The organism is Nocardia callitridis (assembly GCF_039543305.1).
Classification (GTDB): domain Bacteria; phylum Actinomycetota; class Actinomycetes; order Mycobacteriales; family Mycobacteriaceae; genus Nocardia; species Nocardia callitridis.
Genome location: NZ_BAABJM010000007.1, coordinates 1 through 113910 on the forward strand (window position 1 = coordinate 1; position 113910 = coordinate 113910).

At 67.0% G+C, this 113910-nt stretch carries 104 protein-coding genes, 4 tRNA genes and 1 pseudogene; 70 read left to right on the forward strand and 39 right to left on the reverse strand.

What is annotated here, in order from left to right:
- Nucleotides 1-527: 527 nt before the first annotated feature.
- The 6 genes from ABEA50_RS26305 (at nucleotide 528) to ABEA50_RS26330 (ending at nucleotide 5387) form a co-directional block, all read left to right on the forward strand.
- The gene (locus tag ABEA50_RS26305) at nucleotides 528-1406 is read left to right on the forward strand and encodes a thioesterase family protein (protein WP_345498801.1); all 879 of its coding nucleotides are present in this window, start codon (nucleotides 528-530) and stop codon (nucleotides 1404-1406) included.
- 42 nt (nucleotides 1407-1448) lie between these two features.
- Complete coding sequence (gene proC / locus ABEA50_RS26310; protein WP_345498802.1) at nucleotides 1449-2267, forward strand: pyrroline-5-carboxylate reductase; 819 nt, start codon at nucleotides 1449-1451, stop codon at nucleotides 2265-2267.
- 163 nt (nucleotides 2268-2430) lie between these two features.
- Nucleotides 2431-2712 carry a helix-turn-helix domain-containing protein gene (locus tag ABEA50_RS26315; RefSeq protein ID WP_345499185.1) on the forward strand — a complete coding sequence of 94 codons (282 nt, stop codon included), beginning with the start codon at nucleotides 2431-2433 and terminating at the stop codon, nucleotides 2710-2712.
- A 255-nt stretch (nucleotides 2713-2967) separates the two neighbouring features.
- Entirely contained in the window at nucleotides 2968-3069 is a 102-nt protein-coding gene (locus ABEA50_RS26320) for a 30S ribosomal protein bS22 (RefSeq protein WP_003402602.1), read from the forward strand.
- 261 nt (nucleotides 3070-3330) lie between these two features.
- On the forward strand, nucleotides 3331-4365 hold the full coding sequence (locus ABEA50_RS26325; protein ID WP_345499187.1) for an NAD-dependent epimerase/dehydratase family protein: 1035 nt from the start codon (nucleotides 3331-3333) through the stop codon (nucleotides 4363-4365).
- Nucleotides 4362-5387, forward strand: coding sequence for a lysophospholipid acyltransferase family protein (locus tag ABEA50_RS26330; protein WP_345498804.1), 1026 nt, complete (start codon nucleotides 4362-4364; stop codon nucleotides 5385-5387). Before ABEA50_RS26325 ends, ABEA50_RS26330 begins: the two co-directional genes overlap by 4 nt.
- Before the next feature lie 137 nt (nucleotides 5388-5524).
- Here the strand turns inward: ABEA50_RS26330 and ABEA50_RS26335 are convergent, their stop codons facing one another.
- A complete protein-coding gene (locus tag ABEA50_RS26335; RefSeq protein ID WP_345499189.1) occupies nucleotides 5525-6478 on the reverse strand; it encodes an HAD family hydrolase in 954 nt (317 codons plus the stop codon).
- Between the two features lie 178 nt (nucleotides 6479-6656).
- Here ABEA50_RS26335 and ABEA50_RS26340 point away from each other — a divergent pair, with 178 nt between their 5' ends.
- The 5 genes from ABEA50_RS26340 (at nucleotide 6657) to ABEA50_RS26360 (ending at nucleotide 12316) form a co-directional block, all read left to right on the forward strand.
- Nucleotides 6657-6917, forward strand: a complete 261-nt coding sequence (locus ABEA50_RS26340; RefSeq protein ID WP_345498805.1) for a glutaredoxin family protein — start codon at nucleotides 6657-6659, stop codon at nucleotides 6915-6917.
- Between the two features lie 249 nt (nucleotides 6918-7166).
- Nucleotides 7167-8132, forward strand: a complete 966-nt coding sequence (locus tag ABEA50_RS26345; protein ID WP_345498807.1) for a redox-sensing transcriptional repressor Rex — start codon at nucleotides 7167-7169, stop codon at nucleotides 8130-8132.
- A complete protein-coding gene (locus ABEA50_RS26350) occupies nucleotides 8129-9562 on the forward strand; it encodes a glutamyl-tRNA reductase (protein ID WP_345498809.1) in 1434 nt (477 codons plus the stop codon). The genes ABEA50_RS26345 and ABEA50_RS26350 overlap by 4 nt, the downstream gene beginning before the upstream one ends.
- A complete protein-coding gene (hemC, locus tag ABEA50_RS26355) occupies nucleotides 9559-10680 on the forward strand; it encodes a hydroxymethylbilane synthase (RefSeq protein WP_345498810.1) in 1122 nt (373 codons plus the stop codon). The genes ABEA50_RS26350 and hemC overlap by 4 nt, the downstream gene beginning before the upstream one ends.
- A gap of 73 nt (nucleotides 10681-10753) precedes the next feature.
- Nucleotides 10754-12316, forward strand: coding sequence for a bifunctional uroporphyrinogen-III C-methyltransferase/uroporphyrinogen-III synthase (locus ABEA50_RS26360; RefSeq protein ID WP_345498811.1), 1563 nt, complete (start codon nucleotides 10754-10756; stop codon nucleotides 12314-12316).
- A gap of 327 nt (nucleotides 12317-12643) precedes the next feature.
- Here ABEA50_RS26360 and ABEA50_RS26365 read toward each other — a convergent pair whose 3' ends face one another.
- Nucleotides 12644-12916 (reverse strand): hypothetical protein, encoded by a 273-nt coding sequence (locus ABEA50_RS26365; protein ID WP_345498812.1) that lies wholly within the window; start codon nucleotides 12914-12916, stop codon nucleotides 12644-12646.
- Between the two features lie 154 nt (nucleotides 12917-13070).
- A complete protein-coding gene (locus ABEA50_RS26370; protein WP_345498813.1) occupies nucleotides 13071-13649 on the reverse strand; it encodes a GNAT family N-acetyltransferase in 579 nt (192 codons plus the stop codon).
- Between the two features lie 77 nt (nucleotides 13650-13726).
- Here ABEA50_RS26370 and ABEA50_RS26375 point away from each other — a divergent pair, with 77 nt between their 5' ends.
- Nucleotides 13727-13957, forward strand: coding sequence for a DUF2510 domain-containing protein (locus ABEA50_RS26375; RefSeq protein ID WP_345498814.1), 231 nt, complete (start codon nucleotides 13727-13729; stop codon nucleotides 13955-13957).
- A gap of 119 nt (nucleotides 13958-14076) precedes the next feature.
- Here ABEA50_RS26375 and ABEA50_RS26380 read toward each other — a convergent pair whose 3' ends face one another.
- On the reverse strand, nucleotides 14077-15009 hold the full coding sequence (locus tag ABEA50_RS26380) for a hypothetical protein (RefSeq protein WP_345498816.1): 933 nt from the start codon (nucleotides 15007-15009) through the stop codon (nucleotides 14077-14079).
- Between the two features lie 265 nt (nucleotides 15010-15274).
- Between ABEA50_RS26380 and hemB the strand changes: the two genes are divergently transcribed.
- The 6 genes from hemB to ABEA50_RS26410 all read left to right on the forward strand — a co-directional run bounded on the left by hemB (nucleotide 15275) and on the right by ABEA50_RS26410 (nucleotide 18879).
- Nucleotides 15275-16252: a porphobilinogen synthase gene (gene hemB, locus ABEA50_RS26385; protein WP_345498818.1), complete on the forward strand. Its 978-nt coding sequence runs from the start codon at nucleotides 15275-15277 to the stop codon at nucleotides 16250-16252.
- Between the two features lie 638 nt (nucleotides 16253-16890).
- Nucleotides 16891-17373, forward strand: coding sequence for a hypothetical protein (locus ABEA50_RS26390; RefSeq protein ID WP_345498819.1), 483 nt, complete (start codon nucleotides 16891-16893; stop codon nucleotides 17371-17373).
- Nucleotides 17374-17486: 113 nt separating this feature from the next.
- Nucleotides 17487-17705, forward strand: coding sequence for a hypothetical protein (locus ABEA50_RS26395; RefSeq protein WP_345498820.1), 219 nt, complete (start codon nucleotides 17487-17489; stop codon nucleotides 17703-17705).
- 46 nt (nucleotides 17706-17751) lie between these two features.
- Nucleotides 17752-18267 (forward strand): hypothetical protein, encoded by a 516-nt coding sequence (locus ABEA50_RS26400; protein WP_345498821.1) that lies wholly within the window; start codon nucleotides 17752-17754, stop codon nucleotides 18265-18267.
- Complete coding sequence (locus ABEA50_RS26405) at nucleotides 18264-18518, forward strand: hypothetical protein (protein ID WP_345498822.1); 255 nt, start codon at nucleotides 18264-18266, stop codon at nucleotides 18516-18518. The genes ABEA50_RS26400 and ABEA50_RS26405 overlap by 4 nt, the downstream gene beginning before the upstream one ends.
- 127 nt (nucleotides 18519-18645) lie before the next feature.
- The gene (locus ABEA50_RS26410; RefSeq protein ID WP_345498823.1) at nucleotides 18646-18879 is read left to right on the forward strand and encodes a hypothetical protein; all 234 of its coding nucleotides are present in this window, start codon (nucleotides 18646-18648) and stop codon (nucleotides 18877-18879) included.
- A 189-nt stretch (nucleotides 18880-19068) separates the two neighbouring features.
- Here the strand turns inward: ABEA50_RS26410 and ABEA50_RS26415 are convergent, their stop codons facing one another.
- Complete coding sequence (locus ABEA50_RS26415) at nucleotides 19069-19467, reverse strand: hypothetical protein (RefSeq protein WP_345498824.1); 399 nt, start codon at nucleotides 19465-19467, stop codon at nucleotides 19069-19071.
- 158 nt (nucleotides 19468-19625) lie between these two features.
- Between ABEA50_RS26415 and hemL the strand changes: the two genes are divergently transcribed.
- From hemL to ABEA50_RS26455, 8 genes are all read left to right on the forward strand, one after another.
- Nucleotides 19626-20963, forward strand: a complete 1338-nt coding sequence (hemL, locus tag ABEA50_RS26420) for a glutamate-1-semialdehyde 2,1-aminomutase (RefSeq protein WP_345498825.1) — start codon at nucleotides 19626-19628, stop codon at nucleotides 20961-20963.
- Between the two features lie 518 nt (nucleotides 20964-21481).
- Nucleotides 21482-22099: a histidine phosphatase family protein gene (locus tag ABEA50_RS26425; protein ID WP_345499190.1), complete on the forward strand. Its 618-nt coding sequence runs from the start codon at nucleotides 21482-21484 to the stop codon at nucleotides 22097-22099.
- Nucleotides 22096-22740, forward strand: coding sequence for a TlpA disulfide reductase family protein (locus tag ABEA50_RS26430; protein ID WP_345498826.1), 645 nt, complete (start codon nucleotides 22096-22098; stop codon nucleotides 22738-22740). The genes ABEA50_RS26425 and ABEA50_RS26430 overlap by 4 nt, the downstream gene beginning before the upstream one ends.
- A 104-nt stretch (nucleotides 22741-22844) precedes the next feature.
- On the forward strand, nucleotides 22845-22997 hold the full coding sequence (locus ABEA50_RS26435; protein ID WP_345498827.1) for a hypothetical protein: 153 nt from the start codon (nucleotides 22845-22847) through the stop codon (nucleotides 22995-22997).
- 58 nt (nucleotides 22998-23055) lie between these two features.
- On the forward strand, nucleotides 23056-23901 hold the full coding sequence (locus ABEA50_RS26440) for a cytochrome c biogenesis CcdA family protein (RefSeq protein ID WP_345498829.1): 846 nt from the start codon (nucleotides 23056-23058) through the stop codon (nucleotides 23899-23901).
- Nucleotides 23898-25559 carry a cytochrome c biogenesis protein ResB gene (gene resB, locus ABEA50_RS26445; protein ID WP_345498830.1) on the forward strand — a complete coding sequence of 554 codons (1662 nt, stop codon included), beginning with the start codon at nucleotides 23898-23900 and terminating at the stop codon, nucleotides 25557-25559. Before ABEA50_RS26440 ends, resB begins: the two co-directional genes overlap by 4 nt.
- A gap of 3 nt (nucleotides 25560-25562) precedes the next feature.
- Entirely contained in the window at nucleotides 25563-26534 is a 972-nt protein-coding gene (gene ccsB / locus ABEA50_RS26450) for a c-type cytochrome biogenesis protein CcsB (RefSeq protein ID WP_345498831.1), read from the forward strand.
- A gap of 319 nt (nucleotides 26535-26853) precedes the next feature.
- Nucleotides 26854-27246 (forward strand): sterol carrier family protein, encoded by a 393-nt coding sequence (locus tag ABEA50_RS26455; RefSeq protein ID WP_425577721.1) that lies wholly within the window; start codon nucleotides 26854-26856, stop codon nucleotides 27244-27246.
- A gap of 132 nt (nucleotides 27247-27378) precedes the next feature.
- Here ABEA50_RS26455 and ABEA50_RS26460 read toward each other — a convergent pair whose 3' ends face one another.
- A complete protein-coding gene (locus ABEA50_RS26460; RefSeq protein WP_425577726.1) occupies nucleotides 27379-28638 on the reverse strand; it encodes a YhgE/Pip domain-containing protein in 1260 nt (419 codons plus the stop codon).
- Between the two features lie 306 nt (nucleotides 28639-28944).
- Between ABEA50_RS26460 and purF the strand changes: the two genes are divergently transcribed.
- From purF to purM, 6 genes are all read left to right on the forward strand, one after another.
- Nucleotides 28945-30522 (forward strand): amidophosphoribosyltransferase, encoded by a 1578-nt coding sequence (gene purF, locus ABEA50_RS26465; RefSeq protein ID WP_345498835.1) that lies wholly within the window; start codon nucleotides 28945-28947, stop codon nucleotides 30520-30522.
- Nucleotides 30523-30947: 425 nt separating this feature from the next.
- Complete coding sequence (locus ABEA50_RS26470; RefSeq protein WP_425577727.1) at nucleotides 30948-32459, forward strand: ABC transporter substrate-binding protein; 1512 nt, start codon at nucleotides 30948-30950, stop codon at nucleotides 32457-32459.
- The gene (locus ABEA50_RS26475; protein WP_345498837.1) at nucleotides 32456-33598 is read left to right on the forward strand and encodes an ABC transporter permease; all 1143 of its coding nucleotides are present in this window, start codon (nucleotides 32456-32458) and stop codon (nucleotides 33596-33598) included. Before ABEA50_RS26470 ends, ABEA50_RS26475 begins: the two co-directional genes overlap by 4 nt.
- An 89-nt stretch (nucleotides 33599-33687) precedes the next feature.
- On the forward strand, nucleotides 33688-34659 hold the full coding sequence (locus ABEA50_RS26480; RefSeq protein WP_345499192.1) for an ABC transporter permease: 972 nt from the start codon (nucleotides 33688-33690) through the stop codon (nucleotides 34657-34659).
- The gene (locus tag ABEA50_RS26485) at nucleotides 34652-36376 is read left to right on the forward strand and encodes an ABC transporter ATP-binding protein (RefSeq protein ID WP_345498839.1); all 1725 of its coding nucleotides are present in this window, start codon (nucleotides 34652-34654) and stop codon (nucleotides 36374-36376) included. The genes ABEA50_RS26480 and ABEA50_RS26485 overlap by 8 nt, the downstream gene beginning before the upstream one ends.
- 99 nt (nucleotides 36377-36475) lie before the next feature.
- The gene (gene purM / locus ABEA50_RS26490) at nucleotides 36476-37552 is read left to right on the forward strand and encodes a phosphoribosylformylglycinamidine cyclo-ligase (RefSeq protein ID WP_345498840.1); all 1077 of its coding nucleotides are present in this window, start codon (nucleotides 36476-36478) and stop codon (nucleotides 37550-37552) included.
- Nucleotides 37553-37773: 221 nt separating this feature from the next.
- Here the strand turns inward: purM and ABEA50_RS26495 are convergent, their stop codons facing one another.
- The 4 genes from ABEA50_RS26495 to ygfZ all read right to left on the reverse strand — a co-directional run bounded on the left by ABEA50_RS26495 (nucleotide 37774) and on the right by ygfZ (nucleotide 40905).
- Nucleotides 37774-37986 carry a DUF3073 domain-containing protein gene (locus tag ABEA50_RS26495; protein ID WP_345498842.1) on the reverse strand — a complete coding sequence of 71 codons (213 nt, stop codon included), beginning with the start codon at nucleotides 37984-37986 and terminating at the stop codon, nucleotides 37774-37776.
- Between the two features lie 173 nt (nucleotides 37987-38159).
- A complete protein-coding gene (locus ABEA50_RS26500) occupies nucleotides 38160-39113 on the reverse strand; it encodes an asparaginase (protein WP_345498844.1) in 954 nt (317 codons plus the stop codon).
- Nucleotides 39110-39787: an MOSC domain-containing protein gene (locus tag ABEA50_RS26505; protein WP_345498846.1), complete on the reverse strand. Its 678-nt coding sequence runs from the start codon at nucleotides 39785-39787 to the stop codon at nucleotides 39110-39112. The genes ABEA50_RS26500 and ABEA50_RS26505 overlap by 4 nt, the downstream gene beginning before the upstream one ends.
- Before the next feature lie 5 nt (nucleotides 39788-39792).
- On the reverse strand, nucleotides 39793-40905 hold the full coding sequence (gene ygfZ, locus ABEA50_RS26510; RefSeq protein WP_345498848.1) for a CAF17-like 4Fe-4S cluster assembly/insertion protein YgfZ: 1113 nt from the start codon (nucleotides 40903-40905) through the stop codon (nucleotides 39793-39795).
- Nucleotides 40906-41400: 495 nt separating this feature from the next.
- Between ygfZ and ABEA50_RS26515 the strand changes: the two genes are divergently transcribed.
- From ABEA50_RS26515 to ABEA50_RS26535, 5 genes are all read left to right on the forward strand, one after another.
- Nucleotides 41401-42315: an aminodeoxychorismate lyase gene (locus ABEA50_RS26515; RefSeq protein WP_345498849.1), complete on the forward strand. Its 915-nt coding sequence runs from the start codon at nucleotides 41401-41403 to the stop codon at nucleotides 42313-42315.
- A gap of 183 nt (nucleotides 42316-42498) precedes the next feature.
- A complete protein-coding gene (locus ABEA50_RS26520; protein WP_345498851.1) occupies nucleotides 42499-43968 on the forward strand; it encodes a cytochrome ubiquinol oxidase subunit I in 1470 nt (489 codons plus the stop codon).
- Between the two features lie 15 nt (nucleotides 43969-43983).
- Nucleotides 43984-45015 carry a cytochrome d ubiquinol oxidase subunit II gene (cydB, locus tag ABEA50_RS26525; protein WP_345498853.1) on the forward strand — a complete coding sequence of 344 codons (1032 nt, stop codon included), beginning with the start codon at nucleotides 43984-43986 and terminating at the stop codon, nucleotides 45013-45015.
- A 2-nt stretch (nucleotides 45016-45017) separates the two neighbouring features.
- Nucleotides 45018-47054 (forward strand): ABC transporter ATP-binding protein/permease, encoded by a 2037-nt coding sequence (locus ABEA50_RS26530; protein ID WP_345498854.1) that lies wholly within the window; start codon nucleotides 45018-45020, stop codon nucleotides 47052-47054.
- Between the two features lie 604 nt (nucleotides 47055-47658).
- Nucleotides 47659-49599: an ATP-binding cassette domain-containing protein gene (locus ABEA50_RS26535; RefSeq protein ID WP_345499193.1), complete on the forward strand. Its 1941-nt coding sequence runs from the start codon at nucleotides 47659-47661 to the stop codon at nucleotides 49597-49599.
- A 405-nt stretch (nucleotides 49600-50004) separates the two neighbouring features.
- Here ABEA50_RS26535 and ABEA50_RS26540 read toward each other — a convergent pair whose 3' ends face one another.
- The 6 genes from ABEA50_RS26540 to ABEA50_RS26565 form a co-directional block, all read right to left on the reverse strand.
- Nucleotides 50005-50700, reverse strand: a complete 696-nt coding sequence (locus ABEA50_RS26540; protein ID WP_345498855.1) for a heme-binding beta-barrel domain-containing protein — start codon at nucleotides 50698-50700, stop codon at nucleotides 50005-50007.
- A gap of 201 nt (nucleotides 50701-50901) precedes the next feature.
- The gene (locus ABEA50_RS26545; RefSeq protein ID WP_345498857.1) at nucleotides 50902-51207 is read right to left on the reverse strand and encodes a DUF1416 domain-containing protein; all 306 of its coding nucleotides are present in this window, start codon (nucleotides 51205-51207) and stop codon (nucleotides 50902-50904) included.
- A gap of 5 nt (nucleotides 51208-51212) precedes the next feature.
- The gene (locus tag ABEA50_RS26550; RefSeq protein ID WP_345498858.1) at nucleotides 51213-52046 is read right to left on the reverse strand and encodes a sulfurtransferase; all 834 of its coding nucleotides are present in this window, start codon (nucleotides 52044-52046) and stop codon (nucleotides 51213-51215) included.
- 28 nt (nucleotides 52047-52074) lie between these two features.
- Nucleotides 52075-52569 (reverse strand): DUF4395 domain-containing protein, encoded by a 495-nt coding sequence (locus ABEA50_RS26555; RefSeq protein WP_345498860.1) that lies wholly within the window; start codon nucleotides 52567-52569, stop codon nucleotides 52075-52077.
- A gap of 288 nt (nucleotides 52570-52857) precedes the next feature.
- On the reverse strand, nucleotides 52858-53328 hold the full coding sequence (locus ABEA50_RS26560) for a thioredoxin family protein (RefSeq protein WP_345498862.1): 471 nt from the start codon (nucleotides 53326-53328) through the stop codon (nucleotides 52858-52860).
- Nucleotides 53325-54122, reverse strand: coding sequence for an LmeA family phospholipid-binding protein (locus tag ABEA50_RS26565; RefSeq protein ID WP_345498863.1), 798 nt, complete (start codon nucleotides 54120-54122; stop codon nucleotides 53325-53327). The genes ABEA50_RS26560 and ABEA50_RS26565 overlap by 4 nt, the downstream gene beginning before the upstream one ends.
- A gap of 329 nt (nucleotides 54123-54451) precedes the next feature.
- Between ABEA50_RS26565 and ABEA50_RS26570 the strand changes: the two genes are divergently transcribed.
- The 6 genes from ABEA50_RS26570 (at nucleotide 54452) to pstB (ending at nucleotide 60388) form a co-directional block, all read left to right on the forward strand.
- A complete protein-coding gene (locus tag ABEA50_RS26570; RefSeq protein ID WP_345498864.1) occupies nucleotides 54452-55255 on the forward strand; it encodes a winged helix-turn-helix transcriptional regulator in 804 nt (267 codons plus the stop codon).
- A 103-nt stretch (nucleotides 55256-55358) separates the two neighbouring features.
- Nucleotides 55359-56270, forward strand: coding sequence for a mycothiol synthase (gene mshD / locus ABEA50_RS26575; RefSeq protein ID WP_345498865.1), 912 nt, complete (start codon nucleotides 55359-55361; stop codon nucleotides 56268-56270).
- A 248-nt stretch (nucleotides 56271-56518) separates the two neighbouring features.
- Nucleotides 56519-57625, forward strand: coding sequence for a phosphate ABC transporter substrate-binding protein PstS (gene pstS / locus ABEA50_RS26580; protein ID WP_345498866.1), 1107 nt, complete (start codon nucleotides 56519-56521; stop codon nucleotides 57623-57625).
- A gap of 88 nt (nucleotides 57626-57713) precedes the next feature.
- A complete protein-coding gene (gene pstC / locus ABEA50_RS26585) occupies nucleotides 57714-58685 on the forward strand; it encodes a phosphate ABC transporter permease subunit PstC (RefSeq protein ID WP_345498867.1) in 972 nt (323 codons plus the stop codon).
- Nucleotides 58682-59590 (forward strand): phosphate ABC transporter permease PstA, encoded by a 909-nt coding sequence (pstA, locus tag ABEA50_RS26590; protein WP_425577722.1) that lies wholly within the window; start codon nucleotides 58682-58684, stop codon nucleotides 59588-59590. Before pstC ends, pstA begins: the two co-directional genes overlap by 4 nt.
- A 21-nt stretch (nucleotides 59591-59611) precedes the next feature.
- Entirely contained in the window at nucleotides 59612-60388 is a 777-nt protein-coding gene (pstB, locus tag ABEA50_RS26595; RefSeq protein WP_345498868.1) for a phosphate ABC transporter ATP-binding protein PstB, read from the forward strand.
- A gap of 166 nt (nucleotides 60389-60554) precedes the next feature.
- Here pstB and phoU read toward each other — a convergent pair whose 3' ends face one another.
- The 5 genes from phoU to ABEA50_RS26620 all read right to left on the reverse strand — a co-directional run bounded on the left by phoU (nucleotide 60555) and on the right by ABEA50_RS26620 (nucleotide 67350).
- Complete coding sequence (gene phoU, locus ABEA50_RS26600; protein WP_345498869.1) at nucleotides 60555-61217, reverse strand: phosphate signaling complex protein PhoU; 663 nt, start codon at nucleotides 61215-61217, stop codon at nucleotides 60555-60557.
- 254 nt (nucleotides 61218-61471) lie between these two features.
- Complete coding sequence (locus tag ABEA50_RS26605) at nucleotides 61472-63217, reverse strand: LCP family protein (protein ID WP_345498870.1); 1746 nt, start codon at nucleotides 63215-63217, stop codon at nucleotides 61472-61474.
- A gap of 879 nt (nucleotides 63218-64096) precedes the next feature.
- The gene (gene dusB / locus ABEA50_RS26610; RefSeq protein WP_345498871.1) at nucleotides 64097-65242 is read right to left on the reverse strand and encodes a tRNA dihydrouridine synthase DusB; all 1146 of its coding nucleotides are present in this window, start codon (nucleotides 65240-65242) and stop codon (nucleotides 64097-64099) included.
- Nucleotides 65243-65796: 554 nt separating this feature from the next.
- Entirely contained in the window at nucleotides 65797-66759 is a 963-nt protein-coding gene (locus ABEA50_RS26615) for an acyl-ACP desaturase (RefSeq protein WP_345498872.1), read from the reverse strand.
- A 518-nt stretch (nucleotides 66760-67277) separates the two neighbouring features.
- Nucleotides 67278-67350, reverse strand: a tRNA-Lys gene (locus ABEA50_RS26620).
- An 896-nt stretch (nucleotides 67351-68246) separates the two neighbouring features.
- On the opposite strand from ABEA50_RS26620, the gene ABEA50_RS26625 reads away from it, so the two are divergent.
- The 4 genes from ABEA50_RS26625 to ABEA50_RS26640 all read left to right on the forward strand — a co-directional run bounded on the left by ABEA50_RS26625 (nucleotide 68247) and on the right by ABEA50_RS26640 (nucleotide 69319).
- A complete protein-coding gene (locus ABEA50_RS26625) occupies nucleotides 68247-68912 on the forward strand; it encodes a TetR family transcriptional regulator (RefSeq protein ID WP_345498873.1) in 666 nt (221 codons plus the stop codon).
- A 94-nt stretch (nucleotides 68913-69006) separates the two neighbouring features.
- Nucleotides 69007-69079 (forward strand) — tRNA-Glu (locus ABEA50_RS26630).
- Between the two features lie 30 nt (nucleotides 69080-69109).
- Nucleotides 69110-69183 (forward strand) — tRNA-Asp (locus tag ABEA50_RS26635).
- A gap of 59 nt (nucleotides 69184-69242) precedes the next feature.
- A tRNA-Phe gene (locus tag ABEA50_RS26640) sits at nucleotides 69243-69319 on the forward strand.
- A 47-nt stretch (nucleotides 69320-69366) separates the two neighbouring features.
- Here the strand turns inward: ABEA50_RS26640 and ABEA50_RS26645 are convergent.
- Nucleotides 69367-69549 (reverse strand): hypothetical protein, encoded by a 183-nt coding sequence (locus ABEA50_RS26645; protein ID WP_345498874.1) that lies wholly within the window; start codon nucleotides 69547-69549, stop codon nucleotides 69367-69369.
- A 105-nt stretch (nucleotides 69550-69654) separates the two neighbouring features.
- On the opposite strand from ABEA50_RS26645, the gene ABEA50_RS26650 reads away from it, so the two are divergent.
- Complete coding sequence (locus ABEA50_RS26650) at nucleotides 69655-69837, forward strand: hypothetical protein (RefSeq protein ID WP_345498875.1); 183 nt, start codon at nucleotides 69655-69657, stop codon at nucleotides 69835-69837.
- A gap of 251 nt (nucleotides 69838-70088) precedes the next feature.
- The gene (locus ABEA50_RS26655) at nucleotides 70089-70808 is read left to right on the forward strand and encodes a polyprenol monophosphomannose synthase (protein WP_425577723.1); all 720 of its coding nucleotides are present in this window, start codon (nucleotides 70089-70091) and stop codon (nucleotides 70806-70808) included.
- 132 nt (nucleotides 70809-70940) lie between these two features.
- Here ABEA50_RS26655 and ABEA50_RS26660 read toward each other — a convergent pair whose 3' ends face one another.
- Entirely contained in the window at nucleotides 70941-72371 is a 1431-nt protein-coding gene (locus tag ABEA50_RS26660; protein ID WP_345498878.1) for an HAD-IB family hydrolase, read from the reverse strand.
- Nucleotides 72372-72521: 150 nt separating this feature from the next.
- Nucleotides 72522-75017, reverse strand: coding sequence for a glycerol-3-phosphate 1-O-acyltransferase (locus ABEA50_RS26665; protein WP_345498879.1), 2496 nt, complete (start codon nucleotides 75015-75017; stop codon nucleotides 72522-72524).
- 191 nt (nucleotides 75018-75208) lie between these two features.
- On the opposite strand from ABEA50_RS26665, the gene ABEA50_RS26670 reads away from it, so the two are divergent.
- Complete coding sequence (locus ABEA50_RS26670; RefSeq protein ID WP_345498880.1) at nucleotides 75209-76519, forward strand: salicylate synthase; 1311 nt, start codon at nucleotides 75209-75211, stop codon at nucleotides 76517-76519.
- 165 nt (nucleotides 76520-76684) lie between these two features.
- Here ABEA50_RS26670 and ABEA50_RS26675 read toward each other — a convergent pair whose 3' ends face one another.
- Complete coding sequence (locus ABEA50_RS26675; RefSeq protein ID WP_345498881.1) at nucleotides 76685-78322, reverse strand: (2,3-dihydroxybenzoyl)adenylate synthase; 1638 nt, start codon at nucleotides 78320-78322, stop codon at nucleotides 76685-76687.
- Between the two features lie 119 nt (nucleotides 78323-78441).
- Here ABEA50_RS26675 and ABEA50_RS26680 point away from each other — a divergent pair, with 119 nt between their 5' ends.
- The 3 genes from ABEA50_RS26680 to ABEA50_RS26690 all read left to right on the forward strand — a co-directional run bounded on the left by ABEA50_RS26680 (nucleotide 78442) and on the right by ABEA50_RS26690 (nucleotide 81204).
- Entirely contained in the window at nucleotides 78442-79323 is an 882-nt protein-coding gene (locus ABEA50_RS26680) for an oxidoreductase (RefSeq protein WP_345498882.1), read from the forward strand.
- An 82-nt stretch (nucleotides 79324-79405) separates the two neighbouring features.
- A complete protein-coding gene (locus tag ABEA50_RS26685) occupies nucleotides 79406-79861 on the forward strand; it encodes a carboxymuconolactone decarboxylase family protein (RefSeq protein ID WP_345498884.1) in 456 nt (151 codons plus the stop codon).
- A gap of 251 nt (nucleotides 79862-80112) precedes the next feature.
- The gene (locus tag ABEA50_RS26690) at nucleotides 80113-81204 is read left to right on the forward strand and encodes a 3-deoxy-7-phosphoheptulonate synthase (RefSeq protein ID WP_345498886.1); all 1092 of its coding nucleotides are present in this window, start codon (nucleotides 80113-80115) and stop codon (nucleotides 81202-81204) included.
- A 114-nt stretch (nucleotides 81205-81318) separates the two neighbouring features.
- Here ABEA50_RS26690 and ABEA50_RS26695 read toward each other — a convergent pair whose 3' ends face one another.
- Nucleotides 81319-81894: a GNAT family N-acetyltransferase gene (locus ABEA50_RS26695; RefSeq protein WP_345498887.1), complete on the reverse strand. Its 576-nt coding sequence runs from the start codon at nucleotides 81892-81894 to the stop codon at nucleotides 81319-81321.
- A gap of 108 nt (nucleotides 81895-82002) precedes the next feature.
- Here ABEA50_RS26695 and ABEA50_RS26700 point away from each other — a divergent pair, with 108 nt between their 5' ends.
- Entirely contained in the window at nucleotides 82003-82956 is a 954-nt protein-coding gene (locus ABEA50_RS26700; protein ID WP_345498889.1) for a sigma-70 family RNA polymerase sigma factor, read from the forward strand.
- Nucleotides 82957-83498: 542 nt separating this feature from the next.
- Entirely contained in the window at nucleotides 83499-84677 is a 1179-nt protein-coding gene (locus ABEA50_RS26705) for a pyridoxal phosphate-dependent aminotransferase (protein ID WP_345498890.1), read from the forward strand.
- A 19-nt stretch (nucleotides 84678-84696) separates the two neighbouring features.
- Here ABEA50_RS26705 and ABEA50_RS26710 read toward each other — a convergent pair whose 3' ends face one another.
- Nucleotides 84697-85341: a LysE family translocator gene (locus tag ABEA50_RS26710; RefSeq protein ID WP_345498891.1), complete on the reverse strand. Its 645-nt coding sequence runs from the start codon at nucleotides 85339-85341 to the stop codon at nucleotides 84697-84699.
- A 189-nt stretch (nucleotides 85342-85530) separates the two neighbouring features.
- Here ABEA50_RS26710 and ABEA50_RS26715 point away from each other — a divergent pair, with 189 nt between their 5' ends.
- The 4 genes from ABEA50_RS26715 (at nucleotide 85531) to ABEA50_RS26730 (ending at nucleotide 90097) form a co-directional block, all read left to right on the forward strand.
- On the forward strand, nucleotides 85531-87189 hold the full coding sequence (locus ABEA50_RS26715; RefSeq protein WP_345498893.1) for a DNA repair helicase XPB: 1659 nt from the start codon (nucleotides 85531-85533) through the stop codon (nucleotides 87187-87189).
- 56 nt (nucleotides 87190-87245) lie between these two features.
- Complete coding sequence (locus tag ABEA50_RS26720) at nucleotides 87246-87914, forward strand: DUF3239 domain-containing protein (protein ID WP_345498895.1); 669 nt, start codon at nucleotides 87246-87248, stop codon at nucleotides 87912-87914.
- A 55-nt stretch (nucleotides 87915-87969) separates the two neighbouring features.
- Nucleotides 87970-88608, forward strand: a complete 639-nt coding sequence (locus tag ABEA50_RS26725; RefSeq protein ID WP_345498896.1) for a LysE family translocator — start codon at nucleotides 87970-87972, stop codon at nucleotides 88606-88608.
- A 91-nt stretch (nucleotides 88609-88699) separates the two neighbouring features.
- Nucleotides 88700-90097 carry a M1 family metallopeptidase gene (locus ABEA50_RS26730; RefSeq protein WP_345498897.1) on the forward strand — a complete coding sequence of 466 codons (1398 nt, stop codon included), beginning with the start codon at nucleotides 88700-88702 and terminating at the stop codon, nucleotides 90095-90097.
- A gap of 22 nt (nucleotides 90098-90119) precedes the next feature.
- On the opposite strand, the gene ABEA50_RS26735 is transcribed toward ABEA50_RS26730, so the two are convergent.
- Entirely contained in the window at nucleotides 90120-90950 is an 831-nt protein-coding gene (locus ABEA50_RS26735; protein ID WP_345498898.1) for a hypothetical protein, read from the reverse strand.
- 62 nt (nucleotides 90951-91012) lie between these two features.
- Between ABEA50_RS26735 and ABEA50_RS26740 the strand changes: the two genes are divergently transcribed.
- Both ABEA50_RS26740 and ABEA50_RS26745 read left to right on the forward strand, forming a co-directional pair.
- Complete coding sequence (locus tag ABEA50_RS26740; RefSeq protein WP_345498899.1) at nucleotides 91013-91516, forward strand: LppU/SCO3897 family protein; 504 nt, start codon at nucleotides 91013-91015, stop codon at nucleotides 91514-91516.
- A 309-nt stretch (nucleotides 91517-91825) separates the two neighbouring features.
- Nucleotides 91826-92054: pseudogene (locus ABEA50_RS26745) on the forward strand (M18 family aminopeptidase); the annotation flags it as partial.
- Nucleotides 92055-92147: 93 nt separating this feature from the next.
- Here ABEA50_RS26745 and ABEA50_RS26750 read toward each other — a convergent pair.
- On the reverse strand, nucleotides 92148-94439 hold the full coding sequence (locus ABEA50_RS26750; RefSeq protein WP_345498900.1) for a helicase-associated domain-containing protein: 2292 nt from the start codon (nucleotides 94437-94439) through the stop codon (nucleotides 92148-92150).
- Between the two features lie 139 nt (nucleotides 94440-94578).
- Between ABEA50_RS26750 and ABEA50_RS26755 the strand changes: the two genes are divergently transcribed.
- Nucleotides 94579-94767, forward strand: a complete 189-nt coding sequence (locus ABEA50_RS26755) for a hypothetical protein (RefSeq protein ID WP_345498901.1) — start codon at nucleotides 94579-94581, stop codon at nucleotides 94765-94767.
- An 86-nt stretch (nucleotides 94768-94853) separates the two neighbouring features.
- Here the strand turns inward: ABEA50_RS26755 and ABEA50_RS26760 are convergent, their stop codons facing one another.
- A complete protein-coding gene (locus tag ABEA50_RS26760) occupies nucleotides 94854-95507 on the reverse strand; it encodes a resuscitation-promoting factor Rpf1 domain-containing protein (RefSeq protein ID WP_345498902.1) in 654 nt (217 codons plus the stop codon).
- Nucleotides 95508-95940: 433 nt separating this feature from the next.
- The gene (locus ABEA50_RS26765; RefSeq protein ID WP_345498903.1) at nucleotides 95941-96183 is read right to left on the reverse strand and encodes a hypothetical protein; all 243 of its coding nucleotides are present in this window, start codon (nucleotides 96181-96183) and stop codon (nucleotides 95941-95943) included.
- 213 nt (nucleotides 96184-96396) lie between these two features.
- Here ABEA50_RS26765 and ABEA50_RS26770 point away from each other — a divergent pair, with 213 nt between their 5' ends.
- Complete coding sequence (locus ABEA50_RS26770) at nucleotides 96397-96822, forward strand: cold-shock protein (protein ID WP_345499195.1); 426 nt, start codon at nucleotides 96397-96399, stop codon at nucleotides 96820-96822.
- 367 nt (nucleotides 96823-97189) lie between these two features.
- Here the strand turns inward: ABEA50_RS26770 and ABEA50_RS26775 are convergent, their stop codons facing one another.
- From ABEA50_RS26775 to ABEA50_RS26785, 3 genes are read right to left on the reverse strand one after another with little or no spacing between them, the layout of a single operon-like run.
- Nucleotides 97190-97777 carry a DUF2771 domain-containing protein gene (locus tag ABEA50_RS26775; RefSeq protein ID WP_345498904.1) on the reverse strand — a complete coding sequence of 196 codons (588 nt, stop codon included), beginning with the start codon at nucleotides 97775-97777 and terminating at the stop codon, nucleotides 97190-97192.
- Complete coding sequence (locus tag ABEA50_RS26780; RefSeq protein WP_345498905.1) at nucleotides 97774-99690, reverse strand: MFS transporter; 1917 nt, start codon at nucleotides 99688-99690, stop codon at nucleotides 97774-97776. Before ABEA50_RS26780 ends, ABEA50_RS26775 begins: the two co-directional genes overlap by 4 nt.
- Nucleotides 99691-99743: 53 nt before the next feature.
- Nucleotides 99744-100532: a glutaminyl-peptide cyclotransferase gene (locus tag ABEA50_RS26785; protein WP_345498906.1), complete on the reverse strand. Its 789-nt coding sequence runs from the start codon at nucleotides 100530-100532 to the stop codon at nucleotides 99744-99746.
- A gap of 17 nt (nucleotides 100533-100549) precedes the next feature.
- Here ABEA50_RS26785 and ABEA50_RS26790 point away from each other — a divergent pair, with 17 nt between their 5' ends.
- Both ABEA50_RS26790 and ABEA50_RS26795 read left to right on the forward strand, forming a co-directional pair.
- Nucleotides 100550-102418 carry a DUF3027 domain-containing protein gene (locus tag ABEA50_RS26790; RefSeq protein ID WP_345498907.1) on the forward strand — a complete coding sequence of 623 codons (1869 nt, stop codon included), beginning with the start codon at nucleotides 100550-100552 and terminating at the stop codon, nucleotides 102416-102418.
- 44 nt (nucleotides 102419-102462) lie between these two features.
- A complete protein-coding gene (locus tag ABEA50_RS26795; protein WP_345498909.1) occupies nucleotides 102463-105648 on the forward strand; it encodes a sacsin N-terminal ATP-binding-like domain-containing protein in 3186 nt (1061 codons plus the stop codon).
- Nucleotides 105649-105710: 62 nt separating this feature from the next.
- Here the strand turns inward: ABEA50_RS26795 and ABEA50_RS26800 are convergent, their stop codons facing one another.
- Nucleotides 105711-106382, reverse strand: coding sequence for a TetR/AcrR family transcriptional regulator (locus ABEA50_RS26800; protein ID WP_345498911.1), 672 nt, complete (start codon nucleotides 106380-106382; stop codon nucleotides 105711-105713).
- A gap of 69 nt (nucleotides 106383-106451) precedes the next feature.
- Here ABEA50_RS26800 and ABEA50_RS26805 point away from each other — a divergent pair, with 69 nt between their 5' ends.
- Complete coding sequence (locus ABEA50_RS26805) at nucleotides 106452-108506, forward strand: neutral/alkaline ceramidase (RefSeq protein ID WP_345498913.1); 2055 nt, start codon at nucleotides 106452-106454, stop codon at nucleotides 108504-108506.
- A gap of 9 nt (nucleotides 108507-108515) precedes the next feature.
- Here ABEA50_RS26805 and ABEA50_RS26810 read toward each other — a convergent pair whose 3' ends face one another.
- On the reverse strand, nucleotides 108516-108755 hold the full coding sequence (locus ABEA50_RS26810) for a DUF2530 domain-containing protein (RefSeq protein ID WP_345498915.1): 240 nt from the start codon (nucleotides 108753-108755) through the stop codon (nucleotides 108516-108518).
- A 64-nt stretch (nucleotides 108756-108819) separates the two neighbouring features.
- Between ABEA50_RS26810 and ABEA50_RS26815 the strand changes: the two genes are divergently transcribed.
- The gene (locus ABEA50_RS26815; protein ID WP_345498917.1) at nucleotides 108820-109254 is read left to right on the forward strand and encodes a MarR family winged helix-turn-helix transcriptional regulator; all 435 of its coding nucleotides are present in this window, start codon (nucleotides 108820-108822) and stop codon (nucleotides 109252-109254) included.
- 5 nt (nucleotides 109255-109259) lie between these two features.
- On the opposite strand, the gene ABEA50_RS26820 is transcribed toward ABEA50_RS26815, so the two are convergent.
- Nucleotides 109260-109661, reverse strand: a complete 402-nt coding sequence (locus ABEA50_RS26820) for a YccF domain-containing protein (protein ID WP_345498919.1) — start codon at nucleotides 109659-109661, stop codon at nucleotides 109260-109262.
- Between the two features lie 368 nt (nucleotides 109662-110029).
- Here ABEA50_RS26820 and ABEA50_RS26825 point away from each other — a divergent pair, with 368 nt between their 5' ends.
- On the forward strand, nucleotides 110030-110260 hold the full coding sequence (locus tag ABEA50_RS26825) for a hypothetical protein (RefSeq protein WP_345498921.1): 231 nt from the start codon (nucleotides 110030-110032) through the stop codon (nucleotides 110258-110260).
- A 169-nt stretch (nucleotides 110261-110429) separates the two neighbouring features.
- Here ABEA50_RS26825 and ABEA50_RS26830 read toward each other — a convergent pair whose 3' ends face one another.
- Nucleotides 110430-111635, reverse strand: a complete 1206-nt coding sequence (locus ABEA50_RS26830; RefSeq protein ID WP_345498923.1) for a GNAT family N-acetyltransferase — start codon at nucleotides 111633-111635, stop codon at nucleotides 110430-110432.
- A gap of 133 nt (nucleotides 111636-111768) precedes the next feature.
- Between ABEA50_RS26830 and ABEA50_RS26835 the strand changes: the two genes are divergently transcribed.
- Both ABEA50_RS26835 and ABEA50_RS26840 read left to right on the forward strand, forming a co-directional pair.
- The gene (locus ABEA50_RS26835) at nucleotides 111769-112572 is read left to right on the forward strand and encodes a TrmH family RNA methyltransferase (protein WP_345498925.1); all 804 of its coding nucleotides are present in this window, start codon (nucleotides 111769-111771) and stop codon (nucleotides 112570-112572) included.
- A 47-nt stretch (nucleotides 112573-112619) separates the two neighbouring features.
- Entirely contained in the window at nucleotides 112620-112895 is a 276-nt protein-coding gene (locus ABEA50_RS26840; protein WP_345499196.1) for a DUF2537 domain-containing protein, read from the forward strand.
- On the opposite strand, the gene ABEA50_RS26845 is transcribed toward ABEA50_RS26840, so the two are convergent.
- Entirely contained in the window at nucleotides 112892-113626 is a 735-nt protein-coding gene (locus ABEA50_RS26845) for a DUF6928 family protein (RefSeq protein ID WP_345498927.1), read from the reverse strand. The two genes, ABEA50_RS26840 and ABEA50_RS26845, sit on opposite strands and share 4 nt — an antisense overlap.
- Nucleotides 113627-113910: the final 284 nt, after the last annotated feature.

The window sequence follows — 113910 nt, forward strand, 5'->3', positions numbered from 1 at the left end:
CCCTGAGTCTCGCTGTTGAGTACCCGTTTCTTGCTCCTTCGTCGCCTACGAAACGGGCACTCAACAGCGAGACGGCCGCGAACTTGCCGTGCCGGTCTCGCTGCGCTCGGAACAGGTGTTTGGGCGGCTCGTTGGGTGGCTGGGTTTTGTTGGGGTGGTGGGGTTTCACCGGGGGTTTGGGGCGTGCCGTGACAAGAGGTGGGTATCGAGCTGTCGCTGCATTGTGGTGGTGCAACGGGATACCGGTCGGGGCTGGTAACGGGATACCGGTAGGGGCTGGTTGAGGGGGTCGTTGGTGTGCGGGGGTGTGCGTACGAGATCGCCGTGGTGTGGGTGTTGTGCCGGTCAGGGTGGTGCTGGTGTTCCGGTGATCTTGGGGCGGGTTGCTTGGGGGCGTGTGGGGGAGGGTGGGCGAGGGTTCTACGCTGTACGAACTGCGATGGCCGGGTGGTTGTGGGGGAGCGTGGTGGTGGGGCGTCGGGTCGGCATGGCTCGGGTCTCGAGTGTTTGCGAGGACAGGAGTGGCGATGACGAGCGAGTTGGCGGCTGCGGCGCGGGTTGACGCGCCGTTCAGTGGTGTGTGTGCGGTGACCGAACTGCCGGAGATCGAGCAGGGAGTCGGGCGCTACAGCGGCCTCATCGATCGGGTGTGGACGATCGGCAAGAAGGTGCACGGCGGGACGATGGTCGCCGCCAGTGCCGCTGCGGCCACCTCGTGGTTGCGTGCCGTCGAACCCGAATTGGGTGCGGGGATGGCACCCATTTCCACCGACGCGGATTTTCTCGGCGCGCCTAACCCCGGCGAGGTCGAATATCGGGTGCGGATCAAGAAGACGGGTCGCCAGATCTGCCTGGTCGACACCGAACTGGTCCAGGACGGGCGCACGATGGTGCGTTCGGCGGTCACTTTCGGTCAGCTGGACGACACCGAGGCGGCGTACACCCGCTCCTACGACGACATGCCGCTCGAACCACCCGCCGATGCCGCCGGCTACGAGCCGGGGTCGACGATGAGCCACATCGTGCACGTCGGCGAGGGTGCCGAGATCTTTCTCGACCGGGAGTGGGCGGTGTTTCTCGACGGCAAGCAGGGTCCGCCGCGGATGCGATTGTGGATCCGTCCGCGCGCGGGAGACGCGGCCGACCCCGAGGTGGCGGCGTACTTCGCGATGATGGCCGCCGACATCTGCCCGCCGGTCACCGCCAACCTCGGCAGCACAGGGTGGGCGCCGACCGTGCAGATGGCGACCTACCTGCGGCGCACGCCGGCACCCGGTTGGTTGCGGGTCGTCGCGACCACGCACGAGATCGGCAGCAGGATGTTCGATGAGGATCACGTCGTGCTCGACTCGACCGGCGCCGTGGTCGCGCAGAGCCGTCAGCTCGCCTTGATTCCGCGGCGCTGACCCGGCGCCGAGCCGTCGGATTGCGCGGCTAGCCTTGGCCGCATGACGAGAATTGCGGTGATCGGCGGCGGTCGAATCGGTGAGGCATTGATCGCGGGTCTGTTGGAAGCGGGTCGCCCGCAGAAGGACCTGGTCGTCGTCGAGGCCCAGTCCGAGCGAGCCGGTCAGCTCGCCGAACGCTTCGGCGTGCGGGTCACCGATTCGGTGACCGATGCCGCGATCGGGGCGGATCTGGTCGTGATCGCGGTCAAGCCCGCCGACGTCGACTCGGTGATGACGGCACTCGGCAAGGCCGAGTTGGGTGAGGACCGTGACCAGGTGCTGGTGTCGCTGGCCGCCGGCGTGCCGACGACTCGTCTGGAAGGCAAGCTGCCCGCCGGTTTCCCCGTGGTCAGGGTGATGCCGAACACTCCGATGCTGGTGGGGCAGGGCATGAGCGTGATCGCGCCCGGTCGGTACGCGCGTGCCCCGCAGTTGGAGTTGGTCACCGATCTGCTCGCCACGGTCGGCAAGGTGGTGACCGTCGCGGAATCGCAGATGGACGCGGTGACGGCGGTGTCGGGTTCGGGGCCCGCCTATTTCTTCCTGATCGTCGAGGCGATGGTGGACGCCGGTGTCGTTCTCGGCCTGTCGCGGGAGGTCGCGACCAGCCTGGTGCTGCAGACCATGATCGGCTCGGCCGCGTTGCTGGAGGGGTCCGATCAGAGCGCCGTCGAGCTGCGCGCGGCGGTCACCTCGCCGGCGGGTACGACCGCGGCGGCGGTGCGGGAGTTGGAGCGCGCGGGTGTCCGCTCGATGTTCATGGAGGCGCTGGACGCGGCGAAGCGGCGCTCGGTGGAACAGGGCGCGTCCAGTGAATGACCGGTCGGTTTCCGATCGGAAAAGCTGATTTCTCACTCCCGTCGCAATAACCCCATTGGTCCCGGTAGACTTCAAAAAGCACGTGCGTGTCTGTTCCGCTGGTGGGGAAGCCGGCGGCGCGGACGTGCCGGAGGTCAATGGTGCAATGATGTCTTCAAACAAGATGTCTGCGAGTAGCTCTGGAGGCTCGAGCGGCTCCGGCCCCACCGGTCGGACGAGTTCCAGAGCACAAAGCGGACCAGCGTCTCAAGGTCAACCGGTTCTAGGTGGCACCCAGTTCCTCACGGTCGCCGAAGTGGCGAGCTTGATGCGGGTGTCGAAAATGACCGTGTACCGGTTGGTGCACTCCGGTGAGCTACCCGCGGTGCGGGTGGGTCGGTCGTTCCGGGTGCACGCCAAGGCGGTACACGAATATTTGGAAACGTCGTATTTCGATGCTGGCTGAGGGCCGCGAGAGGCGGTTTCTTCGCTGATCGAGGGTGCCGCTAGGATGGACCCTCGGTTCGTGTTCGCCCGCCGATGGCACCGCACAGCGGGTGCCCCGTGGCAGTCGGCGGAACGGGCATCAGGGTCGTACGGCTTGCCGTGCGGTCCACGACGTTAGATGGCAGATGCGGTGGGCCGAAGCCGATTCAGGTTTCGGCCGTCGCGTACGTGAGTGGCGTGCGCGCCGAGTAGAGAGAACGCGAGGAACAACCCTATGGGTTCTGTGATCAAAAAGCGCCGCAAGCGCATGTCGAAGAAGAAGCATCGCAAGCTGCTTCGCCGCACACGCGTGCAGCGGCGCAAACTCGGCAAGTAAGCCTGCGTCGCGCGTTAGCTGTGAAGGCCCGTCACCCTTGTTGGTGGCGGGCTTTTTCCCTTCCTGTGCTCACGATCTGTGCGCTTCCTGAGAGTGTTGTTGCCGGTGACTGAAGTCATCGTTAGAACCTGGTTAATACTCTCGGCGTCGCAGAAGTGAGCGGTTAGGCTGGTGGCCGGGGAATAAATGAAATGAGGGCTGCCAAGGTGGGAAGCGGTGCCGGTGGTTTCTGAAGCGCGAGAAGGACACACCCCGAAGGTTGTGCTGGTGACCGGAGCCAGCCGGTTCTTCGGTGGTTCTGTCGTGGCGCAGCTTGCCAAGGACTCCGGTGTCGAACGCATTCTCGCGGTCGACACGATGACACCGAGCCACGACTTGCGTCGGCGCATGGGTCGCGCCGAATTCGTGCGCGCCGATATTCGAAATCCGTTGATCCGCAAGGTGATCAACGGTAATGAAGTGGACACCGTCGTGCATGCCGCGGTGCTGGCGCGCCCGCCCGCCGGCGGCGGCAGGGCGGTGATGAAGGACCTCAACGTCCTCGGCGCGATGCAGTTGTTCGCGGTCTGCCAGAAGGCGCCGTCGGTGCGCAAGGTCGTTGTGCGTTCCTCGTCGGCTGTTTACGGGGGTAGCCCCAAGGATCCGGCGAAATTCACCGAGGAAATGAGCGCGCGCACGCCGCCACGTGGCGCGCTGGCGCGCGACATGATCGAAATCGAAGGCTTCGTCAGGGGGCTGGCCAGGCGCCGTCCGGATATCGGTGCGTCGATTTTACGTTTCGCCCCGATTGTCGGTCCACGGTTGGCCAGTCGCGGCGCCGAGTATCTGCATTCACCGGTAACACCCACTGTTTTCGGCAGAAATGCCAGAATGCAGTTGATCTACGAAGACGACGCCGTGGCCGCACTCGCCCACGCGGCGACGCACCCTGGCGGTGGTACCTACAACATCGCGGGCGACGGCGCGCTGACGCTGTCGCAAGCGGTGCGCAGGACGGGCAGGATCGAACTGCCGGTCCCGTTCGCGTTGTTCCGCACGGCAGGACGCTCGTTCATGGGGCCGGTGATGCGTGAATTCACCGGGGAACAGCTCGACTATTTCCACTTCGGCTGCGGCCTCGACACCACCAGAATGCGTGCCGAACTCGGTTTCGTGCCGCGCTGGACAACGGTGCAGGCGTTCGACGACTTCATCGGGGGCGCAGCGTTGCGGCCCGTCATCGATCCCGCATGGATCGATGCCGCAGAACACAGACTGCTCGGCCTCTTGAAGGTCGGTACGGGAGCACACCAATGAACGATGTAGCGAAAGTGATCAATCTGCACGACCTGCAGGCCGAGACTCGTCAGCGACCGGTCACCCGGCGCAGGCCGGAGTTTCCGGTCGGTCAACCGTCGCCGAGTCCCGTTGCCTCGCTCACCGAGCGGTTGGCGACCCCGCAACCGTCGCACCGGTCGGTGTCGGACCTGGTGCGCGCGGGGTTGGGCAAGCAGATCAGCAAGACGGCGGAATTCGCGCGGCGCAGGGTCGCGGGCGATTACCAGGTCGATGAGTTCGGCTTCGATGAGCACCTGCTCGAGTCGGTGATCTTGCCCGCGCTGCGGCCGATGTCCGAGCTGTGGTTCCGCGTGCAGGTCAGCGGCGTGGAGAACGTACCGCGTGCGGGCGGCGCGCTGATCGTGGCCAACCACGCGGGCACCGTGCCGCTGGATGGCCTGATGCTGCAATTGGCCGTCCACGACAACCATCCAGAACAGCGCGCGCTGCGCCTGCTCGCCGCCGACCTGATCTTCGAGATGCCGGTGCTCGGGGTGTTGGCGCGCAAGGCGGGGCATACCCTGGCCTGCCCGGAGGACGCCGAACGGCTATTGCGTTCCGGCGAGCTCACCGGGGTGTTTCCCGAGGGCTTCAAGGGGGTCGGGAAGAGCTACGCCGATCGCTACAAGCTGCAACGTTTCGGCAGGGGCGGGTTCGTCGCCGCGGCCGTGCGCACCGGCGTGCCGATCATCCCGTGCTCGATCGTGGGCTCCGAGGAGATCTACCCGAAGCTAGCCGATCTGAAGCCGCTAGCCAGGCTGCTCGGTCTGCCGTATTTCCCGGTGACGCCGTTGTTCCCGCATCTCGGTCCGCTGGGCGCGGTGCCATTGCCCTCGAAGTGGCACATCGAATTCGGCGCGCCCATCGCGACGACCGCCTATGAACCGGACGCCGCGGACGATCCGATGACGATGTTCGAGGTCACCGACCAGGTGCGCGAGAACATCCAGTCGACGCTGTACCGCTTGCTCACCAAGCGGCGCAACGCTTTCACCGGCTGAGTCGGCTCGGGTCGGCTCGGGTCGGCTCGGGTCGGCTCGATCCCGTCGTCTCGGCGAGCGCCGGGCCCGTGTGGCATACCCCTCGGTCACACCGATTTCCGGCGTTCGCCCGGACGACGGGACTTCGCGATGGGTGGTCAGTGCTCGCGATGACGGGTGACCGCCGCCGCGACGGCGCCACCCGCGGCGCCGAGTGCGAGCGCCGTCGGCACCCCGATCTTGGCCGCCTTACGGCCGGTGCGGTAATCGCGAATCTCCCAGCTCCGGTTCTTCGCGACCTCACGCAGATCGGAATCCGGGTTGATCGCGACCGCGGTGCCTACCAACGAGAGCATGGGCACATCGTTGTGGCTGTCGGAGTAGGCGGTGCACCGCTTCAGGTTCAGCCCCTCACGGATGGCCAGCGTGCGCACGGCGTGCGCCTTGCCGAGCCCGTGCAGAATGTCGCCGACCAGGCGGCCGGTGAACTTGCCGTCGACGCTCTCGGCGACGGTGCCGAGCGCGCCGGTGAGCCCGAGCCGCTTGGCGATGACCTGGGCCAGTTCCACCGGGGTCGCGGTGACCAACCACACCTGTTGCCCGGCATCCAGGTGCATCTGCGCCAATGCTCTTGTGCCGGGCCAGATTTTGTCGGCGATGATCTCGTCGTAGATCTCCTCGCCGAGCTCGGCCAATTCGGCGGTGGAGCGTCCCGCGATGAAGGACAGCGCTTTTTCCTTGCCGCTGGCCATATCGCTGCTGTTTTCCTTGCCGGTGACCCGGAATTTGACCTGCTTGAACGCGACATCGACCAGGTCGGAGGTTTTGAAATACTTGCGCGCCGCCAAACCCCTGGCGAAATGCACGATCGATGCGCCCTGCACCATGGTGTTGTCGACGTCGAAGAACGCGGCGGCGGTGAGGTCGCGCGGCGGTTCTTGGCCGGTGGTATCGGGTTGCGCGGCAGCGAGTTCCGCATCATGCAAGGACAATGCCGCATCGGCGCTCGCCTCACCGGCGACATTGGCGCGCAGTTCTTCCTCGCTCGGCCCGAATGGGCTGCGCGAAATGCGAGCAAGTTGATCCTGTAACCCCTGCCCGAGCGGGCCCAGGTGCCAACGCGCCGGAAACTCGCCGAATCGTCCCGCGATGAATCCGGTTCTTGCCACCTTCGGTTGTTCCGGCACCAGTACCTCCGCCCGTCGCGCGAACCACGTCCACACTAACCGGATGCGGGGACAATGACGGCACGCAGGCGGGTGATAGCGCACCGCGGGCACAATCTTCGACATGAGCGAAACCACACCTTCGGTGATCTTGTTGACCAGATCCGGCTGCGGCATGTGCGCGACCGCGTGGGATCAGCTGCGGGTGATCTGCGCCGATTTCGGGATCGAGCCGGCGGCGGTTGATGTCGACGAGGTCGCGCCGACCAACCCCGCACTGCGCGCGGAGTACGGCGACCGGCTGCCCGTGGTGTTGCTGAATGATCGCGAGCACAGCTATTTCGACGTCGACGAGCCGAGATTGCGCGCAGACCTGAGCCGCTGATCGGCGGTGTTTCGCGGTCGGTTTTCGGCTGTATTTCCTCGCAACGCTGGTCGTAGCGGAAAATGAGGCCAATTTCACCGACTTTGTGCAGGGCTTCACAAGCGGTTACGGTGGTGACACGCGACCCGCATGCCGAGGCTGCGGATCCGCCCCTGACATCCGATCCTTCGGCCATCGCACCGGAGGCGTCCCGGAGCAGAGGTCGAACTACGAGCCGGTTCCATCGAGCCGGAACGAGGAGCCGACGACGTGACAGAGCAGCATGAGGCGCCGGGCGGCGCCTCCGGCAGGGCTCTGCAGAAGGATATCCCCCAGGCCACGGTTGCCCGTTTGGCCACCTATCTCCGGGTCCTCGCCACGCTGGGCGACGACGGTGTTGCCATCGTATCGAGTGAGGAACTGGCTGTCGCGGCGGGTGTCAATTCGGCGAAGTTGCGCAAGGATCTTTCTTTCCTCGGGCCCAACGGAGTTCGCGGTGTCGGCTACGACGTCGCGAAGTTGCGGGCGCGGATCGAGGACGTGCTCGGGTTGTCCCAGGGCCACCGCGTCGTCTTGGTCGGGGCGGGCAATCTCGGCCGCGCACTGGTCGGCTACGGCGGATTCCAGCGACGCGGCTTCTCCGTCGTCGCGATGTTCGACAACGACCCCGCCACGGTCGGGCTCTCGGTCGCCGGGTTCGAGGTACGCGACGTCGCCGACTTGTCTTCGGCGGTCTCGACTCTGGAGCCGACCATCGCCGTGATCACCGTCCCGGACGACGCGGCGCAGGATGTCTGCGACCTGTTGGTCGAGGCAGGGTTGCAGTCGATACTGAGTTTCGCGCCGTGCGAACTCGTCGCACCGACCTCGGTCGAGGTGCGCAGGGTCGATCTAGCTGTCGAGCTGCAAATGCTGTCGTTCGAGCGCGTGCGCAACGGCGAGGCCGCGCAACTGTCCGGCGTCGGTGCCATGGCGGCAGCGGCGAACGCGTCCGCCGAAGTCTCAGTGGACACCCAAGCCCACGACGCGGACACCCACGCGACGGTCGAAGAGTCGTCATCGGCGCGCCCCGAAGTTTCGCGTGCGGGGTCGGGACGAGTCGCGCGTCGAGCGTCCGCGACGCACCCCTCCGCCGCGCACCCTGCCCTCAAGCATTCGGCAACAACGCAGTCGGCAACGCATTCGGCCCCGGCACTTTCGGAGCCGAGCAGCAAGGGATCGGTGGTTTCACCATGAGCGTTCTACTGGTCGGGATTTCGCATCGCAGCGCTCCCGTCGCCGTTCTGGAGAAGGTGGCGATCACCGACACCGACCGCCCGAAGCTGATCGAAGACATGCTGACCTCCAGCCACGTGTCCGAGGCGATGATCGTCTCCACCTGCAACCGGGTCGAGATCTACGCGGTCGTCGACGCCTTCCACGGTGGGCTCGCCGAGGTCGGTGACCTGCTCACCAAGCATTCCGGGCTGCCGATGCCCGATCTGACCAAGCACGCTTATGTGCGCTACAGCGAGGCGGCGGCCGAGCACCTGTTCGCGGTCGCCAGCGGCCTTGACTCGATGGTGATCGGTGAGCAGCAGGTGCTCAGCCAGATCCGCGGTGCCTACGCCTCCGCCGACGCACAGCAGGCGGTCGGCCGGACCATGCACGAATTGGCCCAGCACGCGCTGCGCGTGGGCAAGCGGGTGCACTCGGAAACCGGGATCGACCGTGCGGGCGCCTCGGTGGTGTCGGTGGCACTGGATCGCGCCAGGCAGGTGCTCGGCCCGCTGACCGGACGCACCGCCGTCGTCGTCGGCGCCGGCGCGATGGGTGGCCTTGCGGTAGCGCACCTTTCGCGTGCGGGTGTGGAACGCATCATCGTGGTGAACCGGACCATCGAGCGGGCGCGCCGCCTCGCCGAGACGGCGCGAACCCACGGCGTCGAGGCCGAGGCGATGGATCTGTCCCAGCTCACCGAGGCCATGGCCATCGCCGACGTCGCGGTCACTTGCACCGGCGCGGTCGGCTCGGTGGTGACGTTGGCCGATACCCACCGTGCGCTCACCGAGCGTGAGCGCGGCGGGGGAGCCGAACGTCCGCTGGTGTTCTGTGACTTGGGCCTGCCGCGCGATGTCGAGCACGCGGTCGCCGGGCTCCCCGGTGTGACCGTGATCGATATCGAGACCTTGCAGCGTGACCCCGCGGCCGGTGCCGCGGCGGCGGACACCACTGCTGCCCGCGGCATCGTCGCCGAGGAATTGGCGAAATACCTTGCCGGACAGCGGATGGCGGAAGTCACGCCGACCGTTGCGGCCTTGCGACAGCGGGCAGCGGAGGTCGTCGAGGCCGAGCTGCTTCGGCTGGATTCGCGCCTGCCCAGCCTGGCCGACCCGGAACGCGACGAGGTGGGTCGCACCGTGCGCCGTGTGGTCGACAAGTTGCTGCACGCGCCGACGGTGCGGGTCAAGCAACTTGCCTCGACACCGGGCGGCGACAGCTACGCCGAGGCACTGCGTGAACTGTTCGAATTGAAACCCGGTGCGGCACAAGCGGTCGCGGCGCCGATGGAGATCAGCGCCCGACGCGAACGCGCGAGCATTCAGCTCACCGACGGCGAGATCGCGCTGGCCGACGACTTCACCCGTAGCGGCCATCGCGACGACGAGTCAGGGGAGCCGACATGACGGCCGTGCACCAGGACGGTGCGCACCACGACCAACCGCGCGATACCGACGAGCGCTCCCCGTTGCGTATCGGCACCCGCGGCAGTCTGCTGGCGCTCACCCAGGCGGGCACCGTGCGGGATGCGGTGGTCGCCGCGGGGCGCGCCGCCGAACTGGTGGTCGTCGAGACCCCCGGCGATGTGTCGGCCGAGCCCGTCATCGAGATCGGCGTCGGCGTGTTCACTTCCGCACTGCGCGAAGAACTCGCCTCCGGTGCCATCGACATCGCGGTGCACTCACACAAAGACTTACCGACCGAGCAGGATCCGCGCTTTCTCGTGGCCGCGATACCCGTACGCGCCGACCCGCGCGACGCGGTGGTCGCCCGCGACGGACTCGTGCTCGGCGAACTACCCCCCGGCTCGAAAGTCGGCACCTCGGCTCCGCGCAGAATCGCCCAGTTGCGTGCGCTCGGCCTTGGTTTGGACATCGTGGCCTTGCGCGGCAACCTGGAAACCAGGTTGCGCAAGGTCGCGGAAGGCGAGTTGGACGCGGTCGTCGTGGCGCGCGCCGGACTCGCCCGCATCGATCGGCTCGACGCGGTGACCGAATCGCTCGATCCGGTGCAGATGCTGCCCGCGCCCGCCCAGGGCGCGCTCGCGGTCGAATGCCGCGGCGACAACAGCGAACTCGTCGAGTTGCTCGCCGGGCTGGATGATCCGGCGACACACGCGTCGGTCACCGCCGAGCGGGGACTGCTCGCCGAGTTGCAAGGTGGGTGCACCGCACCGATCGGTGCGCTCGCCGAGGTGGTCGAGTCCTTGGACGACGACGGTCGGATCTTCGACGAATTGTCGTTACGCGGTTGCGCGGCGGCGATCGACGGGTCCGATGTGATCAAAGCGAGCGTGGTCGGTGCGCCCGAAGATGCGGGCGCACTCGGCCGTGCGCTCGGGCGTGAACTGCTCGAACTCGGCGCACGAGAGTTGTTGAGTGTGACCGCGACCGACACCGAGGAATCCGGAAGAGACCCCGGATCCGGCACTACCGAACCGGAAGCGACCGGTTCCCGTACACAGGCGGTGAACGCGCCCGCCGATGACTTCACCCAACCCAGCCCAATGGAGAACAGCCAATGAGCGAGCGCAGCGAGCGAGTCACACCGACCGCCCCCTCGGGCATGCCGGAGCAGAGCGCCGTCGAGGTGCAGGCATGAGCAGGGCCACCAAGAAGAATCCCGGCCGCATCCTTTTCGTCGGCTCCGGGCCAGGCGACCCCGCGTTGCTGACGGTGCGCGCCCGCGAGGTGATCGGCAGGGCGACACTGGCGTTCACCGATCCCGACGTGGACAAGGGTGTGCTCGCGCTCATCGGTGTCGCCGTCGAGCCGACCGCGGAGGGGGAGAGCGCGGTCGACGTTCGTCCGGCACTCGGCGAACCCGCCGAGGTCGCGAAGACCCTGATCGCCGAGGCACGCAACGGGCACGACGTGGTCCGTGTGGTGGCTGGTGACCCGTTGACCACCGATTCGGTGATCGCGGAGGTCAACGCGATCACGCGGTCGCACATCGTGTTCGAGGTGTTGCCCGGCCTGCCCAACGGATCGGCCGTGCCCAGCTACGCGGGTATCGCGCTCGGTTCCGGGCACACCGAGACCGACGTGCGTGGCGAGGTCGACTGGGCCGCGCTGGCCGCGGCGCCCGGCCCGCTGGTCTTGCACGCGACATCAGGGCACCTGGCCGAAACCGCGAGTGCGCTGGTCGAACACGGTTTGGCACCGCAGACTCCGGTCGCGGTCACCGTGCGCGGCACCACCAGGCAGCAGCGGACCATCGAGGCCACCTTGGCCACGTTGAACAATGCCGCCTCCGAGTTGGTCGGCCCGCTGGTGGTGACCATCGGGAAGGTGGTGTCGTCGCGGACGAAGATGTCGTGGTGGGAGTCGCGCGCGCTGTACGGCTGGACCGTGCTGGTGCCGCGCACCAAGGACCAGGCCGGTGAGATGAGCGAGCGGCTGGTGACCCACGGTGCTATCCCGATGGAGGTACCGACGATCGCGGTCGAGCCGCCGCGCAGTCCCGCCCAGATGGAGCGCGCGGTCAAGGGTTTGGTCGATGGTCGCTACCAGTGGGTGGTGTTCACCTCGACGAACGCGGTGCGCGCGGTGTGGGAGAAGTTCGCCGAGTTCGGCTTGGACGCGCGGGCCTTCTCCGGGGTAAAGATCGCCTGTGTCGGCGAGGCCACCGCGGAGCGGGTGCGTTCCTTCGGTATCAATCCCGAACTGTTGCCGAGTGGAGAACAGTCCTCCGAGGGTCTGCTCGCCGACTTCCCGCCCTACGACGATGTTTTCGACCCGGTGAACCGAGTGTTGTTGCCGCGCGCCGATATCGCCACCGAGACGCTGGCCGAGGGGCTGCGTGATCGCGGTTGGGAAATCGACGACGTCACCGCCTACCGCACGGTGCGCGCGTCGCCGCCGCCCGCGGAGACCCGCGAGATGATCAAGACCGGTGGCTTCGACGCCGTCCTGTTCACCTCGTCCTCCACCGTGCGCAACCTGGTCGGTATCGCGGGCAAGCCGCACACCCGCACCATCGTCGCGTGCATCGGCCCGAAGACCGCCGAGACCGCCATCGAATTCGGTTTGCGCGTCGACGTGCAACCCGAACTGGCACAGGTGGGTCCACTGGTGGAATCGCTTGCCGAGCATGCGGCTCGGTTGCGCGCCGAGGGGCTGTTGCCTCCGCCGCGTAAGAAGAGCCGCCGCAGTCGGTAATTCTGTCGACAAGATCACCAGGACCAGGCCGGATTCAGCCGGTGGGTCCTGGTGATCTTTGGTTTGTGTGCTTGGGCCAGTGGTTGCGGGTCCAGGGCGGTTCGCGCGCGAGTGGGTGGGCCGTGCGGTGTTTCGGTCGGACGGGGTTGATGCGCGGGGATTGGGAACCCCTCGCTGTGTTTGTTGGCGGCTGGCGCCGCGGGTTCGCGGCTCCGAGGGGTTGCACCGGGCGCTCGGGGCGTGTGCATACACAAGATCACCAGGACAAGGGTCGGTTTCAGCCGTGTGGTTGCACCGGTGGGTCCTGGTGATCTTGGGTTGTTGGGGTTAGTGGCGCTTGCGGAGCATGGTGCGGACCAGGGCGCAGGTGGCCTTGGAGGGTGGGTTCACACCGATGGCCTCCGCTGTTCGGCGGATTCGGGTGTTGGTCGCGTAGCTCGGGGCGTAGGTGCCGGAGTCGAGCAGGGCGATGGTCAGGCGCATGGCCTTGAGTTTGCGGTTGTGCAGGACGTACCAGGAGCGGGGGCGGCCCGCTGGTAGTGGGCGCTTGGCCAGCGGGGTGTAGGGGTGATCGATGAGAGTGGGCTTGGGCGTTGGCATTTCGGCGTCCCTCCCGGAGAGCTATGTCTTCCTGGAAACGTCTTCCTGGAAAACTCGGGGTCGGCAACCCCTTCGAACATACCTTCGATTGTACCCGTGGCCACCGATAGATTCCGGTGCTCGGCCGAGCTGGCACGGCGCCGGATTCGCTCGTTCACGCCTCGTTGTCTTTGACCCAGAACATGCCTCGACCGGACTCCGCGGGAGCACGGATCGCGCGTGGTTCGACACGGTCGAGTCGATACCCGAGTCGGCGGGCTATCGCCGCGCTGCGCGTGTTGGCCTCGTCGCAGTGAATCTCGACGTGGTCGATACCGGGTAGGGCCAAGGCGATTCGCGTCAACGCGGCCGCACTACGGGTGATCACTCCTCGGCCGGTGTGCGCGATATGGCACCAGTATCCGATTTCCACTGTGCGGGGAGCCACCCGGTCATGGATCCCGATCGCGCCGAGGACGGCACCTTCGACATCGAAAATGCCGTAGTTACAGCTGCCGTCCTGGCTCGGCCAACGTGCTGCCTCCGCTTCGTCGCAGGCGCGCCGCCGCTCCAGCGTCATGGGTTCGGCGAGCCAGTCCATCCACGGATGGAGGTGGTCGAACGAAGCGTTGACCGCTTCGAGCCGCGCGGCCAGATCCTCTGGCTGCCAACGACGTAGCAGCAAAGCGCCCAGATCGATTCGTGGCGGCGGCGCAACTCCAGGCGCGAGCGCGGCCGGTTGCTCGATGCTCATGCTCGGATGGTGGCAACTGATCCGTTGTGGGTCAATCGAATAACAAGCAGGGTTGCGGCCCGGTGGATACTGGTCGAATGGGAGCACTCAGCATCGGCCACACCCTTTTTCTCCTGACCCTGTTGGTACTCCTCGCGGTCGGCGTAGGAGTCGTGTTCCTCATCTCGAAGCCCCGTTCGAACCCTCGGCCGGGGTATCCACCCCCGAACGCGATGGCACCGGGTTGGTATCCCGACAACGCGAATCCCACGCTTGTTCGATGGTTCGACGGGTATCGGTGGACCGACTACACCCAACCCCGCCGATGACGCGAGTAGTGGGCCGCCGTAGCTGAGTGGTGCCGGGGTCGGGCGGGTGTTGTCGAGTAACAAGCGCTCCGGCGGAGAGACGGTTTGTCAGCCGGGGTCGGTTGGCCGTGTTCGCGGTGCTAGTCCGGATGGTGGGTGAGTTCGGGATAGTCGTAATCGAGGGCGTAGGCGACCAACTGGGCGTGGTAGCTGCTGAGGCTTTCCAGTTGCCAGGTGTGGCCGGAGTCCTTGACGACGACGATCGGGCCGCGAGCTCCGGGAGCCAGTAGAGGGCGGGCGCCCTCGCGGTACCAGGAGACGGTCGACCACGGGAACAGGTAGGCCCAGCCGATGTCGACTACGTGGTCGGGTGGGCCGAGCTGGAGGGGATCTGCGGGGGTCGTGAGGTGGGCGCTGTGGGTGGCGAGCAGGTGGCGCGCGCTGTTGCGGGCGACCCGGATATCGAGCGGGCCGCGCGTGGTGTCGGGGAAGGGGAGTGTTGCCTCGGGTCTTCGACACAATCGGCGACCGGCTTCCGCCGACAGTCGACACCGCGCGCTGTGCAGGCGTAGGAAGACCGTGCCCGTCGCGGGCGAGTAGCGCAGGTGCGCGGTGGCCTCGGCGCTGCTGCCCACCAGATGTCGGCCCCGGCTCTGCGACCATTCGCGCTCGTCGCGGCGCAGGCCGAGCCGGTCGAAGCTGGCCGCGGCGGTGGCGAAAACATCGACTGTGGCGGGTGCGCGCACCACGAATTCGACCGAGAAGATCTGCGCGGTGTCATCGAGTGCGCGCCAGGTCCGCAGAGTGGTCGGCGGTGGCGTAAGGCCGCCGGTGAGCGTCGGCCACCAATCCCCGAGTAGCACGGCCGCCCACGACTCGAAATCAGCGGCGGTGGCCAGCGCGAGATCGGTGGATCGAGGGTCGGCGGCGAAGAGTTCAGCCAAACGGCGGTCGACGGGCGAAAGGGCGGCCCCGGTGGGGCCCGGTGGAGGTGGATCGCCGGACGACGACTCGATGAAACGGTCGGCCGGGAAGGTCGCGGCCGACGGCAGGTCGGGATTCGGGTCGATCATGCTGCCCCCAGGAATTGCCCTGTTTTCGGAGTATGCGCCCGCGTGCCCTCGCTCGGGTGTGATTTGACCCACGCGGGTACCGAATTAACGGTGTGCCAAGCCCCTCGACAGCGGCCGTCGGTACGAGCGCGACGACGAGTTTTCCGACGTGCTTGACGAATTCCCAGCTCGCGCGGTCGTCGAGGCAGCGGCGGCGTCCGCGCCGCGTGTTCGGCCGTCTCGGGTGCTCGTCGGCGGGCGACCGAACCGGGCGTATGGTGCGAATATGACCGGAATGGACCGCCCGAGGCGGCTGCGCCGCACGCCCGCGCTGCGCCGACTCGTCGCTGAAACCTCCCTGGAGCCACGCCAATTGGTGCTGCCGATGTTCGTCGCCGACGGCTTGGACGAGCCCAAGGAGATCAGCTCACTGCCCGGAGTGGCGCAGCATTCGATGGACTCGCTGCGCAAGGCGGCGGTGGAAGCGGTGGCCGCCGGTGTCGGCGGCCTCATGCTGTTCGGGGTTCCCCGTCCCGAGGACAAGGACGGCATCGGCAGCCAGGCCAGCGAACTCGACGGCATCCTCAATCGTGGCTTGCGGGCGTTGTCCGAGGAGGTCGGCGATTCGACGGTGATCATGGCCGATACCTGCCTCGACGAGTTCACCGACCACGGGCACTGCGGCGTATTGAGCGCGGACGGCAGCGTCGACAACGACGCGACCCTGCACCGTTACGTCGAGATGGCGCTCGCCCAGGCCGCCTCCGGCGCTGACCTGCTCGGGACCAGCGGCATGATGGACGGTCAGGTCGGCGCGGTGCGCAGGGGGCTGGACGCGGCGGGACGCACCGACACCGGGATCCTCGCCTACACGGCGAAGTACTCTTCGGCGTTCTACGGGCCCTTCCGTGAGGCGGTCGGGTCGTCCCTGCAGGGTGATCGGCGCACGTATCAGCAGGACGCGGCCAATCGGCGCGAAGCGCTGCACGAACTGGAACTCGACCTCGCCGAGGGCGCCGACATCGTGATGGTGAAGCCAGCGATGTCGTACCTGGACATCCTGCGCGACATCGCCAACGAGTCCACGGTCCCGGTCGCCGCCTATCAGATCTCCGGCGAGTACGCGATGATCTCCGCCGCCGCCGAGCGCGGCTGGATCGATCGTCGGGGCGCCATCCTCGAGTCGCTACTCGGTATTCGCCGGGCGGGTGCGGATTTCGTACTCACCTATTGGGCGACCGAGGCTTCGCACTGGCTGTCGTGACGAATCAGCAGCCACCGGGCGATCCCGAGCAGCAGGGTCGAGCGGAACAACATAGCCAGGCACAACAGCAGGGGCAGGCGATACCGCGGGATCAGCCGGAGCGGCGAGTTCGGCCGGAGCATCAGTGGCGGGAATCGGCGCAGGCTGAGAGTGAGCAGCAAGCGCAGGAGTTGTCCGACCCGTCGGGGTTGTCAGATCAGCCGGAGCCGCAGAATCAGGCGGAGTCGCAGTGGCGGGGGGCGTCGCGTGGCTCGGATTCGTCTCGTACCGAGCACGAGCAGCCAGGGGTGGCGTCGCCGGATCAGTCGGGAACGCAGGATCAGTCGGGAACGCAGGGCCAGTCGGGAACGCAGGGCCAGTCGGGAACGCAGGGGCAGCCGGGTTCGCAGGGGCGGTCGGAGTCGTCGGGCCAGTCGGGCGTGCCGGGGCAGGCGGGGCGGTACGGGCACCCGCCGTCGTATGAGCAACCGGGTCCGTACCGTCAGGCGGGTTCGCCCGGACATACCGGCCCGCAGGGGCATCCGGGGTGGCCTGGTCCGGCGAATCCCTATGGACCGTCGGGCGCGTCTGGGCAGCCGGGGCCGCCGCACGTACCCGGTCGGCCGGGTGCTCAGCGACCGGACGACAGTCGTCCTCCGATGCCGGTCGATGTCGGCACGGCGCGCCAAGTGTGGTGGGGCGCCATCGCTTTCGGTGTGGTGCAGCTGGTCGCCTCGGTGCTCGGTGCGCTCGGGCAACGGCGCTCCTTCGCCGAGGAAGTCTTCGATCAAGCCGCCGAACGGGATCCGCAGATCACCATGGCCAGCGTCGAATTGCTGGTGTCGCTGGTGTACGTGTTCCTGGTCCTGCTCGGGCTGGTGGCCGCCGTGCTCGGCGCGGTGATCGTGCATCAGTTCGCTCGCGGCAAACTCTGGGCACGCACGGTGCTCACGGTGCTCGGCGTGTGGTTCGTCTTTTCGGGGGTGGGAGCACTGCTGGCGATCAACTCGGTGAGCGGCGCCGCGGCATTGGTGGCCGGTGGGGCTGCGATCGTGCAGGCGGTGCTCGCGTGCGGTGCGATGTATCTGTCGCACCGGCCCGAGTCGACGGCGTACTTCACACCGGGACCACGCGCCAGGTGAGGCTGTTTGCCGAGATTATGTACACGCCGAGACTTTCCTGATGTCGTCGTGGAGAAGCGTCGACGTAACGGACTCCGAGTTTGTGCAACGCCCCGGAACATGTATGGTGAGGGTTGTCACAGCAGACACGGGAACCGGCAGTTATCGGCCTGGCGTTCGCGCATATCGCGCGGGAGAACGCGGCAGACGGCTCCGGGGGATCGGAGGCAGCGATGCGAGTGGTTATTCAGCAACCGCACAGCATTCGTCGGGAATTGGCCGTATTGAGCCTGCTGATCCTGTTCGGATTGTTGACCGTGGCCGTTCTGTTGCTGCCGAGCCTGGTCGGCTGATTCCGGCCCCGCTGAGGTCGATGTCTCGCGTTCGGGCAGGCGCGAGGTGAGCGATCCGCAGCCCGAGTGCACCGCCCTGTTCGCCGAACCGGGAGGTCGTTGGCGCACGGTGGCGTACGGGCCGATCTTGTGCGGGCTCATTCTGGTCGGCGAATTGGTGGCGGGTAGTCCGCCGCATTGGTTCGCGCTCATTTTCTGCGGTGTGTTGATCGCCTGGTTCGTGGCCTTGCAGGTGGTGGCGGCGCGCAGGCACGTGAGCGTCGAGCTCACCGAGACGCACCTGCGCGAGGGCACCGAATCCTTGCCGCTGTCGTCGATCGCGGAGATCTTTCCCGCACGTGACGAGGAGGCGTGGGACGACGAGGCGTGGGAATCGGCCCGCGCGTTGGGTGAGTTGACGGGTGTTCCGCGTCGACGCACCGGCATCGGGCTGCGTTTGTCCGGTGGTGGCATGGTGCAGGCATGGGCCAAGGACCACAAGAGCTTTCGCGCGGCTCTGACGGCGGCGCTGCCGCAGCCGACGGTGGACGACCACGAGAACACGGACGGAGTGGGCCGGTGAAGCGGTGGGTGGCGGTGGTCGCCGTCGAGGTCGTCGTGGTGCTGCTCGGTGTCGGCGCGGCGGTGTGGAGTTGGCACAGGGCACTGGCCGACACGACCTTCGCCGCAGCAGGGCGGGTGCCGGAATTCGTCGCGACCCGTTATCTCGGCTCCTGGATTCTGCTCGCGGTGACCTTGGTGGTGCTCGCGGGCTTGTTCGCGATCGATGCGGTTGCTCGGGTGCTCCGCGGGGTCGGCGCGGGTACCCGTTAGTCGCGACCGGCGCGCTCGCGGCAGACGGTACGGTCGGCGCGCGAGGGAAGAGGTCGCGCGGGCGGTGAACCGTGGTGGCCGTTGCCTTTTCGAACGACAGCACAACGACCTCGAAGGATTGATATCGATGAACCGAGTCGTCATGACCGTGTGTACCGGCTTCGCGGCGGCGTCCGCGATCGCGCTGGCCGCCGCACCCGCGCTGGCCGAACCCGCGTCGACGATCGCCGAAACCGCCGCTTCTCCCGCGGCGTCGAACGCGCCCATCTTCGTGCCGCTGACCGGGTGGGACGCGGTGTACAACACGTTCATGTGCCAGCTGCAAACCATCTCGGCTGACGCACCGTGCATCTACACCTGACCGGTCCGCGTCTGACTGGTCTGTACTCGACTGGTCTGGACCGACCGACCCGCACCCGACCGACCCGCATCGGGTGATCCGCACGGGTGATTCACGTCGAGGCGATTCCCTCCGGACCCGCGTGATTCGTGCCCGTGTAACCCGCGCCGAGCGATTCGTCCCAGGCTCGCCCCGCGTCGGATTCGGCGACTAGTTCCAGTTCTGGTAAATGTCCAGCACTCGCCCATTGCGCGCGCCGGGGGCATCCAGGTAAACGGTCACCGTGCCGTCGGGGTGATCGGCGGCTTCCAGCACCACATCGCGCAGCGACGCGTGCACGCCGCCCTGCTCGTCCCGCACGATGGCAGTGTCCTCGTGCAGGCCTGCTCCGATCTTGTTGAGCGGTACGACCATGGTGACCAGTGCGGGGATCGGCCCGCTCGCGACGGAGGTGGTCTCGCCGTGATCGAGTCGGAGGCCGACGCGGCCGTGGTCGACGTCGGCGACGGGCACCGCCGCCGTGGCGGTCCCCGCGCCGAACGCGGCGGCACCGAACGCGAGGGACAGGAATGCCGTTGCTACGGCCGTGCGGAGGATGGCAGTATGCATGCCGCCAGACACTACTCATCAGCAATTATGCAGCGACCGCATTGAGGGTGAACCTGACTCGGCGTGTTGGGCGCGACAACGGGTTTGGTGTTGCGGTCTGGGTCACTCCACTACACCCTGTCGTCGACTCGATTCGACCGGACTGAGAGACTGTGCCCGTGAGTTCTTCTCCGCGCGCGAATACGGCATCGGTGCCTGTTTCGGCTCAGCTGTTCGACCGGGCAGCCTCGGTGACTCCCGGTGGCGTCAACTCACCGGTGCGTGCGTTCGCTTCGGTGGGTGGCACACCGCGATTCCTCGCCTCCGCCAAGGGATACACCCTCATCGATGTCGACGGCAACGACTACGTCGACCTGGTCTCCTCGTGGGGGCCGATGATCCTCGGGCACGCGCATCCCGAGGTGGTCGACGCGGTGCGTCGGGTCGCGCTCGACGGCCTGTCATTCGGTGCGCCGACCGAGGCCGAGGTCGCCCTCGCCGAAGCGATCGTCGAGCGGGTCGCTCCGGTCGATCAGGTGCGGTTGGTGAACTCCGGTACCGAGGCAACGATGAGCGCGGTGCGGTTGGCGCGCGGGTACACCGGCCGCGCGAAGATCATCAAGTTCGCCGGGTGCTACCACGGCCACGTCGACGCGCTGCTGGCCGACGCGGGCTCCGGCGTCGCCACTCTCGGGCTACCGACCTCGCCGGGCGTTACCGGTGCGCAGGCCGGTGACACGATTGTGCTGCCATACAACGACATCGCCGCCGTCGCCGCCGCGTTCGCCGCGTACGAGGGCGAGATCGCCGCGGTGATCACCGAGGCCGCGGTGGGCAATATGGGCGTGGTCGCTCCGCTGCCCGGGTTCAATGCCGGATTGCGCGAGCTCACCACCGAACACGGCGCGCTGCTGATCATGGACGAGGTGATGACCGGTTTCCGCGTCAGCCGCTCCGGCTGGTTCGGGCGCGAGGGTGTCGCGGGCGATCTGTACACCTTCGGCAAGGTGATGAGTGGTGGCCTCCCCGCGGCTGCCTTCGGAGGTCGCGCCGAGGTCATGGGCGCGTTGGCGCCGTTGGGTCCGGTGTACCAGGCGGGCACGTTGTCGGGTAATCCGGTAGCCACCGCGGCGGGCCTGGCCACGCTCCGTGTCGCCGACGACGCGGTGTACGCGGCGCTCGACCGTAATGCCGAGCGGCTCGGCGGTCTCTTTTCCGAGGCACTCACCGCGGCGGGGGTCGAGCATCAGGTTCAGTTCGCGGGCAATATGGTGAGCGTGTTCTTCGCCGATCGTCCCGTCACTGATTTCGCCACGGCCAAGGCCAGTCAGACCTGGCGTTATCCGGACTTCTTCCATGCCATGCTCGACGCGGGTGTGTACGGGCCGCCGAGCCCGTTCGAGGTGTGGTTCGTTTCCTCGGCGCTGGACGAGAACGCGTTCGACCGCATCGCCGCAGCCCTGCCCGCCGCCGCACAAGCGGCCGCGGCCGCCACTCCCGAAGGATCCCGCGCGTGAGCTCCGAACCCGATCAGCCCGATGCCGAGAAGCGCGACGAGCTAGCTCGATCCGCCGCGGCGGGTAAGCAGGAGCCCGCCGACGACGCGGCCGTGTCCGGTGCCGAGCAAGCCGAGGCAGCGGCCACGATCATCGACGCGGGCGATCAGTTCGCCGCGGCGGCCGATTCCACCGCCAAGCCGAAGACCGCTCGCGCGGACGACGCCGACTCGTGGACGGCGGATTCCGACCCCGACGAGTCATCGAACATCGTCGATGCCGGTGCGCAGTTCGCCGCGGCCGCCGAACGCGGTTCCAGCGCACGTGAAGACAATGCGCGGGAGAACGAGACGACCGCCACCCCCCAAGCGCGGAAGACCGCAGCGACCACGGACACCGCCGTAGCGAACACGAACAGCGCCGAGGAACCGGACTTCGCCGACTCGGCCATCGACGACACCGACGACGCGAACGCGACCGGCGGCGACACCTTCACCCGCCCCCGCGCACACGAGAGCGCTACCGCGCCGGTCGAGACGATCGTGCACGTCCTGCGCCACGGTGAGGTGCACAACCCGAACGGCATCCTCTACGGCAGGCTGCCCGGTTTCAGCCTGTCGGTGACGGGGCGCTCGCAGGCGGGTGCCGTGGCTCGGTCGTTGGCCGAGCACGATCTGGCGTTGGTGATCGCCTCGCCGCTGCTGCGCGCACAGGAGACCGCGGAGCCGATCGCGTCGAGCCACGACCTCACCGTGCGGATCGATGAGAATCTGATCGAGGCGGGCAATACCTTCGAGGGCCTGCGGGTTTCGGTCGGCGACGGCGCGCTGCGTAAGCCGAGGCACTGGTGGAAACTGCGCGATCCGTTCACTCCGTCGTGGGGTGAGCCGTATCTTCAGATCGCGCACCGAATGCTCGCCGCGGTGAACAAGGCGCGGGTGGAGGCTTCGGGTCGCGAGGCCGTTCTGGTGTCGCATCAGCTTCCGGTGTGGACATTGCGCCGGTTCCTGCAGGGGCAGCGGCTCTGGCACGATCCGCGCAATCGGCAGTGCGCGCTCGCTTCGTTGACTTCCCTTGTCTACCAAGGCGATACCTTGGTCGACATCGTCTACTCCGAGCCTGCGGGCAGTTCGGATCCCGCGGTACACGGCGCATGATTTCCACCGTCGCCACCGCCATATCGCCCCTCGCGTCACGTGCGGGGCGGGCGGTCGCGGCGTTGCTGTCGGCGCTCGCGTTGGTCGCCACACTGGCGAGTTGCTCGACCGGGGCCGACGCGGTGGCCAGCACGGGGACGTTCGAATTCGTCTCGCCGGGCGGCAAGACCGATATCTTCTACGATCCGCCGAGCGCGCGCGGCACCATCGGCGAGCTGAGCGGGCCGTCCTTGCAGCAGGACGGCAAGACCATTTCGCTCGACGATTTCCCGGATTCGGTGGTGGTGCTGAATATCTGGGGACAGTGGTGCGGACCGTGTCGCGCCGAGGCGCCGGCATTGGAGAAGGTGCACGAGGACACCGCGGACAAGGGCGTGCGGTTCCTCGGCATCAATGTGCGTGACGCGAAGAAGGACAAGGCGCTCGACTTCGTCATCGACAACAAGGTGGGCTACCCGTCGCTCTACGACCCGGCCATGCGCAGCCTGCTCGCGCTGGGCGGTAACTTCCCCACCAGCGTCATCCCCACCACCCTGATCCTGGATCGGCAGCATCGTGTCGCGGCGGTTTTTCTGCGCTCGTTGCTCGCCGAGGACCTACAGCCAACAGTCGAACGAATCGCTTCGGAGGAAAATCAGTGAACCGCGACCGCCGCACCCGCCCGCTTCGTGCCTGCCGACCCAAACAGGCCGCGCGCCGCGTGGGCGGCGCATGGGTGGTAGACGACCGATGGGCCGGAGTGTCCGTGGTACCGCGCAGTGTCGCCGGTGCCGCATTGCTCGATGTCGACTCGTTCGACCCGGTGTGGGACAACGACGGACGCGAGCGCCCGGTGCTCTCGCGTAGCGCCGAACCCGTCCGCGACGACGAGACGGCCGCCGAGGACGAATCGGTGTGAGACGTGCGTCCACACCGCTGATCGATCATGAAATCCCCTGCTGCGTAGGGGATTCGGTATGACAGTGCTCGCCGAAGTCGGTACCTCGTTTCAGCAAGCGGCGGCAACGGGACCACTGCTGCTCGGGCTCGGCGCATGCCTGCTCGCCGGACTGGTGTCGTTCGCCTCGCCGTGCGTTGTTCCCCTGGTACCCGGCTATCTGTCGTACCTGGCCGGACTGGTCGGCGCGGAAGCGCCCCCGGTGACCGTCGCCGAGGCCACCAGCTCCGCCGGGACGAAGTCGAGCGCTTCGCGTTGGGGATGGGCCTCGGGTTCGGCCCGCGCCAGGGTCGCGGGCGCCGCGGGACTCTTCGTCGCCGGATTCACCGTCGTCTTCGTGCTCGCCACCGCGACGGTCTTCGGCGTCATCCAGACTCTGAATGTGAATCGTGAACTGCTGCAACGAATCGGCGGTGTGGTCACGATCCTGATGGGCCTGGTGTTCATCGGCCTGGTGCCAGCACTCCAGCGCGACACCAGAATGCACCCGCGCAAGCTCACAAGCATTCTCGGCGCTCCGCTGCTCGGCGCGGTGTTCGCGCTCGGTTGGACACCGTGTCTCGGCCCCACACTGTCGGGCGTGATGGCGGTGTCCGCGGGCACGGAAGGGACAACGGCGGCGCGCGGTGTCGCGCTGATCGTCGCCTACTGTCTCGGGCTCGGACTGCCGTTCGTCATCCTGGCCTTCGGGTCGGCCAGTGCGTTGCGCGGTGTCGGCTGGCTGCGGCGCAATTCCAGAACCATTCAGATCATCGGGGGAATCCTGCTCGTCGCGGTCGGCGCCGCACTGGTCACCGGGATCTGGGACCAGTTCGTCGGCTGGGTGCGCGACGGTTTCGTTTCCGAGGTGACTTTGCCGATATGACCGTGACCGACCGACCCACCGCGCCCGTCGCCCGCCCGCCGAAACAGTCGCTGCCCGGCCGGATCTCGGCCTTCGTCCGCAACACCTGGCGTGGACTCACCAATATGCGTACCGCGCTGGTGCTGCTGTTCCTACTGGCCCTGGCGGCGATTCCCGGCGCGGTGCTGCCCCAGCGCAACCTCAACGAGCAGAAGGTCGACCAGTACATCGCCGATCGGCCGACACTCGGCCCGTTGATGGACAGGGCCGAACTGTTCGACGTGTTCTCCAGTTTCTGGTTCACGGCCGTCTATGTGCTGCTGTTCATCTCGCTGGTCGGCTGCATCCTGCCGCGCTGCCTCGATCATTTCCGTGCGCTGCGCACCCCGCCGGTGCGGGCACCGCGCAATTTGGCGAGGCTGCCGCATCATCACAACGAGACCGTCGAGCGCACGCCCGACGAGGTGATCGCGCACGCGCGTACGCAGCTGCGTGGGTGGCGCGCCGAGGTGCGCGAGGGCGAACGCGATGGGGAGATCACCCTCTCGGCGGAGAAGGGTTACGCCCGCGAGTTCGGCAACCTGGTATTTCACCTCGCGCTGGTAGGGCTCTTGATCGCGATCGCGGTCGGCAAGATGTTCGGCTACGAGGGTTCGGTCATCGTGATCGCCGACGACGGCCCCGGTTTCTGCACCACCTCGCCCGCGGTGTTCGACTCGTTCAAGGCGGGCAATATCAACGACGGCACCGGTATGGCGCCGATGTGTGTGCGCGTCAAGGACTTCAAGGCCGATTACCTCGAGAACGGCCAGGCCGAGATGTTCACCTCCGACATCGCCTACCAGGCGGGTGCGGACCTGCGTGACAACACCTGGCGCGACACCACGATCCAGGTCAATCACCCACTTCGAGTCTCCGGCGACCGGCTCTATCTCCAGGGCCACGGGTACGCGCCGACATTCACCGTCAAGTTCCCCAATGGCGAGACCCGCACCGAATCGGTGCAGTGGCAACCCAATGACGTGACGACGTTCCTGTCCAGCGGCGTGCTGCGCATCGACCCGCCGGGCGGGATGTACGCCACCGAAGCGGAACGGCGTAAGAACCAGATCGCGATCGAAGGCTTGTTCGCGCCGACCGCGCTCATGCACGGCACGCTGCTGAGTTCGTCGTTCCCCGCGATGAACGATCCCGCCGTCGCCGTCGACATCTATCGCGGCGATACCGGCCTGGACACCGGTAAGCCGCAGTCGTTGTTCGCGTTGGACACCGAGCAGGTGAAGCAGGGTCGACTGGCCAAGGAGGCCAGGGTGAACCTGCGGCCGAACGAGTCGACCACGCTGCCCAACGGCACCGTGGTGACCTTCGACGGTGCCCAGGAGTTCGCGAATTTGCAGGTCTCGCATGATCCCGCACAGCAGTGGGTACTGGTGAGCGCGCTGATCATGATGGCGGGCCTGCTCGGCTCGTTGGTGATCAAGCGGCGTCGAATCTGGATACGGGTCTACCCGGCCGACGACGTGGCGGGTACGTTGAGCAAACGACGCACTGTAGTAGAGCTGGGTGGGCTGGCCAGGACCGACCAGGCCGGTTGGGGCAGCGAATTCGACCGGTTACGTGAACGCCTGCTCGCGCTGCCCGACGCACTGGGCTCCGACGCGAAGAACACGAGAGAGTAGACCATGCCGATCGACGAAACCATCGCCAGGTTCAGTGATTTCGCGTTCAAGACCGGGGTCGTGGTGTACCTGCTCGCGACGTTGATGCTGATCTGGCAGTTGGCGACCACGCAGTCACGCAAGGTGATCGAACGTGAACTCGTGTCCGCCGGTGGCGATTCGGTCGCCGACCCCGCGCTGCCGGGCAAGCTGGCCGAGCTGAAGGCGAAGCCGCTGGCCGAGCGCGTCGGCAACTCGGCGTTCGCCGTCCTGGTCGTGGCGCTGGCACTGCATGTGGCCTCGATCGTGTTGCGCGGCTTCGCGACCCACCGTTTCCCGCTCGGCAACATGTACGAATTCGTCACCATGGCGACGGCGGCCGCCGTGGTGTTCGGCATGGTGTTCCTGCGTGAACAGCGCTACCGAGCGATCTGGGTGTTCCTGCTCGTCCCGATTCTCGTGCTGTTGTTCCTGGCCGGAACCGTCCTCTACGCCGACGCCGCCCCCGTGGTCCCCGCGCTCAAGTCGTACTGGCTGCCGATCCACGTGACGATCGTCAGCACCGGCAGCGGTGTCGCCCTGTTCGCGGGTGTGGCCAGTCTGCTGTTCCTGTACCGGGTACGTCAGCCCGACGGCAAGGAATCGAAGGGCGTTCTCGGCACCCTCGCCGGTCGTCTCCCCGATGCCCGCACCCTCGACCGCCTCGCCTACAAGGCCACCATCATCGCTTTCCCCCTCTTCGGCGCCGGCGTCATCCTCGGCGCGATCTGGGCCGAAGCCGCCTGGGGCCGCTTCTGGGGCTGGGATCCCAAGGAAACCTGCTCCTTCATCGCCTGGGTCCTCTACGCCGCCTACCTGCACGCCCGCGCCACCTCCGGCTGGCGCGACACCAAGGCCGCCTGGATCAATGTCGCCGCCTTCGTCGCCATGCTGTTCAACTTGTTCATCATCAACATGGTGATCAGCGGCCTGCACAGCTACGCCGGTCTGAACTAAATCGCTTCTACCTGCGTGTTCGTCTCCGACCTAGCGCAGCCGATGGCTTCGGTACGCAGGGAGTACGTGGCGAAACCGGGCCAATCTGGATCGAGCGGCCGCCCTCGGGTGCGGGTTGCCTCGTCAGCTGCGGGCTGCACGTGAGGGTACTAGCGCTGCAAACAAAAGCCCGCCGGTTTGAGGAAGCTTGCGCTCTAGCCTTGGCGGGGAATGTTGTCATCATGATAGGCCGACAGCCTGAGGTCCCCGCAAGCCTCTGACGGGCGCATAGGCCAACCAGGTAAGCATCTCGGTGCAACACTTCGGTAGCGTCTGCTCGGTGGCGCGAGGATCGGTGAGTGCCGTCGAATTGACGGCGGCGGTGGGGGCTGTGAGTGCGTGGTTGAGTGACGGGTCGGTGGGGGAGCCGGCGCGCAAGGAGATCGCCGCGGCGGTGCGGGCGACAGCTCGGACATTGGCGGCCTCGGCGCCGGGGCATTCCGTGGAGGTCCGGGTTCCCCCGTTCGTCGCGGTGCAGTGCATCGAAGGGCCGAGGCATACGCGGGGGACGCCGCCGAACGTGGTGGAGACCGACCCGAGGACCTGGCTACTGCTGGCCACCGGGCGGCTGCGGTTCGCCGACGCGTTGGCCGACGGTGCGGTGAGCGCGTCGGGTAGCCGCGCGGGCGAGGTGTCGCATTGGCTACCGATCGCGCGTTCGAACCCGCGCTGAATTCGATGACAGCGTCCGAATCAACGAGTCCGCCCTATCGACCTCGCGGTGAATCCATCGGCCGTGGAATTGCCATGGTCTTGGTTGGTTCGGCGCCGAGCTGAGCTGACGCCGAACCGATTTCCCACTGAATTACGCCTGTGCGCTGGCCGCGAGGAAGTTCTTCCTGTGCAAGCCCTTGTAGTCGTAGTACCGACTGACGACGGCGCCGAAGACCAGTCCGATCGCCAAGCCCAGCAACGCCATCCATACCCCACGGGTCAGTCCAGCGTCGCCGTTGGCGTCGAAGTACATGATGGCGCGCAAACCCATGAATACCTGATGCATCGGCTCGAATTCGGCCATCCAGCCGAAGTATCCCGGCGTCGCCTCGATCGGCACGGTGCCGCCGGACGACGGTAGTCCGAGGATGACGAACAAGATCAGGTTGGCCAGCAGGCCCGCGGTACCGATCGCCGCGAGCATCGACAGTGCGGTGACGCCGACCGCGATCATCGCGAGCGCGCTGTAGAGGAACAATGCCAGCGGATGGTCGATGGGCATGTCCAGCGCGTACCCGACAAGAAGGAATACCGCCGAGACGATATTGGCCGTCACCACCATGACGCCCCATTTGATCAGCAGGGTGTTGAATCGGGAGATCGCCGCGGTCGGATAGTGCACATACCACGGGCCGTATTCGGTAGGGATGAAACCTAATTGGGCGTCGATCATGGTGTGGATGACCATCGCGCCGACCACGCCGATGAGCAGCAGGAGCAGCGCATAGAAGAACGCGCTGAGTCCTTGGCCGGTGCCGTCGGGTAGCGGACGGTATTGCTGCACGATCACCTGCACCGGGTCCGACAGTGTCACCCTCGACGCTCCGGAGAGTTCGGGTGCGGGTGGGCCGCCCGGTGCGGGCGCGAGCTGCGCGTTCACTTGATCGGTGAGTTGCTCGCCAACCTGCCTGTTCACTTCGGTGAGTGCCTGGTCGCCGATCCGCAGCACGATCTGGGTGGCGAACGCCCCGGTGCGCGGATTGGTCTGCAACGTGATGATCGGGCGTTCGATATCGCCGGGAACCACGCTGCCCGCCCCGAGGATGCCGAGCCGCTTGCTGAAATCGCTGGGGATGATGATGGCGCCGTAGATCTTGCCGGACTGCATCTGGAGAGTGGCGTCGCTGATGCTGGTGCGGCGCAGGTCGATCTTGTCCGCTGGCACACGCGAGGCCAGTGCGTCGGAGATCTGGTTGCCGAAGTTCACCGGCTCGGCCGGATTGCCGATGGTGTCGCCGACATCCTGGTTGACCAGGGCGATCGGGAAGTCGTGCAGGTTTTTCTCCGGGTCGACGACGTAGGCGAGATACATGGTGCCCAGCAGTGCGGCCAGTGCGGTGAGTACGACCATGGGGAAGATCACCACCCGGGTGATGAGCCCTCCCGTGCTCGCGCGTGGCGCGACCTCGCGCGCCGAGCCTCGCGCAGGCCCGGTCTCCTGGTCACCGGAATCCGCCCCGGTGGGCTCGGTATTCGCGCTGTCGCTAGTCGTCACGATCGGCACGGTAACAGCTGTGCGTACCGGATTTACCGACCTTGCGTGGCAACGTCGGTCACTGTCGGATTTGCCGTCGGGGTGCCGTGGTGGTGCTCACGGTGCCGCGCGCACCCGTAGAATGAACGGTGCCCCCCAGCCCGCCCGAACAGGGAGCAAACGGTGACCAACGCCGAATTGCCGGTCGACAACATTTCCGCCGCACCCGATGAAGACGAGAACGAACCGCGTGAAGAGTGCGGTGTGTTCGGAGTCTGGGCGCCGAGCGAAGAGGTGGCCAAGCTCACCTATTACGGCTTGTACGCGCTGCAGCATCGCGGTCAGGAGGCGGCGGGGATCGCGGTTTCCGACGGGTCGCAGATCCTGGTCTTCAAGGATCTCGGCTTGGTCAGCCAGGTTTTCGATGAGCAGACCTTGGCCGCGATGCAGGGACATATCGCGATCGGACACTGTCGCTATTCCACGACCGGCGGCGTGACCTGGGAAAACGCGCAGCCGGTGTTCCGCACGACGGCCGTGGGTTCCGGTTTGGCGCTTGGCCACAATGGAAATCTTGTGAACACCGCCGATCTGGCGAGCAAAGCGCGCGATCTCGGGCAGCTCAGCTCCGGGGTGTCCCGTGACCGTCAGCAGCCGACGGCGACGACCGATTCGGACGTGATGACGGCGCTGCTGGCGCACGCCGCGACCGACTCGAGTATCGAGCAGGCGGCGATGGAACTGTTGCCGACTTTCGAGGGCGGGTTCTGCCTCACCTTCATGGACGAGCACACCCTGTATGCCGCGCGTGACCGCCACGGCGTGCGTCCGCTGTGTCTGGGCCGATTGGACCGTGGCTGGGTGGTTGCCAGCGAGACCGCGGCACTGGACATCGTGGGTGCGGCGTTCGTGCGCGAAATCGAGCCCGGCGAACTGTTGGCGATCGACGCCGACGGTGTGCGCTCGATGCGCTTCGCGAACCCGAAGCCGAAGGGCTGTGTCTTCGAGTACGTGTATCTGGCCAGACCGGACAGCGTCCTTTCCGGTCGTTCGGTGCATACCACCAGGGTGGAGATCGGACGCCGATTGGCTGACGAGCACCCGGTGGACGCGGACCTGGTGATTCCGGTGCCGGAGTCGGGGACGCCTGCCGCAGTGGGTTACGCGCAGGGTTCCGGTGTGCCGTACGGGCAGGGGTTGATGAAGAACGCCTATGTCGGTCGCACGTTCATCCAGCCGAGTCAGACCATTCGTCAGCTGGGTATTCGGTTGAAGCTCAACCCCTTACGCGAGGTCATTCACGGCAAGCGGCTGATCGTCGTCGACGACTCGATCGTGCGGGGCAATACCCAGCGCGCGTTGATCAGGATGCTGCGTGAGGCGGGGGCATTGGAGATCCATGTGCGGATCGCGTCGCCGCCGGTGCGGTGGCCGTGCTTCTACGGCATCGATTTCGCCTCGCGCGCGGAGTTGGTCGCCAACGGTGCTGGCACCGAGGGCGGCTACGACGACATGATCGAGGGTGTGCGCCGGTCGATCGGCGCGGACACGCTCGGCTACATCTCCGTGGACGGCATGATCGCCGCGACCGAGCAGCCGAGTTCGCGGTTGTGCGCGGCGTGCTTCGACGGCGTGTACCCGATTCCGCTGCCCACAGAGGCCGCGGTCGGTAAGAACCTGCTGGAGGGGATGCTCTCGGGTCGGCCGGAGTCGGTGCTGCTGGGTGAGAACGCGAATGCGAGCGCGCTGAGCAGGCCGTAAAGCGTAGGCCGTAAAGCCGAGATCTGGACAACCGAGGGCGGGTGCTTCGAGCGCCCTCCCTCGGTTCTTTTTATGGATGTCTCACTTCGTGAGATGGCGTCTCTGTGACATTTTTGATCACGTCGTCGACTCAAATTGGTCGTTTGACCGGTAAACCATCGCCCGGTGCGCTCGCGCCCCCGGCGACCTGGGGTATTCGCATCATTTTTTTCGCGGAGAATGCAACGTGCACGAAATGATTCCTCGGTACGGTCCGACGATCGGTAGTTGAAGATGGTGCGACCGCCCCTGCGATCCAGGTGGAGGGTCGCGCGGAGGAGAGTGGGAGCCAGATGGTGGGTTCGAGAACGGCGAGCGGACGAAAGCGTGCGGTAGCGGCCGCCGGGCTCGCCGCGGTGCTGGCGGCCGTATCGGCGGGATGCGGGATCGGCCGCACCGATGAAGGGGCGGGGCGCATCGGAGTTGTCGCGGGTACCACCGACCGCATCTTCTCGCTCGATCCCGCCGCCGCCTACGACAACGGTTCCCTGGTCGCCGAGACGCAGATCTATTCGTACCTGCTGAACTTCGCCCCCGGCAGTGACACCGTGGAGCCGGATGCCGCCGAGAAGTGTGAGTTCACCGCGCCCGCGGTGTACAGCTGCACCCTCAAGGCGGGCCTGACCTTCGCGAACGGGCATCCGCTCACCGCGAAGAGCGTCAAGTTCTCCATGGATCGCATGCTCGGAATCAACGACCCGAACGGTCCTGCCTCACTCTTGGCGAACCTCGACAAGACCGATGTGGTGAACGATCGGACGGTCGCCTTCACCCTGAAGGTGGCCAATGACCAAACCTTCCCGTCGCTGCTCGCGACGCAGGTGGGGCCGATCGTGGACGAGGCGGTCTTCCCGGCCGACAAGATCATGCCCGACGAGGACGTCGTGGCGGCCAAGGGGTATTCCGGGCCATACACCATCGCGAGCTACGACAAGAACAAGCTCGTCGAATACCAGGCGTTCCCGGGCTACCGGGGCATCCTTGGCACCCCGAAGACCCAGCGGGTGGCGGCGAAGTATTACGCGACCACCGACAACATGAAGCTCGACCTGCAGAACGGCGCGCTCGATGTGGGTTATCGCTCGTTCAGCCCGACCGATGTCGAGTCGCTGCGCGGCGCCAAGAACCTGACCGTGCACGAGGGTCCCGGCGGTGAACTGCGCTACATCGTGTTCAACCTGAAGACGATGCCCGGCTCGACGCCGGAGCAGAAGTTGGCGATCCGCAGGGCGGTCAGCACCGTGATCGATCGCGAAGCGTTGGCCCAGAACGTATACAAGCAAACCTATATTCCGGCGTATTCCTTTGTGCCGGAGGGCATTCCGGGGGCCACCACGCCCATTGCCGATATCTACGGCACAGCGGCCGATCCGAAGAAAGCCGCCGAGGTCCTCGCCGACGCCGGTGTGACAGGCCCGGTCGAGCTGAATCTGCAATACAACCCGGACCACTACGGCCCGAGCAGCTCCGAGGAGTACGCGGCGATCAAGGCACAACTGGAAGGTAGCGGCTTGTTCCGAGTGAACCTGCAATCCACCGAATGGGTCACCTACCAGAAGGAACGAGCGCAGGACTCCTACCCGCTCTACCAATTCGGCTGGTTTCCCGACTTCCCGGATGCCGACAACTACGTGTCGCCGTTCTTCGGGCCGAACAACTTTCTCCAATCGCACTTCGAGGACCCCGGTGTGAACGCACGATTGATCGCTGAGTCGACCCAACCCGACAAGCAGAAGAGGCTGGAGCAGATCGGCGAGCTACAAACCTTTATCGCGCAAAACTTCCTGCCCATCGTCCCGCTGCTTTCCGGCAAACAGGTCGCGGTCTCCGATGCGGATGTGCAGGGCGTCACGCTCGATTCGTCGTTCAAATTCCGCTACACCACCCTGAGCAAATGAGTTCCGCGACAACGGGGTCCGAGGGCGCCACCCCGAAACAGCTCACGGCGCCGACCCAGACCGAGAGCCCGGATCCTTCCTCGACGGGCAAGGGCGGCAAGGGAAATCGAGACTCCCGACAGTTCGCGCTACTGCGCTATCTCGGCGTGCGGATACTCCTGATCCCGGTGACCGCCTGGATCCTGTCCACCGTCGTGTTCTTCCTGATGCGTGTCGTCGGCGACCCGATCAGTGCGGCGCTCGGCGGTCGACTGACTCCGGCCGAGATCGAGGAACGCAAGGAAGCCGCCGGGCTCAACCGGCCGATCCTCAGCCAGTACTGGGACTATCTCGTCGGGCTGCTGCACGGCGATTTCGGTCGCTCGCAAGACAATCGGGAAATCAGCGAGGTGGTGATCACCTACGGTGCCGCCTCGCTCGAATTGGTGTTCTGGGCGCTGATCGTCGCGCTGGTCGTGGGTATCCCACTCGGCCGATACGCCGCGACCCACCGCGATTCGTTCGCCGATACCGGCCTGCGCCTGTTCGCGATCCTCGCCTACGCCGCGCCGGTATTCTTCGTCGGCTTGCTGCTCAAGCTGATCTTCGCGGTGCAACTGGGTTGGCTGCCGGTGGCGGGCAGGGCGAGCACGAATGTGGAAATTCAGCTACAGCACGTCTCGCCGAAGACCAACATCATGATCATCGACGCGATCCTCTACGGCGACAACGAATACATCCTCGACGTGCTCGAACACGCCATCCTCCCGGCGATCGCGCTTGGCTTGCTCACCGCGGGCATCTTCCTGCGGCTGGTGCGGATCAACCTGATCCAGACGCTGCGCAGCGACTACGTGGACGCCGCACGCGCACGCGGGTTGTCGCGCAGGGTGGTCACCGGTCGGCACGCCTTCCGCAACGCGATGATCCCGATCGTCACGGTGATGGGCATGCAGTTGGCCATGATGCTCGGCGGTTCGGTGCTCACCGAAACCACCTTCGAGTGGAAGGGGCTCGGATACCAACTCGCGACCTACCTTTCGGCCCGTGACTTCGTCGCGGTACAGGGCATCGTGGCGTTCGTGGCATTGATCGTCGCGGTGATGAGTTTTCTGGTGGATATCGTTGTGGCACTGATCGACCCGAGGGTGAGGTTCTGATGACCGCACCGGAAATACTGACCGAGCCGACGACCACACCGGTCGTCGTGCCGACGCGGAAGGGAATACCGGGCCTCCGGTTGTTCTCGATGACCGCGGGACTGCAACGCGCGACGCTGATCTTCGGCCTCACGCTGGTGGCCGTCTTCGTGCTGGTCGCGATCTTCGCACCGCTGATCGCCCCCTACGGTTTCGCGCAAACCGCCGCCGACGGCGCTGATTTCGTGCGCCAACAAGCGCCTTCGGGCCAACACTGGTTCGGCACCTCGGTGCGCGGTGAGGACGTGTTCTCCAGGGTCATCTTCGGTGCGCGCACCGCACTGTGGGTGATCGTGGTTTCGCTGGTGCTCTCCCTGATCATCGGTGTGCCACTGGGGCTGGTCTCCGGCTACCTCGGGCGCTGGGTGGACCGCGTGCTCGTGCTGTTCATGGACGCGATGTACGCGTTCCCGACGCTGCTGCTGGCGATCGTGGTGTCCATCGTGGTCGCGGGCGGTAACTCCACCAACTTCGGTGGTGTCCTGTCCGGTGCGGTGGCGATCACCGCGGTCTTCGTGCCGCAGTACTTCCGGGTGGTGCGCAACGCGACGATCGCGGTGAAGAACGAGCCGTACGTGGATGCCGCGCGGGTGACGGGCGCGTCCACCGTGCGAATCCTGTTCCGGCACATCTTCGCCAACGTCACCCAGTCGTTGCCGGTGATCGTGACGCTGAACGGGTCGGAGGCGATCCTCACCCTGGCGGGCCTCGGCTTCCTCGGTTTCGGCATCGAGCCGACGCAGGCGGCCGAATGGGGATACGACCTGAACAAGGCGCTGTCGGATGTGTCCAACGGCATCTGGTGGACCGGGGTGTTCCCCGGTGTCGCGATCGTGCTCGTCGTCCTCGGTATGACGCTGGTGGGTGAGAGCCTCAACGAGGTGTTCAATCCGATCCTGCGCACCAGGCGGTCGGTCAAGGCGCCGGCCAACAGTGCGGCGCCAGCGCCGATCGTGGGCGAGCCCGCGGCCGAAACCGAAGCCGGGACCGGCGATCTCGCGAAGGGTGAGGGCAATGGCTGAATCGACCACGGTGACCGAGCGCACCGATCCCGCGCTGTCGATCTCCGCGCTTTCGGTGACCTTCGCCACCGATGCGGGAGCCGTGCACGCGGTGAGCGACGTCTCCTACGAGGTGTTTCCCGGCGAGGTTCTCGCGATCGTCGGTGAGTCGGGGTCGGGAAAGTCGGTGAGTTCGCGCACGGCGATGGGTCTGCTCCCGGCTACGGCCAGCGTGCAGGGCACCGTCACCCTCGGCACTGAGACGATCACCACCATGTCCGACCGCCAACTCACCGCGCTGCGCGGCGGCGACGTCTCGATGGTGTTCCAGGAGCCGGGATCGGCGTTGGACCCGTTGTTCACCGTCGGATTCCAGATCGGCGAAGCGCTGCGCGCGCACAGCGGCATGAGCAAGAAGGACGCCAAGGCCAAGGCGGTGGAACTGCTGCGCACCGTCGGGCTGCCCGATCCCGAGCACCGGGTGAACTACTACCCGCATCAGCTGTCGGGTGGGCAGAAGCAGCGCGTGGTGATCGCCATCGCCATCGCCTGCGAACCCAAGGTCATCATCGCCGACGAGCCGACCACCGCACTCGATGTCACCGTGCAGGCCGAGATTCTGGAACTGCTGCGTGACCTGCGTGACCGCATCGGCAGCGCGATCGTGTTGATCACCCACAACATGGGTGTGGTCGCCGACCTGGCCGACCGCGTGGTCGTGATGCGTCGAGGTGTGGTCGTCGAGGAAGCGACGGTAGACCAACTCTTCGCGAACCCCTCGGCGGACTACACCCGTGAATTACTCGCGGCCGTACCGCATCTGGGCACCGCGAAGCGCGGACCGCGCACAGCGGCCGCGGCGGAATCGGTGGAATCGGCGGATAAGCCGAGCGCCGACAAGTCGGCGCCGGTGCTGGAGGTGACCGACCTGGTGGTCGAGTTCCCCGGCCCGTTCGGTCGTCCAGCATTTCGCGCGGTCGATACCGTCAGCCTGAGCATCGCGCCCGGCGAAACACTCGGCCTGGTCGGCGAATCAGGTTCGGGCAAGTCGACCATCGGGCGTTGCGTCGCCGCGCTGCAGCGCCCCACCTCGGGCGTGGTGAAAGTCCTCGGTCAGGACATCGCCGGGCTGTCACAACGCAAGCTGCGGCCGATCCGACGGCACTTCGGGTTCGTGTTCCAAGACCCAGCCACTTCGCTGAATCCTCGCCTGACCGTTGGCGATTGCGTCGCGGAACCCTTGCTCGTGCACAAGCGAGGCAGCGCGGCGGAGATCCGGGCCAGGGTGCGGCACATGCTCGACGACGTGCAGCTGCCGTCGGGCACCGAGCGCAGGTACCCGCACGAGCTGTCGGGCGGTCAACGTCAACGCGCCAGCTTGGCACGCGCCCTCGTGCTCGACCCCGATCTACTGGTGGCCGACGAGCCGACCAGTGCGCTCGACGTGTCGGTGCAGGCGACGGTGCTGGAACTGCTCGGGCAGCTACAGCGCGGATGCGGCTGGGCATGCCTGTTCATCACGCACGACCTCGCGGTCGTCGACCAGCTGGCCGACCGAATCATGGTGCTGCGCAATGGCGGCGTGGTCGAACAGGGCGACCGCGATCGCATCCTGCGCGACCCGAGGCAGGAATACACCCAACGCCTCGTCGCCGCGGTTCCCGTGCCCGATCCCACCGAACAGCGACGCAGAAGAGCGGCCTCGGCGTCACTGTTCAGCACCGGGGCCGCGGACTGAAGACCGGATGGTGGCCAAGACCCCTGCCGCGTCGTTATCGGGCTCCGGTAGCGTGAGCTGGCATCTATCCGCCGATTCGGTTTGGAGCTTTCCCCGACAATGAGTGAGCAGACCCCCAGTGGTGGTGCCTCGTACGCCGCGGCAGGCGTGGACATCGAGGCAGGTGACCGCGCCGTCGCGTTGTTCGGGCCATTGGCGAAGAAGGCGAGTCGACCCGAGGTCCAAGGCGGTCTCGGCGGTTTCGCCGGACTGTTCGCACTGAAATCGCACTATCGTGAGCCGCTGCTCGCCGCGTCCACCGACGGGGTCGGCACCAAGATCGCGGTGGCGCAGGCGATGGACAAGCACGACACCCTGGGCCTGGACCTGGTCGCGATGGTCGTCGACGATCTGGTGGTGTGCGGTGCCGAGCCACTGTTCCTGCAGGATTACATCGCGATCGGCAAGGTGTACCCGGAAAAGGTCGCCGAGTTGGTCTCCGGCATCGCCGAAGGCTGCTTGCAGGCCGGGTGCGCGTTGCTCGGCGGGGAGACCGCCGAGCATCCCGGCCTGATGGCACCCGAGGACTACGACCTCTCGGCGACCGGCGTCGGCGTGGTCGAGGCGGATTCCGTGCTCGGCCCCGATCGGGTGCGTCCCGGCGATGTCGTGATCGCGATGGGTTCCTCCGGTCTGCACTCCAACGGCTACAGCCTCGCGCGCAAGGTGCTGCTGGACATCGACAGGATGTCGCTGGCGGGGCACGTCGAGGAGTTCGGTCGCACGCTCGGCGAGGAACTGCTGGAGCCGACCAAGATCTACGCCAAGGACTGCCTCGCGCTGATCGCGGAGACCGATGTGCGCACCTTCTCGCATGTCACCGGCGGTGGCCTGGCCGCGAACCTCGGACGGGTGCTACCGCCCGGCCTGGTGGCCGAGCTGGATCGAGGCACGTGGAGTCCGGCTCCGGTGTTCCACATGATCGCCCAGCGCGGCAGGGTGGAACGTGCGGAGATGGAGAAGACGTTCAACATGGGCGTCGGCATGGTGGCCGTGGTCGCCCCCGAGGATGTCGATCGCGCGCTGGCGGTGCTGACTGCCCGCCACATCGCCTGCTGGACGCTCGGCAGTGTGAAGAAGGCCAAGGACGCCGACGCGCCGCGCACCGCGCTCGTCGGCGACCACCCGAGGTTCTAGAGCAAAGCAAAGCCGCCCACACCATCGGCCAGATGGTGTGGGCGGCTTGTTGTTCCAAGTCGTTCTATCGCTGCGATGGCCGAAAGCGGCCGCGAACCTGGCCGCGCGGTGCGCGGCGGTTCTCTTCGATCGCGAGCCTTTTGTCGATGCCGCCGCTAACACGTCGACAACGTATTAAGGGAGAGGTCGAACGACCTCCCCCTGCAAACGTTGAATCCGAGTCAGCGGCGCCAGTCGTCGTGATCGTCGCCGTCATCCCAGCGGGGTGGCGGCTCGTCCGCGTCGTGCTCATCGGAGAGCACCCCACCACCCAATTGGGAGTTGGGGCTGCCCGACAGCTCGCGCTGAAGGCTCGCGAAGTCAGTCGGAGCGGAGCTGTACTTCAGATCGCGTGCAACCTTGGTCTGCTTTGCCTTAGCCCGGCCACGGCCCATGGCTGACCCCCTCGCGTCACTGCGGGGCGGCCTGGGGTTTGGTGGCGGCCCCGTTCGAATTAATATCTTCCTGACAGACACTTTAGCGTGTGTCCGACAGTCCTGCCGCCAGGAGTGGGTGAAGTACCCCCGACCGAGGACTGTTTGCCCGGATATCGCCGTTTTGCCTGCGCTTACAGTACCCCCGGAATCGCACGGATCACGCCCACCCTGGCGCCGCCGCCGAGCACAGCCGGAGCGGCCAGTTCCGTGTGCTCCTCCGTCCAAGCCACCCCGAGTCGGCGCAGAACAGCCAGCGTCAAGGGCATTCGCGCGCGATCGTGGCCGTCTTCGATGCGGTAGGCGAAGGCGGAGCCATCGGGCAGGGCGCCGACGTGCACGCCGTCGGCGCCGATTTTGCAGACCAGTCCCGGCGTCGCCCGCATGGTCAGCAGATCGGTGGCATTCGTGCCCGAAATCACTCGCGGATGCGCGCGGATGGCGTCGGCGACCCTGCGTTCCGGGGTGCTCGGGTCGGCGGTCGCCATCCGCGCGAACACACGCGCGAGATTCACCAGGGACACCGGGACGATCGGCAGGCCGCAGCCGTCGATGCCGAGATCGGTTTCGGGCTCGCCGGTGAACTCGGCGACGGTGCGCGACACCGCCTGTTGCAGCGGGTGCGCCGCGTCCAGGTAGCCCTCGGTCGGCCAGCCGTTGATCGCGCAGGTCGCCAACATGGCGGCGTGCTTACCCGAGCAGTTCATGTAGATCCTGCGGGGCCCGCGCGCACCCGACATCGCCGCCGCTCGCGCGTGCTCGTCCTGCGGCAGATCCGGCGGGCATTCCAGCGACTTCTCGCCGAATCCGAAACGCTCCAACAGCCGCCGGACCAGGGCGACATGATCGGGTTCGCCGTAGTGCGAGGCGGTGGCGATCGCGAGTTCGGCGTCGTCGACGGGTTCGAAACCATGACGCAGCAGGGTGATCGCCTGCAACGGCTTGTTCGTGGAGCGCGGGAAGATCGGCAGGTGCACTTCGCCGAGGGTGAGCGTCGGCTCGCCGTCGGGGGCGAGCAGCACGACATTGCCTCGGTGCACACATTCGCGGAATCCGGACCGGACCACCTCGACCAGCTCGACACTCATGACCGCACCCGTTGTTCCGCTCGGCCCGCGTTCGCGTGTCGGCGGGTATGTCGTTGGACCTGCATCCTGATGTCCTCGGAGACCGAGGGTTCCTCCGCGAGCAAGGTCGCCAGGCGGTCGAGGTCGTCGCCGGTGAACACCTCGCGCACCGTGACACCGTGCTCGGGGGTGTACACGATCGACACCGGGTCGTCCGCGCCGATGCTGCCCTCGGTCAGCACCCGGAAATAGGCGCCGGTATCGCCGCGATGGGTGAAGCGCTTCACCCATCGCGGCTCGCCGCTCCAGTGCTGAAAGGTGGCGCACGGCACGCGCGGCGCGCTGACCTCGAGCAGGGTGTCACCGATCGCCCAGCGCGCGCCGATGACCGCGTCGCTCACCGCGAGCCCGGCGATGCGCAGGTTTTCCCCGAACCAGCCCGCGGGGAGGTCTCTGCCGAGTTCCTCGGCCCACCGCTGGGCGTCGTGCTCGGCGTAGGCGTAGACGGCCTGATTGCTGCCGCCGTGATGGGCGGTATCGCACACGTGGTCGCCGTGCAGCCCGAGGGTGCGCACGGCGACCCGGTCGGTGGCTGGACGCTTGTCGATCGCCGTGCGTCCTACGCGGCCGGGGACCACGAGTTCGTCGGCAACCATGCAGACCGCGAGAACCCGCGGTGACTCGTCGGTGCGCATCGTGCTCAGCGGCCGCGCAGCCGGTCGATCGCGAGGCGTCCCGCTTGCGGTTCGTCGTTGGCGGGTATCGAATCCGGGTCGATCGCCGCCGCGCTCGGACCCGCGACGAGTTCGGTCTCCGCGGGTACCGCGCGTTTGATCAGCGCGAGTGCGATGGGGCCGTATTCGTAGTGGTCGATGACGGTGCCGAGGCGGCCGACCGTGCGACCACCCGCGGTGACGTCGGTGCCGACCTCGGGACGTTCGTCGGCCGACCCGTCCAGGTGCAGCAGCACCAGGTGGCGCGGCGGCTTGCCGAGATTGTGTACCCGGGCCACGGTCTCCTGGCCGCGATAACACCCCTTGTCGAGGTGGACCGCGCCGCGTTCCGGCACGCCGCCGATCCAGCGCGCCTCGTGCGGGATGGTCCTGTCGTCGGTGTCGAGGCCGATCCTCGGGCGCAACGCGGCCACCCGCAGCGCCTCGAACGTCCAGCTACCCGCGGGCTCGGCGCCCGCGCCGGTGAGGCGAGTCCACCAGTCCGCCAACTGATCTCGAGGAATGACCAGGTCGAACGAATGGTCGGTGGGCCAAGGCATCCTGCGCAGGAAGCCTCCGCCGGTGAGCGCGACGGCGGCGTATACCTCGGGCAACTCGGTGACGCCGAGTGTGTCGATCAGGTCGACCACCCGGGGGCCGAGCAGGCTCAGCACGGCGTAGTCGGCCTGCTCCGGCCGCGCGTCCGCCCAGAAGACCATCTTGCGCAGGAAATCGAGCAGTGCCGGGCCGCGATCGGTTTCGGTGTCGAGCCAGACCGTCGCGTCGAGGTCGGTGAGCACGAAGTGGTTGAGCACCCGCCCGTTGAGGTCGAGGTCGAGGTCTTCGGCGGACTGCCCATCGCCGAGCTCGGCGATGTGTTGGCTGGAAATGGTGTGCAACCAGCTGAGGCGCTCGGCGCCGGTGATGCTCAGCACGAAGCGATGCGAACGATCGACTACCGCGACCCGCTGCGCTGCCGCGCGTTGTTCGCCGAACGGATCGCCGTAATGCCAGGCGACGGGTTCGTCCGGCGACCCGGTCGCCCCCGCGACCGCTCCATGGGCACTGAGGATGGGACTCGACGCAATGACCGTGGACACGGTTCCACTCTAGGCAGCTTTTCGTGTTCGCGCCGTTGCCGGGGCCGACTCGGGGGTCCTTGGCGGGGTGTCGGCGAGTCGACGCGCGGGCTATCTCGGTCTCGGCGCGACGATTCCGCCCGCGATGGTCAGCGCGAATGCCAGCCGAACGGTAGGTTTCCTTTCGAAATCGTGGGCGACGCGCGGTGCTCGCGATTGCCGAACGTTCGGCGGTGTCTCGAGAAAAGACCGGACCGTATGAAAAGTGCGCGGGGAAAGCACTGCGCGCGGAATCGACGAGGAAGCGATCCAGAAGGACGGTCGTAACGAAAGAATTGGGGGCAAACGGGGTGAATTCGGTGGAACGAGACCGTCACCTCGAGATCATAGAGAAATCCGCATGCCGGAGCGGTCGACACAGGATAGGGCGACGGGGCAGCATGAGGTGCCGAGCTTTTGTTACGAGTGCTGACTCGGTGCAAGTCGCGCCCTGTTTGCCCAGGTAGGAGTGTAAGTGTGAAGGTTCTGGTAACACTCGACGGGGCGGTCCGGGATCCGGACGAGCCGCTGTTGTTCGCCGACGACATCGGTGCGCTACGCGGCGACGGTGTTTTCGAAGGGTTGCTGATCCGTGATGGGCGCCCGACCGCGCTCGAATTTCACCTCGCGAGGCTGCGACGTTCGGCCGAAGCCCTGGATTTACCCGAGCCCGATCTCGGTCGTTGGCGGGATGCGGTCGACAAGGCGGTGGCCGAATGGGGCAGTGAGCACGAGGGCATGCTGCGTCTGGTGTTGACAAGGGGGCGTGACAGCGATTTGGCCTCCATCCCGGAGAAAGTGACCTCCGGCGATCTCGCGGCGGCCGTTCCCGTGCCGACCGCCTACGTGCTCGTCCTGCCGGTGGCCGATCGAGTGGCCAAGGCGCGCTCCGAAGGCGTTGCCGTGGTGACGCTTTCGCGCGGTATCTCGATCGATCTCGCGCAGGCGGCGCCGTGGCAGCTGCTCGGCGCCAAGACGTTGTCGTATGCCACGAACATGGCGGCACTGCGCTTCGCGGCGCGGATGGGTGCCGACGACGTGATCTTCACCAGCACCGAGAATCGGGTGTTGGAGGGGCCGCGTTCGAGCGTGGTGATCGCGCGCGACAAGCAGCTGATCACGCCGCCGTCGAAAAACGGTGTGCTGCCGGGTGTTACCCAGCGCGCGCTGTTCGCGGAGGCGAAGAAGGCGGGCTGGGAGTGCCGCTACGATCAGTTGTTCACCGCCGACCTGCTCACTTGCGACAGCATCTGGTTGCTTTCGAGCGTCACCCTGGCCGCGCGGGTGAATTCCCTCGACGGTCTGCGGATGTCGGCGCCGGACAATGCCGAGGAGATCATCGAACTGGTCGATCGCGCCATCGAACGGCCGGGTTCGGTCACCGACTGGTGAGCGAGGCGCCCCCGTGATCTGCGTCCTACTCGGCGGGACGCGGCACGGGGGCGAGCTCGGCGTTCGCCGTTGAATCGGACGCCGAAGTGCGAAAACCCGTGTGTCGTGACCTAGGACGCATTGTTCGGGGCGGTCTGCGACGTAGTATTACTACGTCATGTCGTAGATCGGCAGGAGGCCGGATTGAGTGCCCTGGACATCTCGCGATGGCAGTTCGGCATCACCACCGTCTATCACTTTCTCTTGGTGCCACTGACCATCGGACTAGCACCGCTGGTCGCCGCCATGCAGACCGCATGGGTGATCACCGGCAAGCAGCACTGGCTGCGCCTGACCAAGTTCTTCGGCAAGCTGTTCCTGATCAACTTCGCCCTCGGCGTCGCCACCGGCATCGTGCAGGAATTCCAGTTCGGCATGAACTGGAGCGAGTACTCCCGCTTCGTCGGCGACGTATTCGGCGCACCACTGGCACTGGAAGGTCTCGTCGCCTTCTTCATGGAGTCCACGTTCATCGGTCTGTGGATCTTCGGCTGGACCCGGTTACCGAAACTCGTTCACCTCGGGGCGATTTGGCTCGTCGCGATCGGAGTCAACGCCTCGGCCTACTTCATCGTCGCCGCGAACTCCTTCATGCAGCATCCCGTGGGTGCGCGCTACAACCCCGACACCGGACGCGCCGAACTCACCAGCATCGTCGAGTTGCTCACCAATAACACGGCGCTGGCGGCCTTTCCGCACGTCGTCGCCGGATCTTTTCTTACCGCAGGCACTTTCGTCGCCGGTATCGCCGGCTGGTGGATGGTGCGCAACGCGCGCGACAAGAACGAGGTCAAGCGTACCGAGGCGCGCAGGATGTGGCGGCCCGCCGCGATCGCCGGCATCTGGGTGACGCTGATAGCCATGGCCGCGCTGGTCTACACCGGCGACGTCCAGGGCAAGCTGATGTTCAAACAGCAGCCGATGAAGATGGCGTCGGCGGAATCGTTGTGCCACACCGCGACCGACCCCGACTTCTCCATTCTCACCGTCGGTACGCACAACAACTGCGACAGCGTCGCGCACGTGCTCGAGGTGCCGTTCGTGCTGCCGTGGCTGGCCGAAGGCAAATTCACCGGGGTCACCCTCGACGGCGTCACCGACCTGCAACAGGCGAACAACGAGAAGTACGGGCCCGGCGACTACCGGCCCAACCTGTTCGTCACCTACTGGTCGTTCCGCGCCATGATCGGGCTGTCGGCGGGGTCGGTGCTGATCGCGCTCGCCGGGCTGTGGGTGACCAGGCGTGGGCGAGTGCCGCACGAACGGTGGTTCTCCTGGCTGAGTCTGCTCGCCATCCCGACGCCGTTCCTCGCCAACAGCGCGGGCTGGGTGTTCACCGAAATGGGCCGCCAGCCCTGGGTTGTGGTGCCCAACCCGACGGGCGATCCCAACCTGCGGCTGATGGTGCAGGACGGCGTGTCCAACCATTCGTTCGGCGTCGTGCTCACCTCGCTGATCACCTTCACGCTGGTCTACGGGGCGCTGGCGGTGGTCTGGTTCTACCTGATGCGCCGATACGTGATCGAAGGGCCGGAGCGGGTCGACAAACCCGGCCCCGACGGCGATGGCGGGCCGAAAGACACCTCGGTCGAACAACTTTCGTTCGCCTACTAGGAAGGGCGGGAGACGATGAATTTGCCCGAGTTCTGGTTTCTGCTGATCGGCGTGCTGTTCACCGGTTACTTCGTGCTGGAGGGCTTCGACTTCGGCGTCGGCATGCTCATGCCGATTCTCGGCCGAGGCGCCGACGCGCGAAGGCGCGTGGTACTCAACACCATCGGACCGGTATGGGACGGCAACGAGGTGTGGCTGATCACCGCCGCCGGCGCCATGTTCGCCGCCTTCCCCGAGTGGTACGCCAGCATGTTCTCCGGGTTCTATCTCGGCCTGCTCGTCTTGCTCGTCGCACTGATCCTGCGCATCTGCGCGATCGAGTATCGCGGCAAGATCAACGATCCGCGCTGGCGGGCGCGCTGCGACCTCGGGATCGGAATCGGTTCCTGGATACCGGCATTCGCCTGGGGATGGGTGTTCGCCAACATGGTGCACGGCGTGCCGTTGGATGAGAACAAGCAGTTCGCCGGTACGGTCGCGGACCTGTTCGGCGGGTACGCGTTGCTCGGCGCCCTCACCACCGGGTTGTTGTTCGCGCTGCACGGTGCGGTCTTCCTGAGCTTGAAGACCGGTGGTGAGGTGCGTGCGGACGCCGTGCGCGCGGTACGGATCCTGCTGGGCCCAACGGCCGTGGTCGTGCTCGGATTCGGCCTGTGGACCCAGCTGGCATACGGCAGCGGGTGGACGTGGATCGCGCTGGCGCTCACGGCGTTCGGTCTCGCGGTCAGCGCCGCGACCGCGTTGCTGCACCGCGACGGGTTCGCGTTCACCGGCACCGCGCTCGCGGTCGCCGCGCTCAGCGCGCTGCTGTTCGGCGCGTTGTTCCCGAACGTGTTGCCCTCGACCTTCGGCGCCGCCTACGACCTCACCGTCTACAACGCGTCCTCGACCCCGTACACGCTGCGGGTGATGAGCTGGGCCGCGCTCGTCGTCACCCCCGTCGTCGTGCTCTATCAGGGTTGGACGTACTGGGTGTTCCGCAAGCGCATCAGCCTGGAACAGATTCCGCCTCCCATCGGGCTCCCGCTCGAATCGGCGAGGGACTGATCGTGGCCCGCCCACCCATCGACCCTCGGCTGTGGCGCTACGCGCGCTCGGCGCGGCGGTACCTGGTGTCGAGTGTGCTGCTCTCGCTGGTGATCACCGGGTCGATCGTGGTCACCGCGCTCGCGCTGAGCCGGGTGCTCGCCGGAGTCGTCACCGATCCCGCGCGGCGTTCGATGGGGGAGTGGCGGGCGGAACTCGTGGTGCTCGCCGTGGCGATCGTGCTGCGGGTCGCGGCGACATGGACGCAGTCGCGGCTTGCGCACCGCGCGGGTGCGGGGGTGGTGGCGGAACTGGAAACCGAGGTACTCGCGGCAGGGGCACGGCTGCCACCTCGCGAACTCGACAGTCGCCGAACCGAACTCGCGGTCATCGTCACGACCGGACTGTCCGGACTTCGCGGCTATCTGACCGGGTACTTGCCCGCCCTATTGCTCACCGCCGTGGTGCCGCCGCTCGTGCTGACGGTCATCGCGGTACACGACCCGATGTCCGGGATCATCGTCCTGATCACCCTGCCGCTCATCCCGGTCTTCATGATCCTGATCGGCCTACTCACCCAGGGTCGGGCCGCAGCGACCCTCGCCGCGTCCACGCGGCTGTCGGATCAGCTGTTGGATCTGTTCGCCGGGATGCCGACGTTGCGGGCGCTGGGGCGAGAGGGTCCCGAGCGTGGCAAAGGATCAGGCGCGGATGCCCACGCCGAAGAGACGGCTCAGGACGCGCTCGCGACCAGCGGCATGAGCAAGCGTGTTCGCGACCTGGGCGACGCGCTGCGACACCGGACCATGCGGGCACTGCGACTGGCGTTCCTGTCCTCGATGGTGCTGGAAATGCTCGCCACCCTCAGCGTCGCCTTGGTCGCCGTCTCGATCGGTCTGCGGTTGGTCTTCGGCGAGATGAGCCTCTACGCGGGCCTGGTCGCGCTCATACTCGCCCCCGAGGTCTATCTGCCACTGCGCATGGTCGGCGAACGCTTCCACGCGGCCCAGGACGGATTGGCGGCGTCGGACAAGGCTTTCGAGATTCTCGAGGCGGCGCCGCCGCGAGGTCGGGCCGATGCGTCGGTGGATGCCGATGTGCGTATGGACGAAAAGGGTTCGCTGCGCGCTGGCGGCGGTGCTGTCGCGCAACGGAACCCCACCGTCCGTGCTGGCGGCGCCAGGGGAGTGGGGAACGAAACGGCCGAGCGCAGAATCGGGCAGAGCATCGAGACCGTGTCGAACTCCGATGTGGGTCGTGGAGCGGAAACCGCATCGAAACCGGCCGGAACCCAGACGGGGCGAACAGGTATCGCTGCTGATTCGTTCGCCGCCCGCGCACCGGAGTTCGGGGTGGGGCGTCACGAACCGGATCATGAAGGGGTCCGTGTCGAACTGCGTGCGGTGTCGGTTCGTACGCGCGGGGGGATGGCGCCGCGGCGACTGTCGGCGACATTGCGACCCGGGGCGGTGACCGTGCTCAGCGGCGCCAACGGCAGCGGTAAATCCACCGCGGCGCTGGCGATCCTGGGGTTGTGTTCGCCCGAATCGGGCGCCGTGACCGTCGACGGAGTCGATGTGGGTGCCCTCGAACAACAGCGGTGGTGGGACCAGGTGGCGTGGTTGCCGCAGCGACCCGTCCTGGTGCCGGGCACGCTCGCCGAGAATCTGGCGATGCTGGGGGCGCACGAAACACGAACTTATCGCGAGCAGGTCGAAAAGTACTCGCGTGCGACGGGATTCGACACCGTACTGAACGACCTGACCGACGGGTGGAACACGCTGGTCGGCCCAGGCGGCGTCGGCTTGTCGCTCGGCCAACGCCAACGCCTCGCCCTCACCAGGGTGCTCGCCGCCGACCGCCCCGTCCTGTTGCTCGACGAACCCACCGCGCACCTGGACCCCGACAGCGAGGCCACCGTCCTCGCCGCGCTCACCGCACGCGCCGAAGCCGGCGCGACGGTCATCGTCATCGGCCACCGCCCAACGGTTCTGGCCATCGCGGATCACATTGTCGAGGTGCGCTGTTCGTCGTCGGCGCTCGAGGAGGTCGGCGGATGAGCGTCGTGTCGAAGGACGCCCCTTGGTCACGCTGGGAGTCGGCGCGCAGCGCGTTCTCGGTGGTTGGTCGCCGACCGGCTTCGCGCACGGAGCTTGCCCGCGACACCGAGTGTTTCCTGTGCGCGAGTGGCCGAGCTGACCGGACTGGTTTCAGCAGGCCAGCGTTCGGTCTTCGGCCGACGAATTATGCGCCGCCGCAGCGGTTTTCGCACGATGCGAAAGGTGAGTGGCGCGTTGCGCGGGCGGCTGCTGGTCGGGTCGGTCGGGTGTCCTTTGCGGAGGTGAGTGGAGTGCGTGAGCGGGGCGCGCGAGGGCCGGCCGCTGTCGATGGGTCTGCGGCAGATACTGACGCTGTTGCGATGGCAGGTGACGTTCTCGACTGGCTGGTCGGGTCGGTTGGGGTGGTCGCGTGTCCTTTGTGGAGTGGGGGCGTGAGTGGGGTGCGGTCGGTGGATCTGTGGCGGATGGTGGCGCCGTGGCGGATGGCGTTGGCGATTGCGGCGGCTGCTGGTCGGGTCGGTTGGGGTCGTCGGGTGCCCTTTGTGGAGGTGGGGACGTGAGCGGGGTGCGTGCGGGCAGGGTGCTGTCGAGGGATCTGCGGCGGATGTGGGGGTTGTTGGCGCTGTCGCCGTGGCGGGTGGTGCTGGCGATCGGGTGCGGGGTGGTCGCGCTCGGGAGTGGGCTCGGGTTGGCCGGGCTGGCCGCGTGGCTGATCGCCAGGGCGTGGCAGATGCCGCCGGTGCTCGACCTCAGCATCGCGGTGGTGGCCGTGCGCGCGTTGGGGATCTCGCGCGGGTTGTTCCGCTATCTCGAACGATTGGCCACCCACGATGTGGCGCTTCGAGCGATGACCACGGCGCGTACCAGCGTCTATCGGACACTGGCTCGCTCCGATGTGTGGTTGCGGCGGCCACGGCGCGTGTCCGAGGACCGGTCGACACGGCTGCGCCGTGGTGACCTGCTCGTCGGAATCAGCAGTGACATCGACGATCTCGGTGCCGTGGTAGTGCGCGTGTTCGTTCCCGTCGCGGTGGCTGCCGTGCTGTCGATCGCGGCCATCGGTGTGCTCGCGACCCTGTCCGTGCTGGCGGCGGGGATTCTGGCCGCCGCGCTCGCCGTCGCGGGGATCCTCGCACCCTGGTTGTCGGCGCGGGCGGCGCGCGACGCCGAACAAGCCGTGCGCGCCGACCGCGCGGAGTTCACCGCGCACGCGCTCACCGTGCTGGACCATGCCGCCGAACTGCGGGTGGCGGGCCGTCTCGACGAGGCATTGGCCACCGCGACGGTCTCCGCGCGCCGAGCGGTCGCCGCCGAGGACTCCGCCGCACTGCGCACCGCGCTGGCGGCAGCCGCGACGCCGCTGTCGATCGGCGCGAGCGTTCTCGGGGCCTTGCTCATCGGCATCGGTCAGTACGGCCACGACGGTGGTGCGCCCGGCGCGATGTCACCGATGGCGCTCGTGGTTCTCGTTCTGCTGCCTTTATCGGCGTTCGAGGCGGTGGGGGCACTGCCTGCGGCCGCACAGGCGCTGACGACCGCACGGGCGGCGCTGCATCGGTTGGTGCGGTTCGAGAACGGCGTCGGTACCGATGGTCGGGAACTTCACGAACCTCGCGAACTCGAAGGCTCCGGCGCGTCCGGTCAACCGGGTACCTTCTGCGGGGCAGGCGAGCGCGGTGGACTCGGTGCGAGCGACCACGCCTTCCGCGATTCGGTTGCTTCACCCGCACAGGGGCCGCACGCTCACTACGCGGAGCTCGGCGGGTGTGCTGCTTTTACCGACGAGCTGCCGGGCCCATCGGCGGTTGGCGCCACAACGGTGCCGGCCTCGGCGCGGCGATCGGCGGTGAAAACCGAACTGGCCGACCCGCCGCTGCGCGAATCCGACGGCTTCGCCGAGTGGCCGCAGTCGGCCGGAACGACCGCACTACCGAACGGGCGCAGGATCGCCGTCGTCGGGCCCAGCGGTGCGGGCAAGTCCATGTTGCTCATGGCATGGGCCGGGCTGCTCGATACACCGACTCATCGCGATGTGGCCGTAGACGGTGCCACATTCTTTGCCGAAGACGCACACCTCTTCGGCACCTCGATACTGGAGAATCTGCGTGTCGCGCGGGGCGAACTCACCGGCGAAGAGGCCGAAAGGGCTTTGCGCGCAGTGGGTCTCGATGGATGGTTGACCACTTTGCCGGACGGAATCCACACCGAGCTCGTCGGCGGTGCCGACGCGGTGTCGGGCGGACAACGGCGCCGCCTACTGCTCGCGCGCGCCCTGGTCTCGCCCGCGCGAGTTCTCTTGCTGGACGAGCCCACCGAACACATGGAAGCCGAGGCGGGCGCACAGCTGCTGGGTGAACTCCTCGACGTACACAGCGGCCTGGTCGAACCCGACCGCATCGTGGTCGTCGTCACCCACCAGCTCCCCGCCGACCATCGTGCGGAAATCGTGCTGCGACTCCCAGTATCCGGCCAGGTCAACACTGAATCGAGTGATCGGGACACCGCGGATTTCGCGCCCCGAGAAATTCCGTTGCTCACCCGCTGAAGCGTGGATACATTGTCGGTACACAAGGAAGGAGGTGGTTCGAAGAAATGGTTATTCATAGGACACGTGAGGTGGCTGTCCGCTAGCGCCGCCGCTGCCGGTGGAATCCGTCCGCGCGAGCGCTAGCGAATTCCAGGCAGTCACCCGGCCCCCGAGCCCCCGGTCGGTCCGATCGGGACCTGCGCGAAACCTTTCGCGCGGATACGGCTCGGGGGCCGTTCTGTGTCGTCTCCGCGCGTGCCCACGGCCAGCTGAGGCGCTGTGAAATGAGCGGCTGCGGGCTCGGCGAGACTCTCCCAAGCCCACCTAACCATCTACACCGCAAAGCGTCGGTCACCAGGACGTGGTGATGGCGTCGGGTCGCGGGACAACGCCGGGATGTCCAGGTGACCTTGGTGGTGAGGTTTAACCGATGTAGCGCTGGAGGCGGGCCGAGAGGCGGGGCTCCAGGGGGCCGTCGGCGATTACGCGTTCTTCGACGTAGGCGAGGTCGCCGTTTTCGACGATGCCGTATAGGCGTTTGGCGCCGCCTACTACGATGCCGGATTGGCTGCGGATCACCACGTCGGTGGCCAGTTCCCAGGAGGACTGGGTGAGTGCTTGGCCGTAGAACAACTCGACGATGCCGGAGCTGTGGGTAAGCAACAGCTCGATGACCTCGTCGTCGCCGTCGGTGCCGACCCGCCAGAAACCGCTCTCGCGCAGATCGGGCGAGCTGTAGTTGCCTTCGGCGTCCAGCACCCAGGACCTGGACTCCCAGGCGAGGTAGTCCCCGCCGTCGTGGGAGACCACGATCTGTTGGCCGAATCGGTAGTCACCGCGCTCCCGGTCGTTACCCTCGCCCTCGCCGCGCCATACACCCACCAGGGGCAGCAGCGCCAGCATCGTGGCGCTCAGGTCGGGGCCGAGGCGCAGATTCGCGGTGTCCTCGGGCAACGGCAAGTCCGGCAATGTCGGAATGTTGCGTCCGCCGGTCGCTTTCGCGCGCTCGGCAGCAACGGCTACCGCCTCGTCGCCACTCCGGCGAGCAGGCGAGACGCCGCTTGCTTGTTCACTCGCTCGCTCGGCTGGATCGGAACCTTCGCTCGCGAGTTCGCTCATGACTCGGTGAACAGGCGGTAGAAGACGTAAAGGCCGAACCAGCCGATCAGCACGGAGCAGGCCACCAGCAGAATTTCGAATAAGACGACCACCACTGAAGTCTAACGACCTCCCCTACCCAACACACAAACGGGCCCCGGTGCTCCCTTGTCGAACAGGGAGAACCAGGGCCCGTTTCGCGGTGTTGCTCGCGTGGCCGACCTACTTGGCGACCGACACGTCCACGGTGTGAACGCCCGCGCCTTCCGGACGTACCTCGACCGAGCCGTTGCCCGCCGAGGACAGCGCACGCACGGTCCACACGCCTGCCGCGGCGAAGAACCGGAAGTCGCCGGTACCGGAGGCGACGACCTCGGCGGTGAAATCACCGTTGCCGTCGAGCAGTCGGACGAACGCGCCGCCGACCGGCTGACCGTCGACATTGAGGACACGGCCGTTGATGACCGTTTCCTTCTCCACGTCGACTCCAGCGGGAATGGTCTGACCCTGGGTAGGTGCTGCGCACATATTCCTTACTCTCCCAACGCGATCGGGGCCCCGATGAGGGAGCCGTATTCGGTCCAGCTGCCGTCGTAGTTCTTGACGTTCTGGTGGCCGAGCAGTTCCTGCAGCACGAACCAGGTGTGCGAGGAACGCTCGCCGATGCGGCAGTAGGCGATGGTCTCCTTGGTGCCGTCGAGGCCAGCCGCCTGGTAGATCTCGGTGAGTTCGGCATCGGACTTGAAGGTGCCGTCCTCGTTGGCGGCCTTGCTCCACGGCACGTTGATCGCGCTGGGGATGTGGCCACCCTTCTGGCTCTGCTCCTGCGGCAGGTGCGCTGGCGCGAGGATCTTGCCGGAGAACTCGTCTGGCGAGCGCACGTCGACCAGGTTCTTCACGTCGATCGCGGCGATGACCTCGTCGCGGAACGCGCGGATGGACAGGTCGGGCGCCGACGCCTTGTACTGGGTGCCGGAGCGGGTGACCGCGTCGGTGGACAGCGGGCGGCCGTCGAGTTCCCACTTCTTGCGGCCACCGTCGATCAGCTTGACGTTGTTGTGGCCGTACAGCTTGAAGTACCAGTAGGCGTACGCGGCGAACCAGTTGTTGTTGCCGCCGTAGAGAACGACGGTGTCGTCGTTGGCGATGCCGCGCGCCGAGAGCAGGTCGGAGAACTGCTCCTGGTTGATGAAGTCGCGGCGAACCGGATCCTGGAGGTCTTTCTTCCAGTCGAGCCGAACGGCGCCCTCGATGTGACCGCCGTCGTAGGCGGAGGTGTCCTCGTCGACCTCGACGAAGACGACGCCGGGGGCGTTGAGGTTCTCTTCGGCCCAGTCAACGGAGACCAGGACATCGGAGCGAGCCATTGTGTTCCTTTCGAAAGTGCGAACAGGGTCAGGCTGCCGGGGAGTCGGCCCGGCGGATTCGGGCGACCAAAGGATAGATCTGGCAACCCAGGCAGATCCCGAACGCCGCGTTCAGGAACGCCGCGAACAGGGCAAAGCCGGCGAACACCGCGCCGACGATTGTGGAGCCGAGCACGAAGCCCAGCAAACTGGCGACCGAGAAGGCGAGGCCGAGCAGTTGCGCGAAGCGCAGCGGAGCTACCGGCTCGGTTTCGGTGGTCGGTCCGAGGCGAGGCGCCACCAGTGTGGCGAAGATCCGCCCGTAAGGGTGCTTGCGCGGGCCGTAGGCGGCTCCGATCGCGAAGACGATCGCTTGCAGGGCGATCAGTACGGCGGCGGCGCCGGGCGCCAACGCCGCCACGAGCAGCACCACCACCAGTACCGCGGTCGTGACCCACGCGGCGAAGCGTGGCCCTCGGACGTCGACGTGATCGGGACTGCCGTGACCGGCAGTACCCGACGAAGTATGGCTAGCTGTGGACATTGTGCGAACTCCTGCGCTGAATCTGTCGAATGACGGGAGATTTGCCGCTGGCTACGCGATCGAGGGGATCGGCGTGCGGTGGGCAGCGGTCGGCGTCAGGAGATCTGAGCGGTCCGACCGATCAATGGCACAGGCAGCAACAACCACCGAGTCGGCACAGGTCAACTGTGCGACGTCGGGTGAGCATCAGCTCGTGGTTGGCTTGCACGAAACGCAGTTTACCCAATTCGGCCTGGAATTGGAGCCCTGGGGCTCGAGACCGATGTCACGGGGACTTGGCAGGCTTGTTCAGCTCAGGGGAGCGGCGACGGTGAGCGGCTCCAACGCGCTGCGCAGATCGGTGACCTTCGGGACACCGGAGATCCGGAACCGTTCGCGGCCTTCGGTATCGAAGACGAAGGTGGTCGGCAACGACAACACGTTCAGTTCGCGGGCCAGCGCCGCCTCGTCGTCGATATCGACCTCGAGGTCGAGCGGCGGCGCCGCGGCATCCGCCAACTGGCCCGTGGCCTCGGTGACCACCCTGCGCACGGCGCTGCACGGCCCGCACCAGTCGGCGGAGAAATGCAGCACCGCCGGCCCGGTGCCGGTGACACCGACCGAGGCGAGCAGTTCGGCGCGCACCGAGGCGGCGGCGTCCGCGGATTCGGCCGACAGCGCGGTGTCGGCGGCACGGATCTTGCCGTCGCGGCGCCGCACGAGGAAGCCCACCGCGAGGGCGGCGAGCACCATCACGACGAGGATGCTGATTTCGATCATGGCTGCTGCAATCGGTCGAGGTCGATTGTGGCGTTCACGCCCTTGCCCTCGACCACGATCTGGCCGCCTTGTGCGGAAACCTTGGTCGGGCGGACGCCGAACGGTAGTTCTATGGTGTCGATCGTACGGGTGAACCGCGCGAGCACCGCGGGACGATCGGCCTCGGGAACCACGGTGTTCTGCGCGATCTCGGTGGCCGTGGTCGGGTGATAGAGGCCGGTGGCGATGATCTTCACCTGGTCGCCCTCCAGCAGCAGATCGGCCTGCACGCTGACGTTCTTTCCGCCGAACTGGGTGCCGGGGGTGGTCGGCAGCGTGCCGGTGAGCACGAGTGCGCCGGTGGTGGTCATGCCGGAGCCGCCAGACCCGCCGGTGCCATCGGATTTGTCCGCCGGTCGCGAGTGCAGTTGCAGGTCGGGGATATTGAACAGGCGGCCGAGTTCGGTCGGTTCGACCCGGAACCTGCCCTCGACCTCCTCGACGGGCACATTGTGCAGATTCCCGTCGATCAGATCGCTCAAGGGGAGCCGGACGCCGTGCAACGTCGCCTCCAGCGCGACCTCGCCGGGAATGTCCTGGCGGTTTCCGCGCGCTTCGATGTCGACGTCGTAGCGACTGCGCAGCGATTGGATCAGGAACGGGAAACCATGGATGGTGACCTCGGGGTCTGCGGTGAGATCCGCACCGACCCGCAGGGTGCGTGATACGCGGTATTCCGAGTACGCGGCGGCGCCGAAATCGACGACGACCGCGAGGCAGGCGAGACACACCAGCCCGATGATCAGCTTTCGCATGTTGCCAGCCTCTTCGGTCCTGCGGCGGTGGCGCGCGCGGGGAGTTCGGATCGCGCGTCGAGTGCGCCGGGGGATATCGGTGTTGTGGTGAGTCCGGTTCCGGGGCACTCGATCGCGTGGGGGATGCAGGCACCATATCGGTTGGCGTCCGAGGGGTCGTCGTGAGTCCCGTGGCGGGGTCTTCGACCCGGAATGCATGGTCATCGGCGTGAACGCGCTAATCTTGCATTCGATTACCTGTGATCGGCGATGGGGCTTGCGGCGGCGTTGCCGCTGTCGATATCGCTTCAAGGTGGCTATTCAGTGGCTACCAGATGGGAGGAGAGCTTGTGGAGCTGCTCCTGCTGACCGCCGACCCCGATCCCGAGGCGGTGCTGCCCTCGTTGGCCCTGCTCGCGCACAACGTGCGCCCCGCACCGACCGAGGTGTCCTCGCTGTTGGAGGCGGGGACCGCTGACGTTGCCCTGGTGGATGCCCGCACCGACCTGGCCGCCGCGCGCGGCCTGTGCCGACTACTCGGCAGCACCGGCTCCTCGGTGCCTGTTGTCGCGGTCGTTACCGAAGGTGGCCTGGTCGCGGTGAACGCGGACTGGGGCCTGGACGACATTCTGCTGCCGGGAACCGGACCCGCGGAACTCGACGCACGGCTGCGACTGCTGGTCAGCCGCAATGGTGGGGTGGCGAGCCCGGAGAACTCCGGCAAGATCACCCTCGGCGAGTTGGTGATCGACGAGGGGACCTACACCGCGCGGCTGCGTGGCCGTCCGCTCGATCTCACCTACAAGGAATTCGAGCTGCTGAAGTACCTCGCGCAGCACGCGGGCCGGGTCTTCACCCGCGCGCAGCTGCTGCAGGAGGTGTGGGGCTACGACTTCTTCGGCGGCACGAGAACTGTCGACGTGCACGTGCGGCGACTGCGCGCGAAACTCGGCAGCGAATACGAGTCGTTGATCGGCACCGTGCGCAATGTCGGTTACAAGGCGGTGCGGCCTGCTCGGTCGGCGAAGACCGAAACTCCCCGCGGCCCGGTGAAGGCGCCTGGGGCCGAGGGAACCGACAGTGCGGCGAATGCCGAGGGGGCCGATGACGCTCCGCTCGCACCGGTGAACGGTTCGGTCCAGCAAGGGCGTTGATCTACGACTCGTAGAGTGTGACGCGGGGTGGAAATGCGCGCCGAGGTAACGGTGTTGTCCCCGAACGATGTACGCGAACGAGCACCGCGACGAACGGAGACCGATGAGCGGCGCGACCACAGCATGGACCGACCGGCTAGCGGCGCAGGAGGCGGACGCGGTCAGCGCGTTGTTCGCACGCGCGACGGCCGCCGACGGGCTGGCCCCGGTCTCCGAGCAGGCGACGGTCTCGCTGCGCTCCGAGGACGGCACCAGGCACCTGTTGGTGGTGCGCGAGGGTGCGGTCGCGGGGTACGCGAGTCTCGTTGCGGCGCACGGTGAGCACCCGGCGATGGCGGAGGTCGTGGTGGACCCGTCCGCGCGCGGTCACGGTGTCGGCCGCGACTTGGTGGCGGCCGCGCTCGGCGAAGGTGGCCGGGGTGCGCGGGTATGGGCGCACGGCGACCTACCCGCGGCGAAGGCGGTAGCGGCCAAGCTCGGGTTGCGTGCGGCGCGCGAATTGTGGCAGATGCGCCGCGATCTGGCGACTTCACAGTTACCTGACTTGATCGTTCCGGCCGGGTTGCGGGTGCGGACCTATGCCGGTTCGTCCGATGACGCGGAATTGCTCAGGGTCAACAATGCCGCCTTCGACTGGCATCCGGAGCAGGGCGGATGGACCGAGCGCGACATCGAGGCGCGCAAGGCCGAGTCCTGGTTCGATCCGGAGGGCCTGTTCCTGGTCAGCGAGGTCGACGACCCGGAGATCCTGCTCGGATTCCATTGGACCAAGGTGCATTTCGATGAGGATCCGCCGGTCGGCGAGGTGTACGTGGTAGGTGTCGACCCCGCAGCGCAGGGCAGGGGGCTCGGACGCCTGTTGACCCTCGCCGGGCTGCATCATCTGCGTCAGCGACAGCTTGCCGAGGTATTGCTGTACACCGAGGGTGACAACACGGCGGCGGTGCGGACTTACACCCAGCTCGGGTTCGAGCCCGCGCACATCGATACCGCCTACGCCGAACAGCCGGATTAGGCTGCCCTTTTCGGGCCCCGAGGCAATACTGCGGCAAAGGTCACAGTTAGCTGACGGTAGGAGTGGGAATCGCGCCGGGCTGTTCACCCTCCGTTCACTCAGTTCGGTCCAGCTGTCAACCAGGCGACTTTAGGTTGGTTGAGGGCAGCCCACGGCTGCCTGGTGCGCACGTTCCGAGAGGGGCACGCACCAAAGCACCCGTCCGGGCCGGTGAGGGACCGGGCGAGTACGTGATTCCCGGAGGCATAGTGAATCTCAAGCGCAGCAGCGCCCTTGTCGGTGTACTGGCTGTCGGTGCCATGACGCTCGCCGCGTGTGGCAGTGACGACAACACCAGCGCCACCGGCAGTGCGCCGGCGTCCGACGTCGCTTGCGGCGGCAAGTCGGCACTGAAGGCGAGTGGTTCTTCCGCTCAGGCCAACGCGATGACCCGCTTCGTCAACGCCTACGAGGCGAACTGCGACAGCGCCAAGCTCGACTACACCTCCAGCGGCTCCGGCGCCGGCGTGAAGGAATTCCTCGGTGGTCAAACCGATTTCGGTGGTTCCGACTCGCCGCTGAAGGCCGACGAGGCCGCCAAGGCCGCCGAGCGGTGCGCGGGATCGCCCGCGTGGAACCTGCCGACCGTCTTCGGCCCGATCGCGGTGACCTACAACATCGACGGCGTCACCGACCTCGCGCTCGACGGCCCGACCTCGGCGAAGATCTTCAACGGCACCATCAAGACCTGGGATGCCCCGGAGATCAAGGCGCTCAACCCGAACGCCGCGCTGCCCGCCGAGAAGATCAACGTGATCTTCCGTTCGGACGAGTCGGGCACCACCGACAACTTCCAGCTCTACCTGGACGCCGCCTCGAACGGCGCGTGGGGCAAGGGCGCGGGCAAGGCGTTCGCCGGCGGTGTCGGTGAGGGCGCCAAGGGCAACGAGGGCACCTCGGCCGCGATCAAGAACACCAAGAACGCGATCACCTACAACGAGTGGTCCTTCGCCAAGCAGCAGAAGCTCTCCGTCTCGCGGATCGTCACCTCGGCGGGCCCCGAGCCGGTCACCCTCTCCACCGAGACCGCCGGAAAGGCGATCGACGGCGTGAAGATCAAGGGTGAGGGCAACGACCTGGTGCTCGACACCACGTCGTTCTACAACCCGACCGAGCAGGGCGCGTACCCGATCATCCTGTCGACCTACGAGATCGTCTGCTCCAAGTACCCGGATGCCGAGACGGCGACCGCGGTCAAGGCGTTCCTCGAGTCGGCGACCGATAACGGGCAGAAGGGTCTGGAGGACGTCGGCTACATTCCGATCCCCGACGCGTTCAAGACCAAGCTGACCGCCGCCATCGACGCCATCTCCTGATAGCACAGCGATGACCTTGCACGACGAAGTGACCGCTGCGGGCCAGTCGGACTCGACCGGCCCGCGGGCGGGCGGAGATACTGCGCATATGCCGAGTACCACGAGCAAAGACCCGGAGAAGTCGGGCCGAACGGCACACAGTCGCCTCGGCGAGACGATCTTCCGTTCGCTGGCGACCACCGCCGGCGCGACGATCGTCGCGGCTATCGGGTTGATCGCACTGTTCCTGTTGATCAGGGCGGTGCCGTCGCTACTGGAAAACAAGGCGAACTTCCTGACCAGTACCGAGTTTTCGACCAGTTCGGGGAGCCTGAGCTTCGGTATCCGTGACCTGTTCATGGTGACGGTGTTGAGTTCGTTGCTCGCGCTGTTGATCGCCGTGCCGATCGGTATCGGGATCGCGCTGTTCTTGACGCATTACTCGCCGAAGATGTTGGCCAAGCCGTTCGCGGTGGTGGTCGATCTACTCGCCGCGGTTCCTTCGATCGTGTTCGGTCTATGGGGCATCTTCGTGCTGGCACCGTGGTTGGATCCGGTCGCGACCTTCCTGAACGACAAGCTGGGATGGTTCTTCCTGTTCTCCAACGGCAATGTGTCGTTGGCGGGCGGGGGCACCATCTTCACCGCGGGCATCGTGCTGGCGGTGATGATCCTGCCGATCATCACCTCGGTCACCCGTGAGGTCTTCAACCTCACCCCCCGCACGCACATCGAGGCCGCGCAGGCACTCGGCGCGACCAAGTGGGAAGTTGTGCGCATGACCGTGCTGCCTTACGGCCGCAGCGGCATGATCGCAGGCTCCATGCTGGGTCTGGGTCGAGCGCTCGGAGAGACGATCGCGGTGCTGATCGTGTTGCGCACCTCGGCGCAGAACGGCGGCTGGTCGCTGTTCGACGGCGGATACACCTTCGCGTCGAAGATCGCTTCTGCCGCAGCCGAATTCAATGAGCCGTTGCCGACGGGTGCCTATATCGCCGCGGGCTTCGTGCTGTTCATGCTGACGTTCGTGGTCAACGCCTTGGCGCGTGCCGCCTCGGGAGGAAAGGTCAGCGGCGGATGACAACCGTGACAACCAAGTTCGACAAACCGATCAAAGCGCCTGCCTTCCGCGAGGTCAGCTTGGCGCGCAAGGTGAAGAACAACATCGCCACCGGCCTGGTGTGGGCCTGCTTCGCGGTCGCGCTCATCCCGCTGGTGTGGGTGTTGTGGGTAGTGGTCGCGCGCGGCTTCGATGCCATCATCTCCTCGGGATGGTGGGGCAAGTCGCTCAAAGGCGTACTGCCGGAAGACTTCGCGGGCGGCGTGTATCACGCTATCTACGGCACCCTGGTGCAGGCGGGCGTCGCCGGGATCATCTCGGTGCCGTTGGGTGTGATGGCCGCGATCTACTTGGTGGAGTACGGCAGAGGCCGACTGGCCAAGGTGACCACTTTCATGGTCGACATCCTCGCGGGGGTGCCATCGATCGTGGCCGCGTTGTTCGTGTTCGCGCTGTGGATCGCGACGCTCGGTCTGCCGCAGAGCGGCTTCGCGGTGTCACTGGCTCTGGTGCTGCTCATGCTGCCGGTGGTGGTTCGCAGCTCCGAGGAGATGTTGAAGCTCGTGCCGGACGAGTTGCGTGAAGCGTCCTACGCGCTCGGCATCCCGAAATGGAAGACCATCCTTCGGGTGGTGGTACCCACCGCGCTGCCAGGCATGATCAGCGGCATTCTGCTGGCGGTGGCCCGCGTTATGGGTGAGACCGCACCGGTGCTTGTTCTCGTGGGCTACAGCCGTTCGATCAATTACAACCTGTTCGACGGCAATATGGCTTCGCTGCCGTTGCTGATGTACCAGGAGTTGACCAACCCGGAGAAGGCGGGCGAGATGCGTGTGTGGGGCGCCGCACTGACGCTGATCTTGATCATCGCCCTCCTGTACCTCGCGGCGGCGGTGCTGAACCGACTGCTCACGCGGAACCGATAGAACCGGAACGGAATTCACGACATGGCCAAGCGGATCGACGTCAAAGATCTGAACATCTTCTACGGCAAGTTCCACGCGGTTGCCGACGTGGGTTTGACCGTGCTGCCGCGCAGTGTCACCGCGTTCATCGGTCCTTCCGGTTGCGGTAAGTCCACCGTGTTGCGCTCGCTGAACCGGATGCACGAGGTGACCCCGAGTGCCCGCGTCGAGGGCGGCGTGTTGCTCGACGGCGAGGACATCTACAGCTCGCAGGTCGACCCGGTCGGCGTGCGGCGCACCATCGGCATGGTGTTCCAGCGGCCGAACCCGTTCCCCACCATGTCCATCAAGGACAACGTGGTCGCCGGGCTGAAGTTGCAGGGTGTGCGCAACAAGAAGGAACTCGACGAGGTCGCCGAGCGCTCACTGCGCGGCGCCAACCTCTGGAACGAGGTGAAGGACCGCCTCGACAAGCCGGGTGGTGGTCTTTCGGGTGGTCAGCAGCAGCGTCTGTGCATCGCGCGCGCGATCGCGGTCTCACCGGACGTGCTGTTGATGGACGAGCCGTGCTCGGCGCTCGACCCGATTTCGACATTGGCGATCGAGGATCTGATCACCGAGTTGAAGAAGGAATACACCATCGTCATCGTCACCCACAACATGCAGCAGGCCGCGCGCGTGAGCGACCAGACCGGGTTCTTCAACCTGGAGTCGCAGGGTAAGCCGGGCAAGCTGGTGGAGATCGACGACACCGAGAAGATCTTCTCCAACCCCGGCCAGAAAGCCACCGAGGACTACATCTCCGGCCGCTTCGGCTAGGTCGACGCAGAGTCGAAAATGGCCCGCACCTTTCGGTGCGGGCCATTTTTGTCGCGGTGTCATCCGGTCCTGTCGAGCCCTGCCGACGGTAGCCTGCGAGGTTCGAAAAAGGGCTCGTGCGGTGTGCGCGAGCCTTTTCGGTGTCGCGGAGCGTGTGATCCTCCGGTCAGACCTCGATGTCGGGGTCGGGGGGCAGGACGCCGGTGGCGAGGAAGATGACGCGGCGACCGATCTCGACGGCGTGGTCGGCGAAGCGCTCGTAGTAGCGGCCGAGCAGCGTCACGTCGACGGCTGCGGCGACGCCGTGCTTCCATTCCCGGTCCATCAGCAGGGTGAACAGGTGCCGGTGCAGGTCGTCCATGGCTTCGTCGTCCTGGTTGAGCTGCGCGGCGCGCTCGGGGTCGCGTGTCTCGAGCACCTCCTTGGCGCTGGCGCCCATGCTCACCGCGACCCTGCCCATTTCGGCGAAGTAGCCGTTGACCGCTTCCGGCAGTGCGTGATTGGGGTGTCGGCGCCGCGATACCTTGGCGACGTGCAGCGCGAGCGCGCCCATCCGGTTGACGTCGGACACGATCTGGATGGCGCTGATCACCTGGCGCAGATCACCCGCGACCGGCGCCTGCAGTGCGAGTAGCGCGAATGCTCGCTCCTCAGCGTCCTGGATGAGTTCGGCGATCCGATCGCCTTCGCCGATCACCTGCTCGGCGAGACCGAGATCGGCCTGGAGCAGTGCCTGGGTGGCTCGGTCCATTGCCGAGCCCGCCAGCCCGGCCATCTCGCCCAACAGGTTGGCGAGATCGGCCATTTGCTCGTTGTAGATGACACGCATGAAAAATGAGACTAGTTCCCCGCGCTGACCAAGTCACCAACAGCCGGTGAATGTGTGGTGCCGAAAGTCGGCGCCACCCCTGCGTCGCCGCCACTACGGATCGTCGTAGGCGGTGCTGTTCCCCAACGCTGAGACGGCGCGTTCCGTGCCCGCGCCAGCGCTGCTGCGACCGCACCGCCGCGCGCGTGTACCGCGTGCATTCGTCGAAGCGGGGGGCGCGATGGCGCGGGAAGAACTCGCGGCGCGACGTGCCGTTACTGGCAGATATCTTCCCCCGCGTTGACATGTTCCAGGTCCGCGGGCAGCTCGGCGGGCTCGGAGTCCGCCGCGGTGCTCGTCGCGACGTCGGCGATTTCCGCACCGACCGAGGCCGGTGCTTGCACACTGACCCCGTTGGCCGAGTCGGTGCCGATGACCACATCGACGGTGCCCGCAAGGCTGTCGTCGGCCTCGATGGTCGCGCCGGGGACCGAGGAGGCGACCGTGGCCGCTTCGGCCTCCATCCCGGTGGGGTAGCGGACCTTCGTCGTCGGCGAGGTGCCGTTGACGTAGTTGGCCACGGTGCCGACCTGGAAGCCCTGGTTGCCGAGTTCCGTTGCCGCCGTGCCTGCCAGACCCTCGATCTGCGACCCGTTGGAAACGTTCGTCGCGATGGACGAGGGGTCGACCGCGACGTACTTCGGTGGTGTCGGGGGAGCGACGGCGGCTGGCTCGGGCGCGGCGTCGTGGGCGGTCGGCTTCTCGCCGGGCAGCGGCTGATCGTCACGGATCGCCGAGAAGATGGCCTTGATGTCGGACTCGCGGGGGATCTCGTTGCCGTAGTCGGTGGTGCCCGCGGTGGGCACGGTGATGAAGGTTACGGTGCCCGCGTCGATCCTTTGCAGCGAACGTCCCAGCGTCAGCAGGTCGCTGGGCTCCACGTTCTGAACCCAGGTGTGCTTGCGGAATTCGTCGATGAAGCCGTTCAGTTTGCCCAGATCGAACAGCACCTTGCTCGACAGCGCACCGCGCAGCAGCGAGGACAGGAAGCGCTGCTGCCGGTTGATCCGGTCGTAGTCGCTGCGTTCGTCGCCGTAAACGTGCCGGGCGCGCACATAATTCAGGGCGGTAGCACCGTCGATACGCTGTTTGCCCGGCTGTTCGAGCACCGTGCCGAGAACCTCGTCGATCACCGGTTTGGTGCTGCATACCTCGACGCCGTCGACCTTGTCGACCATGGCCTCGAATCCGGAGAAGTCGATGCCGATGAAGTGGTTGATCGTGCTGCCTGTGAGGCGCTGGATCGTGCTGACAAGGCATTTCGGGCCGCCGAGACCGTAGACAGCGTTGAGCTTGTCCCCGGAGGCGGAGGGATAGTTCTCGCCCGTGTATCCCGGCTTGTCGTTGTCCCATCCCTCGCACTGCGGCCTGGTGACGTCCAGATCGCGCGGAAAGGAGACGATGACGACGCGGCTTCGGTCCTTCGGAATGTGCACGAGCATGGTGGTGTCGGCCCTGGCGCCCTCGGCGTCGTCCAGGGTGCCCGCACCCAGTTCGCCATTGGCGCCCGCGCGGGTATCGGTGCCCACGAGCAGGAAGTTCTCGTCGCCGAGTTGCGCATCCGAGTCGATCACGTCGTCCTGGCTGCCGTCGAGCGCGGAGACCTGAGTGAAGCTGTTGGCCGCCGAGCGCATGTAACTCCAGCCGCCGCCGGTGGCGACCAGGCACAGCACGGCGAATACGGCGAGCACCGAGCGGCCGATGATGCGCAGGCGGCGGTGGCGGCGAAGTTTGCTCGCGGCCAACCGGGAGACCGGTGCCTTCGTGGGTTTCGCTTGCGTCGCACGGGATTCGGTGGTGGGCCAGCTGCCGGATTCGCCCTTGTTCTTGGCCTTGCCCTTCGCACGCGTCTGCTCGCCGACCGGCGCAAGGACGTCGGTGACTTCTTCGGCGGTTGGCTCGCGTTTCGCCCTGGAGGCCGGTGCGGCGCGCTCCGCGGGTGTGCGGCTCGGCGGCGGCATGGAAGCGGGCGGAGGAGGTGTCGAGGCGGGTGCCTGCGTGGGCCGGGGAGCGGCCGGTGCCTGTCGTTGCGGGGGTGGGGGCCGTCGACCCTCCGGGGGGAGGTCCTCGGGGCGCCTGCGACCTTGTTCGGGTGCTCGCCGTTGCGGGGGACCGGGTGGGCGCGCGGGGTCGGCGGGCCGGGATTCCGGCGCTCGCATCGGTGGTCCTGCGTCGCCGGGTAGTGGAGGACGGCCTTGCGCCGGATTCGGTGGCTGTGGCGGCGGCTGGGGTGCGTTGCGGTTGGGCCTGGCACGCCGGGTGCGTTCGCTGTCGACGCGTTGGACGAGATCCTGGACGGTCAGCGGTGCGTTCGAGTCGGCCGCGTCGTCGCCGCGCCGGCCCCGTCTCGACGATCGGGGGTCGTCGCGCTCGGGGTCATCCGCCGCGGGGTACCGCTCCCACGGGGCGCGACCTCCGGGCCGTGGCGCCTGCCCGTGCCGATCGTCACCCACCAAAAACCTCGCTTTTCGTTACTCTTGCGCGCTTGCGCCGACCAGACCGGCAGAACCGATTCCGCAATGATAACGATTACGCCACATCGAGCCACTCTGGCACGAATAGCGCGTGCGAAGGGTGTCGATTCGATAAACGATTGCGGCCTCGTTGCCGAATCGCCGAGGTTACCGCCGTGCGGTCGGACACGGTCTCGCATCGTTACACTCCGCCGCGCCATGACCGCTTCGAGCGGGCGGTCGAGTACGACTCGGTACTGGGAAATCGGTGGGAACCAAGGGTCGGGGCGAGTCGACGGGATGATTAATCCGGATTCGAATGGTCGCAGCCGGTGTCGTCGAAACAGGGTGAGATTCGGCGAACCTCGAGTAGTCGGCCGGTTCGGGTCAGCCTCCGCTGTGCATGACGTCGGCGCCCGCGGGGACCGAGGGGTCTTCGGGGTCGTCGAGCCAGCCGTGCGGCAGCGCGACCTTGCCCGGCGAACCCTGCCGCCCGCGCGGACCCTCGGCGTCCTCGGGAAACGGCGCGGTGGGGTCGAGTTGGCCGATCAGGTCGGCCAACTCGGTCAGGCTGGTGACGGTGGCGAACCGGCGACGGAGGTCGGCGCCGACGGGGAAGCCCATCAGATACCAGGCCATGTGCTTGCGCAGATCACGCATGGCTTTGTCGTGGCCGGCATGGTCTGCGAGGAGGGTGGCGTGGCGCAGCAGCACCCCGCCGACGGTGCCGAGGTCGGGCGCTTGCGGGAGCGGTTTGCCGCGCAGCGCGGCCTCCAGTTCCGCGAACAACCATGGTCTGCCGAGGCAGCCGCGACCGACCACTACGCCGTCGCATCCGGTTTCATCCATCATGCGCACCGCGTCGGCGGCGGAGAAGATATCGCCGTTGCCGAGCACGGGGATACTAGTAACGGCTTCTTTCAGTCGAGCGATGGCCGACCAGTCGGCGTGGCCGGAGTACCGTTGCGCGGCGGTGCGGGCATGCAACGCGACCGCCTGTGCGCCTTCGGCTTCCGCGATGCGGCCCGCGTCGAGGTAGGTGAGGTGGTCGTCGTCGATGCCGATGCGGAACTTCAACGTCACCGGGACGCCCGCCGGTTCCGCCGCGGTGACCATGGCCCGCACGATCCGGCTGAACAGCGCACGCTTGTAGGGCAGTGCCGCACCGCCGCCGAGTTTGGTGACCTTCGGGACCGGGCAGCCGAGGTTGAGGTCGATGTGGTCGGCCATGCCCTCGCCGACGATGATGCGCACTGCCTCGCCGAGCGTCGCGGGGTCGACGCCGTAGAGCTGCATGGAGCGGGGGCTCTCGTCGGCGTCGAACGACATCATGTGCATGGTCTTCTCGTTGCGTTCGACCACCGCGCGGGCGGTGATCATCTCGCAGACGTAGATGGCCGTCGGGCTCCCGAATTCTCGACAGAGCTTGCGGAACGCCAGATTCGTGATGCCCGCCATCGGGGCAAGCACGACCGGCGGATCGACCGCGTAGGGGCCGATTCGTACGGTTGCTTGCGTTTGGACGTCCAGCATGTGATCCATTTTCCCAGAGTCGTGCGTGGCGGGCCGGGCGGGGGACCGTGTGCGCTCGATGCCGACCCTGCGACTCACCAGGACCGGGAATGTCGTCGCATGCTTCGCCAGTTGTGGTGCGGGGCGATTATCCAAGTGTCGCTGTTCTGGTCGCCTTTCGCGGCGATGGCGTGCGGCGGAAATTCCCGGTCGCGGTGCGGGCGATCGGGTGAAACTCGTTCGCGCACTGTCCGGTAGCGGTGGCGCCGATTCGATACATCAGTGGAGGCCACGAGTCAGGTGGGGTTCGGTGAGAATTCATGGACCGGAATGTGGTGGCGATGTTCTCGAACGAATTCCGGTGTCGCGGGCCGCTTGTCCGAAAATATGCTCGTCGGCTCGGGCGCGGGTGCAATTTGTATCGATTGATCAGAAATGCGGGTGCCTCGACTACCGAATCCTTTTTATCCGTACCGGAATCCGATCGACGCGGTGCGTACCCGCCGAGCCGGCCTGGGAAAACAACGCGCCGCCGTCCGAGATTCGGACGGCGGCGCGCGGCGGGTAAGCGGGTGTCAGCTATTGGCGCCGGCCAGTTCGCGCTTCTTGGCTTCGCGTGCCAGCATCCGGTCGCGCTGCTCTTCGAACTTGACGACGTCCTCGCCGAGCTTGTCCAGGAACAGGGCAAGCCGGTCGCGCACGGCCTCACCGCGCGGGGTGAAGTCGGTACGTTCGAAGACGTTCCACTTCTTCAACACCGGGCGCACCACTTCCTCGAGGTGCTGGCGCAGGTCGTAGATGCCGTGCTTGGCCATGAGCACGCCGTTGCGACGGAAGTTCGGCATCCCGGCACCCGGCATCTGGAAGTTCTCCAGAATCAGGGTGATCGCCTCGAGCGCCTGGTCGGGCGCCAGGTCGAGGGCCGCGCCCGCGAGGTTGCGGTAGAAGATCATGTGCAGGTTCTCGTCGGTGGCGATGCGCTGCAGCATGCGGTCGGCGATCGCGTCGTCGCAGACCCTGCCGGTGTTGCGGTGGCTGACTCGGGTGGCCAACTCCTGGAAGGTCACGTAGGCGACCGAGTGCAGGAAGCCGGCGTCCGCCTCGGTGGGGGAGGCGAAACCGTTGGTCATGTGGACCATTCGCGCCTCTTCGAGCGCGACGGGGTCGACACCGCGAGTGACAACCAGGTAGTCACGGATGGCGATACCGTGCCGGTTCTCTTCGGCGGTCCAACGCCCGACCCAGGTTCCCCACGCGCCATCCTGGGAGAAGTTCTCGGCGATCTCCCGGTGATAGGAGGGCAGGTTGTCCTCGGTGAGCAGGTTGGTGACCATGGCGGCCTTGGCGACCTCGTTGAGCTGGGACTGCTCGGGGTCCCAGTCGACGCCTCCCAGTGCGGCGAAGTTGCGGCCTTCGTCCCACGGGACGTAGTCGTGCGGGTGCCATTCCTTCGCAATGGAGAGGTGCCGGTTGACGTTTGATTCGGCAACCGGCTCCAACTCCGTCAGAAGCTCGAGTTGAGTCAGATCCCTTGCCATGTAATGAACCCTTCAGTATGTGCGTCCGGTCGTGGTGTGCGTCCGGTCGTTCGAGTCGGCCTTTCGAGGTAGGCCGTGCCGATTCGGCCATACCTTACGGCACCGTAGGTGGGTTACGAAACGCCTCGGACCGACCAAATATGGGCGGCGATACCTGTCGTAACTGCCGTTGTGGTAGGTGGCACCTCGAGTGTATGGCCTCTGTGGACACCCGGTGTTGTATCGCATTCGGCGGTCGAGCGTTAGCCGGGGCAGGTCGTGATGTTCGTCGCGCACAACCGGCGACCAGGCACGCTCGGTCCACGGTGTGGTGGAGCGTTGTTCCTACGGGGCAGCATATTCCCAGGTCGTTTCCTAGGTGATTTCGCTATCGCGCCATCGGCGTTCTTGGCCGAACCGCTGGACGCAGGCCATTTCCGGTCGCTCGATGCGACGGGTCCCCGCCGATCTCTTGTGCCGCGGCCGTACGCGCCGGGGTGCCCGGAGCTGCCGGGCGGCCCCGACGCGAGGGCAAGCAGTGCCCCCAGTAGGGCTCGAACCTACGACCTGCGGATTAAAAGTCCGTAGCTCTACCAACTGAGCTATAGGGGCGCGGAGCAACAGTGTAATAGGCACCCGGTGCTCGACCCAATCGGGTGGTGCCGGGCATCGGAGCGGGTGTCGGTGCGCAGAAGAACGCATCGATACGGTGCGGAGTGGGTACATCCCTGGATTGGGCAGCGCGCGCAGTCGGTTTCGCTGCCCGCGCGGGTGGTCGGGCGCGCGTCGACGGCGATCGCGGCGGTAAACGTCTGGTACCCAGCTTTGTTGATAAGGACAAATCCGGATATCATCGAATGATGTTGGCTAGCAATGTCTTTGGATCGGCAAGACCTGGGGTTTCCCGGTCGGGGCAGGTTGCCGGGTGATTGGGTGTCGGTGACGGGTCGAGTGGTCGAGGGTGTGGATGGGTGGTTATCTCGGGTGAACAGTGGTGAGCCGCTGGTTAATTGGGTGATGGTGTCGGTGTCATTGTCGCGTTGCGCGGCGGTTGCTGCAACAGCAAGAGGGTTCGCCGAGGGTGCGGGACTCGTGGGTTTGCCGCGTGCCGGAGGTGGAATCCGGGTACCGTGACGCTTTGCTGTAATCCGGTAAAATCGCTTACCCACACGGTGATTCGGAATTCGGCTTATCGTTGAAGTGCCCGAACGTGTCGCGACCGGTCCGGCCGATCGTGGCTTCATGGAGTCGATGCCACAGGAGGCTGGAGGCGAGATGACGGAATACCCGGATGCGCACCCCCTGTGGTGCATCCGGGCGCGAAAACTATACCAGTCGGTGTGTTTCAGGGATTTTAGTAATTTTTCATACCCAAAGTTTGAAACTGGGCAAAGTCCCGGTTTGAAGTATTGATAAATACGGATAACTTCGCACCAAAGGTCTGTTCCTTTGGGGGTGGCTGTTTGGTGCGCGAGTAGGCTCAAGTTAGCTTCGGAGGCGTTTCGAGCATGGCACGGCAGCAGGAGCGGGCCCGCCGGACACGTGCGGCGATTATCAGGTCCGCCGCCGTTGAGTTCGGGAAGAGCGGTTATGCCGCTGCATCGCTCAACCGCATTTTGGAAGGGTCGCGTGCCACCAAGGGCGCCATGTATTTTCACTTCGATTCCAAGGAAGAGCTCGCACGGGCGGTCCTGGAGACGGCGGTCGAGCGATATCGGTCCACCGTCGAGCGTTGGCTCGGGCGAACAGATCTCAGTCCACTCGATGTGCTGCACGGCATGTTCGACGAGATGGCCCTGCGGCTCGAGCACGACATCATCGTGCAGGCCGAGTACCGGTTGATCATCGAGCCGGACTTCTACCGCGACGTGCAGACCGGTGGCGGCCAGATCCTCGGCAGGGCAGCGAAGACGCTCGCGGTGCGCGCGGTCGAACAGGGGCAGTTGCGCGCCGACGCGGACCCGGATCGGTTCGGGCGCACCATCGCGGCGGCGCTGGCCGGGCAGCGGTACATGGTCGACCTGCTCGGCGGCGGGCTCGATCTGAGGTCGCGGTTCGAGGAGGCGCTGGAGGTCGTGGTCGAGGCGATGGCGACGCCGGAATGGGATGCGAAGTTCCGTGCGCACGGATGGCGCGCGCATGCACGGCTGGAGGAGCTCGGTTTAGGGTCTTGACCAGCCGGTTTGGGAATCGAGTCGAGTCTGTCATAAGCTAACCGGGCTCCCAACGGATACCCGTTGAAAGCCGATCCGGAGAAATCCGGGGCGAGCCCCCTTCGTCTAGCGGCCTAGGACGCCGCCCTTTCAAGGCGGTAGCGCGGGTTCGAATCCCGTAGGGGGTACGGCCTTCGGGTCGTGTGGTAGTACAGCAAGGCCCTGTGGCGCAGTTGGTTAGCGCGCCGCCCTGTCACGGCGGAGGTCGCGGGTTCGAGTCCCGTCAGGGTCGCAAGGTAAGCGCCGGAGAAATCCGGCGCTTTGCGTATGGCATTCACCACGGGTGCCTGCGGCCAGGTAGCTCAGTTGGTACGAGCGTCCGCCTGAAAAGCGGAAGGTCGCCGGTTCGATCCCGGCCCTGGCCACCACATCCCCTCGACGCATTGCCTGGTCGGGGGGAATTTTCATGTTTGGCCTAGGAGTAGTCGCGGAAGGTCATCAGGAAGCCGATCAGGGCGACGGCCGCGCAGATCGCGAATACCGTGCCCTTCAGCCATGTCGCGTCGAACGTGCTCGCCCACGCGGCCGCCAACCAGGCCGCCACCATCATCAGCGCACCGTAGAGCGGTGTCCGGCGGGGGTGTTCGCCTCTGGCCATCGCCTCCAGGCTACTCAGCGGGCGGGACGGGTTCGGTCGCGAAACCGGGATGCCGGTCCGCCGGAATGCGGCGCCGCCGGCGGCAAGCGATGCCATGCTGGGGGTATGGCTGAGCGCTGGTACTACTGCTTGAAACACCACCGCGCCGAGCAAGGGCGCAAGTGCTGGTTCGCCGACCGGATGGGTCCCTACCCGGATCAGGCGACAGCGGAGCGTGCGTTGGACATCGCACGCGAGCGCAACGATCGCGAGGACTCGCGGGATCGTTCCTGGCGCGAGGGCGAATAGATCACGGCGCGAGGGCGACCAGGCGTCCCGGGGAGTCGGTTGTCCGCCAACCGATCTTGCGCGGTTTGCCGGGATCGGCGGTCGGTGTCGATGCCAGCGCAACGCGGTGTCGGCTATGTCGTGCCAGTGCGGGGTATATCCACTCATGTCCTCCTTCGGTCGATCGAGTACCGTTTTCGGCAGATCAGATGATTGCTCGGAGGTCCTGGTGGGGGCTGCGAGCCGACCAGGACCAGCAGGGAGGGCGACCCTTGAGGGTTACCGTTGTTGTGCCGACCTATAACGAACGGGAGAATCTGCCGGTCGCGGTAGAGCGGTTGACCGCGCTGCCGGTCGAGGACCTGCACGTCATCGTGGTCGATGACAATTCCCCCGACGGCACCGGCGAGGTCGCCGACAAGCTGGCCGCGGACCTACCGAACGTGGTGGGTGTGCTGCACCGGACGGAAAAAGACGGGCTCGGACGGGCCTACGTCGCCGGGATCGGCCGCGCACTCGATGAAGGCGCCGACGTAATCATCCAGATGGACGCCGACCTCTCGCATCCGGCCGAGGTGATTCCGGCCATGCTGGAGAAGCTGACGAACACCGAGGCGGGCGTGGTGCTCGGCTCGCGCTACGTCGAAGGCGGATCGACGGCCACCGAATGGAAGTGGTACCGCAAGGCGCTGTCGGCGTGGGCGAACTTCTACGTGAACCTGATCCTGCGCCTCGGCGTGAAGGACGGCACCGCGGGCTTCAAGGCATGGAAGGCCGACACGCTGCGCGCGATCGATGTCGCTTCGATTCGCAGCAACGGGTATTCGTTCCAGGTCGAGATGAACTATCGCGCGGTGCGGCGCGGCATCGTGATCGCCGAGGTGCCGATTCGGTTCGAGGAGCGCACCGTCGGCGCCTCGAAGATGAGCCTCGGGGTGCAGTTGGAGTCGGCATTGATGCCGTGGAAGCTGCTGTTCGGCCGTTCGGTCTGAACAGATCTCGGTCGCTGACGGCGCGTGCGCGAGGTCGACTCGGCACCGAAGACGCCGACCCGCACGCTTTCTCCTGGCTGCGGGCGACGGCGGGCGCGGCCGCCTACGATCTCGTCCGAGTACCCGGAACCGCTACTTCGGCCAGTTCAGCAGGGTGTCGAGGTAGCGACGACGGACCGAGGCGATCTCGGCGTCCAGGTTCTCCGGATCCCATCCTCGGACGTCGATGGGTTCGAGCACGGCCACGTCGACGGTGCCTCGGCGCACGACCATCTCGTCGCGCCAACACAATTCGCCCGCATTACGGATCACCACCGGAATCACCGGGACCCCCGCCTGGATGGCCATGTGGAAGGCGCCCTTCTTGAACGGGCCCGGCGTCGGCGTGCGTGACCTGGTGCCCTCGGGGGCTACCGCGACCGAGGTTCCCGCGCGCAGGGTCTCGACGACGGGTTGCAATGCCTTCCTGGATTCGGAGCTGTTGGCGCGGTCGAGGAAGGTCGCGCCGGTGAAGCGCAGAATGGGGCCGAAGACCGGATTCTTGGTCAGTTCCTTCTTGGCGATGGGCGCGACCGGCCCGTCGACGACATGCGGGACGATGAGGATGTCGAGTTGACTCTGGTGATTGAACAGAAACACCGCTGGCCTTGGCGCACGGGTGTTTTCGGCGCCGGTGACGCGCACTTTCACCCCGAGCATGCGCAGCGAGGTCCGTGAGCCGGACGACATCAGCGCGTCGGCCATCCGCTGCCGGTCCCTGGTCGCCGATTTCGACGCGATGCCGCCGAGACAGCCGCCGATCAGTCCGGTGAAGGCCAGAACGGTGCGGGCGAAATCGCGCGGACGTGGGTCGTGTCGTGGCCGGAAAGCCAGTGTCGGCCAGTCGCGTTCGGCGGCGACCGAGTTCAGGTGCGGGTCCGGGTTCACCGCGACCTGGTTGCCGACGAGTCCCAGCAGCGGCAGGTCGACGGTGCTGTCGGCGTAGGCCCAGCTGCGGCGCAGGTCGATCCGGTGCTCGGCGGCGAAATCGGTCACCGCCTCGGCTTTGCCGTCGTGCCACAGCGTGCTGCCCTCGACCCGGCCGGTGAGCGTGCCGTCGTGGGTGGCCATCCTGGTGTACAGGAGGTGGTCGACGCCGAGTTCCCGCGCGAGGGGGCGGAGGTGAAAACGGGTGAGCGAGCTGACGAGCACCACGGTGTGGCCCGCGTCCTGGTGCGCCAGGATCAGTTGCCACGCTTCGCGATACAGGTGCCCGTAGACGAGCTTCTCGAAGGTACGGGTGCCGATCTCGTCCAGTTCGGTTTCGGTGCGACCGGCGAGTGCGCGTTCGAGCTGTTCGAGGTTGCGGCGGTAGTCGCCCGAGGTGCGGTTGTCGCGCAGGCCGTCGAGCAGCACGTCGTGGATTTCGTGGGTGCGCCGGGCGCGCGGAGTGCGGAATCCGCCGACGACGGTGCCGCCGAGGTCGAAGAACGCGGCGATCTCCGCCCCCTGCGGTCCGGATCGGATGGCGGCGAGGGTGGTTTCCAGCGGTGTGCGCGGCGGGACCTCGGCGGTCTCGGCCATGGTGTCTCCGTAAGTTGTTAGGCGGCCCAGGAGGGCCGGATGTGGCTGATGGTGTCTTGCCTCGAGTGGCCTTCCCAGGAGTGGCCGTCCGGCTCTCCGGGGCACTCCTGGTGATGTTCGCGGTGTCGGGCTGAGTAGCGGCGATGCTACTCAGCGCGGTCGCAGGTTGGACGGGTCGAGTGTGGCGGCCTGGGTGATTCGCACGCTGATGGTGCGCAGTTGGTCGGCGAATTCGACTCTGCGGCGGATCAACTCGGCGCGACGGTGGGCCACCTCGGCGACGGCGGCTTCGGACTCGTCCGCGCCGTCGTCGGCCACCACCTCGAGCAGGCCGTGATTATCCGCTAGCTTCATCGCGCTGGTGAACAGTTCGGTCGACACCGATTCGGGGCTGTGCAGGCGCTGCTGGAGCAGCATCTGTTTGCCGACGGCGACGCATTCTTCGGTGAAGCGTTTGCGGTCGATGGCGTCGGCGGGGTCGCGGGCGGCGAGGCGTTCGGCGACCACCAGTTGCGCGTCGAAGAAGGACCGGACCACGCGGTGGGCCATCACGAATCCGGATTCGGTGAGTTTGCCGAGGATGTCGGCACCTCGGGTGTCCCTGCGGGTGTGGTTGTGCCATTCGGGGTCGATCAGCAGCATCTCCGCGGTCATCTGCTCGGCGAATTCGGTGCGTTCGGGAAAGAAGAACTCGAACTTGAGCAGGTCGCGCAGCCGGAAGGCTTCGTGCCATCCGGTGTCGAGTTGGTCGCTGTCGCTGCCGATTCCGGCGAGGATGGCCAGTTCCAGGACGGCGCGGCTGACGAACCAGTGCACGGCGCTGTTGCGGTAGAACGCGGCCTCGAGGTGGGCACCGGCCTCGATGGAGTACACCGGTTGCAGTCCACCGCGGTAGATGGTGACGACCTTGGCCAGGGAGAGTTGTTCGAGCACCACCGCGAGGCCCTGTTCGTCGCGAAGGGCGCTGAGCTCGCCGCAGGGCAGTGCGCGTTTCTCGATGTAGCCGAGCACCGGCGCGAGCACGGTGCGTACTTCGCCGAGGGTGAGTGCGCGTTCGACGCCGAGCAGCGCCAGGGTGGCCAGCGCGTTGACACTGATCGGTGTGACGGTGTTGATGCCGACGGCGACCTCGAAGGCCAGGCGCTGCACGGCCTTTCGTTCTAGTTCGAGCACGTCCTGGTCGTCGAGTTCGGCGGTGTCCTCGGCCGGGGGCGTGTGGGGTGTCCGATCGGCGCTGTGCAGCGGAATGATCGTCGGCGGCGCGGTGAGCGGGTCGCCGTGCGCGGTGAGCCGTTCGCGTGCCGAGAGCGCGGTACCGAAGCGCACGTAGACGTGTCCGGCCGAATGCTGTTGGCTGCGGACGTAACGAGCGAGCCAGGTGAGCCCCTCCGGCTTCTTCTTGCCGCCCGACTGTTCGGTGGCGATGGCGCCGAGTTCGTTGAGCCGCTCGTAGGTGATCGAGACCGGCACGAGCATCACGTCCTCGACGCGTTCGGCGCGCACGGCGGCCGCCAGATAGTTCAGCAGGCCGTAGCGGGGCGGGCGCAGCTTGCCGGTGCGCGTCCGTCCGCCCTCGAAGTACCACTCCATATTGAAGCGCTTGGCCAGCAGGTAGGCGAAGTATTCCTCGACCACCGCCTTGTAGACCTCGTCGTCGCCGAAGCTGCGCCGGATGAAGACGGTGCCGGTGCGCCGCGCGATCGGCCCCATCGGCCAGAAGCTGAGATTGGCGCCACCGATCACGTGATTGGGCGGGAAGTCGTTGCGGGCGAGCACGTCTCCGAGCACGAATGCGTCGACGTAGGAGCGGTGCGAGGGCAGGAACACCAGGGGGTAGCGGCGGTTGAGGTCGCGCAGTGGGGTCAGGCCGGAGACATCGGTGTCGACTTTCCATGTCGAGGCGTGCACCGGACGCATGGCCTGGGTGAACAGGTCGGAGACGAGCCGGCTCTGGGCGGCGACGAGTTCGTTGAGTCCCTTCTCGGCGCGGCGATGGACCTCGTGCGGTGTCGCGCCGGTGCGGTCGGCGATGAGTTCGAGTCGCCGCAGGAATTCCGGTGAGTCGAGGATTTCCTCGGCGACCAGACGCGGGACCTTGTACCGGTCGCCGATGACGGCGCGTTCGGCGCGCTCCAGCGCGACGACGGCGGCGCGGGCGATCGCGCGGGCGAAGGGTTCGGCGGTGCCCGCGTTGCCGAACAGCGCCGCGGCCTCGGGATTGTTGGCACGCAGCTCGCTCAGCAGCGCGGGTTGGCCGGTGAGTACCAGGTGGCGGTCGGCGGATTCGCGGAGTTTGCGCTGCGCGAGCCGGTTGGGTTTGCGCGGGTTGGTGAACAGCGCGAGGTCGGCGAAGGTCGTGCGGCGCACGCCGTCGCGTTCGCCGGGTAGCCACACGACGCGGACCGGGACCACGAGTGGGTCGTCGCGGCGGCCGACGAGTCGGGTCGCGATGGCGCCGGCGTCGAGGTCGAGTTGGGTGACGGGGGTGGTGCTGCCCTCGACGTAGGCGGCTAGTCCGTTGTCGGCCAACCAGGTTCCGACCAGTCGGCGTTCGACCGAGGAGGCCGCGTCCACCAGTGCCACCACCGATCGCGGTGTTGTGGGTCGCTGGATGCCCGTTCGCGACTGGCCGTGGTGTTCGATCATGATCCTGGTCCCTCCGACTGCCGATTCCCTATTGAATCCCGTCGCGGCGATTCTCCGCAGCGACTCGGGCGGTTCGACCGTTCGGTAGTGGCAAGGCGGTGTGGTTTTGGTGTCCTTCGGCACCTTCCAGAAAAATCAGGTAATGCTAACCTTACTTTTTGAAGCGTGACCGGTGGGACCTTGGAGGATCGTTGTCGACTACGGACGAGTGCTCGCGGGTGGAGTATGTAGCCGATCCGGCGGCAGCGATGTCCTGGCTTGCGGGGTCCGATCGCTTCGGCGAGTACGTGATGTACGAGCGTGCGGGCGAGTGGACTTTCGCGGCCGATCCGATCGGCAGCGTCGAATTGGATGCGACCGAACTGCGCGTGCTGTGGGAAGGCACCAGCACGGCTGACGCGTGGGCGGGTCGGCCAGCGCGGGTGCTCGATCGCGCACTCGCCGCGTTGCCGCTGGCCGGACGACATGCTTACGGCTGGATCGGATTCGAGTTCTGTGCGTGGGCGCTCGGCATGTCGGACCACGTCGACCCGCGCACGACGCTCGCGCACGTGATGATCCCGCGCATCGAGGTGCGCGTCGGCGCGTTCGGCGTGCGGGTGCGCGGTGCGACCCCGACCGAGACCGGCGATATCCATGACCTGATCGCCCAGTCGCAGACTGTCGAACCGCCGAAACCGCATCCGGTGGATGTTCGCGCGGACTCGACCGGTTACCGGAATCGAGTCGCCGAGGCGGTCGCGGAGATCAACGCGGGGCGCTATCAGAAGGTGATTCTGTCCCGGCGGGTGGATCTGGCGCATCCGGTGAATATCCCCGCGACCTATCGGCTCGGCCGTGCGCACAACACACCGGCCCGCTCGTTTCTGCTGCGTCTCGGCGGGCTCGAGGCCGCGGGGTTCAGTCCGGAGCTGGTGGTCTCGGTGGACGAGGAGCGGATGGTGACCACCGAACCGCTCGCGGGTACCCGCGCGTTCGGGCTCGGCGACGCCGTCGATCGCGCCGCCCGTGCCGAGCTGATCACCGACCCGAAAGAGATTGTCGAACACGCGATCTCGGTGTACACGGCGTTCGGGGAGATCGCCGAGGTCGCGGAGCGGGGGACGGCCGCAGTGTCGGATTTCATGGCGGTGCGCGAGCGCGGCAGTGTGCAGCATCTCGCGTCCACGGTGCGCGGGCGGTTGGCCGCCGACCGGTCGAGTTGGGACGCGCTCGAGCGATTGTTCCCCTCGGTCACCGCGTCGGGGATCCCGAAGCGCGAGGGTGTCGACTCGGTATTTCGACTCGATGCCGCGCGCGGCCTGTATTCCGGTGCGGTGGTGCGGGTCTCGGAGGCCGGTGCGATGGAGGCGACGCTGGTGCTCCGCTCGATCTTTCAGGATGCCGAGGGGGCGTGGCTGCGTGCGGGCGCCGGTGTGGTCGGGCAGTCGCGGCCGGAGCGGGAGTTCGAGGAGACTTGCGAGAAGCTCGGCAGCGTCGCCCCCTACGTGGTCCGGGCGTAGCGCGGGCGGTGCGCGCCGTAACCGCCTGTCGTACGGTCGGTTACGCATCGCTGTCGTCGCTGTAGCCGTAGCTGCTGTCGCCGCCGCCGTAGCCGCTGCTGTCTTTGTCGTCGCTGCTGCCATCGCCATGGCTGTCGTCGCTGCTGTCGCTGTCGCCGTGGTCTTTCAGCCCTCGCTCGCGCGCAGCGCCTTCTTGTCGATCTTGCCGACGGCGGTGACCGGCAGCGATTGCGCCCGCCTGAGCAGGTCGGGCAACTTGTAGGTGGCCAGGCCGCGTTCGGTGAGGAATGCCTTGATCGCCGCCAGGGTGGGTAGTTCGCCGTCGACGACCAGAACAGCGCAGACCGTTTCGCCGAGTGCGTCGTCCGGTAGTCCCACCGCCGCCGCGTGCCGCACGCCCGGGTAGGCGAGTAGGTGCTCCTCGAGCTCGTCGCACGAGACGTTCTCGCCACCGCGATTGATCACGTCCTTGATCCGTCCCGAGACGATCAGATGTCCGCTGGGCAGGCGGCGCACCAGGTCGCCGCTGCGGTAGTAGCCGTCGGGGGTGAAGGCACGGGCATTGTGTTCGGGCGCGCGGTAGTAGCCGCGAATCGTGTAGGGGCCCCTGGTGAGTAGTTCGCCTTCGGTTCCCGGTGCCACATCCTTGCCATCCGCGTCGACCACGCGCACCTCGTCGGCGGGCGACAGCGGCCTGCCCTGGGTGGCGTGCACGAGTTCGGCGGGGTCGTCGAGTCGGGTGTAGTTGATCAGCCCTTCGGCCATGCCGAAGACCTGCTGCAAGGTGGCGCCGAGCGCGGAGGTCACCGCGCGCGCGTTCACTTCGGCGAGCTTGGCACCGCCGACCTGGAGCAGCCGCAGCGAGCTGAGGTCAGCGTCCTCCCATTCGACCGCGGCGCACCACAATTGGGCCAGTGGCGGGACCACCGAGGTCACCGTCACCCGATGACGTTCGATCGCGGCGAAGGCGCTTTCGGGGCTCGGGTCGCCGACGAAGGCGATGGCGCCGCCCGCGTGGACGACGCCGAGAATGCCGGGGCAGGCCAGGGGGAAGTTGTGTGCGGCGGGCAGTGTCGCGAGGTAGACGTCGTCGGCGGTGAGCGCGCACAGTTCGGCGCTCGCGGTCGCGTTGTAGCGGTAATCGTCGTGGGTGCGGGCGATCAGCTTCGGTAGGCCGGTGGTGCCCCCGGAGACCAGCATCAGCGCGATATCGCTCGGTTCGACCTGCGGCAGCGATATTTCGCTCGCCCGGCTCGTGGGGACCGTGGCCAGGTCGGTGAATGTCGCTGGTTCGCCGAGGATCAACACGTGCCGTAGCGAGGGCACTTCCCGCTGGACGGTCGCGGCGAGCTGGCGGTAGTCGAAGTCGCCGACCCGGTCGGCGGCGATATAGGCGACCGCACCGGAAAGCCTTGTCAGGTGCTCGATCTCGGCTCTGCGGTGCGCGGGCAGGGTGAGCACGGGGACGAGGCCCGCGCGCAACAGGCCGAACAGCACCACCACGAATTCCGGCACGTTCGGCAGCTGCACGACAACCCGGTCGCCAGGTGTGATGTCGAGTGCGAGCAGGCCGCGTGCCATCCGGTCCACCTCGGCGTCGAGGGTCGCGTAGTCACGCGTGCCGTCGGCGGTGAGCAGCGCGGGCCGGTCGGGGAAGCGGCGCGCACCCGCGCGCAGCAGCGCGTCGAGGGGGAGCCCGGCCCAATATCCTTGCGCGCGTGCGTCTGCCGCCGCTTCGGCGGGGAAGGGGACGTAGCCGTCGCTGTGGGTACTCGTCGAAGTCACGCTCTGCCTCACGCTCATTCGTGCCGGAACGCACGCTCGAGATGTCCGGTGTATAGGTTAGGCAATCCTATCTCGAGGTGGGCGGAGAGGGGGACCGAGTTCGGTCGGTGGCCGAATTACCGGATTAGACTCCCGCTATGAGCAGGTGGACCAGCGCCGACATTCCGGATCAGGCCGGACGCACCTTCATCGTCACCGGCGCCAACAGCGGACTCGGTGCCGCAACGGCTCGCGCGTTGATCGAGGCGGGAGCTCACGTAGTGCTCGCCTGTCGCAATGTCACCAAGGGGCAGCGGGTCGCCGCAGAGCTCGGCGAGCGGGCCTCGGTGCGTGGACTCGACCTCGCCGACCTCGCATCGGTCCGCGAATTCGCCGAGGCCACCGCCGAATTCGACGTGCTGATCAACAACGCGGGGGTGATGGCGGTGCCGTTGTCGCGTACCGCCGACGGCTTCGAAACCCAGTTCGGCACCAACTTCCTCGGCCACTTCGCGCTGACCGGCATACTGCTGCCGAAGGTTTCGGATCGGGTGGTGACGCTGTCGAGCGTGGCGCACGTCTACGGAAAGATCGATCTCGAGGACCTCAACTGGCAGCGCCGTCCGTACCGGCGTTGGGCGGCCTACGCGCAGTCCAAGCTCGCCGACCTGAGCTTCGCGCGCGAATTGCAACGTCGCGCGACGGCGGCCGGCTCGACCACCTTGTCTGTCGCCGCGCACCCCGGCTACGCGGCCACCGAGCTGCAATCGCACACCGAGTCGATCCAGGACAGGGTGATGTGGCTCGGGAACCGACTGCTCGCCCAAAGCGCCGAAAAGGGTGCGCTGCCTACCTTGTTCGCGGCGACCACCCAGGTCGAACCGGGTCAGTACTTTGGCCCGGACGGGTGGCAGGGGCTGCGCGGCTACCCGAGCACCTCGCCGTCGACGCGCGCCTCGCGCGACGAAGACCTCGCCGCGAAGCTGTGGGATCGCGCACAGGAGCTGACCGGCGTCGAGTTCACCTTCGCGAAGAGATAATCCCGCCGCCTCGGCGACTGTCACACTTCGCGCGGCTGCGTCGTCTTGTCTGTGTAACCCCCACAGAACAAGGACGGATGTCATGGAACCTCGCATTGATTTGTTCGCCAACCCCGTCGCCGCGAGCTTTGTGAAGCGCTTGGCTGTCGCGGGCAAGGTCGTCGCCGAGTCCAGCTTGCCCGCCACCACGCACGAGCTGGTGAAAATCCGCGCGAGCCAGATCAACGGCTGCGCCTTCTGCACCGACATGCACCTCAAAGAGGCGGTGCGGGCGGGTGAAACCGCCGTTCGGCTCGGACTCATCGCCGCATGGCCGGAGGCGACGGTGTTCACCGAACCCGAAAGGGCGGCACTGGCGCTCACCGAGGCGGCCACCCGCATCGGCGACGGTCGCGGCGTGGACGACGAGGTGTGGCAGCAGGTGCGCAAGCACTACGACGAGGATCAGATCGCGGCGCTGATCGCGGCCATCGCCACGATCAACGCGTGGAATCGGATGAATGTCATCGCGCGCACGCCCGCGGGCACCCCGGCGTGACCAACCCGATAGCGCACTGAATATCCCCAGCTCGACCGGCCGATTCGCGACGCGGAACTCGGTCGGTCGAGCGCTGCTGCTATTCTCAGCGGCGTGCAGCGCGTGTATTTCTGGTTTAGCAAGCCGGCCCCGGGTGGGCTGGTCTGCGGCGACCACATGCGCTGAGGACATTCCACCCCAAGAGCCGGATGATGCCGGCTCTGCGGGATTTCTGGTCCGTGGGTCGGCCGCAAACGAAGGAAACCCACGACATGACAACCGCAGCTGCCATCGACGCGCGGCATTCCGACCTGGATGACCAACGCACGCTCAGCATCAGCCCGTTGCGCTCGCCCGCCGAGGTGCGCAGGGTGCATCCCACCACGGACGTGCTCGCCGATATCGTCCGCGAAGGTCGCAAGCACACCGTCGATGTGCTGCGCGGCGCCGACGACCGCCTGATGGTGATCGTCGGCCCGTGCTCGGTACACGACCCGGCCGCCGCGCTGGAGTACGCGCGCCGCCTCGCCGCGAAAGCGGCCGAACTCGACGACGCGCTGCACGTGGTGATGCGGGTGTACTTCGAGAAGCCGCGCACCACACTGGGGTGGAAGGGCCTGATCAACGATCCGCATCTGGACGGCTCGTTCGACGTGAACACCGGTCTCGGATTCGGGCGCAAGTTGCTCGTCGACATCACCGCACTCGGCCTGCCCGTCGCGTGCGAGTTCCTCGACCCGATCACCCCGCAGTACATCGCCGACCTGGTCTCCTACGGCGCGATCGGCGCGCGCACCGCGGCCAGTCAGGTGCATCGTCAGCTCAGTAGCGCACTGTCCATGCCGGTCGGGATCAAGAACGGGACCGACGGCGACGTGCAGGTCGCCGTCGACGGTGTGCGTGCGGCCGCCGCCAGTCACGTTTTCCCAGGTACCGACCTCGACGGACGGGCGGCGTTGATCCGCACCGCGGGTAATCCGGATTGCCACGTGATCCTGCGCGGCGGCAGCAACGGCACGAATTTCGACGCCGAATCGGTGGCGCAGGCGTGCGCTCGGTTGGCGAAAGCCGAACTGGCGCAGCGCCTTGTCATCGACGCGAGTCACGGCAACAGCAACAAGGACCACACCAAACAGGTCGACGTGGTGACCGATGTCGCGGGCCGTCTCGTGGCGGGTGATCGCAGCGTGGTCGGCATGATGCTGGAGAGTTTCCTGGTCGCGGGCCGCCAGGACCTGGTGCTCGGCCACTCCGACGACCTGACCTACGGGCAGTCGATCACCGATGCCTGCCTGGATTGGACGACGACCGCAGGCCAGTTGGATCGCCTCGCCGAGGCGATCCGGCAGCGTCGCGAGCTGTGACAGGGTTTCGTAACCTCTTGTGGCGGCACCTGTTTCGGTGCACTAGTGCTTTTTCGGGCGGCGGGCTCTCGGGTCGATGACCTGCGGGGGCTCGGTGCCGCACAGGCCGCGCGGTCAGCCGAAGCACTCCGCCGGCCAATCCGGTGCCGGTGCACTCGGGTCGGTGCGCAGCCGACCGGCGAACCAGTGATCGCGTCGCACTCCGCGTTGCAGGCTACCGAGGCGCGCGGTGCCCTCGAACCGGAAACCAGCGCGCCTCGCCAATGCCGCCGAGGCGTGGTTGCCGACGAACGCGCGCCAGGAGATGCGGTCGAGATCGAGACCGTCGGTGCGAAAACCGAAGTCGCACACCATGTGCACCGCTTGTGCCATGAGGCCGCGACGGCGCTTGCGTGCATCGAGCCAAAAGCCGATTTCCGCGGCACTCGCGTCGGTCGCCTCGAGGGTGACCATGCCCACCACCGGTCCTTCCGCGTGCTCGCGCAACGCCCAGGTAGGGCTGCGTGCCGCCCAGCCGGGGCCGACGATGTCGGCGATGAACCCGGTCGCGTCCTCGCGGTGATACGGCGACGGCACGGTCACCCATTCCGCGACCGACGGCTGTCGGCAGCATTCGGTGATGGCGTCCACGTCGTCCAACGTCGGCAGCGAGAGCCATACCGTTCCATTCGACATCGGGTGTGCGTCCATCGACGCATGGTTTCACGGATCAGGTTGTCGCATCATCCGCTTTTGTCGGCGTGTGCGCGACCGGGACCGGGCATCGGGCAGGTCGGTGCGGGGATTAGAGTTGGCCCGATGGTCGCCGCTGTACTGGCCGAGGTGTTCGAATCACACCGGCCGCATCTGCTCTCGGTCGCCTACCGGCTGACGGGTAGCGTCGGCGACGCCGAAGACGCCGTGCAGGAGAGTTGGTTGCGCCTGGCCGGCGCGCATCAGTCCGAGATCGACGATCCACGCGCCTGGTTGACCACCGTGGTGAGCCGCATCTGTCTCGACCATCTGCGCAGCGCCGCCGTGCGCAGGGAGCGTTATGTCGGCCAATGGCTGCCCGAACCGGTGGTGACGCCGTTCGGGCCGTCGAGCACGATCGATCCCCTGGAAGCGGTGGTCCGTAAACAAGAGTGCTCGCTGGCGGCGATGGTGCTGCTCGACACGTTGACGCCGCCACAACGCGTGGCTTTCGTTCTGCACGAAGGTCTTTCGGTGCCGTTCGACGAAATCGCGGATATCCTCGGCATTTCCGCCGCTGCGGCGCGACAGTTGGCGACCCGCGCGCGTAAAGCGGTGGCGCACACCCCGCAACCGGTGCCGAGTACCGAACACGAGGATGTGGTTCGCCGTTTCCTCACCGCGTTGCTCACCGGTGACGTGCAGGCGGTGACCGCTGTGCTGCACCCGGATTCGGTGCTGATCGGCGACGCGAACGGCACCACATCGACGGCGGTCAACGTGCTACACGGCCCGGACCACATTGCCAGGTTCCTGCTCGGTCTCGCCCGCAAATACGGCATCCGCACGGTGGACTCGGACGCCTCCGACGATCTCGCCGCGGCTGTCGGCGACACGATCGACTTCGACTTCGTGTCGGTCAACGGCCGGCTCGGCGTGCTGGTCCGTGCCCGTGGTGAACGGGAAGGGCGGCCGGGGTTCGCGCCGCGGGTGTTCGCGTTCACGGTGCGCGACGGTTCGATCGTGGGCGCCTACGACATCGCCAATCCGGCGAAGTTGCGTGGTGTTCGACTCGGCTGAGTTGTCGACAACGGCAACGTCGGCAGGGGGAGAGCACGCCGATGTGTTGCGGGACGCCGGTATCGCGTTGTCGACGCCTCGACGACGTCGAGGCGCGCGGCGCCGGCACGCTGGCTGAGCGATCCGGCGCGCACTCGGCTGGGTAATCGGGCGTGGTCGTGACGACGACAAGCCCGCGCTGCTCGGTTCGGCGACGACCACATCTGGCGACGGTTCGCCCCGAATGCTCGGTTCGCGTGCGCGGCTGGATCATGTGGACGCCTCCGACATCGCGGATTCGAGACGAAGTCGCGTGGTCCTCCAGTCGGTTGAGCTGTCGTGCCGGTAACGGTCGGCGGACCGGCTCGGGTGAACGGAAGCTGACCGGGCGAATCGGATTCGCCGGACCCGACCGTGATTCGGGGTGCTTGGTGCGTCGCCGATCCGGGCTTTCCGCGCGGTGATCGACCCGTTGTAGCGTGCGTGTGTCGTGCGCGCGTGACCGGGTCTGCGGCCGCATCGGTGGCCGGGAGTCACGGTCAGTACTGGGCTACGCTGCCGATATGTCCTCGCGAGTCCCCACCGTCGCCCGTCTGCGCCCGTTCGCGTCCACGATTTTCGCCGAGATGACCGAGTCCGCGATCGCGCACGACGCGGTGAACCTCGGGCAGGGCTTTCCCGACACCGACGGGCCGGAGGGGATGCTCGCGGTCGCGCGGGCGGCGATCGCCGACGGGCTCAACCAGTATCCGCCGGGGCGCGGTATGCCGGTGCTCCGGCAGGCCATCGCGGCGGACCGGGCGCGCCGCTACGGCACCGAGTACGACCCGGACTCCCAGGTACTCGTCACCGTGGGCGCTACCGAGGCGATCGCCGCGGCGGTGCTCGGACTGGTCGAGCCCGGCGAGGAGGTGGTGCTGATCGAGCCGTACTACGACTCGTACGCGGCGGCCGTCGCGTTGGCTGGTGCCCAGCGTCGCACCGCCCACCTGGTCGCCGACGGCGATCGTTTCGTGCTCGACGTCGACAGTCTGCGCGGCGCGATCACTCCGAAGACCAGGATGGTGATCGTCAACTCACCGCACAATCCCACCGGGACGGTGCTCGGCAGACAGGATCTGCTGCTGATCGCCGAGATCGCCTGTGAGCACGACATTCTCGTGCTCACCGATGAGGTGTACGAGCACCTGGTCTACGACGACAACGAGCACATCAGCCTGGCTACCCTGCCGGGGATGGCCGAGCGGACGGTGGTGGTATCGAGCGCGGCCAAGACCTTCAGCGTCACCGGTTGGAAGACGGGGTGGGCGTGCGGGCCGGCCCCGCTGATCGACGGTGTGCTCGCGGCCAAGCAGTTCCTGACCTTCGTGGCGGGTGGCCCGTTCCAACCCGCCGTGGCACACGGCCTCACCCACGAACTCGAGTGGGTCAGCGGATTGCGAGACGGCCTGTCGAACAAGCGGTTACGGCTGTCGGCCGCGTTGGCCGAAGCGGGGTTGGGTGTGCGCTACAGCGGCGGCGGGTATTTCGTGTGTGCCGACATCACCGGGGTCGGCTCCGTCGACGGGCTCGCGTTCTGTCGCGAGCTGCCGAAGCGGCTCGGGGTGGCGGCGGTGCCGGTCAGCGCTTTCGTCGACCGCACCGAAGAGTGGAATCATCTGGTGCGCTTCGCATTCTGCAAGCGCGACGAGACTTTGGACGAAGGGGTGCGCAGGTTGCGGGCGGGCACTCGGCTCGACTGAGCTGTCCGGTGCCGATCGCTCACGCCGGTGTCGGCCGAGTGCGGTCGGTGGCCAGGAGCACCGCGATGGTGCCGAGCATGGTGCCCATCACGTACCGCTGCGTCCGCAACCACAGTGGTCGTCCGGCCAGGAAGCTCGCGATGCCGCTCGCGCCGAGCACGATCAGCCCGTTGACGGTGAGCGCGACCGCGATCTGCACCGCGCCGAGGCACAGGCTCTGGCGCCATACCGCGCCGTGCTCGGGCGTGACGAACTGCGGGATCAGCGCCATGTACATGATGGCGATCTTCGGGTTGAGCAGGTTCGTCAACAGGCCCATCCCGAAGAGTCGGCGCGGCCGGTCGGCGGGCAGGGCCGAAGGCGTGAACGCCGACACACCGCCGGGACGCAGCGCCTGCCAAGCCAGCCAGGCGAGATATCCGGCACCGGCCAGCTTCACGGCCAGATACAGGCCGGGCACCACCGCGAAGACGGCGGTGATCCCCGCGGTCGCGGCGGCGAGGTAGCAGCCGAAACCGGCGGCGACGCCGCCCAGCGAGATCAGCCCGGCCCGCCGCCCCTGCGAGACGGTGCGTGAGACGAGATACATCATGTTCGGTCCCGGCGTGAGGACCATGCCCAGTGCGGCCGCCATTACTCCGAGCACCGCCGACGTTGCGATCATGGGATTGATCTTCGGCGCGCGTTCGTCGCTTGTCGCGGTCCACTGGGCGGCCGCTGGACCGGTGAGCGCGGCCGTGGACTGTGACCTCGAATACCCGGTGTCGCCCGAACGGCGGTCGGACTTCGACCGGACCGACGTGGTGTCGGTGTGTTCAGGAACAATGGGTCGGAGTCGATACAAGGAGGGACTGTGACCGACGGTCCGCTGATCGTGCAGAGTGACAAGACGCTGCTGTTGGAGGTCGACCACGAGTTGGCCGATACCGCGCGCCAAGCCATCGCGCCGTTCGCCGAGCTGGAACGCGCGCCAGAACATGTGCACACCTATCGCGTCACGCCGCTGGCGTTGTGGAACGCGCGCGCCGCGGGGCACGACGCCGAGCAGGTGGTGGATGCGCTGGTCAACTTCTCCCGCTACGCGGTGCCGCAGCCACTGCTCGTCGACATCGTCGACACCATGGCTCGCTACGGTCGGCTTCAGCTGGTCAAGCATCCGGCGCACGGCTTGACCTTGGTGAGCCTGGATCGCGCGGTGCTGGAAGAAGTGTTGCGGCACAAGAAGATCGCGCCGATGCTCGGCACCCGGCTCGACGACGACACGGTGCAGGTGCATCCGTCCGAGCGCGGTCGGATCAAGCAGATGCTGTTGAAGATCGGCTGGCCCGCCGAGGACCTGGCCGGGTACGTCGACGGCGAAGCGCACGCGATCGAGCTGGACTACACCGACGAGAAGTGGCATCTGCGCGACTATCAGCAGATGGCCACCGACTCGTTCTGGGCGGGCGGCTCCGGCGTGGTGGTGCTTCCCTGTGGTGCTGGCAAGACGATGGTCGGCGCGGCGGCGATGGCGAAGGCGAAGGCGACGACGCTGATCCTGGTCACCAACACCGTCGCGGGACGGCAGTGGCGCAGGGAACTGCTGGCGCGCACCTCGCTCACCGAGGAGGAGATCGGCGAGTACTCGGGTGAGCGCAAGGAGATTCGCCCGGTCACCATCGCGACCTACCAGGTGATCACCCGGCGCAGCAAGGGCGAGTACAAGCACCTGGAGTTGTTCGACAGCAGGGACTGGGGCCTGGTCATCTACGACGAGGTGCACCTGCTGCCCGCGCCGGTGTTCCGGATGACCGCCGACCTCCAGTCGCGTCGTCGCCTCGGCCTCACGGCGACGCTGGTGCGCGAGGACGGCCGCGAGGGCGATGTGTTCTCCCTGATCGGGCCGAAGCGTTACGACGCGCCGTGGAAGGACATCGAGGCACAGGGGTGGATCGCGCCCGCCGACTGTGTCGAGGTGCGGGTAACACTCACCGATGCCGAGCGCATGTCGTACGCGACCGCCGAGCCGGAGGAACGCTACAAGTTGTGTTCGACCGCGCGGACGAAGATCGCCGTCGTGGAATCGATCCTCGCCAGGCATAAGGGGGCGCCGACCTTGGTGATCGGCGCCTACCTCGACCAGTTGGACGAGCTGGGTGCCGCACTGGAGGCCCCGGTGATCCAGGGCTCGACCAAGACCAAGGAACGCGAGGCACTGTTCGACGCGTTCCGGCGTGGTGAGATACCGGTACTCGTGGTGAGCAAAGTTGCCAACTTCTCCATCGATCTGCCCGAGGCCTCGGTCGCGGTGCAGGTTTCGGGTACCTTCGGCTCACGTCAGGAAGAAGCGCAGCGCCTCGGTAGGCTGTTGCGTCCGAAACACGATGGTGGCCAAGCGCATTTCTACTCGGTGGTCGCCAGAGACACGTTGGATGCCGAGTATGCGGCGCATCGTCAGCGTTTTCTGGCCGAACAGGGGTATGCCTATCGCATCACCGACGCCGATGACCTGCTCGGGCCCGCCGTCGGGTAGACCGCCCGGCAAAAAGCGGAGGTAGTTCCTCCACAAAATGTGCTAGGAATGACAACGTGCGACGCTTCGAATTCGCGGTGGACCGCAGGCACGCCCACGCGGTCAACGAAGTCTTCGCCGACCTGCGCCGACTACGCAATATGGCGATCGCCACGACGCTGATCGCGGCGGCCGTCACGGCGTTCCTGGTCTGGCTGGACCACCCATGGGCGTATCTGCTCGCGGTCGCTTTCGCCCTCGGCGCGGTGACCGCGTTGTGGGTGGCGCTGTGGACGCCGCATCGCGCCAGTATCGAAAAGCTTTACGCCGACGGTGAATTGGTGCCCACGGTGGTGGCGAAGGCGGATTCCACCGGCATCGTCCTGCTCGCACTGGTCATCGTGTCCAAGCCGGATGCCGCCGAAGTCCGCTACGCACTCGTCACCAGGAAGGTGCGCGCACTGCCCGGTCATGTGGCTCGCGTGGCGGAGCGGGTGCCCTCGGTCGCGATCCGCAGCGACCGTGCGCCGCGTCCGGTGGGCGACCGCTTTCTGGCGGTCAGTGTGATGCCGATCGCGTGGGGGACCAGGGACTCCTCGGTCATCGAACGGGCGAGGACCGTGATCGTCGACGCCGAATGGCAGCTACTCACCGACAATCTCGACCTCGCCGACAAGGTGCACAGCGCCTCGGCCAAGCGACTGTTGCTCGACCCGCACCAACTGCCCGACGAACTGGGGTTCTGAAGCAGGCACGCGGTGATATCTCGAATTCGGTTGTGCCGCCGAATAAGCTGGATGAATGGTTCCGACATCCAATCTGTTGGCCTTCATGGCGGCGGCCACAATCCTCATCGTGGTGCCAGGGCCCGGCGTGCTGTTCACGATCGGAAGGGCACTGGCTCTGGGTAAGCGGGCCGCGCTGGTGTCGGTGATCGGGCATTCGATCGGGGTCTTCGTGGTCCTGCTCTTGGTGTCGGTGGGGTTGGGCACCTTGCTCATGGCCTCGGCGTTGGTTCTGGCTTCGGTGAAGATCGCGGGCGCGTTGTACCTGGTTTACCTCGGGATTCAGGCCTTTCGGGACCGCAAGTCGCTACGGTCGGCCCTCGGTGCCGAGATGCCGTCCACGCCGAGTGCGCGCGTGCTCGGTCAGAGCGTGGTCGTCGGGGTCACGAATCCGAAGGCGATCGTCTTCTTCGTGGCGATTCTGCCGAACTTCGTTGACACCGCATCCGGCGCGCTGCCGCTGCAAATGTTCATCCTCGGATCGGTGTTCCTGATGATCGCCCTGATTTCCGACACCGCATGGGCCTTGCTCGCCGCTTCCGCACGGGGCTGGTTCGCGCGGTCGCCGCGCAGGCTGGAACTGGTTGGTGGGGCAGGCGGGATCATGATCGTCGGACTGGGCGCGTCGGTGGCGTTGTCCGGTAGCCGCGACTGAAGCGGTTACCATCCACCGAGGTTCGTGCCGGAAGTTGCCGCGGTGGAAGGGGTGTGGTCGTCGAATGAGGTTGTCCGGCTGGAGATATGCGGTGGTAGCCGGGGTGATGGTCGCTGCGGCGACCGGGCCTGCGGGTGCGGACCCGCTACCGGCCGACCCGCTACCGGCCGACCCGCTCGTCGGCGCGCCGGGGCTCGGCGACCCCTACTATCCGCTCGATGGCAACGGTGGCTACGACGCGCGCCATTACGACGTCGCCATCGACTACGACCCGCCGACGCACCAACTCATCGGCACCGCCACGATCGACGCCGTGGCCACCCAGGCATTGCGAGCGTTCAACCTCGACTACGCGGGTCCCGAGGTTCAGGACGTCTCGGTGAACAACGCCCCGGCCACCTTCGACCGCAATGGCGAGCACGAGCTCACCGTGACGCCGATGTTGCCCCTGCTGCCTGGCCTTCCGTTCACCGTCACGGTGCGCTACGCGGGACCGGCGGGTGCCGAAGACGGTGACGGCTGGACCATCGCGCCCAGCGGCGGCGCGTTCGTCGCGGGGGAGCCGCACTCGGCCACCAGTTGGTACCCGCTCAACGACACACCGCTGGACAAGGCCACCTTCACGGTGCACACCACCGTCCCCGCCGAGTGGGAGGTGATCGCCAACGGCATCCGCACCGGCGATGTCGTGCAGGACGATCGGCGCACGGCGACCTGGGAGACCAGGCAGCCGACGATCGGCTATCTGACCACGGTGGCCATCGACCGGTTCAGTTTTCTCGAGCAACAGCGCGCGGATGGAACACCCGTGGTGAGCGCGTTCGCTCCCGAAGCCGAACGCAACCGGGAGACCGAACAGCGGTTGCCGGAGATCCTGGATTTCATCGAATCGCTGTACGGCCCTTACCCGTTCGATGCGGCGGGTGGAATTTACGTGGACGCCGACCTGAATTTCTCGCTGGAGACCCAGACCAGGCCGATCTACGCGCCGTGGGCCGACCTGCCGACCGTGGTGCACGAGATCGCCCACCAGTGGTGGGGTGATTCGGTGTCGTTGCGGCAATGGTCGGATGTGTGTCTGAACGAATGCTTCGCCAGCTACACCGCCGATTATCTGTGGCCGGAGCGCAAAGACGGCGAAGATGTGGACGCAACCTATCGTCGCACCATTCAGAAATATCGTGACGATCCGGAGTTCTGGGATATCGCACTGGAAAACCCCGGTGCCGGAAACGAATTCACCTCCGTGTACTACCGGGGGCCATTGTTTCTGCACGCGCTGCGTAACACGCTCGGCGACGACGTATTCTTCGCGGCCGTCCGCGAATTCAATGCCGCGCACGCCTACGGTAATGCGTCGATGCCGGAGTTTCGGACCTTCATGCAATCGAAGACCGGCACGGATCTGAGTGGTTTCTTCGCATCGTGGTTGGATTCCACCACGATTCCATCCGATGAGTTCCTGTATCCGGGGGCGTTGCGCGCGTAACGAGAACCGGTGCGGGGAAAGGCTATTCGTCGCCGACTCGAGTTCGCGCATGCTCGACCGCTCGTTGGGCGCGCTCGAGCGTCTGCTGAGCCGACCGCGCGCGGGTGCGTGCGTCGAGTTCGGTGCTGTGTGCGAACTTGCGTTCCTGCTCGGCGTGCGTGAGCTCCTCGCGCAGGGTGCTGATTCTGGAGTCTATGTCGGACAAGGAATTTCGGGCATCGGCCAGGGCATCCTCGGCGACATCGTGTGCGGTGCTCGCGGATTCGAGTTCGGATTCGGCCTGTTCCAGCTCCCGGCGCGCATCGGAATCGTCGCCGTTAGCCGCGTCTTCGGTGTCTTCGGGTTCGGCGGCGGGCACCACTCGCATCGTGGGGTCGGCGTTCGGCCCGAAGCCCTCGTAGGTCTGCGCGGTCGCCAACGTGCCGGTGCGCACCTGTTCGGCGATCGCGGGATCGGCCAGTGCCGCGGTCAAGGTCTGCGCGACCGCGCGGGCGACCGCCTCTCCGACGGGTTTGCCGTGCTCCTCGGCAAGCCCGCACGCCTTCGCCCCCAGCGCCGCCACCACCTGCTGGCGCTGCGCGGTGAGCGCGCGCAATTGCTCGCCCGACAGCTGTCGCTGCGCGGTGCGTAAGGCCTCGCCCAGTTGGAGCAGCGAGTCCACTTCGTCGGGTGCCTCGCGGGCGAGCAGATTTGCTGTCCACGCCGCCACGGTGGGTTTACGCAGCTTGCCGACGGCGGTGGCGAGTTGCTTGTCACCGGCCTTGCGTGCGGCCGCGACGGCCGACCCGCGTGCGGCGACGAACTCGCCGGGAGCGCGCGCGTACAAGTCGGCGGCGACCTCTTCGAGGGTCATACCGACCAGGGTATTCTCACCGCGTTCGCGTGCGTGAACATGTTCGGCAAGAGAGGTTTTCAGTGAAGAATTCAACGGTGGGGTTGCTGGCGCGGATCGGGCTCGCCCTCCTCGCGGTGGTCGCCATGGTGGCCACGATGACGGGGTGTTCGTCCGAGGACGGCGAGGCGGCGGGGGCCGGGGTCGGCGAATGCTTCGCGGCACTGCCTGGCACTGACGCATCGACCATCGACTGCTCCGACCAGAAGGCCGTCTACAAGGTCGCGCAGTCCTCGGAATCCGAGACCACCTGCGCCACGGACTACACCGCCGCCGAGCGCAAGACCGGCGACAGCACCGCCTACCTGTGCCTCGTACCGAACTTCCACCAGGACGGCTGCTACAGCGACACCGGACAGACCGGCTACCAGTCGGTCGACTGCGCCGCGCCCGAAGCGTCGTTCCGCGTACTCCAGCGCATCGACGGCGAAGCCGACGAACTGCTCTGCGGCGCCGACGCGACCGGTTTCCGCGTCGTCACCGACGACCCCAAGGTGACCTTCTGCACCGGAGCCGCCAAACCCTGAGTATTTGTTCGTCGTAGCACCGGCAGGCCGAATAGCGCAGACGAAAGGGCGGGGGTCGCCTCGGATCGTGGCGCCCCGGGTGCGGTACGCGCGACCGATTCGAGTGGCGCCGACGGGGTTGCCGATGCGGTAGCGCTTAGCACGATTCCCGTCACGATGTCGCGGTCGAGCCCGGCCGCCTGTGCCGGGACCCGGTCATGCCTTCGGCAGCGGGGAGGGCGGTAGCAGGTGCGCCGAGGTTCGGCGCTGCGGTGTTTGTCTGATTCTCGCGATGCCGTCCAGCACGCTGGGGCGGCGTGGTGCTGGTGGCAATACCCGGACCTGGCGGTCGCCGGGTGGCAACTGGTCGGGTTGGAGCCGTACGACGGCGCGTTGCTGAATTCCTGACCCGATCCTGCGGGTGCCGCAGCTGGCGATTCACCTGTCGGAGGATCGTCGCGGCGTCACCCTCGACCCGCAGCGGCATGTGAACGCGGTGTGGGGTGTCGGCAGGGAGCCGCGCTCGTTCCTCGGTTTCGTCGTCGAACACGCGAAGGTGGAGCGTGTTCGGGCCCGGTTCGCCGGGAGCGGCTGCGGTCGTCGAGGAGCCGCAGGGCGCGCTACCTGGCGGTCGGGTACCAACAAGCCGAGATCACTCCAACAGGGCGACCGACGCGATCCGGTGCAGGGTGAAGTGCCGGACCGTACCGGTCACCGGGTCGAGCGCGTCCAACTGGCCGTTGCCCACCTGCACCGGCTCCACCACACGCTGCATCGCGACACCCTTGTCGTCGACGTAGCCGATATTGACCGATCGGCGCACCCGCGCCGCCAGTTGCAGCAGGGCCAGGGTGGCTGCCGTGTTGTTGCGGGTGCCGTCGGCGCGCACCGACTGGCCGGAGCGCGCGCTCGCGGCACGATCACCCGCCCGCAGCTCGGCGACGAGCGAGGTCAGCTGTTCGGTATTGGGCGCAGACGGCCGGTAGGGACGTCTGGCGTTGAGCCGAGCCGAGATTCGCGCGCCGCGTGGGCGCAGGTCGACGATGGTGCCCGAGGCGTTCTCGCCAGCGGGCGCGAAGCCCGCCGCGCGCAGCTGGGCGAGTACCTCGCCGAGTGGCGCCTGCGCGATGGCCACGGTCGGCGCGATCGCGCGCAACGCGAGTGTCTCGGCGACCGGTGCCGCGAGCACCTGGGCGAGCAAGGTGGGATCGTCGCTGCGCAGGAAGGCCTGCGCCATCCCGGCACGCAACTGGCCGTGCCTGCGTGCGACGTCATCGATCAGATAGGTCAGCCCCTGCGGGATCGGGGTCCGCGAGTGCTTGGCGAACAACGTGTGCAGCTCCGAGGCGGTCAACCCCGCGTCGAGTGCACGTCGCACCGACGCATCACCCACCCGATACACCGTTGCCGCACCGGCGGATTCGACATCGGCCACCAACTCGACACTGCGTTGCAGATTCGCGGTGAGCGGTCCCGGCGCGATCACGGTGAGATCGGCCTGCACCAGCACGTGGTCGACCGGCTCCGGCAGCGCCTGCTCCATCGCCGCCTCGGCGTCGGCCGCGCTGGAGCTCGCGTCGTGCAGCAGCGCACGCGCCGCCGAACCGAGCGCACCGCGTCCCACCAATCCGAGCGCCGCCGCCTCGGTGAGCGTGTGTTCCACCGCCTCGATACGAAAGTGTCTGCGCCAGCGGGGTTGTCGCCACGCGAGCAGTCGACTCAGGTCGCCGGGTTCCAGGGCCGTGCCCGTCGGGAATTCGGCGAGCAACCCCAGCACCGCGCGCCGATCGCGCGCCGCGTGCGGATTACGCAGCTCCACCGACAAGGCCGCCAGCGGCTTGTCGTTGGGGTCGCGCATGCCGATCATCCACGGCATCCGGTCCAGGTCGAGCCACGCGGCGGCGAGCACCACCCAGCGTCGTGCCAGCGGTGCCTCCAGCCAGGCGTCGACTGCGGTGGTCGGTGCCCAATAGTCGTCGGTGGACTCGTATTCCGGTGCTGGCTCCGGGGTCCCCTTCTCCAGCAGTTTCGCCGCGGCGAGCAACTCGACGAGCAAGCCGATCCTCGGCTCGTCGATTCCGGTCTGCTTCGCGACTCGGCGCAGCTCCCGGACGCCGAGGCCACCGGCACGCAGGGCGGGGGCCGGCGTCTGGCCGAGCGCGTCGAGCACGGCGCCGCAGTGGCGAAGCAGCTCGCCGACCTCACCCGCGGTGGTCGAATTCACGTCGGCCGCCGTGCGCTTACGCGTGGGCGGCGTGGGTGGTGTGAGCGCGTGCGGGTGCGTCACCGGCTCGCCGCGCAGGATCTGACCAACGGTGACAGGCAATTCCACCGTCTCGTCGTCGATGCGGTGCAGCAGCCGCACCCTCAGTAGGCGTTGGACCGGCCGGTCGGCGGGGGTGCCGGGCGCGGCGTCCCTGGTGCGACCGCGCGGGCCGGTTTCGGCCAACTTGCCGAGCAGGCCGCGTTCGGCGCTCGACAGCCCTTCGAGCGCGTCGCGGACCTCGGGCTCGGTGAGCGCGTCCGGGATCTCGGTGGTGCTGCCGATGGGCCACGGCAGGGCCTCGATGGCGGCGGCCACCGAACGCAGGGCGTCGCCGTCGGTCCACACCAGCGCGCGGTCGGTCAGACGGGTCAGCGCGGCGTCGACGGTGGCGGCCCGCACCCGATCGTGCAATTGCTCGTGCAGCTGTGCGCGACCGAGGGGCGTGTCGTCGGTGCGCGTCACGGTGTGCGCGGCAAGGGATTCCAGAATCGCGAATTCCAGCGTGGTGAGGTCGTCGGTGGCGCGCAATACCGAGGCGCGCTGTTCGGCGCGCGCCGCGAGCACCGTCATCGAAGACGGCAGCGGCACAGCCAGATCGGGCCGGAGTTCGAGCAGCGTCACCAACTGGGCATCACTACGGGCACCGAGCCATCCGGAAAGGGAGTCGGTCGCGATCATCGAACACAGACTACGGTGCCGCGACCGTGGTGTGCCGGGGACCGTTCGAGGTTGCGGCGAAAAGACCACCGCACACCCACGACGACGCGGTGTCGTCGGCGCCGTTCCTGGTGGGGATCATTCATGCCAGAATGGGGACGTGGTGAACAAATCGAAGAAACCTTATGTCGACAATGGCTGGCCGCAGGTGGCCGAGGGCGATCACGCGGTGACCGAACTGTCGTCGACGCGTTCGGGAAACCTTTCGCCCTACGGTGAGGAAACCGAGTTTCCGCTGCCCGCCGAGGAATTGCCGTACCTGCATCCGAAAACAGTGGTCAACCCCTGACCCGAAATCGGTGTCGAGAAATCGAAGAAGGCCCCGCATCGAAATGATGCGGGGCCTTCTTCGTGAACGATGCGTGGCGAGACGGATCAGGAGGGCAGCAGACCCTTGTTCGCCTGGTAGAAGTTCGAGATCGCGGGGTCGACGTTGCCGTTGGCCTTGGCCGCGTTGAAGAAGTCGAGCGCTTCCTGCGGGATCGTCACGCCCTGGCCCTGCACGACCTCGATCGCGCGGTCGACAGCGGAGAAGACCTGCTTGCTGGACTCCTGCTGGTCGACCTGGGTGCTCTCGGAGCCCTGGGCGGCCTGTGCCTGCGGAGCGGGGTTCCAGTGCTGCTGCGGCTGCGGCTCGGCGGGCACGTCGCGCTCGGAGGGTGCGCTGCTCAGCCCGAGTGAGCTGGAGCAGGAGGGCCATGCGCCCCAGCCCTGCGAGGCGAGAACCTTCTCCGCGACGCTGATCTGCTGTTCGCGGGTGGCCTGGTTGGCGGTGGCCGCGTACTGGTCGCCGCCGTGGGCGGTCCAGGTGCTCGGCGAGAACTGCAGTCCGCCTTGGAAACCGTTGCCCGTGTTGATGCCCCAGTTACCGCCTGCCTCACACTGCGCGAGGCTGTCCCAGTCGGAGTCGGGTGCCGCGCTGGCGTTGCCTGCGAGGGCGATACCGGCAGTGCTGAAGATTGCGCCGGTGACGGCAACCTTGGCTACCGTGCGCCCGGTGGAGCTTGGCTTGCGATGGCGTCCACTCATATCGGGTTCGTCTTCCTCTCGTGCACCTGCGAGGTCTGCTTGGTCGGTTCGGACTGAGAGGTCGTCCGGTCCGTCCTGCCCTCGCCCCTACGTTTGGCGTCGGGGTTCCGGTATCCGCGGGGCGAGGTTCGGTGCTGCGGGCCGGTGGTAGCCGGTTGTCCCGGCTGGAATAGACCGTACGACGATCCGCGCGAAAAATCACTATTTGGTAACCGGCGTGTACGGACGGGTCTCGGTGCTATATCGACGCCGTTGTGAGAGCTTCGTCGCAGCTCGAAGGGTCGCGGTCGAGTCGGGTGGGGAGGGCGCCGGGTCCGTGACCTTCCCGTAATGTGACCAGGATCACATTATTGATTTGTTTACCGATCATGCCGCGCATTCGGGCTCCGATCGGGTCCCTTTTGTGAGCTTCACGCTGGTCACGGCGCGTTGATCAGCGCGATCGACGCCCCGACCGCAGCGCGTACACCACCGCCAGCAGCAGACCGACCGGCGTGAGCATCGCGCACAAATACAGCCACAAACCCGGCGACCCATCGGTCAGTATCGGTGTCAGGAAGATCGCGACGATCGCGACGAGTCCCGCCGCGAAGAAGCAGAGCGCCAGCTGTAGTAACCAGTTCCCCGAATTCCTGGGCGCGCCACCGGATGGCGTCGGAGCGGAAGGGTTCGTCATCGTCCGACCGTAAAACCGAGGTGCCTGGGCGATTCGCACCGGGGTAGACTGGATTGTAGATCGCGTCCCGCAGTCAGTGCTGGGCGCGTTCTTTCGCAAACTGGCAGAACCTGTTTCGCGACGCGGCGAATCGTCGACGCGTCGCCGAGCGGGTCGCAACTGATGTACTCGTGCCATCGTGGCCCGAGTTTCGATGACGAACGGGTGAGCGCAGTGCCGACCGGCAAGGTGAAGTGGTACGACGTCGAGAAGGGCTTCGGCTTCCTTTCCCAAGACGAGGGTGAGGATGTCTACGTGCGCTCGTCCGCGCTGCCCGACGGCGTCGAGGGGCTGAAGCCCGGCCAGCGCGTCGAGTTCGGGATGGCCGCCGGTCGTCGCGGACCGCAGGCGCTGAGCCTGAAACTGGTCGAGGCACCGCCCTCGGTCCGCCAGGGCCAGGAGCGTGAGCGCAACGCGCGCAGGGAACCCGTGGTGCGTCGGCACAGCGCCGACGAGCTGCACGGGATGGTCGAGGACATGATCACCCTGCTCGAGGCGAAGGTGCAGCCGGATCTGCGCAAGGGCAAGTACCCCGATCGCAAGACCGCGCAGCGTATCTCCGAGGTGGTGCGCGCGGTCGCCCGCGAACTCGACCACTGAGTCACTCCGACCGCGGAGTCACTCGACGCCGAGCAGCGCTGGCGCGGCTGGGCCCGAAACGTTGACAGCGAAGTGCCCCTGGCCGGGAAGACGGCCAGGGGCACTTCTGCGTCCATCGGCGATTGTCGTGCCGTCGACACGACGACCAGCCGGGGGCTCACCGTCTCCGCTTCTCCTCCGCGCGTGAGCGGCCCGGTCAGGTTGCCCAGCGGCGGACGCACCACCTCGATCCTGCTCTCCGCGGACGGGCGGCCAAGGCTGCGACCACGCGGCATCGACGCGGGTGGTTCCTGCGTGTCGAAGTCGGCGACGAGGACACGGTGCCGCCCGCGATTCGGGTGCTGGGCACCAGCCGCCAGCGATACGACTACTGCGCGGTGCTGATCGACCACGCCGCGTGCGGCGGGTAGAACTCCTGGCCGGTCTCGTCGCGAGCCAGAATCGGCAGTCGCACCTCGACACCCACCAGCCGCAGATCCGGTTCCGGGCGCGAGTCGATGGTCAGGGCGAGCGTCTCGCCGGGGCCGTCCTCGCGGCTGAGTACGCGGGCCACAGTGTCGCCGCTTGCCGTCTCGTAGACCGCCTGCGCGATCCACGGCGCGTCCGCGATCTGTTTGGGCAACGACAGCTGCAACGGGTACCCGGCGGGCACGTCGAGCCGCGCGGTGCGCCCGCGATGACAGTCCGACGCGTCCTGCGCACAGGACAATTCGCCGAAGATGGTGCCGGTGGCCTCGTCACCCTCGGGCAGGATGCGGCACTCACGCATCGAGACATCGCAGTATCCGAAGGGTGCGACGTCGATCGTCTTGCCGTGCGCGTACGCGGTGATCATCACGTCCGGCTCGTCGGCGCGGTTGATCAACACCGCCAAGACGCCGACGAACGCGACGGTGACTACGAGCAGGCCCGCCGCGAGCAGAGCGACGATCTTGCGTGCGTTGAGCTTGCTCACCAGAGGGGATCTCCTGTGCCTCGTTGGATGCGTTTGGTGGAAAGGGGGTTGGCTTGCCGCGTCGGCGCGTCGTCGGCGGAGGCTCGCGGCGCAGTCGGCTCCCCGGACGCTGCCGTAGCGGGCGAGGGCGGAACCTGGATGGGGCGAGTGACCTCCTGCTCCGCGTGCTGCGGGCGATTGCCACCGAAACCCGGCAGTAGCGAATGGCCACGATAGCTCACGAAGGTCTGCGCCAACCCGAGCGTGACCACCGCCGTGACCACGGCGAATCCCTTCCAATAGTCCGTCGGCAGCAGTACACCCGCCGAGCCGCCGATCACCCAGCTCAGTTGCAGCACCGTTTCCGAACGGCCGAAGCCCGACGCGATCGACTCGGGCGGAAGGTCGTCCTGGATCGAGGCGTCCAACGACACCTTCGCCAACGCGCTGGTGGCCGAGGCGACCAGCGCGGCGAGCGCGGCGCCGAACAAGTTGTCGGTGATCGTCGCGACCAGTGCCACCGCCGCACATGCCGCGGTGCAGCCGAGCACCATCAGCGATGGCTTGCCCAGTTTGAGTCGCGCGCCCGTCGCGTTGCCCGCGAAGTTGCCGATCGCGGCCGCCGCGCCGACGATGCCGAGCATCGTCGCCTGCTGCACGGGCCGATGCTCGGTGGCCTTCGCGACGAAGGCGACATAGAACATGAGGAACCCGGTCAAAACCCGGATGGCACCGTTGCCCCACAACCCGGTGACCACGGCGCGGCCCAGCGGCTGCCTGCGTTTGCGCGGTGGCACCGCGGTGGCACCGGAGTCCTTCGCGCCCTTGCCGCCGCGTTTCTTACGGGTATCGATCAGTTGGGTGTTGGGGTCGTCGCCGTGATAGCTCAACGTCGCGGGAACCTCGCCCTCGGTGACCTCGACCCAGGACGGGATGCGCAGGCTCAAATAGGTGCCCGCGCACGCGATCAGCATGGCGAAGACCAACGCGCCGTTGGAGTCGGCGATCGCGGCGGCGATCCCGGCGATCGCACCGGCGCCGAGCGTTCCACCGACCAGGCCGAACACGGTCAGCCGAGAATTGGTGCGCACCAGGTCGATATCCGGTGGCAGCACCCTCGGGGTCACCGCGCTCTTGAGGACGGCGAACGACTTGCTGCCGATCATCATGCACAGCGCGAGCGGATACAGCGCCCAACTGTCGAACTCCAGAATCAGCAACACCACCACCACCGCGCGCAGCGCGAACGAGGTGGCCAGCGCCATCCTTCGACCCCGCTGCAACCTGTCCAGCAGAGGCCCGATCAGCGGGGCGATCACCGCGAACGGCGCGATCGTGATCAACAAGTACAGCGCGACCTTGGTCTTGCTCTCCGCCGAGGCGCTCGCGAAGAACAAGGTATTGGCCAAGGCGACGGCGATGGCCGCGTCCAACGCGAAGTTCGTCATCGTCGCGTAGGTGAGGGCGGTGAGCCCCGACTTGTCGGCGCCGTCGGCCTTGGCCGCGCGCTGGAAGGTCGCGAAACCCTTTTCAGTGAGTTGGCGACCCCGCATGGCGGCGACCCGGGTGACGGTCAGTTTGCGGGGGACCCGATTGGTGCCGACCTCGGTCGCGTGCGGCGCGGCTTCGCCGTGCTTGGTGGGTGTTTCGGGGGAGTCGACGGGTGCGTCGGCGTCGGAATGACCGGTGTCCGCGACGGCGCGCGGGGCGCCGGTCTCGACTCGCGGGTTCTCGTCGCCGGGTAGCGGCCTGGTCGCGGGCGACGGCCGAGGTTCGCGATCGTGGTCGGCTCCCAGCGGGGGAAGCGGGCCGCGCCGGGTCGGGGTGTTCGGCGGCGGGTACCGGTCGAAACCGGGATGCCGCTCGCTCGTTCGGTGCTCCTCGCCTTCCCACCGATCACGGTCGGGACCCGAAGGCTCGCGAGGAGTAGTCACAGACCAATTCTGTCGTACTTCGTTCCTTCGGGGTCCTCGGGTTCACCGAACGCTCAGGCAGGCACGAAGCGGACCTCGAACATCTTCGGCCAGTATTTGCCGGTCAGCAGGAAACGATCGGTGCCGGGGATCTGGGCGATGCCGTTGAGTACGTCGGTGCCCTGGCGTTCGGCGGGCGTGAGGAGGCCGCGCGCGTCGATGACGGCGAGCACGGCACCGGACTCGGGGTCGATACGCAGGATGGTTTCGGTCGGCCAGTCGTTGGCGTACACGGAACCGTCTTCGGCGCAGTCGAGTTCGTTGAGGCGTGCGCCCTGATGGCTGGTGAGCGTGACCGACCCGGTGGGCGCGAAGCTGACGGGGTCGCGGAAGGTCAGGGTGTCGGTGCCATTGCTCATCACCAGGCTCGCACCCCTGGTGCACAGCCCCCAGCCCTCGCCGTCGAACGCGACGCGGCGGCGCTCGGCGAGGGTGATCGGATCGCGGGCGATGGCCACGTGGTTCTGCCACGTCAGTTGCCACAGGGTGCCCTGCGCGGAGGTGACGCCTTCGCCGAAATACGGCGCGGGTAGCTCCGCCCTTGCCAGCGGTGCGTTCGGCTCGGTCGGTTCGGCGCGAAACGACGACGCGCCGACGCTCGACTCGCCGGACATTCCGGTTCCTTCGTAGAGCACGTCACCGACGATCTCGAGGCCTTCGGTGAACGCGTTCGTGTCGTGTGGCCTGGTGGTTATCACTTGAACTGTCATTCGCGGCGTGGTGTCTTCGGGTGCCGCGCATCCACCGGAAAACGGCAGACCGACCAGGACTGCGACGGCCAGCCAACGGCGAGTGCGCTCCATACGGCAAAATGTAGGCCGTGAGCGCAGCTTCTGTTTCGGACCCCGGCGTCAGGCCGCTTCTGGCCGACGCCGTAGACCTGGCCCGCGGTGCGCTCGTCGAGCTGGAACCGTCGGCTGTCGGTGCACACCTCGGCGTCGCCTTCGAGAACGAGACCGCGGCGACCCACCGCTTCGAGGCCACCCTGCCCGGCTATCGCGGCTGGCAATGGGCGGTTGTCGTGGCGGCGGCGCCGGAGGCCGGATACGCGACGGTGAGTGAGTCGGCCCTGTTGCCGGGCCCCGACGCGCTGGTCGCTCCGGCATTCGTGCCGTGGGAGCAGCGGGTGCGTCCCGGTGATCTGGCACCCGGCGACCTGCTCGCACCGCCTACCGACGACCCTCGGCTGGCGCCGGGCTATGTCGCGACCGGGGACCCGGTGGTCGACGAGGTCGGCTACGACGTCGGTCTCGGCCGCAGCCAGGTGCTCAGCAGAGAGGGGCGCGAGGACGCGGCCGAGCGCTGGTACACCGAGTTCGGCCCCGATACCGAGATGGCGAAGGCGGCCCCCTCCACCTGTGGGCTCTGCGGTTTCTTCGTCCCGCTCGCCGGTGCCCTGCGCGCTGCCTTCGGCGTGTGCGGCAACGCGATGGGCGCGGACGGCCACGTGGTGCACAACGCCTACGGCTGCGGCGCACACTCCGACACCGCCGCCCCGAGCGGCGGCGGCTCGCCGATCTACGAGGCCTACGACGACGCCGCCTTCGACGTGGTCGAGGTACGTGGGTCGCGCAGGAGCGCGGCCACGGGAACCGACGCGCCGGACTCGAACGCGTCCGTTGTCGAGTCGACCGGTGCGGAATCGGTGACCGCCGAGACGCCGAGCGCTGAGACAGCGAGCTCCAGGGCGATCGAGGGCGCATCGGCCCCCGAGTCCGCCGGTGGCGAGGCTCCGGGTACCGCGGGGACGGAGCCGTCCCTCGAAGACGCGCCGAGTTCCCCAGCGACGCAGAACCATGGTGCGCCCGCTGACCCCGCCGGTGCGTCGTCGGCGGTTCTCGCCACGAACGCCGAATCCTCGGTCGAGGAGGCATCCGGTTCGGGGTCATCACCCGGTAGCGCGTCGAGTGCCGCTGAGGGGTCGGGTGCTGATTCGAGTTCGGCTACGGCTGAGGGCATCGGGGTTTCCTCGGGTTCCGCTGGTGCGTTGTCGGCGGGTTCCGCGGCGGATGCTGAGTCCTCGGGTGTCGAGGCGCATGGTGTGGGTTCCTCGGTTAGCGGCGGGTCGAGTGCCGCCGAGGTTTCCGGCGCTGATTCGAGCTCGGCTGTCGCTGAGACCACAAGCGCGCCTGTGCACTCCGCTGGATCGGACGTCGGTGGTGCGTCGGTCGATGACGCTTCGGGCGCCACCGCCGAGCCGGACACCCGACCTGAGGGCCTGGGAGCGGCCAACGGGGTGACCGACCCCGAGTCGGATCGGGATCGCAACGTTTCCGCCACCGCGCCAACGGATTTTGTCGGCGAACGCGCCGCAGCGCCCGACCTGGCCGCCACGCGATGGCCCTCCGACGCCGACCGCGCGCCGACCTCGAAAGCCGACGCGGGTGATCCTGCTCCCGGGGATGCGACACCCGCCACGTCCGAGAACGCTTCCGGCCCTGCGGATATCGACACCGATCCACTGCATGCCGGTCTGGCGGCCGGAGCTGTGACGCCCGAGATCGGCGCGGAAGCAACACCTTCGGCCGATGTGGGTGTGTCGGAATCGGTTTCGGCTGGGCCGCCCGATCCGGGCGCATCGGGCGAGGAGGTGTCGCCACCGGTTTCGGACGAATCGGCCGATGCGGGCGAGGCCGCGGAGTCGGATTCCGGATCCTGGCCGGAGTTCGAGTCATCGCCGCGGAACTGACCGGTTCGGCCGACCCGTTCGGCACCGAGGCGCTGCGAGCCGCGGTGATCGCGGCTTGGCGCGATTCGCCGACGCGGCTGCGCGAGGACGCGACGACTGAAGCCGACCTGGTGCGCGCCGGTTATCGCGACCGACTGCTGACCGAGTTGGCACAGAACGCGGCCGACGCAGCCACCAAGGCGAATGCGCCCGGCCGTCTTTCGGTGTGGCTGGACGGGCGTTTCCTGCATATCGCGAATACCGGTGCGCCGCTGGCATTGTCGGGGGTGCATGCCCTCACGGCCTTGCGTGCCTCGGAGAAGCCCGGCGCGGCGGCGTCGGTGGGTCGCTTCGGTGTGGGGTTCACCGCGGTCTTGTCGGCGAGCGAGGAGATCGAGGTCCGCTCGACCACCGGTTCGCTGCTGTTTTCCCGCTCCGCGACTCGGGATGCGCTGCGTACGAACGGTGTTCGCCTACCAGAGGGTACGGCCGAGGAGGCCCTCGCTCCGCCGGTACTGCGGCTGGCCTGGCCGTCGAGCGTCCCTCCTGTGGCGGGCGCGGATACCGAAGTGGTGTTGCGGCTGGACGACCAGGTGGACGGCGCGGCGTTGCTCGCGACCATGGGTGCCGAGGCGGCCGACCTACTGCTGGCGCTTCCGGCTTTGCGACTCCTGCGGCTAGGCGCCGACGAATTTGTCAGTGAAACAGTCGATCTCGGTGGCGGCCTGGCAGAGGTGCGGATCGACGGGCCGGGGGGCTCGCAGTCGTGGTGGCAGTACCGCGCACCACGTTCGCGCTGGTTGTTGCCGCTGCGTGCGGGTATCCCGGTGCCGGTCGCCGAGGATGTTCTGCGCGCTCCGACGCGTTCGGACGAGGAACTGTCGCTGCCCGCACTGCTGGTGGCCGACGTCGCCATGCAGCCGGACCGTCGCCGCCTGCTGCCTGGCACACCCGTCGCCGAATTGGCCGACGGTTACGCCGATTTCGCCCGCGCCCTGCCGCCGAAACACCGACTCGTCCTGGTGCCGCGCCCCGGCTTCGCCCGCAGCGAGACCGATGGTTTGCTTCGGGAAGCACTGATCGCCGAACTCCGCACACACGCCTGGCTCCCGGTCATCGTTTCCAGCTCGAGCGAGACGACGGGACCGGAAGGTTTCGGTCCCGACGCTCTCGCATCGACTCCGAATATCCCACGCGCACTGGATGATCTCGTCGAGTCGGGGACGGCCGAGGCGCTGACTGATCGCCGAACAACGACCGAAGGCGCCACGTCGAAGCATCGCGAATCCGATTCCGGTGGTGCGGGGCAGCCGGGTGCCGGTGTCGCGTCGGCTACCCCGGCGGACCGCGCCGGTTCGGCCCACCGCGCAACCTCGTTCGGCGACGGCGCGAACCCCGATTTCGAGGCTCCTTCCGCGACTGATCCGGCCGCCGCCACCGTGTCGACCGGCACTGCGGATTGGGCCGACCTTGCGGGCGACGCGCCGACCTCCCGTGGCGCCGCCTTCGAGTCGGCGAAGGCCGAGAGTCCCACCGCTGACGCCGATTCGGTGTCGTGGGACATTCGCCCTGGCGCCGAGCGCGGTGCCGCGACAGCCAACACCGCCGTACCGACGCGGGCGAGCGTATTCACCGATTTGACTCCTGACCTCGCCGATCTCCTCGGCGACGTGATCGGTCCCCTGGTGATCGCCGAGCTGTCCGAGCGCCGCTACGCCGAGGCGTTGGGTGTGTTGGATGTGCACCGGTTGGGGTTGGCGCGGCTGGCCGAGTTGTCCGCGGGCTTGGAGCGTGCGCCTTCCTGGTGGCGACGGTTGTACGCGGCGCTGGAACCGTTTGTGGTCGACCCGTTGTCGGCCGAGGAATTGGGTGCGCTCGCGGTTCCGTTGGCGGATGGTCGACTGGTGACCGGACCGCGCACGGTCGTCCTCGATGACGAGTTGGCGGCCGCGATCCCGGTGCACTGGGCGCGGCTGGTGCATCCCGAGGCGGCGCACCCGCTGCTGTCCAGGCTCGGTGCTCGCGGTGCGACGGTCGTGGATCTGCTGAGCGACCCCGGTCTTCGGGCCGAGTTGGCCGACGGTGCGGACCCCGACACCACCGATGTCGTGTTGCGGTTGGCGGCGTCCGCGGATGCCGAAGCATTGCCCGAGTGGTTGGGCGCGCTCGAATTGACCGACGCGACAGGGCAGTCGCGGCCTGCGGACGAGCTGCTGCTTCCTGACGCGCCGTTGCGTGAGCTGCTGGTCGAGGATTCGCCGTTCGGTGTGGTTGCCGAGTCGGTGGTGGATCGTTACGGTGCGCAGGCGTTGCGTGCGGTGGGGGTCGGCTGGGACTTCAGTGTGGTGGTCGAAGATGACCCGACTGGTCCCGATCATGATCTGGACGACGAGGACCGTTGGTGGGCGGGGCTTTCCGACGAGCCCCGGCGTTTGGCGGCCGTGCGCGATCTGGATCTCGTGGACGCGGACGCCTGGCCGGAGGCGTTGTGGCAGTTGGCTTCCGACCCACGGCGGCGTCCGCTGCTCACCGACCGCGACGGCTACACCGCGTGGTGGCTGCGTACGCACGCGCACATCGGTGGCGTCCCACTCGGCCTGTCGCGGCATCCGTCCGACAGCGAATTCGTCGGTTTGCTACCGGAATTCGCGGTGCGCGGTCTCGTCGACGACCCGGCGGCGACGCGGGCGGTGCTGGCCGATCCCGCTTCGATCAGCCTCGAATTGGCGGCGGCTTTGCTGGACGCGCTCGCCGATCCGACCAGAACTCCTACCCCCGAGACCATTTCGCGGACGCACGCCTTGCTGGCGGCGGCGGTCGCCGACGGTCGCCTGGATCTCGCCGATCTGCACTTGCCGGAGCGGGTGCGGGTGTTGTCGGGGGCGGCGGTCGACCCCGACGCGGTGTTCGTGCTCGATCAGCCGTGGTTCGGATTGGCGATCCCCGCAGGCCAACTGGTGCTGGGGGATGCGACGACGGCGTCGTCGTTGGCCGGGCTGCTGGACCTGCCGTTGGTGTCGGAGGCGGTGACCGCCGAGGTGCTCGGTACCGGTCGACGCACCGATTTCGCGACCGAGCCGCTGGCGGTCGTGCTGCGCGAACTGTTCGTGGCGGCAGTGGACGACGAGACGCTGGTGGTGCACGAAGACCTGCGGGTGCGGGTGAGTGGCGCGGTCACGGCGACGGTGTCGGTGCCATGGTGGCGTGCCGACGGCGCGTTCCACGTTCGCGCACCGGCCGTGCTCGACTGATCGGGCCCGGGCCGTGGCCGAAACCCACGACGACGCCGCGGGTTTCGGTCAGCGCTTCGACCTCAGACGGCGTATCCGGCGACCATTTCGCTGAGTAGGTCGAGTTGTTCGCGGACTTGTTCGCTGTCGTCATCGACCAACCAGCGCAACACGATTCCGTCGATTATCCCGAGGGTGAAGCGGCTCAGGGTGCGCACGGGGACCGACCAACGGGTGTCGGTCGCGTCGCGCGCGTGCTCGAGGAGATCGGCGACGGTGGAGTCGTTGAAGTCGTACTGTTCCCTGGCGATCGCGAGTTTCGCCGGAGTTTGTCCACCTTCGCGTAGGGCATAGGTGGTGGTTTCGTATGTGAGTAGTTGTCGTTGTGGCGTGGCTTCGATGTTCAGCCACATCAGTTCCAATCCGGCCCTGATCAATTTTTGAAGTGCTTCTTTTCCACTTCCGACGTCTTGCCATACTGTTTCATTGGCGTCGACGGAATCGCGCAATTCCATCGACAGCGCCTTGACCAGCTCGGTCATCAGCGCGTCCTTATTGTCGAAACAGTAATGCACCACTCCGAGTGAGACTCCCGCCGCAGCTGCGACATCTCGGGTGGTCACGCCCGCAACGCCCTTTTTCTCGGCAAGGCCGATAGCGGCCTCGATAAGGTGGGCCCGTCTTTCTTCGACGCTCAATCGGGAGGACACCAGGCGAGTTAAGCGCGCAGGTCGCGAACAGTCAATTCGTTCCACGGAAAAAATTCCGACTGGACGATCGACCAGTTATGTGGTTCGCTGTTTTTCGATCAAGGAGGATGTTGTATGTCGGTGTCCCGCAGGGCCGTTCTGGCTCGAACCGCCCTCGGCTCGGTGACGTTGGCCGCCGCAACCATGACGGTGGCGCCCGCACAGGCAGTGCCGACGACCGACGGGGACACCACCGCCAGCGACTACGAAATCGGCGTCGGAATCTCCGACATCACCGGACCCGCAGCCGAATGCGGAATGATGGGCTATTCCCAACTCGATCAACAGACCGCGGGTATCCACCTGCGGCCGAGGGCGCGAGCGTTCGTCCTCGGCCTCGGCGGACAACGAATCGTGTACGTCGTCGCCGAGAACGGGATGATCTTCCAATCGGTGCACCGCGGCGTACTCACCGAACTCGCCCGTCGTTTCGGTGACCTCTACACCGAGCAGAACGTCGTACTCACCTCGACGCATTCGCACTCGACCTGCGGTGGCTCCAGCCACGACTACGCCTACAACCTCTCGATCCTCGGCTTCCAACAGCAGGTGTACGACGCCGAGGTGAACGGCATCGTGGAGGCGATCACCGCCGCGCACGCGGACCTCGGACCCGGCTCGATCGCGCTGGGCCGCAGCGAACTCCACGATGCCAGCGTCAACCGGTCGCACGTCGCGTGGGACCGTAACCCGCTGGCCGACAAGGACGTCTACCCCGAGGCGATCGACCCCGCCGTCACGGCGCTCGCGCTGTACAAGGGTGGACGACAGGTCGGCGCCATTACCTGGTTCGCCACGCACAACACCTCGATGAGCAACGCCAACCATCTGATCAGCTCGGACAACAAGGGCTACGCGGCTTTTCGTGCCGAGCACCGCGAGCACGGCGTGCGCTACCTGGATCCGAACCCGGGTTTCGTGTCCGCCTTCGCGCAAACCAACGCGGGCGACATGTCACCGAACCTGAACCTGCGACCGCACTCCGGGCCGACCGAGGACGAATTCGAGAACACCCGCATCATCGGCGAACGCCAGTACGCGGCGTCGGAAACCGCACTGGCCGCGGCGAAGACGATCACCGGCGCGGTGGACGCGATGCTCTGCTACATCGATCTCGCCGATATCGCCGTCGACGGTCGGTTCACCCCCGATGGGTTACCCAAGCACACCGCGCCAGCCGCCGCCGGTGTCTCGCTGATCGCGGGCAGCGTCGAGGACGGCCCCGGTCTGCCCGGCGGCCCGATTCCCGAAGGCGTGCGCAATCCGTTCGTCGAATGGCTCGGCGACCCGAACGCACCCGCTCCGGCCTGGCTCGCCGACGCGCAGGCACCCAAGGCCATCTTCGCGCCGCTCGGTCTGCTGCCGCCCGTGGCGTGGGTGCCGAATGTGGTCCCGGTGCAGATCGTCCGCCTCGGCGAGTTGTATCTCGCCGCGGCCGGTGGTGAATTCACCATCACCTCGGGGCTGCGGATTCGGCGTGCGGTGGCCGCGGCGCTCGATGTCGAGCTGGAACAGGTGCTGATGCAGGGGTACGCCAACGCCTATCACGAATATGTCGCGACGCCAGAGGAATACGACGCACAACAGTACGAGGGCGCCTCGACGCTGTTCGGTCGCTACACGCTGTGCGCGTACCAGCAGGAGTTCACCAGGTTGGCCACCGCGTTCGCCGCAGGTCAGCGGGTGGCGCGTGGCCCGGCTCCGCGCGACGTGTCCAATCTCCAACCGAACTTCCAGGTAGGCGCGGGTCCCGACGCGCTGCCATCGGGCCGCGGCTTCGGTGACGTGCTGGTCGCGCCCGACGCGAGTTACGCCCCTGGCGCACAGGTGGTCGCGGAGTTCGTCTCGGCGCATCCCAAACACAACACCCGACGCAACAGCACGTTCCTCGAGGTGCAACGCCGCGACGCCGAGGGGCACTGGACGCGGGTGGCCAACGAGGGCGAGTGGGCGGTCCGATTCCACTGGCGCAGGGAGGGCCTCGCCGAATCGGTGGCCAGGTTCACCTGGGATGTTCCAGGGGACGCCGAGCCCGGGCGTTACCGCCTGTGCCACTACGCCGACAGCCTGAGCGACGACGGCGCCCTGCACCCCTTCACCGGGACCACCGCCGAATTCGAGATCGGGTGAGCGTGGCGCTCACAGTCCGGTCTGCGCGCCCTTGTCACCTCGGCGCGCGCCGCGACGTTGGATCAAAAAGATGCCGAGTGCGAGCACGCCGACCACCAAACCCATCAGGCACACCGGAAGAACGCTGGCCCAGCGATCGCCGCCGATCAGCACCACCACCGTGGCGATCAACCACAACCCGCTGCCGACGGCCAGCACGGGCCGTGGATCGGTCAGTCGTGCGGGGAACTGCGGCACTTGGGGGGTCACCGCACCAGCGTAGCGGCGACGAATCGAATCACCACCCGGTGGCCGTCCCGTAAGGTTTGGCATTGTGACCTCGTCATCGCAAGTTCGGGCCCTCGCCGGTGATCTCTCACTGGCGGTCGTCCGGTTGGCACGGCACCTGCGTGGTCGCCGTGCCGATGCTCAGATCTCGCTCACCCAGCTCTCGGCGCTGGCCACCCTCGCACGCGAAGGGTCGATGACGCCGGGTGCGCTGGCACAGAAGGAGCGGGTGCAGCCGCCGTCGATGACGCGGGTGATCGCCTCGCTCACCGATCTCGAACTGGTGCAACGTCAGCCGCACCCCACCGACGGCAGGCAGATCATCGTGTCGCTGGCCGACGCGGGCCGTGCGCTCATCGCCGACGAGAACAGTGCGCGCGAAGCGTGGATGACCGAGCGACTGTCCACGCTCACCGCCGATCAGCTCGAGGTAATCGCCGGTGCGGTCGAGATCATGCGTCAGCTGGTCGACGAAGAGTAAGCGCTTCAGCGTCCGGCGAACGGCTGATCACTGTCGACGATCTCTCGACCGAGCGGAAACAGCGACACCGGGATGAGCTTCAGATTGGCCCAGCCGAAGGGGATTCCGATGATCGAGATGAACAGCGGAATGCTGGTGAGCAGGTGGCCGAGCGCCAGCCACCAACCGGCGACGATCACCCAGATGACATTGCCGACCAGCGATCCCGCTCCGGCCCCCGGCTTCTCCACCGTGGTGCGGCCGAACGGCCACAGCACGTAGAACGCGATGCGCGCCGAGGCGATCCCGAACGGAATCGTCACGATCAGGACGAAGCAGATCACCGCGGCGATCAGATAGCCGAATGCCATCCAGACGCCACAGAAGACCAGCCAGAGGATGTTCAGTATCAACTGAATCGGCTTCATGGTTACCAGCATGCCAGGCTCGTGCACCCGGCGTCATGGGGCGCCGCTGTCCGCGCGCCCACGGCCTCGCCGGTCGGCTGACCATGCGAGAACATCGCTGGCGGAGGATGTTTCGCGTTAGGCAGCAGCTCGAACGCGATCGATCGACCACGACTCCGGCGTCGACCTCCTGCCGAGCATCGCACTTGGTGCATTCCACGGACCACGGACCACGGACCACGGACCACGGACCACGGTGCGCGGCGCGGTCGGCGCACCCGCGGGCCGGAGCACTGTCCTATCTCAGGGTCTGGATCGCGGTGGAACAACGGCGAGCAAGGATTTCGATCTGCTCGACCAGTTCGGGTGGACCGGCGACGGTGAAATCGGTGTCGATGCAGGTGAAGGAGTCCGAGCAGTGGGGTGCGGAAACCCCCGATTCCGGTGTGCCCACCGGCGTCGCCGTCTTCCCCGGCAGCAAAACAGTCCGCGCCATCGCGGAGAAGCGCACCACCGTGGTGCACTGGTCGGAGTTCGACCGAGGCGGCCACTTCGTGCCGATGGAGACCCCCGACCTCGTGCTCGGCGACCTGCGCGATTTCTTCGGCACACTCCGCTGACCTCGGTGTCGACCATCGACAGTCGCCCATCGACGAAGGACGTCGGTACGGCGAGTTTCGGCGTTGGCCGAAGTGATCGACACTCGCGGTGCGGACGAAGCCACAGCCAACGGTGGCTTCGCACCGCGAGAACTCGGTACCGCTGGCACTTTCGGTGTCAGCGGCGCGGTCAGAAGTGCCAGCCCAGGTGCGCGTCCACCGGCGAGCCGAATGCCGTTTCCAGGGTGGGTAGCAGGTCGGAGTCGTTGAGGCGCAGGCGATTCGCCGCGGCGAAGGCGCGTGCGGGATGGGTGCCGAAGTACAGGCCCGCGAGTACGTCGATGCCGAGGTCGACGTCGGCGGCGCCGGTGGTGGGGGAGCAGGCCGCCTTGCCGTCGCGAATGGTGAGCGCGAAGGTGCCGCCGGCCTCGCGAAACGGGTCGTGTACCGCGAGCACGACATCGAGGTCCGCGCCGTAGGTGCGCGCGGCGAGCGCGGTGGGCACATCCATCAGGCGTAACCAGAGCGCGTCCGCACGCTGGACGGTCCGCACCAGGCGGGGATTGGTCAACAGGTAGGGCAGTGGATCGTTATCGCTGACGACCGCCTCGAGGTGCTTGGTGATGTCGAGTCCGCACAGCGCGCGCCACAATGCCGCGTGCGCGTCGGTGGTCACGGCGCGCAGTTCGATGACCTGTGCGTCGATACCGTGCTCGCGCTTGTGGTATCGGTACAACGCGTAGCCGTCGGGGTGCACGAAGGCGAACAGGTCGCTACCGCCACCTCTGGCTCGCTCGATATCGAGCAGGCGCAACCGCCAGGAAGCCTCGGGTCGTACCTGTGCCGCGGGAACCACCGCGCGCCACCGGTCATACACCGCGCGAAGATGATCGAGCGCCGCGGTGGGGTCGCTCATCCGCACCCCACCGACGTTCGGCGCGCACGGCAGGAACTCCGCGAATCGGCGGTCGATCGTCACCGAGTTCTCCCGCGTCGTCGGCGCGTAACCGAAGCGCCCGTAAATGCTGCCCTCGCTGGCGGTGAGGATCGCGATCGGTAGCCCCGCCTCCTCGATGCGCCGATGCTGCTCGGTGAACAGTGCGCGCAGGATGCCGCGGCGTCGATGCGTGGACGCCACCGCCACCGCGGCGACGCCGGCGGCCGTCAGCGTCGCCGCGCCGGGAACGGTCACCGTCATCTGCCGGTCCTCGGTGGTGCCGACGACCTGGTCGCCGTCGACGGCGACCAGTGCGTCCTCGATCCGAAACAATGCCCGAGTCTCGGCCTGTTTGTCCGCGCCCCACTGCCCGGCGAAACTGGTTTCGAGCAGTAGCTGGATTGCCGCCTCATCCTCGGCTGTCGCGGACCGCACGGCGATATCGTTCGTCAGGGGCATGGTGCGACGATCTCACGGATGTGCTCGCGCTAGCACCTGAATTTTCGTGGTCCGCGAGTGCCCTCGAATCCCGTGGTGAGACAACCGTGCCCCGCTGGTCACGGCAGGGGCCCGGTCCCGGCAAGATGGGGTGATGGCCGCAGTGATCGACATCGACGACCCCGCCGATCCGCGGCTCGACGACTTTCGCGACCTGAAGTCCGCCGACCGCCGTCCCGATCTGCCGGGTCGCAAAGGGTTGGTCATCGCCGAGGGTGTGATCGTGGTGCGGCGCATGCTCGACTCCCCGTTCGCCCCGACCGCGTTGCTCGGCACGTCGTCGCGCTGGCAGGAACTCGGCGACGATCTCGCCGAGCTCGCGGTGCCGTACTTCAGAACCACCGCCGAGGTCATGGCCGAGGTAGTCGGATTCCACCTCAACCGTGGCGTTTTGGCGGTGGCACGCCGCCCGGCGCCGCGCATGGTCGACGAGGTGATCGGCCGTGCTCGGACCGTCGCCGTGTTGGAGGGTGTGAACGACCACGAGAACATCGGCGCGATGTTCCGCAATGCGGCCGGATTGGGTGCCGAGGCGATCCTGTTCGGCGACAAGTGCGCCGATCCGCTGTACCGGCGCGCGGTCCGCGTCTCGATGGGGCATGTGCTTCGCGTGCCGTTCGCCCAGCTCCCGACCTGGCCGAGCGGTCTGGACATACTGCGGGACAATGATTTTCGAATCATCGCGCTGACGCCTGACGCGTCAGCGCCGAACCTGGCTACGGTGATGGGTGTGGAGAAAGTCGCCTTGCTGCTCGGCGCGGAGGGGCCCGGCCTGACCGAGGCGGCCCTGGTCGCCGCCGACGTCCGTGCGCGCATTCCGATGTCGGCGGGAACGGATTCGTTGAATGTGGCCACCGCCGCCGCGATGGCGTTCTACGAACGGGTGCGACTGTCGTGAGCCATTCCTACCCGCCGCCGCGGCGCGCCCCCAGGTATTACGCCGAGTTGCCCCCGGCCGAACCAACGCCGTGGGCAACCGGGCTCACCGTCGCACTGTTGGTCGCGTCGCTCGCCGGGGCCGCGGCCTTCGCGTTCGGCGCCGCACTCGCCGCGGTGCACCCCTTGCTCGCGATCGCGGTCAATCTGGTCGCCGTCGGCGGTGCGGCACCGACGGCGTGGCGCTGGCGTTCGATACCCGTGACCCGCTGGGTGCTCGGCGGCGTCGCGGCGGGCGTCTTGGTCGGCTGGCTCGTGCTCGTGCTGGCCGCGCTCGCCGGTTAGCGCGAAACCCGGTCGTGTCCGCGAATCCACTCGCGCAGGCCACGGCGGCGACGGACCCCCTCTTCGGGTGTGTGGGAGGAGCCGGTCTCGGTCTCGGCCTTCGCGCCAAGCGCGAATCCGCACACGGCGAGGTCGCCTGCGGTGAGCGCGCCCTCGGGTGCGGCGGCACGGTAGTGGAAGCCGATCCACTCGTTGTTGGCCGCGTCGGCGAAATCGGGTGGATCGAAGGGTAGCGCCTGTGGGTCGGGTAGCACGCCCGCCCGCCACCGCACCGGATGCTCACCCGCCCAGTGCTCGCGCTCCCAGACCAGCGGCAGGCCTTCGTCTTCGAGGATGTACACCCGCGTCGAGCTGAACGACCTGCGGAATTCGCCGCGTTCCCAGTGCGCGAAAGCGCCCCAGCCGTGGGTGACGTCGAACGACACCAGATAGGTGTGTTCGGAGGCCAAGGGGCGAATCAGTGACTCGGGCAATTCGGTCGGGTGCACGCGCGCGGCCTGCGCCGAGCACACCACTGTCACACCGGGATAGCAGCCGATGAACACCTCGTCGAGGTCCGGGCCCGCGCATCCGGCGAGCGTGCCCGTCGTCGTCGGCCGCACCGTCCGGTCCGGGTGCAATTGTTTGGCCAGCGCGAGCGCGGCGTCGGGATCGGAATCGTGATGGGCGCGCAGGACCGCCAAGGGATCGAGCGCGTCGACATACCAGAGCGACGAAGACTTCACCAGCATTCCCGGCACCTCCCGATGGTTGCGCGAATCAAATCCGCGAACTCCGAGCAACGCGCGGTGGATTCGAGCGACGCACCGACCTTTCACCGCTCTGCACCGCGTGTGTCATGGGTGACACAGGGGGAAATGTACTCGCCTCACCCGAAAATAGGGTCACCTTCGACACGTGAACGCGTGCGTACCATCCGGCAGAAACGCTGCGGGCACGCATCGAGCAAACATCGGTAACCGAGGCAGCGTTGGCGTAGTCCGGTCACCGGCACCACGGAGAGCAACACCGCGCG

Bases quoted from the DNA above. Each gene is read 5' to 3' on its own strand.
- ABEA50_RS26305 (WP_345498801.1), top strand. From the start codon at position 528: ATGACGAGCGAGTTGGCGGCTGCGGCGCGGGTTGACGCGCCGTTCAGT.
- proC (WP_345498802.1), top strand. From the start codon at position 1,449: ATGACGAGAATTGCGGTGATCGGCGGCGGTCGAATCGGTGAGGCATTG.
- ABEA50_RS26315 (WP_345499185.1), top strand. From the start codon at position 2,431: ATGTCTGCGAGTAGCTCTGGAGGCTCGAGCGGCTCCGGCCCCACCGGT.
- ABEA50_RS26320 (WP_003402602.1), top strand. From the start codon at position 2,968: ATGGGTTCTGTGATCAAAAAGCGCCGCAAGCGCATGTCGAAGAAGAAG.
- ABEA50_RS26330 (WP_345498804.1), top strand. From the start codon at position 4,362: ATGAACGATGTAGCGAAAGTGATCAATCTGCACGACCTGCAGGCCGAG.
- ABEA50_RS26340 (WP_345498805.1), top strand. From the start codon at position 6,657: ATGAGCGAAACCACACCTTCGGTGATCTTGTTGACCAGATCCGGCTGC.
- ABEA50_RS26350 (WP_345498809.1), top strand. From the start codon at position 8,129: ATGAGCGTTCTACTGGTCGGGATTTCGCATCGCAGCGCTCCCGTCGCC.
- hemC (WP_345498810.1), top strand. From the start codon at position 9,559: ATGACGGCCGTGCACCAGGACGGTGCGCACCACGACCAACCGCGCGAT.
- ABEA50_RS26360 (WP_345498811.1), top strand. From the start codon at position 10,754: ATGAGCAGGGCCACCAAGAAGAATCCCGGCCGCATCCTTTTCGTCGGC.
- ABEA50_RS26365 (WP_345498812.1), bottom strand. From the start codon at position 12,916: ATGCCAACGCCCAAGCCCACTCTCATCGATCACCCCTACACCCCGCTG.
- ABEA50_RS26370 (WP_345498813.1), bottom strand. From the start codon at position 13,649: ATGAGCATCGAGCAACCGGCCGCGCTCGCGCCTGGAGTTGCGCCGCCG.
- ABEA50_RS26375 (WP_345498814.1), top strand. From the start codon at position 13,727: ATGGGAGCACTCAGCATCGGCCACACCCTTTTTCTCCTGACCCTGTTG.
- ABEA50_RS26380 (WP_345498816.1), bottom strand. From the start codon at position 15,009: ATGATCGACCCGAATCCCGACCTGCCGTCGGCCGCGACCTTCCCGGCC.
- hemB (WP_345498818.1), top strand. From the start codon at position 15,275: ATGACCGGAATGGACCGCCCGAGGCGGCTGCGCCGCACGCCCGCGCTG.
- ABEA50_RS26390 (WP_345498819.1), top strand. From the start codon at position 16,891: ATGCCGGTCGATGTCGGCACGGCGCGCCAAGTGTGGTGGGGCGCCATC.
- ABEA50_RS26410 (WP_345498823.1), top strand. From the start codon at position 18,646: ATGAACCGAGTCGTCATGACCGTGTGTACCGGCTTCGCGGCGGCGTCC.
- ABEA50_RS26415 (WP_345498824.1), bottom strand. From the start codon at position 19,467: ATGCATACTGCCATCCTCCGCACGGCCGTAGCAACGGCATTCCTGTCC.
- ABEA50_RS26430 (WP_345498826.1), top strand. From the start codon at position 22,096: ATGATTTCCACCGTCGCCACCGCCATATCGCCCCTCGCGTCACGTGCG.
- ABEA50_RS26440 (WP_345498829.1), top strand. From the start codon at position 23,056: ATGACAGTGCTCGCCGAAGTCGGTACCTCGTTTCAGCAAGCGGCGGCA.
- resB (WP_345498830.1), top strand. From the start codon at position 23,898: ATGACCGTGACCGACCGACCCACCGCGCCCGTCGCCCGCCCGCCGAAA.
- ccsB (WP_345498831.1), top strand. From the start codon at position 25,563: ATGCCGATCGACGAAACCATCGCCAGGTTCAGTGATTTCGCGTTCAAG.
- ABEA50_RS26460 (WP_425577726.1), bottom strand. From the start codon at position 28,638: ATGGTCGTACTCACCGCACTGGCCGCACTGCTGGGCACCATGTATCTC.
- ABEA50_RS26475 (WP_345498837.1), top strand. From the start codon at position 32,456: ATGAGTTCCGCGACAACGGGGTCCGAGGGCGCCACCCCGAAACAGCTC.
- ABEA50_RS26480 (WP_345499192.1), top strand. From the start codon at position 33,688: ATGACCGCGGGACTGCAACGCGCGACGCTGATCTTCGGCCTCACGCTG.
- ABEA50_RS26485 (WP_345498839.1), top strand. From the start codon at position 34,652: ATGGCTGAATCGACCACGGTGACCGAGCGCACCGATCCCGCGCTGTCG.
- purM (WP_345498840.1), top strand. From the start codon at position 36,476: ATGAGTGAGCAGACCCCCAGTGGTGGTGCCTCGTACGCCGCGGCAGGC.
- ABEA50_RS26495 (WP_345498842.1), bottom strand. From the start codon at position 37,986: ATGGGCCGTGGCCGGGCTAAGGCAAAGCAGACCAAGGTTGCACGCGAT.
- ABEA50_RS26500 (WP_345498844.1), bottom strand. From the start codon at position 39,113: ATGAGTGTCGAGCTGGTCGAGGTGGTCCGGTCCGGATTCCGCGAATGT.
- ABEA50_RS26505 (WP_345498846.1), bottom strand. From the start codon at position 39,787: ATGCGCACCGACGAGTCACCGCGGGTTCTCGCGGTCTGCATGGTTGCC.
- cydB (WP_345498853.1), top strand. From the start codon at position 43,984: ATGAATTTGCCCGAGTTCTGGTTTCTGCTGATCGGCGTGCTGTTCACC.
- ABEA50_RS26535 (WP_345499193.1), top strand. From the start codon at position 47,659: ATGTGGGGGTTGTTGGCGCTGTCGCCGTGGCGGGTGGTGCTGGCGATC.
- ABEA50_RS26540 (WP_345498855.1), bottom strand. From the start codon at position 50,700: ATGAGCGAACTCGCGAGCGAAGGTTCCGATCCAGCCGAGCGAGCGAGT.
- ABEA50_RS26545 (WP_345498857.1), bottom strand. From the start codon at position 51,207: ATGTGCGCAGCACCTACCCAGGGTCAGACCATTCCCGCTGGAGTCGAC.
- ABEA50_RS26550 (WP_345498858.1), bottom strand. From the start codon at position 52,046: ATGGCTCGCTCCGATGTCCTGGTCTCCGTTGACTGGGCCGAAGAGAAC.
- ABEA50_RS26555 (WP_345498860.1), bottom strand. From the start codon at position 52,569: ATGTCCACAGCTAGCCATACTTCGTCGGGTACTGCCGGTCACGGCAGT.
- ABEA50_RS26560 (WP_345498862.1), bottom strand. From the start codon at position 53,328: ATGATCGAAATCAGCATCCTCGTCGTGATGGTGCTCGCCGCCCTCGCG.
- ABEA50_RS26565 (WP_345498863.1), bottom strand. From the start codon at position 54,122: ATGCGAAAGCTGATCATCGGGCTGGTGTGTCTCGCCTGCCTCGCGGTC.
- mshD (WP_345498865.1), top strand. From the start codon at position 55,359: ATGAGCGGCGCGACCACAGCATGGACCGACCGGCTAGCGGCGCAGGAG.
- pstC (WP_345498867.1), top strand. From the start codon at position 57,714: ATGCCGAGTACCACGAGCAAAGACCCGGAGAAGTCGGGCCGAACGGCA.
- pstA (WP_425577722.1), top strand. From the start codon at position 58,682: ATGACAACCGTGACAACCAAGTTCGACAAACCGATCAAAGCGCCTGCC.
- pstB (WP_345498868.1), top strand. From the start codon at position 59,612: ATGGCCAAGCGGATCGACGTCAAAGATCTGAACATCTTCTACGGCAAG.
- phoU (WP_345498869.1), bottom strand. From the start codon at position 61,217: ATGCGTGTCATCTACAACGAGCAAATGGCCGATCTCGCCAACCTGTTG.
- ABEA50_RS26605 (WP_345498870.1), bottom strand. From the start codon at position 63,217: ATGCCGCCGCCGAGCCGCACACCCGCGGAGCGCGCCGCACCGGCCTCC.
- dusB (WP_345498871.1), bottom strand. From the start codon at position 65,242: ATGCTGGACGTCCAAACGCAAGCAACCGTACGAATCGGCCCCTACGCG.
- ABEA50_RS26615 (WP_345498872.1), bottom strand. From the start codon at position 66,759: ATGGCAAGGGATCTGACTCAACTCGAGCTTCTGACGGAGTTGGAGCCG.
- ABEA50_RS26625 (WP_345498873.1), top strand. From the start codon at position 68,247: ATGGCACGGCAGCAGGAGCGGGCCCGCCGGACACGTGCGGCGATTATC.
- ABEA50_RS26645 (WP_345498874.1), bottom strand. From the start codon at position 69,549: ATGGCCAGAGGCGAACACCCCCGCCGGACACCGCTCTACGGTGCGCTG.
- ABEA50_RS26650 (WP_345498875.1), top strand. From the start codon at position 69,655: ATGGCTGAGCGCTGGTACTACTGCTTGAAACACCACCGCGCCGAGCAA.
- ABEA50_RS26660 (WP_345498878.1), bottom strand. From the start codon at position 72,371: ATGGCCGAGACCGCCGAGGTCCCGCCGCGCACACCGCTGGAAACCACC.
- ABEA50_RS26665 (WP_345498879.1), bottom strand. From the start codon at position 75,017: ATGATCGAACACCACGGCCAGTCGCGAACGGGCATCCAGCGACCCACA.
- ABEA50_RS26675 (WP_345498881.1), bottom strand. From the start codon at position 78,322: ATGAGCGTGAGGCAGAGCGTGACTTCGACGAGTACCCACAGCGACGGC.
- ABEA50_RS26680 (WP_345498882.1), top strand. From the start codon at position 78,442: ATGAGCAGGTGGACCAGCGCCGACATTCCGGATCAGGCCGGACGCACC.
- ABEA50_RS26685 (WP_345498884.1), top strand. From the start codon at position 79,406: ATGGAACCTCGCATTGATTTGTTCGCCAACCCCGTCGCCGCGAGCTTT.
- ABEA50_RS26690 (WP_345498886.1), top strand. From the start codon at position 80,113: ATGACAACCGCAGCTGCCATCGACGCGCGGCATTCCGACCTGGATGAC.
- ABEA50_RS26695 (WP_345498887.1), bottom strand. From the start codon at position 81,894: ATGGACGCACACCCGATGTCGAATGGAACGGTATGGCTCTCGCTGCCG.
- ABEA50_RS26700 (WP_345498889.1), top strand. From the start codon at position 82,003: ATGGTCGCCGCTGTACTGGCCGAGGTGTTCGAATCACACCGGCCGCAT.
- ABEA50_RS26705 (WP_345498890.1), top strand. From the start codon at position 83,499: ATGTCCTCGCGAGTCCCCACCGTCGCCCGTCTGCGCCCGTTCGCGTCC.
- ABEA50_RS26710 (WP_345498891.1), bottom strand. From the start codon at position 85,341: ATGATCGCAACGTCGGCGGTGCTCGGAGTAATGGCGGCCGCACTGGGC.
- ABEA50_RS26725 (WP_345498896.1), top strand. From the start codon at position 87,970: ATGGTTCCGACATCCAATCTGTTGGCCTTCATGGCGGCGGCCACAATC.
- ABEA50_RS26735 (WP_345498898.1), bottom strand. From the start codon at position 90,950: ATGACCCTCGAAGAGGTCGCCGCCGACTTGTACGCGCGCGCTCCCGGC.
- ABEA50_RS26750 (WP_345498900.1), bottom strand. From the start codon at position 94,439: ATGATCGCGACCGACTCCCTTTCCGGATGGCTCGGTGCCCGTAGTGAT.
- ABEA50_RS26760 (WP_345498902.1), bottom strand. From the start codon at position 95,507: ATGAGTGGACGCCATCGCAAGCCAAGCTCCACCGGGCGCACGGTAGCC.
- ABEA50_RS26765 (WP_345498903.1), bottom strand. From the start codon at position 96,183: ATGACGAACCCTTCCGCTCCGACGCCATCCGGTGGCGCGCCCAGGAAT.
- ABEA50_RS26785 (WP_345498906.1), bottom strand. From the start codon at position 100,532: ATGGAGCGCACTCGCCGTTGGCTGGCCGTCGCAGTCCTGGTCGGTCTG.
- ABEA50_RS26805 (WP_345498913.1), top strand. From the start codon at position 106,452: ATGTCGGTGTCCCGCAGGGCCGTTCTGGCTCGAACCGCCCTCGGCTCG.
- ABEA50_RS26820 (WP_345498919.1), bottom strand. From the start codon at position 109,661: ATGAAGCCGATTCAGTTGATACTGAACATCCTCTGGCTGGTCTTCTGT.
- ABEA50_RS26830 (WP_345498923.1), bottom strand. From the start codon at position 111,635: ATGCCCCTGACGAACGATATCGCCGTGCGGTCCGCGACAGCCGAGGAT.
- ABEA50_RS26835 (WP_345498925.1), top strand. From the start codon at position 111,769: ATGGCCGCAGTGATCGACATCGACGACCCCGCCGATCCGCGGCTCGAC.
- ABEA50_RS26845 (WP_345498927.1), bottom strand. From the start codon at position 113,626: ATGCTGGTGAAGTCTTCGTCGCTCTGGTATGTCGACGCGCTCGATCCC.